Source organism: Thermocatellispora tengchongensis, assembly GCF_014202315.1.
Lineage (GTDB): Bacteria > Actinomycetota > Actinomycetes > Streptosporangiales > Streptosporangiaceae > Thermocatellispora > Thermocatellispora tengchongensis.
In genome coordinates this window covers 298,091-412,031 of sequence record NZ_JACHGN010000007.1, presented here as the reverse complement: position 1 = coordinate 412,031, position 113,941 = coordinate 298,091, and the positions used below count along the sequence as shown (strand labels likewise).

At 72.4% G+C, this 113,941-nt stretch carries 102 protein-coding genes, 3 tRNA genes and 1 pseudogene (2 of these 106 cut by a window edge); 66 read left to right on the top strand and 40 right to left on the bottom strand.

What is annotated here, in order from left to right:
- The 8 genes from galU to HNP84_RS19045 form a co-directional block, all read left to right on the top strand.
- Positions 1-902, top strand: partial view of a UTP--glucose-1-phosphate uridylyltransferase GalU gene (gene galU, locus HNP84_RS19080; protein ID WP_185051068.1) — the 3' portion only. The gene continues 1 nt to the left of window position 1, outside the view; 902 of the gene's 903 nt are visible here — the last part of the coding sequence; only part of the start codon is in view: it crosses the left edge, with 2 bases visible at positions 1-2; its stop codon occupies positions 900-902.
- A 23-nt stretch (positions 903-925) separates the two neighbouring features.
- Positions 926-2,137, top strand: coding sequence for a molybdotransferase-like divisome protein Glp (gene glp, locus HNP84_RS19075; RefSeq protein WP_185051067.1), 1,212 nt, complete (start codon positions 926-928; stop codon positions 2,135-2,137).
- Positions 2,134-2,610 (top strand): cyclic pyranopterin monophosphate synthase MoaC, encoded by a 477-nt coding sequence (gene moaC, locus HNP84_RS19070; protein ID WP_185051066.1) that lies wholly within the window; start codon positions 2,134-2,136, stop codon positions 2,608-2,610. The genes glp and moaC overlap by 4 nt, the downstream gene beginning before the upstream one ends.
- Positions 2,603-3,100, top strand: coding sequence for a MogA/MoaB family molybdenum cofactor biosynthesis protein (locus HNP84_RS19065; protein WP_185051065.1), 498 nt, complete (start codon positions 2,603-2,605; stop codon positions 3,098-3,100). The genes moaC and HNP84_RS19065 overlap by 8 nt, the downstream gene beginning before the upstream one ends.
- A gap of 65 nt (positions 3,101-3,165) precedes the next feature.
- Positions 3,166-3,810, top strand: a complete 645-nt coding sequence (locus HNP84_RS19060) for a GNAT family N-acetyltransferase (RefSeq protein ID WP_185051064.1) — start codon at positions 3,166-3,168, stop codon at positions 3,808-3,810.
- A 124-nt stretch (positions 3,811-3,934) separates the two neighbouring features.
- Complete coding sequence (sepX, locus tag HNP84_RS19055; protein ID WP_185051063.1) at positions 3,935-4,594, top strand: divisome protein SepX/GlpR; 660 nt, start codon at positions 3,935-3,937, stop codon at positions 4,592-4,594.
- Positions 4,595-4,661: 67 nt separating this feature from the next.
- A tRNA-Ala gene (locus tag HNP84_RS19050) sits at positions 4,662-4,735 on the top strand.
- A gap of 125 nt (positions 4,736-4,860) precedes the next feature.
- Positions 4,861-5,040: a hypothetical protein gene (locus HNP84_RS19045; protein ID WP_185051062.1), complete on the top strand. Its 180-nt coding sequence runs from the start codon at positions 4,861-4,863 to the stop codon at positions 5,038-5,040.
- 4 nt (positions 5,041-5,044) lie between these two features.
- On the opposite strand, the gene HNP84_RS19040 is transcribed toward HNP84_RS19045, so the two are convergent.
- Together HNP84_RS19040 and HNP84_RS19035 are read right to left on the bottom strand one after the other, a co-directional pair.
- Positions 5,045-5,791, bottom strand: a complete 747-nt coding sequence (locus HNP84_RS19040) for a class I SAM-dependent methyltransferase (protein ID WP_185051061.1) — start codon at positions 5,789-5,791, stop codon at positions 5,045-5,047.
- Positions 5,792-5,957: 166 nt separating this feature from the next.
- Entirely contained in the window at positions 5,958-6,101 is a 144-nt protein-coding gene (locus tag HNP84_RS19035; protein ID WP_185051060.1) for a hypothetical protein, read from the bottom strand.
- Between the two features lie 204 nt (positions 6,102-6,305).
- On the opposite strand from HNP84_RS19035, the gene HNP84_RS19030 reads away from it, so the two are divergent.
- The 3 genes from HNP84_RS19030 to HNP84_RS19020 all read left to right on the top strand — a co-directional run bounded on the left by HNP84_RS19030 (position 6,306) and on the right by HNP84_RS19020 (position 8,095).
- Complete coding sequence (locus HNP84_RS19030) at positions 6,306-6,827, top strand: hypothetical protein (RefSeq protein ID WP_221336408.1); 522 nt, start codon at positions 6,306-6,308, stop codon at positions 6,825-6,827.
- Positions 6,824-7,009, top strand: a complete 186-nt coding sequence (locus HNP84_RS19025; protein ID WP_185051058.1) for a hypothetical protein — start codon at positions 6,824-6,826, stop codon at positions 7,007-7,009. The genes HNP84_RS19030 and HNP84_RS19025 overlap by 4 nt, the downstream gene beginning before the upstream one ends.
- A 210-nt stretch (positions 7,010-7,219) precedes the next feature.
- On the top strand, positions 7,220-8,095 hold the full coding sequence (locus HNP84_RS19020) for an SGNH/GDSL hydrolase family protein (RefSeq protein ID WP_185051057.1): 876 nt from the start codon (positions 7,220-7,222) through the stop codon (positions 8,093-8,095).
- A 37-nt stretch (positions 8,096-8,132) separates the two neighbouring features.
- On the opposite strand, the gene HNP84_RS19015 is transcribed toward HNP84_RS19020, so the two are convergent.
- On the bottom strand, positions 8,133-8,891 hold the full coding sequence (locus tag HNP84_RS19015) for an ABC transporter permease (RefSeq protein WP_312925196.1): 759 nt from the start codon (positions 8,889-8,891) through the stop codon (positions 8,133-8,135).
- Positions 8,807-9,103: an ATP-binding cassette domain-containing protein gene (locus HNP84_RS53145; protein WP_246518321.1), complete on the bottom strand. Its 297-nt coding sequence runs from the start codon at positions 9,101-9,103 to the stop codon at positions 8,807-8,809. Before HNP84_RS53145 ends, HNP84_RS19015 begins: the two co-directional genes overlap by 85 nt.
- A 298-nt stretch (positions 9,104-9,401) precedes the next feature.
- On the opposite strand from HNP84_RS53145, the gene HNP84_RS19005 reads away from it, so the two are divergent.
- The 3 genes from HNP84_RS19005 to HNP84_RS18995 all read left to right on the top strand — a co-directional run bounded on the left by HNP84_RS19005 (position 9,402) and on the right by HNP84_RS18995 (position 11,166).
- A complete protein-coding gene (locus HNP84_RS19005; RefSeq protein WP_185051056.1) occupies positions 9,402-9,647 on the top strand; it encodes an HGxxPAAW family protein in 246 nt (81 codons plus the stop codon).
- Between the two features lie 103 nt (positions 9,648-9,750).
- On the top strand, positions 9,751-10,482 hold the full coding sequence (locus HNP84_RS19000; RefSeq protein WP_185051055.1) for a hypothetical protein: 732 nt from the start codon (positions 9,751-9,753) through the stop codon (positions 10,480-10,482).
- Between the two features lie 15 nt (positions 10,483-10,497).
- A complete protein-coding gene (locus HNP84_RS18995; RefSeq protein WP_185051054.1) occupies positions 10,498-11,166 on the top strand; it encodes a class F sortase in 669 nt (222 codons plus the stop codon).
- A gap of 212 nt (positions 11,167-11,378) precedes the next feature.
- Here HNP84_RS18995 and HNP84_RS18990 read toward each other — a convergent pair whose 3' ends face one another.
- Both HNP84_RS18990 and HNP84_RS18985 read right to left on the bottom strand, forming a co-directional pair.
- Complete coding sequence (locus HNP84_RS18990; protein WP_185051053.1) at positions 11,379-12,836, bottom strand: hypothetical protein; 1,458 nt, start codon at positions 12,834-12,836, stop codon at positions 11,379-11,381.
- A gap of 114 nt (positions 12,837-12,950) precedes the next feature.
- A complete protein-coding gene (locus tag HNP84_RS18985; protein WP_376771919.1) occupies positions 12,951-14,561 on the bottom strand; it encodes a dolichyl-phosphate-mannose--protein mannosyltransferase in 1,611 nt (536 codons plus the stop codon).
- A 114-nt stretch (positions 14,562-14,675) separates the two neighbouring features.
- Here HNP84_RS18985 and rsmI point away from each other — a divergent pair, with 114 nt between their 5' ends.
- A complete protein-coding gene (rsmI, locus tag HNP84_RS18980; protein ID WP_312925192.1) occupies positions 14,676-15,512 on the top strand; it encodes a 16S rRNA (cytidine(1402)-2'-O)-methyltransferase in 837 nt (278 codons plus the stop codon).
- A 27-nt stretch (positions 15,513-15,539) separates the two neighbouring features.
- On the opposite strand, the gene HNP84_RS18975 is transcribed toward rsmI, so the two are convergent.
- Entirely contained in the window at positions 15,540-17,162 is a 1,623-nt protein-coding gene (locus HNP84_RS18975; protein ID WP_246518320.1) for a hypothetical protein, read from the bottom strand.
- 100 nt (positions 17,163-17,262) lie between these two features.
- On the opposite strand from HNP84_RS18975, the gene HNP84_RS18970 reads away from it, so the two are divergent.
- The 4 genes from HNP84_RS18970 (at position 17,263) to HNP84_RS18955 (ending at position 22,087) form a co-directional block, all read left to right on the top strand.
- A complete protein-coding gene (locus tag HNP84_RS18970) occupies positions 17,263-18,603 on the top strand; it encodes a glycosyltransferase (protein WP_312925190.1) in 1,341 nt (446 codons plus the stop codon).
- A gap of 55 nt (positions 18,604-18,658) precedes the next feature.
- Positions 18,659-20,440 (top strand): methionine--tRNA ligase, encoded by a 1,782-nt coding sequence (gene metG / locus HNP84_RS18965; RefSeq protein WP_185051052.1) that lies wholly within the window; start codon positions 18,659-18,661, stop codon positions 20,438-20,440.
- Between the two features lie 7 nt (positions 20,441-20,447).
- Positions 20,448-21,305 carry a TatD family hydrolase gene (locus HNP84_RS18960; protein ID WP_185051051.1) on the top strand — a complete coding sequence of 286 codons (858 nt, stop codon included), beginning with the start codon at positions 20,448-20,450 and terminating at the stop codon, positions 21,303-21,305.
- 92 nt (positions 21,306-21,397) lie between these two features.
- The gene (locus tag HNP84_RS18955) at positions 21,398-22,087 is read left to right on the top strand and encodes a ubiquitin-like domain-containing protein (RefSeq protein WP_185051050.1); all 690 of its coding nucleotides are present in this window, start codon (positions 21,398-21,400) and stop codon (positions 22,085-22,087) included.
- A gap of 13 nt (positions 22,088-22,100) precedes the next feature.
- On the opposite strand, the gene HNP84_RS18950 is transcribed toward HNP84_RS18955, so the two are convergent.
- A complete protein-coding gene (locus HNP84_RS18950; RefSeq protein WP_185051049.1) occupies positions 22,101-22,943 on the bottom strand; it encodes a class I SAM-dependent methyltransferase in 843 nt (280 codons plus the stop codon).
- Positions 22,944-23,013: 70 nt separating this feature from the next.
- Here HNP84_RS18950 and HNP84_RS18945 point away from each other — a divergent pair, with 70 nt between their 5' ends.
- On the top strand, positions 23,014-23,601 hold the full coding sequence (locus tag HNP84_RS18945) for a TetR/AcrR family transcriptional regulator (protein ID WP_185051048.1): 588 nt from the start codon (positions 23,014-23,016) through the stop codon (positions 23,599-23,601).
- Here HNP84_RS18945 and HNP84_RS18940 read toward each other — a convergent pair.
- Both HNP84_RS18940 and HNP84_RS18935 read right to left on the bottom strand, forming a co-directional pair.
- A complete protein-coding gene (locus tag HNP84_RS18940; protein WP_185051047.1) occupies positions 23,591-25,039 on the bottom strand; it encodes an FG-GAP repeat protein in 1,449 nt (482 codons plus the stop codon). The genes HNP84_RS18945 and HNP84_RS18940 overlap by 11 nt on opposite strands.
- Positions 25,036-26,958: a serine/threonine-protein kinase gene (locus HNP84_RS18935; RefSeq protein WP_185051046.1), complete on the bottom strand. Its 1,923-nt coding sequence runs from the start codon at positions 26,956-26,958 to the stop codon at positions 25,036-25,038. The genes HNP84_RS18940 and HNP84_RS18935 overlap by 4 nt, the downstream gene beginning before the upstream one ends.
- A gap of 216 nt (positions 26,959-27,174) precedes the next feature.
- Here HNP84_RS18935 and rsmA point away from each other — a divergent pair, with 216 nt between their 5' ends.
- The 4 genes from rsmA (at position 27,175) to HNP84_RS18915 (ending at position 31,781) form a co-directional block, all read left to right on the top strand.
- Positions 27,175-27,984, top strand: a complete 810-nt coding sequence (gene rsmA, locus HNP84_RS18930) for a 16S rRNA (adenine(1518)-N(6)/adenine(1519)-N(6))-dimethyltransferase RsmA (RefSeq protein ID WP_376771918.1) — start codon at positions 27,175-27,177, stop codon at positions 27,982-27,984.
- Positions 27,985-28,147: 163 nt separating this feature from the next.
- Complete coding sequence (locus HNP84_RS18925; RefSeq protein ID WP_185051044.1) at positions 28,148-28,984, top strand: NlpC/P60 family protein; 837 nt, start codon at positions 28,148-28,150, stop codon at positions 28,982-28,984.
- A gap of 12 nt (positions 28,985-28,996) precedes the next feature.
- Positions 28,997-29,944, top strand: coding sequence for a 4-(cytidine 5'-diphospho)-2-C-methyl-D-erythritol kinase (locus HNP84_RS18920; RefSeq protein WP_376771924.1), 948 nt, complete (start codon positions 28,997-28,999; stop codon positions 29,942-29,944).
- A 31-nt stretch (positions 29,945-29,975) separates the two neighbouring features.
- Complete coding sequence (locus HNP84_RS18915; protein ID WP_185051043.1) at positions 29,976-31,781, top strand: ABC-F family ATP-binding cassette domain-containing protein; 1,806 nt, start codon at positions 29,976-29,978, stop codon at positions 31,779-31,781.
- An 8-nt stretch (positions 31,782-31,789) separates the two neighbouring features.
- Here the strand turns inward: HNP84_RS18915 and HNP84_RS18910 are convergent, their stop codons facing one another.
- Positions 31,790-32,329 carry a MarR family winged helix-turn-helix transcriptional regulator gene (locus tag HNP84_RS18910; RefSeq protein WP_185051042.1) on the bottom strand — a complete coding sequence of 180 codons (540 nt, stop codon included), beginning with the start codon at positions 32,327-32,329 and terminating at the stop codon, positions 31,790-31,792.
- Positions 32,330-32,385: 56 nt separating this feature from the next.
- Between HNP84_RS18910 and HNP84_RS18905 the strand changes: the two genes are divergently transcribed.
- Together HNP84_RS18905 and HNP84_RS18900 are read left to right on the top strand one after the other, a co-directional pair.
- Positions 32,386-33,174: a trans-aconitate 2-methyltransferase gene (locus HNP84_RS18905; RefSeq protein WP_185051041.1), complete on the top strand. Its 789-nt coding sequence runs from the start codon at positions 32,386-32,388 to the stop codon at positions 33,172-33,174.
- Positions 33,175-33,265: 91 nt separating this feature from the next.
- The gene (locus HNP84_RS18900) at positions 33,266-34,798 is read left to right on the top strand and encodes a CYTH and CHAD domain-containing protein (protein ID WP_185051040.1); all 1,533 of its coding nucleotides are present in this window, start codon (positions 33,266-33,268) and stop codon (positions 34,796-34,798) included.
- Positions 34,799-34,818: 20 nt separating this feature from the next.
- Here the strand turns inward: HNP84_RS18900 and HNP84_RS18895 are convergent, their stop codons facing one another.
- The 4 genes from HNP84_RS18895 to HNP84_RS18880 form a co-directional block, all read right to left on the bottom strand.
- Positions 34,819-35,724 carry an NUDIX hydrolase gene (locus HNP84_RS18895; RefSeq protein WP_185051039.1) on the bottom strand — a complete coding sequence of 302 codons (906 nt, stop codon included), beginning with the start codon at positions 35,722-35,724 and terminating at the stop codon, positions 34,819-34,821.
- Positions 35,717-37,813, bottom strand: a complete 2,097-nt coding sequence (locus HNP84_RS18890; RefSeq protein ID WP_185051038.1) for an RNA degradosome polyphosphate kinase — start codon at positions 37,811-37,813, stop codon at positions 35,717-35,719. Before HNP84_RS18890 ends, HNP84_RS18895 begins: the two co-directional genes overlap by 8 nt.
- A 198-nt stretch (positions 37,814-38,011) precedes the next feature.
- Positions 38,012-39,016: a TetR/AcrR family transcriptional regulator gene (locus HNP84_RS18885; protein ID WP_221336406.1), complete on the bottom strand. Its 1,005-nt coding sequence runs from the start codon at positions 39,014-39,016 to the stop codon at positions 38,012-38,014.
- 85 nt (positions 39,017-39,101) lie between these two features.
- Positions 39,102-40,070, bottom strand: a complete 969-nt coding sequence (locus HNP84_RS18880) for an acyl-CoA desaturase (protein WP_185051037.1) — start codon at positions 40,068-40,070, stop codon at positions 39,102-39,104.
- Between the two features lie 1,967 nt (positions 40,071-42,037).
- On the opposite strand from HNP84_RS18880, the gene HNP84_RS18875 reads away from it, so the two are divergent.
- The 5 genes from HNP84_RS18875 (at position 42,038) to pth (ending at position 46,293) form a co-directional block, all read left to right on the top strand.
- Positions 42,038-42,108 (top strand) — tRNA-Gln (locus HNP84_RS18875).
- Positions 42,109-42,377: 269 nt separating this feature from the next.
- Entirely contained in the window at positions 42,378-43,844 is a 1,467-nt protein-coding gene (glmU, locus tag HNP84_RS18870; protein WP_185051036.1) for a bifunctional UDP-N-acetylglucosamine diphosphorylase/glucosamine-1-phosphate N-acetyltransferase GlmU, read from the top strand.
- A 43-nt stretch (positions 43,845-43,887) separates the two neighbouring features.
- The gene (locus HNP84_RS18865) at positions 43,888-44,865 is read left to right on the top strand and encodes a ribose-phosphate diphosphokinase (protein ID WP_185051035.1); all 978 of its coding nucleotides are present in this window, start codon (positions 43,888-43,890) and stop codon (positions 44,863-44,865) included.
- Between the two features lie 111 nt (positions 44,866-44,976).
- Positions 44,977-45,603 carry a 50S ribosomal protein L25/general stress protein Ctc gene (locus HNP84_RS18860; RefSeq protein WP_185051034.1) on the top strand — a complete coding sequence of 209 codons (627 nt, stop codon included), beginning with the start codon at positions 44,977-44,979 and terminating at the stop codon, positions 45,601-45,603.
- 93 nt (positions 45,604-45,696) lie between these two features.
- Positions 45,697-46,293, top strand: a complete 597-nt coding sequence (pth, locus tag HNP84_RS18855) for an aminoacyl-tRNA hydrolase (protein ID WP_185051033.1) — start codon at positions 45,697-45,699, stop codon at positions 46,291-46,293.
- An 89-nt stretch (positions 46,294-46,382) separates the two neighbouring features.
- Here the strand turns inward: pth and HNP84_RS18850 are convergent, their stop codons facing one another.
- Positions 46,383-46,964 (bottom strand): 3'-5' exonuclease, encoded by a 582-nt coding sequence (locus tag HNP84_RS18850; RefSeq protein WP_246518319.1) that lies wholly within the window; start codon positions 46,962-46,964, stop codon positions 46,383-46,385.
- Positions 46,965-47,158: 194 nt separating this feature from the next.
- Here HNP84_RS18850 and HNP84_RS18845 point away from each other — a divergent pair, with 194 nt between their 5' ends.
- The 4 genes from HNP84_RS18845 to cysN all read left to right on the top strand — a co-directional run bounded on the left by HNP84_RS18845 (position 47,159) and on the right by cysN (position 51,677).
- Positions 47,159-48,559, top strand: coding sequence for a sugar transferase (locus tag HNP84_RS18845; RefSeq protein WP_185051165.1), 1,401 nt, complete (start codon positions 47,159-47,161; stop codon positions 48,557-48,559).
- Positions 48,559-49,353, top strand: a complete 795-nt coding sequence (locus HNP84_RS18840; protein WP_185051031.1) for a 3'(2'),5'-bisphosphate nucleotidase CysQ — start codon at positions 48,559-48,561, stop codon at positions 49,351-49,353. Before HNP84_RS18845 ends, HNP84_RS18840 begins: the two co-directional genes overlap by 1 nt.
- Before the next feature lie 17 nt (positions 49,354-49,370).
- Positions 49,371-50,291: a sulfate adenylyltransferase subunit CysD gene (gene cysD / locus HNP84_RS18835; protein ID WP_185051030.1), complete on the top strand. Its 921-nt coding sequence runs from the start codon at positions 49,371-49,373 to the stop codon at positions 50,289-50,291.
- Between the two features lie 117 nt (positions 50,292-50,408).
- On the top strand, positions 50,409-51,677 hold the full coding sequence (gene cysN / locus HNP84_RS18830) for a sulfate adenylyltransferase subunit CysN (RefSeq protein ID WP_185051029.1): 1,269 nt from the start codon (positions 50,409-50,411) through the stop codon (positions 51,675-51,677).
- A 146-nt stretch (positions 51,678-51,823) separates the two neighbouring features.
- Here cysN and HNP84_RS18825 read toward each other — a convergent pair whose 3' ends face one another.
- The gene (locus HNP84_RS18825; RefSeq protein ID WP_221336405.1) at positions 51,824-52,672 is read right to left on the bottom strand and encodes an alpha/beta fold hydrolase; all 849 of its coding nucleotides are present in this window, start codon (positions 52,670-52,672) and stop codon (positions 51,824-51,826) included.
- A 431-nt stretch (positions 52,673-53,103) separates the two neighbouring features.
- Between HNP84_RS18825 and HNP84_RS18820 the strand changes: the two genes are divergently transcribed.
- From HNP84_RS18820 to HNP84_RS18810, 3 genes are all read left to right on the top strand, one after another.
- Complete coding sequence (locus HNP84_RS18820) at positions 53,104-53,916, top strand: sulfotransferase (protein ID WP_345599628.1); 813 nt, start codon at positions 53,104-53,106, stop codon at positions 53,914-53,916.
- A complete protein-coding gene (locus HNP84_RS53140; RefSeq protein ID WP_246518317.1) occupies positions 53,913-55,034 on the top strand; it encodes a glycosyltransferase family 2 protein in 1,122 nt (373 codons plus the stop codon). Before HNP84_RS18820 ends, HNP84_RS53140 begins: the two co-directional genes overlap by 4 nt.
- A 65-nt stretch (positions 55,035-55,099) precedes the next feature.
- Positions 55,100-55,891 carry a WecB/TagA/CpsF family glycosyltransferase gene (locus HNP84_RS18810; protein ID WP_246518316.1) on the top strand — a complete coding sequence of 264 codons (792 nt, stop codon included), beginning with the start codon at positions 55,100-55,102 and terminating at the stop codon, positions 55,889-55,891.
- Here the strand turns inward: HNP84_RS18810 and HNP84_RS18805 are convergent.
- From HNP84_RS18805 to HNP84_RS18775, 7 genes are all read right to left on the bottom strand, one after another.
- Positions 55,860-56,783, bottom strand: coding sequence for a sulfotransferase (locus tag HNP84_RS18805; protein ID WP_185051027.1), 924 nt, complete (start codon positions 56,781-56,783; stop codon positions 55,860-55,862). The genes HNP84_RS18810 and HNP84_RS18805 overlap by 32 nt on opposite strands.
- Positions 56,780-56,932: a hypothetical protein gene (locus HNP84_RS18800; RefSeq protein ID WP_185051026.1), complete on the bottom strand. Its 153-nt coding sequence runs from the start codon at positions 56,930-56,932 to the stop codon at positions 56,780-56,782. Before HNP84_RS18800 ends, HNP84_RS18805 begins: the two co-directional genes overlap by 4 nt.
- 47 nt (positions 56,933-56,979) lie before the next feature.
- The gene (locus tag HNP84_RS18795) at positions 56,980-58,272 is read right to left on the bottom strand and encodes a lipopolysaccharide biosynthesis protein (protein WP_312925175.1); all 1,293 of its coding nucleotides are present in this window, start codon (positions 58,270-58,272) and stop codon (positions 56,980-56,982) included.
- Positions 58,273-59,342: 1,070 nt separating this feature from the next.
- On the bottom strand, positions 59,343-60,227 hold the full coding sequence (locus HNP84_RS18790) for a sulfotransferase family protein (protein ID WP_376771923.1): 885 nt from the start codon (positions 60,225-60,227) through the stop codon (positions 59,343-59,345).
- A 32-nt stretch (positions 60,228-60,259) separates the two neighbouring features.
- Positions 60,260-61,192, bottom strand: a complete 933-nt coding sequence (locus HNP84_RS18785; protein ID WP_185051025.1) for a hypothetical protein — start codon at positions 61,190-61,192, stop codon at positions 60,260-60,262.
- Complete coding sequence (locus HNP84_RS18780) at positions 61,189-62,481, bottom strand: hypothetical protein (RefSeq protein WP_185051024.1); 1,293 nt, start codon at positions 62,479-62,481, stop codon at positions 61,189-61,191. Before HNP84_RS18780 ends, HNP84_RS18785 begins: the two co-directional genes overlap by 4 nt.
- Positions 62,478-64,541, bottom strand: a complete 2,064-nt coding sequence (locus tag HNP84_RS18775; protein WP_185051023.1) for a Wzz/FepE/Etk N-terminal domain-containing protein — start codon at positions 64,539-64,541, stop codon at positions 62,478-62,480. Before HNP84_RS18775 ends, HNP84_RS18780 begins: the two co-directional genes overlap by 4 nt.
- A 425-nt stretch (positions 64,542-64,966) precedes the next feature.
- Between HNP84_RS18775 and HNP84_RS18770 the strand changes: the two genes are divergently transcribed.
- Positions 64,967-66,160, top strand: a complete 1,194-nt coding sequence (locus tag HNP84_RS18770; RefSeq protein ID WP_246518315.1) for a glycoside hydrolase family 26 protein — start codon at positions 64,967-64,969, stop codon at positions 66,158-66,160.
- Between the two features lie 169 nt (positions 66,161-66,329).
- On the opposite strand, the gene HNP84_RS18765 is transcribed toward HNP84_RS18770, so the two are convergent.
- From HNP84_RS18765 to HNP84_RS18755, 3 genes are all read right to left on the bottom strand, one after another.
- A complete protein-coding gene (locus HNP84_RS18765) occupies positions 66,330-67,253 on the bottom strand; it encodes a sulfite exporter TauE/SafE family protein (RefSeq protein WP_185051022.1) in 924 nt (307 codons plus the stop codon).
- The gene (gene cysC, locus HNP84_RS18760; protein WP_185051021.1) at positions 67,253-68,497 is read right to left on the bottom strand and encodes an adenylyl-sulfate kinase; all 1,245 of its coding nucleotides are present in this window, start codon (positions 68,495-68,497) and stop codon (positions 67,253-67,255) included. The genes HNP84_RS18765 and cysC overlap by 1 nt, the downstream gene beginning before the upstream one ends.
- A gap of 105 nt (positions 68,498-68,602) precedes the next feature.
- The gene (locus HNP84_RS18755) at positions 68,603-69,331 is read right to left on the bottom strand and encodes a methyltransferase domain-containing protein (RefSeq protein ID WP_185051020.1); all 729 of its coding nucleotides are present in this window, start codon (positions 69,329-69,331) and stop codon (positions 68,603-68,605) included.
- Between the two features lie 180 nt (positions 69,332-69,511).
- On the opposite strand from HNP84_RS18755, the gene mfd reads away from it, so the two are divergent.
- The 11 genes from mfd (at position 69,512) to HNP84_RS18700 (ending at position 83,351) form a co-directional block, all read left to right on the top strand.
- Positions 69,512-73,054, top strand: a complete 3,543-nt coding sequence (mfd, locus tag HNP84_RS18750) for a transcription-repair coupling factor (protein WP_185051019.1) — start codon at positions 69,512-69,514, stop codon at positions 73,052-73,054.
- Positions 73,055-73,124: 70 nt separating this feature from the next.
- Positions 73,125-73,742 (top strand): SurA N-terminal domain-containing protein, encoded by a 618-nt coding sequence (locus HNP84_RS18745; protein ID WP_185051018.1) that lies wholly within the window; start codon positions 73,125-73,127, stop codon positions 73,740-73,742.
- 96 nt (positions 73,743-73,838) lie between these two features.
- Complete coding sequence (locus HNP84_RS18740) at positions 73,839-74,798, top strand: nucleoside triphosphate pyrophosphohydrolase (protein WP_185051017.1); 960 nt, start codon at positions 73,839-73,841, stop codon at positions 74,796-74,798.
- Positions 74,799-74,892: 94 nt separating this feature from the next.
- On the top strand, positions 74,893-76,170 hold the full coding sequence (gene eno, locus HNP84_RS18735) for a phosphopyruvate hydratase (protein WP_185051016.1): 1,278 nt from the start codon (positions 74,893-74,895) through the stop codon (positions 76,168-76,170).
- A 108-nt stretch (positions 76,171-76,278) separates the two neighbouring features.
- On the top strand, positions 76,279-76,722 hold the full coding sequence (locus HNP84_RS18730; RefSeq protein ID WP_185051015.1) for a septum formation initiator family protein: 444 nt from the start codon (positions 76,279-76,281) through the stop codon (positions 76,720-76,722).
- Positions 76,723-77,142: 420 nt separating this feature from the next.
- Positions 77,143-77,748 carry a DUF501 domain-containing protein gene (locus tag HNP84_RS18725; protein WP_185051160.1) on the top strand — a complete coding sequence of 202 codons (606 nt, stop codon included), beginning with the start codon at positions 77,143-77,145 and terminating at the stop codon, positions 77,746-77,748.
- Positions 77,745-78,686 (top strand): Ppx/GppA phosphatase family protein, encoded by a 942-nt coding sequence (locus HNP84_RS18720; RefSeq protein ID WP_185051014.1) that lies wholly within the window; start codon positions 77,745-77,747, stop codon positions 78,684-78,686. Before HNP84_RS18725 ends, HNP84_RS18720 begins: the two co-directional genes overlap by 4 nt.
- A gap of 164 nt (positions 78,687-78,850) precedes the next feature.
- Positions 78,851-80,227 (top strand): hypothetical protein, encoded by a 1,377-nt coding sequence (locus HNP84_RS18715; RefSeq protein ID WP_221336404.1) that lies wholly within the window; start codon positions 78,851-78,853, stop codon positions 80,225-80,227.
- Between the two features lie 121 nt (positions 80,228-80,348).
- Positions 80,349-81,143: a uracil-DNA glycosylase gene (locus tag HNP84_RS18710; RefSeq protein ID WP_185051012.1), complete on the top strand. Its 795-nt coding sequence runs from the start codon at positions 80,349-80,351 to the stop codon at positions 81,141-81,143.
- Positions 81,144-81,228: 85 nt separating this feature from the next.
- Positions 81,229-82,572, top strand: a complete 1,344-nt coding sequence (locus HNP84_RS18705; RefSeq protein ID WP_185051011.1) for an NAD(P)/FAD-dependent oxidoreductase — start codon at positions 81,229-81,231, stop codon at positions 82,570-82,572.
- 706 nt (positions 82,573-83,278) lie between these two features.
- A tRNA-Leu gene (locus tag HNP84_RS18700) sits at positions 83,279-83,351 on the top strand.
- A gap of 56 nt (positions 83,352-83,407) precedes the next feature.
- On the opposite strand, the gene HNP84_RS18695 is transcribed toward HNP84_RS18700, so the two are convergent.
- Positions 83,408-84,145 carry an SDR family oxidoreductase gene (locus HNP84_RS18695; protein WP_185051010.1) on the bottom strand — a complete coding sequence of 246 codons (738 nt, stop codon included), beginning with the start codon at positions 84,143-84,145 and terminating at the stop codon, positions 83,408-83,410.
- Positions 84,146-84,237: 92 nt separating this feature from the next.
- Here HNP84_RS18695 and HNP84_RS18690 point away from each other — a divergent pair, with 92 nt between their 5' ends.
- From HNP84_RS18690 to HNP84_RS18670, 5 genes are all read left to right on the top strand, one after another.
- Positions 84,238-84,942: a TetR/AcrR family transcriptional regulator gene (locus HNP84_RS18690; RefSeq protein ID WP_185051009.1), complete on the top strand. Its 705-nt coding sequence runs from the start codon at positions 84,238-84,240 to the stop codon at positions 84,940-84,942.
- A gap of 408 nt (positions 84,943-85,350) precedes the next feature.
- Positions 85,351-86,022 carry a DUF3592 domain-containing protein gene (locus tag HNP84_RS18685; protein WP_185051008.1) on the top strand — a complete coding sequence of 224 codons (672 nt, stop codon included), beginning with the start codon at positions 85,351-85,353 and terminating at the stop codon, positions 86,020-86,022.
- Between the two features lie 141 nt (positions 86,023-86,163).
- Positions 86,164-86,943 carry a Bax inhibitor-1/YccA family protein gene (locus tag HNP84_RS18680; protein WP_185051007.1) on the top strand — a complete coding sequence of 260 codons (780 nt, stop codon included), beginning with the start codon at positions 86,164-86,166 and terminating at the stop codon, positions 86,941-86,943.
- Between the two features lie 175 nt (positions 86,944-87,118).
- On the top strand, positions 87,119-87,343 hold the full coding sequence (locus tag HNP84_RS18675) for a DUF4287 domain-containing protein (RefSeq protein ID WP_185051159.1): 225 nt from the start codon (positions 87,119-87,121) through the stop codon (positions 87,341-87,343).
- A gap of 92 nt (positions 87,344-87,435) precedes the next feature.
- Positions 87,436-87,846 carry a PPOX class F420-dependent oxidoreductase gene (locus tag HNP84_RS18670; RefSeq protein ID WP_185051006.1) on the top strand — a complete coding sequence of 137 codons (411 nt, stop codon included), beginning with the start codon at positions 87,436-87,438 and terminating at the stop codon, positions 87,844-87,846.
- Between the two features lie 33 nt (positions 87,847-87,879).
- Here HNP84_RS18670 and HNP84_RS18665 read toward each other — a convergent pair whose 3' ends face one another.
- Both HNP84_RS18665 and HNP84_RS18660 read right to left on the bottom strand, forming a co-directional pair.
- Positions 87,880-89,100: an acetyl-CoA C-acetyltransferase gene (locus HNP84_RS18665; protein ID WP_185051005.1), complete on the bottom strand. Its 1,221-nt coding sequence runs from the start codon at positions 89,098-89,100 to the stop codon at positions 87,880-87,882.
- 188 nt (positions 89,101-89,288) lie between these two features.
- Entirely contained in the window at positions 89,289-90,659 is a 1,371-nt protein-coding gene (locus HNP84_RS18660; RefSeq protein ID WP_185051004.1) for an outer membrane protein assembly factor BamB family protein, read from the bottom strand.
- A gap of 543 nt (positions 90,660-91,202) precedes the next feature.
- Between HNP84_RS18660 and HNP84_RS18655 the strand changes: the two genes are divergently transcribed.
- Positions 91,203-92,573 (top strand): cystathionine beta-synthase, encoded by a 1,371-nt coding sequence (locus tag HNP84_RS18655; RefSeq protein ID WP_185051003.1) that lies wholly within the window; start codon positions 91,203-91,205, stop codon positions 92,571-92,573.
- A gap of 54 nt (positions 92,574-92,627) precedes the next feature.
- On the opposite strand, the gene HNP84_RS18650 is transcribed toward HNP84_RS18655, so the two are convergent.
- Complete coding sequence (locus HNP84_RS18650; RefSeq protein WP_185051002.1) at positions 92,628-93,773, bottom strand: sensor histidine kinase; 1,146 nt, start codon at positions 93,771-93,773, stop codon at positions 92,628-92,630.
- Positions 93,774-93,923: 150 nt separating this feature from the next.
- On the opposite strand from HNP84_RS18650, the gene HNP84_RS51145 reads away from it, so the two are divergent.
- Together HNP84_RS51145 and HNP84_RS56710 are read left to right on the top strand one after the other, a co-directional pair.
- A complete protein-coding gene (locus HNP84_RS51145) occupies positions 93,924-94,043 on the top strand; it encodes a Gti1/Pac2 family protein (RefSeq protein WP_221336402.1) in 120 nt (39 codons plus the stop codon).
- Between the two features lie 149 nt (positions 94,044-94,192).
- Positions 94,193-94,654: pseudogene (locus HNP84_RS56710) on the top strand (NYN domain-containing protein); the annotation flags it as partial.
- Here the strand turns inward: HNP84_RS56710 and HNP84_RS18645 are convergent.
- Complete coding sequence (locus HNP84_RS18645; protein ID WP_376771922.1) at positions 94,601-95,761, bottom strand: MMPL family transporter; 1,161 nt, start codon at positions 95,759-95,761, stop codon at positions 94,601-94,603. The pseudogene HNP84_RS56710 and the gene HNP84_RS18645 sit on opposite strands and share 54 nt — an antisense overlap.
- A 450-nt stretch (positions 95,762-96,211) precedes the next feature.
- On the opposite strand from HNP84_RS18645, the gene HNP84_RS18640 reads away from it, so the two are divergent.
- Positions 96,212-97,351 (top strand): cystathionine gamma-synthase, encoded by a 1,140-nt coding sequence (locus HNP84_RS18640; RefSeq protein ID WP_185051000.1) that lies wholly within the window; start codon positions 96,212-96,214, stop codon positions 97,349-97,351.
- 18 nt (positions 97,352-97,369) lie between these two features.
- On the opposite strand, the gene HNP84_RS18635 is transcribed toward HNP84_RS18640, so the two are convergent.
- Positions 97,370-97,798, bottom strand: a complete 429-nt coding sequence (locus HNP84_RS18635) for a DUF2269 family protein (RefSeq protein ID WP_185050999.1) — start codon at positions 97,796-97,798, stop codon at positions 97,370-97,372.
- Between the two features lie 48 nt (positions 97,799-97,846).
- Positions 97,847-98,008 (bottom strand): hypothetical protein, encoded by a 162-nt coding sequence (locus HNP84_RS18630; RefSeq protein WP_185050998.1) that lies wholly within the window; start codon positions 98,006-98,008, stop codon positions 97,847-97,849.
- 224 nt (positions 98,009-98,232) lie between these two features.
- Between HNP84_RS18630 and HNP84_RS18625 the strand changes: the two genes are divergently transcribed.
- Positions 98,233-98,658 carry a DUF6292 family protein gene (locus tag HNP84_RS18625; RefSeq protein ID WP_185050997.1) on the top strand — a complete coding sequence of 142 codons (426 nt, stop codon included), beginning with the start codon at positions 98,233-98,235 and terminating at the stop codon, positions 98,656-98,658.
- On the opposite strand, the gene HNP84_RS18620 is transcribed toward HNP84_RS18625, so the two are convergent.
- The gene (locus HNP84_RS18620) at positions 98,624-100,576 is read right to left on the bottom strand and encodes a vWA domain-containing protein (protein WP_185050996.1); all 1,953 of its coding nucleotides are present in this window, start codon (positions 100,574-100,576) and stop codon (positions 98,624-98,626) included. The genes HNP84_RS18625 and HNP84_RS18620 overlap by 35 nt on opposite strands.
- Before the next feature lie 13 nt (positions 100,577-100,589).
- On the bottom strand, positions 100,590-101,999 hold the full coding sequence (locus HNP84_RS18615) for a sigma 54-interacting transcriptional regulator (RefSeq protein ID WP_312925168.1): 1,410 nt from the start codon (positions 101,997-101,999) through the stop codon (positions 100,590-100,592).
- Positions 102,000-102,214: 215 nt separating this feature from the next.
- Here HNP84_RS18615 and HNP84_RS18610 point away from each other — a divergent pair, with 215 nt between their 5' ends.
- The 3 genes from HNP84_RS18610 (at position 102,215) to HNP84_RS18600 (ending at position 106,211) form a co-directional block, all read left to right on the top strand.
- Positions 102,215-103,384 carry an FIST signal transduction protein gene (locus tag HNP84_RS18610; protein ID WP_185051158.1) on the top strand — a complete coding sequence of 390 codons (1,170 nt, stop codon included), beginning with the start codon at positions 102,215-102,217 and terminating at the stop codon, positions 103,382-103,384.
- Positions 103,385-103,439: 55 nt separating this feature from the next.
- The gene (gene ilvA, locus HNP84_RS18605; protein WP_185050994.1) at positions 103,440-104,660 is read left to right on the top strand and encodes a threonine ammonia-lyase; all 1,221 of its coding nucleotides are present in this window, start codon (positions 103,440-103,442) and stop codon (positions 104,658-104,660) included.
- Between the two features lie 147 nt (positions 104,661-104,807).
- Complete coding sequence (locus tag HNP84_RS18600; RefSeq protein WP_185050993.1) at positions 104,808-106,211, top strand: M1 family metallopeptidase; 1,404 nt, start codon at positions 104,808-104,810, stop codon at positions 106,209-106,211.
- An 18-nt stretch (positions 106,212-106,229) separates the two neighbouring features.
- On the opposite strand, the gene HNP84_RS18595 is transcribed toward HNP84_RS18600, so the two are convergent.
- Positions 106,230-107,747 carry a M1 family metallopeptidase gene (locus tag HNP84_RS18595; RefSeq protein WP_185050992.1) on the bottom strand — a complete coding sequence of 506 codons (1,518 nt, stop codon included), beginning with the start codon at positions 107,745-107,747 and terminating at the stop codon, positions 106,230-106,232.
- 148 nt (positions 107,748-107,895) lie between these two features.
- The gene (gene hppD / locus HNP84_RS18590) at positions 107,896-108,996 is read right to left on the bottom strand and encodes a 4-hydroxyphenylpyruvate dioxygenase (RefSeq protein WP_185050991.1); all 1,101 of its coding nucleotides are present in this window, start codon (positions 108,994-108,996) and stop codon (positions 107,896-107,898) included.
- A gap of 104 nt (positions 108,997-109,100) precedes the next feature.
- On the opposite strand from hppD, the gene HNP84_RS18585 reads away from it, so the two are divergent.
- Both HNP84_RS18585 and HNP84_RS18580 read left to right on the top strand, forming a co-directional pair.
- Positions 109,101-109,580 (top strand): Lrp/AsnC family transcriptional regulator, encoded by a 480-nt coding sequence (locus tag HNP84_RS18585; RefSeq protein WP_185050990.1) that lies wholly within the window; start codon positions 109,101-109,103, stop codon positions 109,578-109,580.
- Between the two features lie 128 nt (positions 109,581-109,708).
- Positions 109,709-111,964 carry a transglycosylase domain-containing protein gene (locus HNP84_RS18580; protein ID WP_185050989.1) on the top strand — a complete coding sequence of 752 codons (2,256 nt, stop codon included), beginning with the start codon at positions 109,709-109,711 and terminating at the stop codon, positions 111,962-111,964.
- A gap of 31 nt (positions 111,965-111,995) precedes the next feature.
- On the opposite strand, the gene HNP84_RS18575 is transcribed toward HNP84_RS18580, so the two are convergent.
- Both HNP84_RS18575 and HNP84_RS18570 read right to left on the bottom strand, forming a co-directional pair.
- On the bottom strand, positions 111,996-113,153 hold the full coding sequence (locus tag HNP84_RS18575; protein WP_185050988.1) for an MFS transporter: 1,158 nt from the start codon (positions 113,151-113,153) through the stop codon (positions 111,996-111,998).
- Entirely contained in the window at positions 113,150-113,674 is a 525-nt protein-coding gene (locus HNP84_RS18570) for a GNAT family N-acetyltransferase (protein WP_185050987.1), read from the bottom strand. Before HNP84_RS18570 ends, HNP84_RS18575 begins: the two co-directional genes overlap by 4 nt.
- A gap of 49 nt (positions 113,675-113,723) precedes the next feature.
- Here HNP84_RS18570 and HNP84_RS18565 point away from each other — a divergent pair, with 49 nt between their 5' ends.
- On the top strand, positions 113,724-113,941 hold the 5' portion of the coding sequence (locus tag HNP84_RS18565) for a helix-turn-helix domain-containing protein (protein ID WP_185050986.1). Its footprint extends 355 nt past the window's final position; the window shows 218 of its 573 coding nt (coding positions 1-218); it begins with the start codon at positions 113,724-113,726; its stop codon lies beyond the right edge, outside the window.

Genomic DNA, 113,941 nt, shown 5'->3' with positions numbered 1-113,941 from the left:
TGGCTGACTTCGACCCCGTCACGAAAGCCGTCGTCCCAGCAGCGGGCCTTGGCACGCGGTTCCTGCCGGCGACAAAGGCCACTCCCAAGGAGATGCTGCCCATCGTCGACAAGCCCGCGATCCAGTATGTCGTCGAGGAGGCGGTGTCCGCCGGTCTGCTCGACGTTCTCATGGTGACCGGGAAGACCAAGCGCTCGATCGAGGACCACTTCGACCGGGCCCCGGAACTGGAGGACGCCCTTCAGGCCAAGGGCGACGACGAGCGGTTGTCGCAGGTGCGCGAGCCGGCCGACCTCGCCACCCTGCACTACGTGCGCCAGGGCGAGCCGCGCGGCCTCGGCCACGCGGTGCTGTGCGCCAAGCAGCACGTCGGCGGCCACCCGTTCGCCTGCCTGCTCGGTGACGACCTGATCGACGCGCGCGACGAGCTGCTCAAGCGCATGATCGAGGTCCGCGGGATGTACGGCGGCAGCGTCATCGCGCTGATGGAGGTCCCCGAGGAGCAGGTCTCGCTGTACGGCGTGGCCACCATCGAGCCCACCAGCGAGGCCGACGTCGTACGGGTCAGGGACCTGGTCGAGAAGCCGGCCAAGGAGGACGCGCCGTCCAACTGGGCGGTCATCGGCCGGTACGTCATCGACCCGGCGGTGTTCGAGGTGCTGGAGAACACCCCGCCCGGCCGCGGCGGCGAGATCCAGCTCACCGACGCCCTGCGCGAGCTGGCGGGGCGCGACTCCGAGCACGGCGGTCCGGTGCACGGCGTGCTGTTCCGGGGCAGGAGGTACGACACGGGCAACAAGCTCGACTATCTTCGCACCGTGGTGCAGTTCGCTGCCGACCGGCCCGACCTGGCGCCGGACTTCGTGCCGTGGCTGCGCGAGTTCCTCGACGAACGACGATGATGGCAGGGGGCGTGGGGGGAGCGATGCGGTCGGTCGATGAGCATCTCGCGCGGATTCTGAACACCGTGCGGACGCTGGCCCCGCTGGAGGTGGAGCTGGAGCAGGCGCTCGGCACCACCCTGGCCGAGGACGTGTCCTCGCCGGTGCCGCTGCCGCCGTTCGACAACTCGGCCATGGACGGCTACGCCGTGCGGGCCGCGGACGTGGCGGAGGCGGGTCCCGACTCTCCGGTGGTGCTCCCGGTCGTCGAGGACGTCGCGGCGGGCGACGGCACCTTGTACGCCGTGGGGCCGGGGCTGGCGACGCGGATCATGACGGGGGCGCCGCTGCCGGCGGGCGCCGACACGGTGGTGCCGGTCGAGTGGACCGACGGCGGCACCGCCTCGGTCACGATCAGCCGTGCCGCGCCCCGCGGGAACGCGATCCGCAGCGCGGGCGAGGACGTACGGTCGGGCGAGGTGGTGCTGACGGCCGGCACGCCGATCGGCTCGGCCCAGCTCGGCATCCTCGCCGGCGCCGGCCGCAAGCGCGTCCTGGTACGCCCGCGCCCCCGGGTTGTCGTGCTCTCCACGGGCGCCGAGCTGGTCGAGCCGGGCTCGCAGCTCGGCGCCGGCCAGATCTGGGACTCCAACAGTTTCATGCTCACGGCGGCGGTGCGGGAGGCGGGCGCCGACGGTTACCGCGCGGGGTCGGTGACCGACGACGCCGCCCACTTCCTCGACCAGCTCGACGCCCAGCTCGTACGCGCCGACGCCGTCATCACCAGCGGCGGCGTGTCGATGGGGGCGTACGAGCCGGTCAAGGAGGCCCTGTCGCCGCTCGGCACCGTGATCTTCGAGAAGGTCGCGATGCAGCCCGGCATGCCGCAGGGGTTCGGCGTGGTCGGCGAGGACCAGGTGCCGATCTTCACGCTGCCGGGCAACCCGGTGTCGTCGTTCGTGTCGTTCGTGCTGTTCGTACGTCCGGCGCTGCGCAAGATGGCCGGCCTGCCGGTCGAGCCGCCGGCCACGGTGCAGGCCGTGGCGGCCAAGCCGCTGCGCTCGCCCAAGGGCCGCCGCTCCTTCCTGCGCGCGAGGCTCGTCCGCGACGCCGACGGCCGCGCCACCGCCGTGCCCGTACACGGCCAGGGCTCCCACCAGCTCGCCGCCCTGGCCACCGCCAACGCCCTCGTGATCGTGCCCGAGGACGTCACCGACGTGCCCGAAGGGGCGACCGTGGAGGTGATGCCGCTGTGAGCGGCCTGACACATGTGGACGAGTCGGGCGCCGCGCGCATGGTGGACGTCTCGGCCAAGGACGTCGGCGCGCGTACGGCGCGGGCGTCGGGGCGGGTGCTGCTCTCGCCCGAGGCCGTGGCGATCCTGCGCGCGGGCGACGTGCCCAAGGGCGACGCGCTCGGCGTTGCCAGGATCGCCGGGATCATGGGCGCGAAGCGCACGCCCGACCTGATCCCGCTGTGCCACCCGATCGCGCTGCACGGCGTGAAGGTGGATCTGACCGTGGTGGACGAAGGGGTCGAGATCGCCGCCACGGTGAAGACCGCCGACCGTACGGGCGTGGAGATGGAGGCCCTGACCGCGGTCTCGGTCGCGGCGCTCGCGCTGATCGACATGGTCAAGGCCGTCGATCCGGCGGCCGTGATCACCGGCGTGCGCGTCGAGGAGAAGGTAGGCGGCAAGACCGGCCACTGGACCCGGCCCCATGAGTGACCGCAAGCCCGTCAGCGCCCTCGTCGTCACCGTGTCCAACCGGGCGGCGGCCGGCGTGTACGCCGACACCTCCGGGCCGCTCCTGGCCGAACTGCTCGCCGCGGCCGGCTGCGACCCCGTCGCGGGCCCGCGCGTCGTACCCGACGGCGACCCGGTCGAGGCGGCGCTGCGCGAGGGCCTGGCCGAGGGGTACGACGTGATCGTCACCACCGGCGGCACCGGGCTCACCCCCGCCGACCTCACCCCCGAGATGACCCGCAGGGTGCTGGACCGCGAGATCCCCGGCATCGCCGAGGCGATCCGCCAGTCGAACCGCGACAAGGTGCCCACGGCGGTGCTCTCGCGCGGCCTGGCGGGCCAGGCGGGCACCACCCTGATCGTGAACCTGCCCGGCTCCAAGGGCGGCGTACGCGACGGCATGGCGGTCCTGGGGCCCATCCTCGCCCACGTCGTGGACCAGATGAAGGGCGGCGACCACCCCCGCGCGTAGTGCGGCTTCGCGTGCGCCTAGGGGCAGGGATGCGGCGGACGCGCGCTTGGGGGGATGATAGGAATGTGGATCGACTTCGTGGGTGGCCGGCGACCCTGACCGAGGGACCGGTTGAACTTCGGCCGCTGCGCCTGCGCGACGTGCGGGCCTGGCGCGAGACCCGCCTGCGAAACGCCGACTGGCTGCGTCCGTGGGAGCCGAGCAACCCCGAGACGCCGCTGTTCCGCACCGGGCTCGGCCCGTACATCTCCATGGCCGGCACCCTGCGCCGCGAGGCCAGGCAGGGGCTCGCCCTGCCCTGGGTGGTCACCTACGAGGGACGTTTCGCCGGCCAGCTCACGGTCGGCGCCATCGTGTGGGGCTCGGCCCGCTCCGCCCAGGTCGGCTACTGGATCGACGGCGCGCTCGCCGGGCGCGGCATCATCCCCACCGCCCTGGCCATGGCCGTGGACCACTGCTTCTTCACCACCGGCCTGCACCGCCTGGAGGCCAACATCCGCCCCGAGAACCACGCCAGCCGCAGAGTGGTTGAGAAGCTCGGGTTCAGGGAAGAAGGAATTCGACGCCGTCAACTGCACATCGACGGGGCCTGGCGCGACCACATCTGCTACGCGATCACAGTGGAGGACGCGCCGCGGGGCCTGCTGGTGCAGTGGCGGCGCGCACGGGAGGCCGCCGCCCACGGTGGATCTCCCCATGAAGAGGTTTGACGATCTCGCGACACACCGCACCGAATGCTCGTCAATTAGTGACACGCGGTCTTACGGTGCGTGACGTGAGCACATCGAAGACGCCGGGAGCACATGGGCGTCTTCGTGCTGCCCGGAGGTGGTCGTGAACAGCGCCTTCCTCTATCTTGCCATCATCGTCATGTGGCTCGGCGTCCTCGTGCCCATGTGGCTGCGCCGCGACAAGCACGACCTGATGGACCTCCAGGAGCCCGAGCCGGGCACCGACTCGGTCTACCCGCCCTACCCCGTCACCGGCACCGACGAGACCACCGGCCCCATCACCATCCCCCCGATCCCGGCGTCCGACACCCCCGATTCCGAGGCCGCCGAGACCACCGAGGAGCACTCGGTCGTCCCGCAGCCCATCGACCACGCCGCCCTCCGCCGCCGCGCCGAGGCCCGCCGCCGCTCCATCATCATCGCCCGCCGCCGTCGCCGCCTGTTCTGGTGCGTGCTGCTGGTCATGGCCTCCGTCGTCACCGCCGCCGTCGAGGTCATCCCCTGGTGGGGCGTCGCCCCCTCCGGCCTGCTCATGGTCGGCTACCTGGCCGTGCTCCGCGTCGCCGTCAAGATGGACCGCGAACGCAAGCGCCTGGCCGCCGAGGCCCGGGCCGAACGCGCCAGACGCCGCCGCGAGCGCCGACGGGCCCTGGAACTCGCCGCCCGCCAGCAGGAGGCCGAGGTCATCGAGTTCTCCACCCACCAGACCGAAGAGATCTTCGACCAGTACGCCGAACCCGAACGCCGAGCCGTCGGCGACTGACCCACCCTCCCCGGCGCACCGCATGGCGCGAGACCCCCGAATAGTTTGCTAATGTAGACCCGTCCTCGGGGCTGTAGCGCAGTCCGGTAGCGCACCTCGTTCGCATCGAGGGGGTCAGGGGTTCAAATCCCCTCAGCTCCACCCAGGTCAAAGGCCACCTCCCGTGATCGGAAGTGGCCTTTTCCGTTCCGTACAGCGGAGTACGGTGGCGCGGCTCGAAGAGGACGTGAGTGGAGTGAGGTACTTCCGGCGGGAGTGCCGGCACGGTGATCGCCTACGACACCGAGTACGACGATCTCGACGAGTTCGCGCCGTACGAGATCGGTGAACAGGAGTTCCACGAGGAACTAAGCCGTCTGCGACCGATGAACCTGCGGGCAGGCCAGAGGTGGCCGCCCAGCCATGGGTTTCGGGCCTTCGCCGGCCGGGTGCGGGGTCTTGGTTGAGACGTCAGCCGTTTCTGCGTGCGGCGGTGATGATTTCTGGGCTGGAGGCGGTCAGTGGGCTGCGATCCCAGTCCCCGAACTGCTCGCAGACCATCAGGCCCGCCTCGGACAGGAAGGCTGACAGGGCCTCCGGGCCGAGGAATCGGAGCGTGCTCGAACTTTGCCGGGGTCCATTCCAGCTCGGACTCGTGTAGGTGTTCGTGAAGGAAACGACATCGCCGTGGACCGGCCTCTTTACCCGGCACGTGCACTCCACCACCGCGCCGGTGGCGTCCACCACCTTCCTGGAGTACCGCACATCCCAGTTCTCCCACTCTCGGGCCGACGGGTTACGGGTCTCGAACACGAAGCGACCCTCATCGGTCAACGCCGTGGCGATCGTCCGCAGCGCTACCCGTAACTCCTCATCGCGGACTAGGGCCTGGAAGGCGTGGCCCGTCATCACCACCAGGTCGAACTCCTGATCCCAGCCCGCCACGGTGTCCAGATCGCCGAGCACCCACTCGATGTCGCGGTGAGCCTGGGCCACCTCCAGCATTCCGGCCGCCGGGTCCAGCCCGAGCAGGCGTCCGGTGTGACCGTCCTGGCGTGCTCTGCGAAGTAGAGCGCCTGTCCCGCAGCCCACGTCCAGCACCGACCGAGCGGACATGACCAGCGGCAGGTAGAACGCGAAGTCCTCGCGTTCGTCCCAGGGGCAGAACAGGTCATACAGGGCGGCGAGCCGGGGATCGGAGAACTGCTCATCGACCATGGTTCCCACCATGCCAAAGCCTCCCGGCCGACGGCGATCGCATTTCCGGCCGGTCGGGCGCGGCGGCTGCTTCGGCTCGATCCGGACGCTCTTCGTGCGGGAGGTGGCGCGGCGGTCGGCCGGCTTGTGGATCTCGTGGGTGTCAATTGACGGCGCCCACGGTCAGTCAGACGCCGCCGGGCTCGGCGCTGGTGTGCCACCTGTCGTTCTTCATGGCCTCGCGGGTGTTTCGCCTGCGTACGCTCCTGCCCGCCACGGCCTCGCGCCGATCCGCGAACTCGCGGGCACCCTGGCGGTCATGCCGCGCCACATGCGCGAGGTCGCCGACGCCTTCGGCGGGCGCACTCTGCCACCCGTTCCCATCCGGGTGGTCGCCGCGGGCAGACGGCCCCGGATGCCGAGCGGTGCTTTTGGGGGGGGCGCGCTAGTCTGCCGGGTTGTGACTGAACCTGTGCCGTTATCGCCGCTCACCCGGGTGTTGATCGGGCCTCCCGGGTGGGTGTTGCTTCCGGTCGTGGGGGTCGCGGCCGTGGCCTTGTTGCACGCCGTGAGCGTGCCCGGCGGCGATCTCATCTGGGGGTTCTTCGGGTCGGTTGTGGCGTTCTGCGCCGTCGTCGTGTGGGCGCCCCGGTTCGTGGTCGCGCTGCTGCGTTCGGACGGACGGCCGGGGCTGCGGCGGCATTGGGTGCGCTGGGCGGCGGCGCCGGTGATGGGGGTGGCCGTGGTGGCGTCGGCGTACTCGGGGCTGGCGGGCGACGTGCGGTTCGCGCTGTCGGAGTCGGGCCTGGAGGCGTACGCGCGGGAGGTCGCGGCCGGGGGTGAGACCGGGTGGGACGAGAGGTCCTGGGTCGGGCTCTACCCGCTGGAGCGGGCCGAGCCGCTGGAGAACGGCGGCGCGCGGTTCGTGGTGAGCGATACGGGCTTCCTGAACCGCTACGGGTTCGCCTGGAGCCCCAAGGGGCCGCCCGAGGAGGGCACGGGCGGCGGGTACGAGCACATCCGCGGTCCCTGGTACGTGTGGGAGGAAGAGTGGTGACGGTTCGGGGCAAGCCTGAGTTCTGGCTGGGGATCGTGGGGGCGTCGCTGCCGGTGGGGGTGCTGCTGGGGATATTCGGCGCCGGCGTGTTCTGGCCGGTCGCCGTACTCGTCGCCGTGGTGGCCATGACTCTCGCCGTGGTCCGGGCCTATCAGGACGCCGCCCGGTCGCGGCCCGACTGAGGTCGCTGGCGCGCGCCGCCGGTCGCCCGTCGCTTCTCGGCGTTTGCGACCATGCTGTCGTTTGATTTACCGGTTTCGTGCATTTCCCGCCCAAGCGGTCGCAATGTGGTGGACTCTGGGTCATCGGGATGTCGAGGCGGCGTCAACGCGAGGTATCGGGATTCGGGGCGGTCGCCTTCGGCTATGCGACTACCCCCGCTTGGAGATCTCGTGTTCCGTGACACCCTCGTGAAGGCGGCGGCGGCCGGAGTGTGCGGGCTGCTGGCCACCGGAGCGGCGTCCCCGGCCGTGGCGCGGACGCAGGCCGGTCCCTCGGCGCCGTCGGTGCTGCGCGACTACGTCGCACTCGGCGACTCCTACGCCGCGGGGCCCGGCATCGCCCCCGTCGAGGACGAGGCGTGCGGGCGGTCGGGGGCGAACTACGCGTCCCTGCTCGGCGAGCGCGCCCGCCGGTTCACGGACGTGAGCTGCGCCGGCGCCACCACCCGCGACCTGTACCGGCGCCAGAACGGCGACCGCCCGCAGATCGCGGCGCTGCGGTCGCGGGCGAGCCTGGTCACCCTGTCCATCGGCGGCAACGACCTCGGCTTCACCGAGATCATCCAGACCTGCGCCCAGGCCGCGCAGACCGCGCCCACCGGCAGCCCGTGCAAGGACTACTACGCCAAGGACGGCTCCGACGCGCTGGCGAAGCGGATGCGGGGCGTGGCGGCGTCGGTCGGGAAGGTGCTGCGGGACGTCAAGCGGCGCAGCCCCCGGGCGCAGGTGCTGCTCGTCGGGTACCCGTCGCTGCTGCCGGACGACGGCTCGGCCTGCCGGCGGGCGGTGCCGTTCGCCGTGGGCGACTTCCCCTACCTCCGCGACACGATCAAGAGGCTGAACGCGGCGCTGGCCAGGGAGGCCGCGCGCAGCCGCGTCAGGTACGTCGACATGTACCGCGAGACGGTCGGCCGCGACATGTGCCAGGCCGAGGGCACCCGGCTGATCGAGCCGATCGTGAACCCGGTCGGCGCGTCGGCCGCGCACCCGAACGGGAAGTACATGGCCGTGGCCGCGAAGGCGATCGGCAGGGCGCTCGCCCGATGACGGCGGGGGCGCCGGGCGGCTGCGGATACGGGGCGCTTCAGGCGCGGCGGACCAGGGCGCGGACGCTGATCGCGAGCCCGAGCGCGCACCAGGCCAGCAGCACGGCGAGATCCCGCCAGCTCACGGTGTAGCCGCTCGACAGCAGCCTCACGCGGAGCAGGTCGGCGGCGGGCCGGAACGGGAGCACGTCGTGGACCGCCTGGAACCACTCGGGTAGCCGGCTCGCCGGGAAGGTGATCGGGGAGAACAGCATCACGAAGAACACCAGCACCTGGGTGGTGGGCTGGGCCGGCAGCGGGGGCAGGAGCACGGCGATCGCATAGCCGACCGCGGTGGCCATCACCGCCGTCAGGACGGATGCGGCCACCAGCAGGGGCCAGTCGATGGTGTAGCCGAACCTGTATCGGAGCTGCGCCACCACCGCCGCGACGGGGATGCCCAGCAGGGCGATGACCAGCCACACCGTCAGGTCGGACAGCAGCAGCGGGCGCGGCACCGGCAGCGCTCGCATGTACGTGAACGTGCCGCTGGTGCGCGCTTGCGCCACGCCCTGGGGGACCATGACGAGGCCGATGACCATCAGCAGCACGGTGGGCGCGCCCGTGGACAGGAACCGGGCGGAGGGGGTGTCGAGGCCGGGGACGAGGAGTCCGAACCCGACGATGATGCCGGCGGCGAGCAGCGTCTGGACGACGATGAACAGCGGCAGCATCACGCCGATCTGGGCCGTCGTCCAGCGCAGCAGGCTCGCGTAGGTCGTCCAGAGGCCGGTGCGCGGCGGTATGCCGGTGGGCACGCGCGCCGGCGGGGCGGAGGTGCGTCGTTGGTCGGTTCGTCGAGGATGATCAGCGGCACCGGCGCGACCGCGGCCATGGCGAACGCGGTCAGGCGCCGAACGCCGCCGGACAGTCCGCCGCCGTCCGGCGTGGCCCGCCGGTCGAACCACTCGCGGATGTCCAGTTCGTCGGCCAAAGCGCGCGCGGCGGCCTTCGCGTCCGTACGGGACATGCCGCGCAGCCGGCCGGCGATAGCCGTCCCCGGCGCGAGACGGCCATGCCGCGCCGCTGCCGGACGTCGAGCGGGTGCGGCGGATGATCCGAGGCACGCTCGGCTTCTGATTCCCCGCGCCGGCCCCTCGGCGCCGGCACGGGCCCCGGAACACCGCCCCTCTCGGCCTCGTCTGTGGATATGTGGATAAAGTGCTCGCGGCCGGCGGTTGCGCGTGTGACCGGAGGCCCCGAGTTCGCGACGTCCGCCCTGACGCGAGACAATCGCCTGCGTACGAGAGAAGGGACAACAACCGATCATGACCGCACCCGCGCACCAGGGCAGCCACGGTGGGAGCCCCAAGTCTTGGCTGGCCGTGGCCATAATCCTCATCGGGTTCACCGTCGGCGGCGTCGGGCTGACCATGGGCCCCGACTGGCTCATCTTCTGGGTGGGCGCGGGCATCGTGGCGGTGGGCGGCGTCGTCGCGCTGGCCGTGGACATCTTCTCCGACGTCATCCTGGACGCCCCGCGCCAGATGACCCCGGTCGAACGCCAGCACTGACCACATCCGTCCCATACGTAACACTCGTTGATCGTTGGCGATGCCGTGAACGTCCCCGGGGAACAGTGCAGAACAGTGATCGCGAATCTCGGGGACGGTAATCGTGCGTCTGCTTTCTTCGGCGCTGTGCGCCGCCATGGCGTGCGGCGCGTTCCTCGGCCTGGCGCGGACGGCTCCGGCCGCCGCGGCCGGCGAGGACGGCATCGACATCAGCCCGCGCCGGGTCGGCCCCGGCGACGTGGTGACGGTCAGGCTCGACTGCGAGAACCTCGACGGCGCGTACGTCACCTCGACCGCCTTCGGCACCGTCGAGCTGGGCGGTGAGCGCCGCGTCAAGGTCACGGTGAACGACGAGCCCGGACGCTACCGCGTGCGTGGCATGTGCGAGCGCGGCGGCGAGTGGGTTCCGGGCGAGGAGTGGCTGACCGTCGAGGACGACCGGGGCGGCCATCACCGCGATCATGCCCACGATCGCGGGCATGATCATGGGGACGGTGGCTGGGGCGACCACTGGCGCGATCACGACGATGACGACCGCGGGTTGCTGGAGACCCTGATCAGGCCGGTCAGCGAGGAATGCCGCCGCTTCAACCGCTGCGAGGAGGACTTCTCCTACAGCCACTACGACGAATACGGCGACGACCGCGAATACGGCGAATACAAGGACTACGAGGACTACGACGACGACTGGCCCGAAGGCGGCATCGCCACCGGCGACGGGGTGACCGCGATGCGCGCCGTGGGCCCGATGACCAGTGCCGCGGTCGGGATCGGCGTGGTCGGCGCGGTGGCGGGCGGGGTCGCCCTGGTACGCCGCCGCCGGCGCGGGCGCTAGCCGCGGGCCGGGCCCGTGCCGCGCTGGGGAGCGGCCGAGGCGCTGTTGAAGCTGGCCGGCTGCGCGCTGATGGCGGCGGGGGTGGGCCTGGGCTTCGACGCGGTGGTCAACCGCGACTACGCGCCGCCTCCCGCGCCCGAGGGCGACGTCGCGGAGGCCAGGGGCAGGGCCGCGCGTACGGCCCCGCTGCGCCGCTCACCGCCCGTCTCGGTGGAGATCCCGGCCATCGGCGTGCGCGCGCCCGTCGAGCCCGTGGGCGTGGGCCTGGACGGCACGCTGGCGGTGCCGTCCACCTCCCGGCCGCACGTCACAGGCTGGTACGAGCGCGGCCCCTCGCCCGGGGAGCGCGGCCCGGCCGTCCTGGTGGGCCACGTGGACGCCGTCGGCAGCGGCCCGGCCGTCTTCTACCGCCTGGGCGAGCTGCGGCGGGGCGACCGGGTGCGGATCAGGCGGGAGGACGGCAGCGTGGCCCGCTTCACCGTGCGCGGCGTGCGGGCCTTCGCCAAGGCCGACTTCCCGGCCGGACGGGTGTACGGTCCGACCGCCGCGCCGGAGCTGCGCCTGATCACCTGCGGCGGCCGGTACGACGCCGGCAAGGGGGAGTACCTCGACAACATCATCGCCTTCGCCGACTACGTGCCCCCCGGCAAGGCGGGGAGGCGAGCCGGCGGCAGCCGGGGCTGACCCCGTATGGGGACCCGTATGGGTATGGCCGCGGCTCATGGCCATACGTGCGGGCTGGAGGGGCCCGCCGGGGCCGACCCGGCCCGCATGGGCTCATGCCCGTACATGCGGGCCGAGGGGCCGCCAGGGCTGGCCGCCCTACGGGTCGGCCGGGCTGACCGCCGTGCGGGGGCACGGGGTCAGCCGGGGCCTTCGTGCGTGGAGGGCCGGGGTCAGCCGAGGCTGACGTACTTGCGGGGGCGTAGCGCGTGCCAGCGCAGCGCCGCGAGTGCCGCCGCGCGGCCCGCCGGGTTCAGCCGCACCGTCTGTACGCCCGCCGCCGCCCCCTCCTGCCGTGCCTCGCGGGGCGCGGGGGCCAGCCCGAAGGCGGCCAGGCGGCGGAACAGGGCCGTCAGCGGCGGGTCGAGGTCGTCGCCCGCCGAGGACCGCCAGCCCTCGCCGCTGACCACCTCGCCGATCCGCTGCCGCAGCTCGGCGGGGGTGAAGGCGGCGCCGTCGGCGAGCAGCATCAGCGCCGCCTCGCGTACCGAGATGCCGAAGTCGTGCTCGCCGCGCACCGGCGCGAGCAGGGCCGCGGTGGCGGAGTCCCACATCTTGGCCGGGTCGTCGAGCAGTTCGCGGCCCGCCGGGGTCAGCACCAGCCGCCTGCCGGTGCGCCGCAGCGCCCCCAGCTCGCCCTGGGCGACCTCGCGTAACGTGGTCAGCACCGGGACGTCGGCCTCGCCGCGCGGGGTGCCCACGGCGCTGCGCACGCCCGCCGCGCGCCTCGCCGCCGCCTTGGCGCCGGCCACGACCCGGGCGGGGCCGGTGGCATCGACGGCGGTCGCGACCATGCCGGGGGAGGCCGGGGGCGCGGGCGTCCAGTCGAAGCGGGTGGCGGCCTCGACGGCCAGCGCCCGGGACAGGTAGTGCCGCTGGGTCAGGGCCAGCCCGCCGGGCTCGCCGGCGCGGCCGAGCAGCCACCGCAGCGGGGCCATGCGCACGCCCTCGGGCGCGGGCACCGGCGCGTGCAGGCGCACCTCGAACGGCTGGGCCAGCTCCCGGCGGGCGGCGCCGCGCCCGAGCACCCAGCGGTTGAGTCGCTCGCCGTGGACCCGGTGCAGCCAGTTGTCGCCGCCCAGCTCGGGGCGGGGCTCGGTGAGCCAGCGCCGGGTCAGGGCCTCGCGGCGCGGCTTCCAGGAGGACGAGCCGGGGTCGAGCGCGCCGGACACGATGGCCAGCTCCAGCGCCGCCGAGCAGGCCACGTGGGCGCCCAGCTCCTCGGGGCCCATGATCGAACTCCACCGCAGCTCGGGCACATCGGGCGGGAGCACCCCGGTCGCGTCGAGCGCGGCCTGGTAGGCGGCCCGGCCCGCCTCGTCGCCGGAGCGGGCGTACACGTGCAGGATCTTGGCCGTGGTGGGGGAGCGGCAGATCGCGGCGTAGCGGTCGAGGCCGCCCAGCGCGAGCAGCCGGCCCAGCGCCCTGGCGATGGCCACGTGAGCCCGCTCGTCGCCGCTGACCTTGATCGGCAAGGTGTACCAGAGGAACTCGCACACGTCGAGCTGGGTGATGCTCTCCAGCGGCTCGCCGCCGGTCAGCCATTCGACCGCGGTGCGGGCGTCCTCGACGGCACCGGGTTCGGAACGCTCCAGCTCGCTCAGGAGTGCGGCAACGTCGGGTGCGGGCATGCCTCGAAGTCTGCCGTATGGACCCCAGCCGTGACGATGACCGAAACCGCTGCGTATTGGATCTTGCACGCCGCCCAGCCTAGGAAGTGAGGGATAAAAAGGAGGTATTGCGCACTAGATCCATTTCTTCAACAGCATCCTGCTATACCACTCCTGGTAGGGGATGGTCTCGGCGGTCAGCACCGGATAGAGGTACCAGAAATTCGCCAGCGCGGCTATCGCGAGGACGCCGGTCGCCACCGCACCGATGATACGCCGCTGCTGCGGCGCCCCCTGGGGCCCGATGACCAGTCCCGCGGCCAGCACGATCGCCAGCACCATGAACGGCAGCAGGGGCGCGGTGTAGAACAGGAACATGGTGCGGTTGTCGGCGATGGCGAAGTAGAACCAGGGCAGCCAGCCCGCCGCGTACGCCAGCAGCACGGCCCCGGCCCGCCAGTCGCGGGTGGCGACGTACCAGGCGATCATGGCGATCAGCGCCACGACGGCGGTGAACCAGATCACCGGCGTGCCCACGCCCAGCACGGCCTGCGAGCAGGTCTCGGCGCCGCAGACGTTCTTCGGGCTCTCGTACCAGAACGCCACCGGCCGCAGCAGCAGCGGCCACTGCCACGGCTCCGACTGGTAGTTGTGCGTGGACTCCAGCCCGGTGTGGAAGCTCAGCGCCTGCAACTGGTAGTCGATCCAGGAGCGCGCGGAGTCGAAGACGAAGTAGAACGGGCCGTTGGAGGTCGCGCGCTCCCAGTTGCGGCCGTAGCCCTCGGCGGAGACGAACCAGCCGGTCCAGGCCAGCGTGTAGGCCACGGCCGGGGCGAGCGCCATGGCGCCGAGCGCCTTGGGCAGGTCGCGCTGGAACATCCCCACGTACGGCGTGCGCAGCCCCACCGCGCGGCGGGCCCCGGCGTCCCACAGCAGCGACATGACCGCGAAGGCGATCAGGAAGTAGATGCCCGACCACTTCACCGCGCAGGCGGCGCCCAGGCACACCCCCGCGGCCAGGCGCCAGGGCCGCCAGCCGAGGTCGGGCCCGATGTCGGACAGCGGCGAGGACTCGTACCACGCCACCAGCCGCTCGCGGGCCCGGTCGCGGTCCACCACCAGGCAGGCGAACCCGGCCAGCACCCAGAACATCAGGAAGATGTCCAGCAGCGCCGTGCGCGAGAGCACGAAGTGCAGCCCGTCCAGGGCCAGCAGCAGCCCGGCCAGGCAGCCCAGCAGGGTGGAGCGGGTCATCCGGCGCGCCACCCGGGCCAGGATCAGGATCGAGATCGCCCCGACCAGCGCCGGGACGAAGCGCCATCCCCACGGAGTGGCGCCGAACAGCCACTCCCCGGCCCCGATCATCCACTTGCCCAGCGGCGGATGCACGACGTAGGACGCGCACTTGTCGATCTCGGCGGGCGCGCACTGCTGCCAGATGTTGGTGTTGCCGGAGATGAGCAGCTTGTCGGCGTCCTTGACCGCGACCTTCTCGACGCCGAAGTTGATCAGCGACAGGCCCTCTTTGGCGTAGTAGGTCTCGTCGAAGACGATCGCCTTGGGCCGGTCGAGCCGGTCGAAGCGCAGGAAGGCGCCGATCGCGGCGACCAGCAGCGGGCCGAGCCAGCCCCACAGGACGCTGCCGCCCATGGGCGGCACCAGCCGCTCGCGCGCGGACGGCACCCGGACGTTCTGCTCGGACGCCGGCTGACCATGGGCCTGGTATGAGAAGTCGGTCACCGCCACCCGGCCATCGTACGGGGCTGCCCATCCGGTGAAGTTAAGAAACGCGACACACAACTCAATTGGGGTGCACGGCCGGGCGCGTGATCGGCGTCCCGGTGCGCGAGACTGGGGAGCGTGAACGGTTTCGGGAGGTTGGTGCTGGCCGGAGTGCCCATCGGGCGCGTGGGGGACGCCTCGCCGCGGTTGCGGCAGGCGCTGGAGAGCGCGGACGTGATCGCGGCCGAGGACACCCGCAAGCTGCGCAGGCTGGCCACCGACCTGGAGGTCGAGATCCGCGCCAAGCTGGTCTCCTACTACGACGCCAACGAGGCCGAGCGGGCCGCCGAGCTGCTGGTGGCCCTGAAGGAGGGGGCGACTGTACTGGTCGTGACCGACGCGGGGATGCCGGGCGTGTCCGACCCCGGCTACCGGCTCACCCGCCTCGCCGTGGAGGCCGGGGTGCACGTCACCGCCCTGCCCGGCCCGTCGGCGGTCACGACCGCGCTGGCCGTGTCGGGGCTGCCCAGCGACCGGTTCTGCTTCGAGGGGTTCCCGCCGCGCAGGCCGGGCGACCGGGCGCGCCGGCTGGAGGGGCTGGCCGCCGAGGAGCGCACCATGGTCTTCTTCGAGGCCCCGCACCGCCTCGCGGCCACCCTGGAGGCCATGGCCGAGGCGTTCGGCGCCGAGCGGCAGGCGGCGGTGTGCCGCGAGCTGACCAAGACCTACGAGGAGGTCCGCCGGGGGAGCCTCGCCGAGCTGGCCGACTGGGCGGCCGGCGGGGTCAAGGGCGAGATCACCGTGGTGGTGGCCGGGCACGTGCCGGCCACGCCCGGCGAGGCCGACCTGGACGAGCTGGCCGCCGAGGTCGCCCGCCTGGCCGAGGCGGGCACCCCGCGCAAGGAGGCCGTCGCCGAGGTCGCCAGGGCCGCCGGAGTCTCGCGCCGCGCGCTCTACAACGCCGTCCACCGCTAGCCGCACGGCGGGGCGCGTGACCGGCGCTCAGCGGCCGGCCGCCTCCGGGCCGGGGGTCGCGGGCCCAGTGGCGGGCCCAGTGACAGGCTCGGCGGGCTCGATGGCGGGCGCGTCGCCGGCCCCGGGCCCGGCCTCGATCCCAGCCCCGGCCCCAGCCCCAGCCCCAGCCCCGGCCCCGGCCTTGGCCGCCGCGCGCCGCCACGGGCGTACGCCGTGGCGCAGCGCGATCCCGGCGGCCAGGCAGGCCAGCGGCACCGCGGGCAGCAGGTAGCGGTAGTCGAACTCGGCGGTCGCGGCCGGGGCCAGGATCAGGCCCAGGGCGGCCAGCCACGGCAGCAGCACCGGGCCGCCCAGCCGCCGCCAGCGCACCGCCACGCCGTACAGGCCGATGAGCAGCAGCACGCCCAGGGCCGTGCCCGGCAGGTGCACCATGCGCTGGTAGCCCTGCATGAACCCGGCCCAGGGCTGGGTGATCTGCGGCGCGGCCCGGCCCTGCTCGTACAGCTCGGCGTCGGTGTCGGCCCGGCCGTGGTAGAGCGACCAGGTGGGCAGCGGTTTCTCCACGCTGGGGAACTCGTACTGCAGGTAGGTGCTCGCGTCGGGGTAGACCGGGCGGTCCCAGCGGAAGGCGCGGAAGAAGTCGCGGGCCACGAACGACAGGTAGTCGCCCGGCTGCGACAGGATCGCGCGCTGGGCGAACGCGCCCGCGTTGGCGTTCATCTCCACGCCGAACTTGGTGCCGGGCGCGAACCGGTGGAAGGTCTGGGTGTCGGTGTTCCACCACAGGAACCCCTGGCCCGACACGCCGCGCATCTCGACCGGCACGCTGATGCACAGCAGCGCGAGGTCCAGCTCCCTGCGCGCGTCGATGCCCATCTTGTTGCAGTCGGCGAACAGGGACGTGCGCATGTACAGGATCGGGCCGTCGCTGCTGGTCATCGCGAAGCTGCCGTACGCGCTGGAGAACCAGGCCATGTAGGCCACGACCGGCGCCGCGCAGGCGGCGACCAGGGCGGCGATCGGCCGCCAGCCGACCCGCTTGATCAGCAGGTAGACCACGACCAGGGCCAGGATCGGCAGGCCGATGCTGCGCGTCAGCGCGGTGAGCGCGAGCAGCAGGCCCACCACCGCGCCCACGCGCGGGCTCATCTTCCGGTGCCAGAGCACCATGGTGATCGCCGCTACCACGAGCAGCGTGAACATGGTGTCGGACATGATCAGGTGTTCGAGCTGGATCTGGTAGCCGTCGAACAGCACCGGCACCGCCGCCAGGGTCGCCCCCCAGCCGGGCAGGCCGAACCGCTTGCGCAGCAGCGCGTAGATCAGCACGCCGGTGGCCAGGCCCATGAGGTGCTGGACGAAGACGACGAACGCGAAGCTGTGGAAGGGCTCCAGCAGCATCAGGAACCAGCCGTAGCCGTTGGGCCGGATCGGGTGGGGACGGGTGGGGTGCAGCGCGACCGAGACGTACTCGTAGGAGTCGTTGAACCACAGGGCCGGCGAGTATGCCAGCATGGTGATCAGCCGCAGTACGGCTGCCAGCGCGAACGCCGCGGAGAACCAGCGGTGCCCGCGCAGGAACGCGATCAGGCGTGTTCTCGTCTCCGCGGCGGGCAGTCTCAATCGCGGCCGCTCCGCAACGCTCACCATGGATTACAGGATGCCAGCCGTTTGGGCGTCTTGACCCTGGCACGACGAGTCGGAGGGCATGATGGTGAAATTGCACGTGCCGTGAGCGAGAGGTTGTGTCGTGGAACTGACCGTGGTCATGCCCTGCCTCAATGAGGCGGAGACCGTGGAGACCTGTGTGCGCAAGGCCCTTTCCTGCATGCGGGAGCACGGTATCGAGGGTGAAGTCGTGATCGCCGACAACGGCAGCACCGACGGTTCCCAGCAGCTCGCCCGCGACGCCGGCGCGCGTGTCGTGCACGTGGAGGAGAAGGGCTACGGCAACGCGCTGATGGGCGGCATCCGCGCCGCCCGCGGCCGTTACGTCATCATGGGCGACGCCGACGACTCCTACGACTTCACCGCGCTGAAGCCGTTCGTGGACGAGCTGCGCGACGGCGCCGAGCTGGTCATGGGCAACCGGTTCCGGGGCGGCATCGCCCCCGGCGCCATGCCCCCGCTGCACCGCTACCTCGGCAACCCGGTGCTGTCGTTCATCGGCCGGCTGTTCTTCCCCTCCAAGATCGGCGACTTCCACTGCGGGCTGCGCGGCTTCCGCCGCGACTCGATCCTGCGGCTGGGCCTGCAGACCGGCGGCATGGAGTTCGCCAGCGAGATGGTCGTCAAGGCCACCCTGCAGGGCCTCGACGTCCGCGAGGTGCCCACCACGCTCTCCCCCGACGGCCGCTCCCGCCCGCCCCACCTGCGCTCCTGGCGCGACGGCTGGCGCCACCTGCGCTTCCTGCTGCTCTACAGCCCGCGCTGGCTGTTCTTCATCCCCGGCCTGGTCATGATGGTGCTCGGCGTGGCCGCGGGCACCGCGCTCACCTTCGGCCCGGTCGAGATCGGCGAGCTGGCCTTCGACGTCGACACCCTGGTCGGCGCGTCGGCGATGGTGGTCATCGGCTTCCAGGCGGTGCTGTTCGCGCTGTTCACCAAGGTCTACGCGGCCGAGGAGGGCTTCCTGCCCGAGGACCGGCGGGTCAAGCGCCTGGTCGATGTGATCACCCTGGAGCGCGGGCTGATCGTCGGCGGCCTGCTGGCCCTGGCCGGCCTCGCCGGTCTGGTGGCCTCGCTGGTGCACTGGCAGGTGCGCAGCTTCGGCGAGCTCAACCCGCGCGAGTCGCTGCGTCTGGTGGTGCCCTCGGCCACGGCTCTGATCATGAGCTTCCAGACCATCTTCGCGGCGCTGTTCATCAGCATCCTGGGCATCCGGCGCACCAAGGAGACCCCGACCGACGTCGCCGCCTCCGCCGCCGAGGAGGCCGCCGAGGCCGTCAGCAAGGAGGCCGCCGAGGCGGTCAGCAAGGAGGCCGCCGAGGCGGTCAGCAAGGAGGCCGCCGAGGCGGTGAGTAAGGAGGCCGCCGAGGACGCGACCGCCGCCGAGACGGCCGGAGAGGGCCGCGTCGCGGCGCGCGACTGACGACGGCGGGCATATTCGGTTCGGGAAGGGGCGCGCGGCCCTCTAGGCTGGAGTCATGTCCCAGCACATCTTGACCGCCGTCGCGTGGCCCTACGCAAACGGTCCCCGCCACATCGGGCACGTGTCCGGATTCGGGGTGCCCTCCGACATCTTCAGCCGTTACCAGCGGATGGCGGGCAACAAGGTGCTGATGGTCAGCGGCACCGACGAGCACGGCACGCCGATCCAGGTGCAGGCCGACAAGGAGGGCGTGACCGCCCGCGAACTCGCCGACCGCTACAACCGGGTCATCGCCGAGGACCTCACCGCGCTCGGGCTCTCGTACGACCTGTTCACCCGTACCACCACGCGCAACCACTACGCCGTGGTGCAGGAGATCTTCAAGGGCCTGTACGACAACGGCTACATCTTCCCCAGGACCACGATGGGCGCGATCTCGCCGTCCACCGGCCGCACCCTGCCCGACCGCTACATCGAGGGCACCTGTCCCATCTGCGGCTACGACGGCGCGCGCGGCGACCAGTGCGACAACTGCGGCAACCAGCTCGACCCGGTCGATCTGATCAACCCCAAGTCGCGGATCAACGGCGAGACCCCGGTCTTCGTGGAGACCGAGCACTTCATGCTCGACCTGCCCGCCTTCGCCGGCGCGCTGGGCTCCTACCTGCAGAGCAAGCAGGGCGAGTGGCGGCCCAACGTGCTGAAGTTCGCGCTGAACCTGCTCGACGACCTCCAGCCGCGCGCGATCAGCCGCGACCTCGACTGGGGCGTGCCGATCCCGCTCGACGGCTGGCGCGACCGCCCCGACAAGAAGCTGTACGTGTGGTTCGACGCGGTGGTGGGCTACCTGTCGGCGTCGGTCGAGTGGGCCAAGCGCTCCGGCGACCCCGACGCGTGGCGGCAGTGGTGGCAGAACCCCGACGCCCGCGGCTACTACTTCATGGGCAAGGACAACATCGTCTTCCACGCCGAGATCTGGCCGGCCATGCTGCTCGGCTACAACGGCCAGGGCTCGCGCGACGGCTCCCCGGGCTCCCTCGGCGCGCTCGACCTGCCCTCCGAGGTCGTCTCCAGCGAGTTCCTGACCATGGAGGGGCGCAAGTTCTCCTCCTCCCGCCAGGTCGTCATCTACGTGCGCGACTTCCTGTCCCGCTACGACGCCGACGCGCTGCGCTACTACATCGCGGTGGCCGGGCCCGAGACCCAGGACACCGACTTCACCTGGTCGGAGTTCGTCAACCGCAACAACGGCGAGCTGGTCGCCGCCTGGGGCAACCTGGTCAACCGGTCGATCTCGATGGCGGCCAAGAACTTCGGCGAGATCCCCGAGCCGGGCGAGCTGACCGACGCCGACCGGGCGCTGCTGGAGCGCTCGCGGGCGGCCTTCGGCCCGGTGGGGGCCGAGCTGGGCCGCTCCCGGTTCAAGAACGCGATCACCGAGGCGTTCGACGTCGTGCGCGAGGCGAACAAGTACCTCGCCGAGCAGGAGCCGTGGAAGCTCAAGGGCGACCCGGAGCGGCAGAAGTCGATCCTGCACGTCGCGCTCCAGGTCGTCGATGACGCCAAGACCCTGCTCACGCCGTTCCTGCCGACCTCCTCCAACAAGATCTACGCGATGCTGGGCGGCGAGGGCGTCTGGTCCGGCATGCCGGAGATCCGCGAGGTGGACGAGGAGGGCGGCGCGCGCTATCCGGTGATCACCGGTGACTACACGGGTGCGGCCACGTGGGAGCACCGCCCGATCCGGCCCGGCACCCCGCTGGCGCCGCCGACCCCGCTGTTCCCCAAGCTCGACCCGAAGGTCGTCGACGACGAGCTCGCCCGCCTGGGCGGTTGATAGGCATATGAGTAAAGTCCCGCCGGCGCCCCCCGAGCCGCTGGGCGCCGAAGTGTTCGACAGCCACTGCCACCTCGACATCATGGTGGGCAGCCGCCCCGCCGCCCCCGAAGATCCGGTCGCCACCGCGGCGCAGGCCGCGGCGGCGTCGGTCGAGGGCATCGTGGCGGCGGCCCGGTCGGTCGGGGTGACGCGCCTGGTCACGGTCGGCTATGACCTGGCGTCCTCGCGCTGGGGCGCCGATGTCGCGGCCCGGCACCCCGACGTGTACGCCGCGGTGGCCATCCACCCCAACGACGCCCACGCGGCCACGCCGGAGGTCCTGGCCGAGATCGAGGAGCTGGCCCGCGAGCCGCGGGTGCGCGCGGTGGGCGAGACCGGGCTCGACTACTACCGCGACTGGGCGGCCAAGGACGACCAGCACGCCAGCTTCCGCGCGCACATCGAGATCGCCAAGCGCACCGGGCGGGCGCTGGTCATCCACGACCGCGAGGCCCACGACGACGTGCTGCGGGTGCTGGCGGAGGAGGGCGCGCCGGATGTGGTGATCTTCCACAGCTACTCCGGCGACGCCGAGATGGCCAAGCGGTGCGTCGATGCCGGCTATTTCATGTCGTTCTCCGGCCCGGTGACGTACAAGAACGCCGGCTACCTGCGCGAGGCCGCGCGGGTGGCGCCGCCCGAGCTGATGCTGGTCGAGACCGACGCGCCGTACCTGCCGCCCACGCCCCACCGCGGCAAGCCCAACGCGCCGTACCTCATCCCGCTCACGCTGCGGTGCCTGGCCGAGGTCAAGTCGATGCAACCCGAGGCCCTGGCCGCGGCCATCGGCGCCAACGGCGAGAAGATCTTCGGCCCCTGGTAAGGAAGTGTAACGCCACGGAACCGTCCAGTCACTTGTAGTGGTCGAGCGCGCCGCGTTACGTTCGGCACCGGTCGAGTCACCGGAGGACGTACGTGTCGCAGACGCTACGCAGGCGGCGGCGCGGAAGGCGCCGCAGGCCCCCGGCGGCCGGTGCGATCCGCGACCGCCTGGGCTGGGTCGCCGGGGGTGTGATCGCGGTCGTCGCGGTCATCGCGGTCACCGTGGTCAGCGCCGCCGCCGAGGTCGAGCTCATCGTCGATGGCGAGCTGAGGCGCATGCGCGGCTTCGCCACCACCGTGGACGAAGCCCTCACCTCCGCCGGGGTCAAGGTCGGCGCGGGCGACTACCTCCACCCGGCCGCCGAGACCCGGATCGGCGACGGCTCCAGGATCGTGGTCCGCCACGCCCGGCCGATCCGGCTGACGCTGGACGGCGAGCGCAGCACCCAGTGGGTGACCGCCAACAACGTGGGCGAGGCCCTGGACGAGCTGGGCCTGCGGGACCGGGCCGGAGCCCTGTCCGCGCCCACCACCCAGATGCTGCCCCTGGCCGGCATGGACCTCACCGTCCGCACCCGGCGCAGCGTGGTCGTCATGCGTGACAAGGTGCGCATGCGGGCCACCACCACCGGCGCCACCGTACGCGATGTGCTCAGCGAGCAGGAGATCACCCTCCGCGACGGCGAGCGCGTCAGGCCGGGCCTGAACCGCTTCCCCGAGGAGGGGGAGGTCATCAAGATCCTCCCGCCCCCTTCCGGGGTGACCGCCCTCAGTTGGCAGTGATCGCCGTCACGGGTCAGGGGCCGGGCCGGGCCGCGGTGACCACCATGGTCGCGTACTCCACCGTGATGTCGCCCCCGAGCGCGTCGATGGCCGCGCCCACGCCGCTCAGCACCTCCTCCAGCTTGTCCTGCGGGAGCCGGGTGAGCGCGCCGGTGGTGGGCAACTGGTCCAGCCACTCGTCACGGGTGTAGGACCGCTGCCAGTCGAACCGCCACTGCTCCGGCTCGCCGAAGCCGCCCGCCTCCCGGATTCCGTCGACGGCCTTGGTGAGCAGCGGCTGGTACAGGTCCGCGGCAGGCGTGCGGTCATCGCCCACCGCCTGGACGGCGAACGTGAACGGCGAGTCGGGCATCACCCGCCGGAAGGCCGTGGCGAGGGCGTCGGACACGGCGTACGGGGGCTCGGGCACGTGCCAGAACGCCGCCAGCCGGCCACCCGGGCGCAGCACCCGCGCCGCCTTGGCCGCGCCGGCGACCGGATCGACCCAGTGCCAGGCCGTGCCCGCGATGACCGCGTCGAACACCCGGCCCGCGGGCTCCCAGGACTCGAACGTCGCCACCTCGACCTCGACCCCGGTGCGCCGCGCGAAGTCGGCCATCCGGGCGTCGGGCTCGACGCCGAGCACCGTGCACCCGGCCGCCTGGAACTGCCGGGCCTCGATGCCGGTGCCGCAGCCGACGTCGAGGACGTCGGGGCCGGGGCTGGCGGCGATGATCCGCGCCACCATGGCGTCGGGGTAGGGGGGCCGGGCCCGGTCGTAGCGTTCGGCGTCCACACCGAAGGACTCGGCGATCTGCCTGGCCTTGTGCGGCTCGCTCGGAGGAGGAACTGATCGATCCGACGGTATAGTGGGCATGTGCCCACTTTAGTGGGCAAGCGCCCACTGGTAACCCGGTTTCGCCGAGCGAGGAATGGAGGGACGCACGGTGCCCACAGGCGTACACCTGCGCGACCCGCGCGAGCACCTGTTCCAGGCCGCCGAACGTGTCCTGCTCCGTGACGGGCCCGACGCGCTGACCAGCCGGGCGGTCACCACCGAGGCGGGCGTCGCCAAGGGCGTCCTGCACCGGTACTTCGACGACTTCGACGCCTTCCTCGCCGAACTGGTGCTCGACGGCATCGCCCGGATGGAGGCCCAGGCCACCGCGCTGCGCGAGTCGGCCGGAACGGGCACCGTCGCCGGCAACCTCACCCAGGCGCTGACGGAGGTGTTCGGGTCGGTCGCCCTGGCGATCGTCAGCCTCATCACCTTCCGCGACGGCCTGCGCGCGCGGCTGCGTCAGACCAGGCCGGTCGGCGTCCCGGTCCTGGCGGAGGCCACCGACATGATCGCCGGCTACCTCGCCGCCGAACGGGATCTCGGCCGCGTCGCGGCCGACGCCGACGTCGAGACCCTGGCGCTCATGCTGGTCGGGTCCGGGCACCTGCTGTTCGCCGGCCGGGAAAGCACCCAGCCGGACGACGCGGCCGTGCGCAGGGTGGTGGCGTCGGTGATCGGCCCGGTCACCCGCTGAGGCTGACGCCCGTGTCGGTCGTGGTGCCGCCCGCGCCGGCCGGCGTCGGGGTCAGCAGGGTGAAGGCGCCCTCCACCCGCCCCAGGACCCCCACGGCGCCGCCCTTGGGGGCGTCGGGGATGCCGGCCAGCAGGCGGTTGCCGCTGAAGGCCACCGACCAGCCGAAGTGCTCGTTCGGGGTGGCGGAGGCGGAGGTCAGCAGCCGGTCCTCGCCGGGGTTCGCCAGGGGGATCAACTGGACGGCGCCCTTCTGCTCGGGGGCGTCGAACGGGATGCCCACCGCCAGGCGCACGTCGTCCGGCGTCTCGCCGGCGCCCATGGCCAGGGAGAAGCCGAAGGCGTCGGTCGCGGCGGCGTCGCCCTCCACACCCTCGGCGTCCTGGTAGAGGGTGGTGCCCTTGGCGAGGGCGCGGAAGCCGTCGCTGCGCAGCACGTGGACCAGCCCGGCGTCCTTGACGCCGCGTACGTCGGCCAGCGGGGCGCTCACGGCCAGGCTGCCGGCCGCGTACGCCAGGGCGTAGCCGAAGCGGTCGCCGGGGGCCTCGCCCGCGACCGACGTGTCCACCAGGTCCTTCAGCTCCCACTTGCCGCCGGTGTACCTGCCGCCCTCGGCCCGCGTCGGGTCGTGGACGACGTTCAGGCCGCCGGTGTCGAGCATGCCCTCGACGTTCTGGCGGCCGGTGCCGTCGTTGTTCTCGTACGGGCTGCCGACCGCGAGGTCCACGCCGTCGGCGGCGCCCGCCAGCCTGCCCAGGGCCAGGGACCAGCCGAACATGTCGCCGGTCTCGCTGTTGCCAGTGACGCCCTCGCTCTCCTGGCTGATGCGGGTCAGCGTGCTGGTGTCGTTCCCGCGGAACAGGTAGACCGCGCCGGCGTCCCTGACCTGGTCGTCCTCCTCGTACGGGGCGCCGATCGCCACCACGCCGCCGTCGTCGGGGCTCGCCGCCAGGGACCAGCCGAAGTGGGCGTCCTGCTGCGGCTCAGGGGCGACGATGCGGACGTTGCGCTCCGCGCCGCCGTACAGGACGTAGACCGCGCCCGCGTCGGTACGGCCGTCCACGTCCGCGTACGGCGCGCCCACCAGCAGGTCGGCGCAGCCGTCGCCGTCGAGCTGGGCCAGCGCGACCGACCAGCCGAACGCGTCGCCCGCGGCCGGGTCGGGGGCGCCGACGGGGGTCAGGGCGCGTCCGCTGACCAGGTGCACCGCGCCCGCGCCCGGCAGGCCGTCCACGTCGGCGAAGGGGTCGCCGGTGACGAAGTCGTCCGCCCCGTCGCCGTCGAAGTCGGTGCGGAGGGGGGTCGCGGCACAGGCCGCGGCCGCCTCCGCCCGGCCCGCGTGGTCCGCCCGATACACCTGGTACGCCTGGTACGCGGCCGTCGGCAGGAGCAGGAGGGCGGCGGCCAGGACCGCCCGCATCGGGGTCATGCGCACGATCATGACAGCCGCACCTCGATGTCCGGGCCGCCCTCGATCACCTTGCCCACCAGCCGGGCCGGTTTGCGGCCCGGCGGCAGGTCGAACACCAGCACGCCGTCCACCTTGGCGCCGGGCGCGAGCGCGGCCGGCAGCGGCGTGGAGGAGGTGTGCGCGGCCTGCCGCGCGCCGCGGTCGTCCACGGCGGACAGCGGCGTGCGCGACAGGGCCACCAGCTCGCCGCCCGGGTTCAGCATGGTCCACCTGACCGTGCAGAACTGCCCCCGGGACGGCGTGGCGCCCTGGTACTCGCCCAGGCCGCACGCGGGCGCGGCGGAGACGATCAGTTGCGGGTCCTCGATGTAGGAGCCGGTGGGAATCCGGCGGCCGATGTCGGTGACCGCGTCGCCGTCGCCCTGTCCGCCCGAGGTGGGCGTCACCCTGCCGCCGGTGCCGGAGTTGATGCTGACCAGGACCACGGCCGTGACCACCAGGGCCGCGACGACCGCGAGCGCCGCGATGAGCCAGCGGCGGCCGGCGCCGCCCTTCCCGGGGGGCGGGGCGGGCGCCGCCACCGGCGTCACGGGAGCCTGCGGCGTGGACGGGGGCACGGTGGATGGCGGCACTGTGGACGGGGGCACGGTGGACGGGGGCACTGTGGATGGCGGCACCGTTGACGGGGGCGCCGGCTGCCGTCCGTCCGTTGTGCCGGGGGCGGGGGTGGTCTCCGCGGGCCGGGCGCTCGCCGCCAGGGCCTGCTCCACCAGGCGGCCCTGGACGTCCTCCTGCGTGCTGGGCGGGGCCGTCCCGTTGCCGGGGCCGGTGTCGTCGGGCCGCGGGGGGAGGACGGAGGGGCCGGTGGGGGCGCGCAGGCCGGGCTGGGTGATCTCGCTCTCGTCGCGCTCGGAGACGGGTGCGGGAGCGGGCGTGGGGGCGGGCGTGGCGGTCTCGGGGGGCGCCGCGGTGGTCTCGGGGACGCCGAGGGCGCTCAGGGTCTGGGTGGCGTCGGGGGCCACGTTGGCGGGCGGCTGCCAGGACTCGGCCAGCAGGTCGGTGGCGATGAGGGTCGGCGGGTTCTCCGGAGCCGGATCGGCCGGGCGGGTGGGGGTGGGGATGCCGCCGCCCACGAGGGCCAGCAGCAGGTCCTGGGCGGTCGGGCGCTGGTAGGGGTCCATCGCGGTCGCCGCGCGGGCCAGCTCGTTCAGCGGGGCGGGCAGGGCGCCCAGGTCGGGGGCGCTGTGGAGGACCCGGGAGGCCATGGTGATCGCGTCGCCGCGGCCGAAGGGGTGGCGGCCGTTGCCCGCGTAGGCGACCAGGCAGCCCCAGGCGAACACGTCGGCCGCGGGGGTGATCTCCAGGCCGCGGACCTGCTCCGGGGCCCACCAGCCGGGGCTGCCGATCAGCTCGCCGGACATGGTGAAGCCCTGGGTGCGGTCCAGGGCCCGGGAGATGCCGAAGTCGATCACGCGCGGGCCGGACATGGACAGGATCACGTTGGCCGGCTTCAGGTCGCGGTGGACCAGCCCGGCGACGTGGATCGCGGCCAGCGCCGCGGCGACGCCGAGGGCCACGCCGTGCAGCGGGCCCGGCTCCAGGGCGCCGTACTGGCTGATCTGCCGCGACAGCGGCGTGCCCGCGATGTACTCCGTCACCATGTACGGCAGGCCGGAATCGTCGTTGCCGTTGTCGAGCACCTGGGCCGTGCAGAAGGAGGCGACCCGGCGGGCGTTGTCCACCTCGGCGTGGAAGCGCGCGGTGAAGCCGTCCACGACGGCGAACTCGGGCTTGACCACCTTGACCGCCACGGCCCGCCCGGTCGGGGCGAGCGCCAGGTACACCGTGCCCATGCCGCCCTCGCCGAGCCGCCCCAGCAGCCGGTACGGCCCGATCGTGTCGGGGTCGGTGGGCCGCAGGCGCTCCGCACCAGGGTGTTCCGTGCTCATGATCGCGCTCGCTCCAGGTGGGGAGTTCCCATCGATGCCGCCGCTCCCCCGTATGGCAACGTTATCCACACTGGATCCTCTCGTGCAGGTCCCGGTGCCCGTCGAGACCTGGGCTCCATCACATGGTGTTCGGTGCGAGACACTCGGTTGGATGACTTAGGGGGAACTATTGTGAGCCTGCTGGGGCCCGCGGAAATACGTATTTTGGCCCACAAGTTGGATCTTCGACCGACGAAGCGGCTGGGCCAGAACTTCGTGATCGACGGTGGCACCGTGCGCCGCATCGTCCGGGCGGCCTCGCTCGCGCCCGACGACGTCGTGATCGAGGTGGGGCCCGGTCTCGGCTCGCTCACGCTGGCGCTGCTGCCCGAGGCGGCGCACGTGATCGCGGTGGAGATCGACCCGGTGCTGGCCGGGCAGCTCCCGCTGACGGTGGCCGAGCACGCGCCGGAGCTGGCCGGGCGGCTGACCGTGGTGGCCGCCGACGCGCTGCGGGTGCCGCCCGAGGAGCTGCGCGCGGCGGGGCGGGCACCGACGGCGCTGGTGGCGAACCTGCCGTACAACGTTGCGGTGCCGGTGGTGCTGCGGCTGCTGGAGGTGCTGCCCTCGCTGCGCACCGGGCTGGTCATGGTGCAGGCCGAGGTCGCCGACCGGCTGGCGGCCACGCCGGGCTCCAAGGTGTACGGCGTGCCGTCGGTGAAGGCCGCCTGGTACGCCGAGGTCCGCCGGGCCGGTCCCGTCGGCCGTACGGTGTTCTGGCCCGCGCCCAACGTCGATTCCGGACTGGTGTCGCTGACCCGGCGCGAGCCGCCCGCCACCTCGGCCTCCCGCGAGGAGGTCTTCGCCGTGATCGACGCGGCGTTCGCCCAGCGCAGAAAGACGCTGCGGGCGGCGCTGGCGGGCTGGGCCGGGAGCGCCGCGCTCGCGGAGGAGGCGCTGCGCGGGGCGGGGGTTTCGCCCGCCGCCCGGGGCGAACAGTTGACGATCGAGGAGTTCGCTCGGATCGCGGAAAACCGAAAGGCTTAATGCTGTTTGCGGTGGTTTTCGGGCTGTTCTAACGAATGTCGCTTTACTCATGATCAGCGGGATCATGGGGTATCACCCGCCGCATGATGATCTCTCCGGATATTCGGTGGCCGGTTCGTAGGCGTCCCCCCTCCCCCCGCGTGGTGGAGGGAGGAGGTGGGCGATGCCTCCGGGTCTCGCGGCGGGACTGATCGCGCTGCTCGCATCGCTCCTGCCTCCGCCCGGCGACGGGCCCTGGCCGGGCCCGTGGCCCGAGACGACCGGCCCGTACGACGTGACGGCGCCGCCCGACCCGCCGCCGTTCGGCACGCCGCCGTTCGGTCCGCCGCCGTTCGAGACGGGGCCTGACGCGGTGCCGTTCGACCCGCCGCTGCTCGATCCGCAGCCGTACGGCACGTCGCCGCTCGACGACGACGTCGAGTCCTTCCTGCCGGGCGTCCCCGGCTGGGAGGGCGAGGCCGCGCGCCCCGACGCCGGCGTGCGGTCGCAGCGGAAGGCGGAGCAGCGCAGGCGGGGGCAGCTCGCGCTGTCGGCCGCGACCGCCATGATCGGCACGCCGTTCTCCTGGGGCGGCGGCGACGCCGAGGGGCCCACGCGCGGCATCGGGCGGGGCCGGAATACCGTCGGGTTCGACTGCTCCGGGCTCACCCTGTACGCCTGGGCGCAGGCGGGCGTGAAGCTCGGGCACTACACCGGCACCCAGTTCAAGCAGGGCCGCAGGATTCCCAAGGCCAAGCTGCGCCCCGGCGACCTGGTCTTCTTCGGCAAGCCCACCGGCGATCCCGACCACGTGGGCGTGAACGTCGGCGACGGCGTCATGATCCACGCGCCGCAGACCGGCGACGTGGTCAAGAGGACCGATTTCGAGGCGTCGCAGCACTACTCCTCGCGCTACCGAGGCGCCGTACGGCCCGGCCTGGAGCCCAGACGTCCCGCCGTGGAGGACGTGGTGGACGCCGAGAGCGGGCAACAGCTTGTCAGGGGTTCGTTACGATCGTGACCCGTGATTGATGTGACCGGTCTTCCGGTCGCCGCCGGCGGTGCGGTGACCGTGCGGGTGCCCGCGAAGGTGAACGTGCGGCTGGCCGTGGGGCCGCCGCGGGCCGACGGGTTCCACGACCTGGTCAACGTCTTCCACGCGGTCTCGCTCTACGACGACGTGACCGCGGCCGAGCCGGTGGAGCCCGGGGCCTACTCCGTGCGGGTCACCGGGCTGTCCGCCGACCAGGTGCCGCTCGACGGCGGCAACCTGGCGGTGCGGGCGGCGCGGGCGCTCGCGGCGCACGCCGGGCGGGCGTACGGCGCCGATCTGCAGATCCGCAAGGCCATCCCGGTCGCGGGGGGCATGGCCGGGGGCAGCGCCGACGCGGCCGGCGCGCTGGTGGCGTGCAACGAGCTGTGGGGGCTCGGGCTCACCCGCGAGGAGCTGATGGAGATCGGCGGCGACATCGGCAGCGACGTGCCGTTCGCCCTGCTCGGCGGCACCGCCGTGGGCACCGGGCGGGGCGAGCGGCTGGCGCCCGCCGAGGTCGGCGGGCGCTTCCACTGGGTGTTCGCACTGGCCGAGGGCGGGCTGTCCACCGCCGAGGTGTACGCCACGTGCGACCGGCTGCGCGCCGAGGCCGGGGTCACGGCCGGGCCGCCCCGGGCCAACGCGGCGCTGATGGAGGCGCTGCGCGCCGGCGACGCCGCCGCCCTGGGGCGGGAGCTGGCCAACGACCTGCAGCCCGCCGCGCTCGCGCTGATGCCCGGCCTGGCCGGGGTGCTCGCCGCCGGCCGCGAGCGCGGCGCGCTCGGCGCGATCGTCTCCGGCTCCGGGCCCACCTGCGCGTTCCTGACCGGCTCCGCGGCCGAGGCGGCGGCCCTGGCGGCCGGACTGGAGGCCGCGGGGGTGTGCCGCGCGGCCCTGACCGCGTACGGCGACGTGCCCGGGGCCGCGGTCGTCGCGGCCGCACCGTAGGGGTGCGCGCGGCGGATACCCTTGGAACACGATGAACCTGGTCAATCTGGAGTCGGTGTCGCACGCCTACGGGCCCAAGCCGTTGCTGAGCGAGGTCTCGCTCGGGATCGCCGCGGGTGACCGGATCGGCGTCGTCGGGCGCAACGGCGGCGGCAAGACGACGCTCATCTCGGTGATCGCCGGCACTCTCAAGCCCGACGCCGGGCGGGTGACGCACAACCGCGGGCTGCGGGTCGGCGTGCTGGCGCAGGCCGACGACCTCGACCCCCGGGCCACGGTCGAAGAGGCCGTGCTCGGCGGCATGGCCGCGCACGAGTGGGCCGGCGACCAGGCCATTCGCGAGATCATTTCCAGCCTGCTCGGCGGCATCGACCTGTCGGCCCAGGCCGGGGCGCTGTCGGGCGGCGAGCGCAGGCGCACCGCGCTGGCCCGCCTGCTCATCGGCGAGCACGACCTGATCATCCTGGACGAGCCGACCAACCACCTCGACATCGAGGCCATCGACTGGCTGGCCCGGCACCTCGCGGGGCGCAAGTCGGCGCTGCTGGTGGTGACGCACGACCGGTGGTTCCTGGACGCGGTGTCCACCCGCACCTGGGAGGTCGTGGACGGCCGGGTGGAGCGCTACGAGGGCGGCTACGCGGCGTACGTGCTGGCCAAGGCCGAGCGGGCGCGCATCGCGGCGGCGGCCGAGGAGCGCAGGCAGAACCTGATGCGCAAGGAGATCGCCTGGCTGCGGCGCGGGCCGCCGGCGCGTACCAGCAAGCCCAAGTTCCGCATCGAGGCCGCGCAGGCGCTGATCGCCGACGAGCCGCCGCCGCGCGATGAGGTGGAGCTGGTGAAGTTCGCCTCGGCGCGGCTCGGCAAGACCGTCTACGACCTGGAGGACGTCACCCTGCACGCCGGCGGTCCCGGGGCGGGGCCGCTGGTGCTCGACCGGTGCACCTGGCAGTTCGGGCCGGGCGACCGGATCGGGCTGATCGGGGTGAACGGCTCGGGCAAGTCCACGGTGCTGCGGCTGCTGGCCGGCACGGTCGAGCCCGACTCGGGCCGGGTCGTGCGCGGGCGTACCGTCCGCCTGGCGCACCTGTCGCAGGAGCTGGCCGAGCTCGACCCCACGCGCCGGGTGCTGGAGGTGGTCGAGGAGGTCCGGAAGTTCGTCAAGGTCGGCAAGCGCGAGTGGACGGCCGGGCAGCTTCTGGAGCGCCTCGGCTTCCGCGGCGAGGCGCAGTGGAAGGTCGTCGGCGACCTGTCCGGCGGCGAGAGGCGGCGGCTGCAACTGCTGCGCCTGCTCATGGACGACCCGAACGTGCTGCTGCTCGACGAGCCGACCAACGACCTGGACATCGAGACGCTCAACGAGCTGGAGGACCTGCTCGACGGCTGGCCGGGCACGCTGATCGTGGTCAGCCACGACCGCTACTTCCTGGAGCGGGTGGCCGATCGCTCGGTCGCGCTGCTCGGCGACGGCAGGCTGTCGCTGCTGCCCGGCGGGGTGGACGAGTACCTGGAGCGGCGCGCGGCCGGCACCGCGGTGACCGCGCGGGCCGCATCCGCCGCCGCGTCTCCGTCTCCCGCAGCTCCGGCCCCGGCCGCCGCCCCGGCCGCGGGGTTGTCGGCGCGCGAGGAGCGCGAGCTGCGCAAGGAGCTGGCCAGGTACGAGCGGCGCCTGGACCGCCTCGGCGAGCGCGAGGCCGAGCTGCACACCGCCATGGCCGGCGCGGCGAGCGACTACGAGCGGCTGGCCGCGCTCGACGCCGAGCTGAAGGAGGTCCTGGCCGAGAAGGAGACGGTCGAGGCCGCCTGGCTGGACCTCGCCGAGCGCCTGGGCGACTGAGGCCGGGTTCAGGACGGGCTGTCGAAGGGGGTCAGCAGGGTCCGCAGCAGCGAGGCGAGGGTCTGCCGCGACTCCGGCGGCAGGCCCGCGAGCAGGTCGTGCTCGCGGCGCAGCAGGTCGGCGAAGGCGGCGTCCACGCGGGTGCGTCCGGCGTCGGTGAGCGAGACCAGCACGCCGCGGCGGTCTTCGGGGTCGGGGCGGCGGCGCACCAGCCCGGCGGCGGCCAGGCGGTCGATCCGGTTGGTCATGGTGCCCGAGGTGACCAGGGTGGCGCGCAGCAGCGCGCCGGGGCTCAGCTCGTACGGCTCGCCGGCGCGGCGCAGCGTGGTGAGCACGTCGAACTCCCACGGCTCCAGGTCGTGTTCGGCGAAGGCGGCCCGCCTGGCCCGCTCAAGGTGGCGCGAGAGCCGCGAGACCCGGCTGAGCACCTGGAGCGGCTCGACGTCCAGGTCGGGACGCTCCTGCCGCCACGCGGCCACCAGCCGGTCGACCTCGTCGACTTCCTTCTCGTCGGGGTCCTTCTCATCGGGCTCGTCGTGCTGCCTCATGCGCCGAGTGTATCTGTCTTGACATCAAGATACTTGGCTCGGTATCAGTTGTCTTGATGTCAAGAGATATCTGGGACCCAGAGGTCTACGGCCGGTACGCGGACGAGCGGTCGCGGCCGTTCTTCGAGCTGGTCGCCCGCGTGCCCGCGCGCGACCCCCATTATGTCGTGGACGCGGGCTGCGGCAGCGGCGAACTGACCGCCGAGCTGGCCCGGCGCTGGCCCCAGGCGCTCGTGCGCGGCTTCGACTCCTCCCCGGCCATGATCGCCAAGGCACGGCCGGGCGAGCGACTGGCCTTCGAGGTGCGCGACGCGCGCGACGAGCTGCCCGCCCCCGAGGGCCTGCCCATCGACGTGCTGGTGTCCAACGCGGTGCTGCAGTGGGTGCCCGAGCACCGCGAGCTGCTGCCGCGCTGGCTCGACGCGCTCGCCCCGGGCGGCGTGCTGGCCTTCCAGGTGCCGGGCAACTTCGGCGCGCCCAGCCACACCCTGGTGCGCGAGCTGTGCCGCACCACCTGGCGCGACCGCCTCGGCGACCTGGCCCGCGACGAGCACCCCGTGGACGACGCCGCCGGCTACCTGGATCTGCTCGCCGGCCCCGGCGTCCGGGTGGACGCCTGGGAGACGACCTACGTCCACGTGCTGCCCGGTGAGAACGCCGTGCTTGGATGGGTCCAGGGCACCGCGTTGCGGCCGATGCTGGACCGGCTCGGCGGCGACGACGACGCCCGTGACGCGTTTCTGGCCGACTGTGCGGCGGCGCTGGAGAAGGCGTATCCGCGACGGGCGTACGGGACGGCGTTTCCGTTCCGGCGGATCTTCGTCGTGGCGGTGAAGACCGCCTAGAAAAGCGGACAGAAGCACCAGAGGGTGTTTGTTAACCTTCCGATGGCATGATGGCCACAAAACCGCTACCGGGCGATAAGTGTGGGGTGTTATGGCCATCGAGATCGAGGACAAGTTCGACGTGCCGGTCGAGTACGAGATTCCCGAACTGACCGGCATACGAGGTTGCGCGCAAGTAGTAGGGCCGAAGACCCACCAGCTCGTCGCCATCTACTTCGACACCCCCGACCTGCGCCTGGCCGCGCGGGGCATCACCCTGCGCCGTCGCAGGGGCGGCGCCGACCCCGGCTGGCACCTGAAGCTGCCCAAGGCCAAGGGCGTGCGCCAGGAGATCACCCACCCCCTCACCCGGAGCATCAAGGTGGTGCCGCCGGAGCTGGCCGAGCTGGTGCGCGCCTACACCCGCGGCGCCGACCTGGAGCCGGTGGCCGAGCTCGACACCAAGCGCAGCGTGACCCTCCTGCTCGGGCCCGGCGGCGAGACCCTGGTCGAGGTGGCCGACGACCGGGTCAAGGGCACCGTGTACGGCGAGCAGCCCCACGTCGAGCGCTGGCGCGAGATCGAGGCCGAGCTGGTCGGCGGCGACGAGGACGACGAGAGCGCCCGCGAGCTGCTGCGCCGCGTCGGCAAGCGGCTGCGCAAGGCCGGGGCCACGCCGGCGGGCTCGGCGAACAAGCTGGCCCGGCTGCTCGCCGCGGCCGAGGCCGACACCGAGGGCGCCGCCCGCCCCGCGCGGGCGCCGGTCCCCGAGGTCGCCTCCACACGGCCCGGCTCGGCCGGCGAGGTCGTGCTGAAGTACCTGTCCGCCCAGGTCACGGCGCTGCTCGCACAGGACCCGCGCGTACGCCGCGCCGGCGACGACGCCGTGCACCAGATGCGGGTCGCCTGCCGCAGGATGCGCAGCGCGCTGAAGGCGTTCAAGACGATCATCTCCGGCACCGAGGAGCTCCAGGCCGAGCTGCAGTGGCTCGGCAACGACCTGGGCGAGGCCCGCGACCTGGAGGTCATCCGGGCCAGGTACGACCGGCAGCTCGGCTCCCTTAGCCCCGAGCTGATCTCGGGCCCGGTGCGGCAGCGGCTCGGGGCCGACCTGGAGGCCCGCGAGCGGCAGGCGTACGTCATGATCGGCGAGACGCTCGGCTCCGAGCGCTACTTCGCGCTGCTGGACGCCCTGGACGCGCTGCTCGCCGCGCCCCCGCTGACCAAGCTGGCCCGCAAGCCGGCCGAGGAGGTGCTTGGCGCGGTCGCGGCGCGCGAGTGGGCCCGGGTGACCACGGCCTACGACCGGGCCCAGGCCAAGGAGACCGAGGAGGAGCGCGAGCTGGCCATGCACGACGTGCGCAAGGCCGCCAAGCGGGCGCGCTACACCGCCGAGGCCCTGGGCATGGGCGAGCTGGCCGCGCTGGCCGAGTCGGTGCAGGAGACCCTGGGCCTGTACCAGGACGGCGTGGTGGCGCAGGAGCTGCTGAAGAAGGAGGCGCAGGCGGCCAGGACCGCCGGTGAGGACACCTTCACCTACGGCGTGCTGCTCGGCATGGAGCGGGCGACGGCCGAGCGCGCCCACGAGAAGTTCCCCCGGGTGTGGGAGCGCACGACGGCCGCCGCCGCCAAGCTGCTGGGGTAGCGGGCCGCTGGAGTGAGAGATCAGACGATGTAGCGTTCGGCGGTGATCACGCGGCCTCCCGCGTGGTGCAGCACCGCGAAGGCGCCCTTGCGGAGGTGGGCGTCCATGGTGCGGCTCAGGGAGGGCGAGTGGTACCGCCGCTCGCAGACCGCGGCGATGAGGTCGTCCAGGACCTTGCCGTGGCTGCAGATCACCGCCGGCCTGCCCTCGTCGAGCACGCTCAGCGCCAGCTCCAGGGCGCGGGCGTGGTCGTAGCCGGTCTCGGTGAGCAGCCGGTCCTTGGCGATGGGCAGCCCCGACCGCAGCGCGTACGGCTTGAGGGTCTGCATGCAGCGCTTGCTCGGCGAGCTGATCAGCCGGGCCGGCCGGTACGCGGCCAGGGTGACCGCCAGTGCGGCGGCCTGGACGTATCCGGCGTCCTCCAGAGGGCGTTCGTCGTCGTCGCCCTTCCAGTCCTGCCGGGAGCCCGCCAGCGCGTGTCGTACGAAGATCAGGGGGGTGGTGTCGAGCGGGACTTCGCGCAGGCCGCGTAACAGCCCCGCGTCCCACTCGTACGTCAGGCGCCGCCGCGCCTCGTCCACCGGCAGCCAGACGACCTCGTCCACCTCGTCGGAGACCTCGAAGCCGGGGCCCGGCACCGCGCGGGCGGCCCAGTAGTCCACCCGCTTGAGCCGCCCGTTCTTCAGGTAGTGGATCGGGGGCAGCGCGCGGCCGAGCAGCGGCGTGATGCCGGTCTCCTCGCACACCTCGCGGATCGCCCCCGCGATCACGTGCTCCCCCGCCTTGAGCTTGCCCTTGGGGAAGCTCCAGTCGTCGTAGCGGGGGCGATGCACCAGCGCGACCTCGGGGTTGCTCTCGTCGCCCCGCCACACGACCGCGCCGGCCGCGCGGATCATGTCGGTCGGCTGTACCTCCAGCTCAGTCATCAACCGTCCTCCACCGGCGCGTACCGATGAGATGGGTCTGCAGGTCGAGCAGGCCCTCCCCGCCCTCCGTACGGTGGTGGCGGGTCCAGGTGCCGTCGGAGCCCAGCCACCACGTGCTGGTGGTCTCGGCCATGCACAGGTCGAGCAGCTCCGACAGGTACGCCTTGTGCTGCGGGCTGGTGACCCTCACCAGGGCCTCGACCCGCCGGTCCAGGTTGCGGCGCATGAGGTCGGCGCTGCCGATCCACACCTCGGGACGCCGGCCGCCGCCGAACTCGTAGATGCGCGAGTGCTCAAGGAACCTCCCGAGCACGCTTCTGACCCTAATCGTCTCCGACAAACCCGGAATGCCCGGACGGAGGGTGCAGACGCCGCGTACCCACAGGTCGATCGGCACGCCGGCGCGCGAGGCCCGGTAGAGCGCGTCGATGATCGGCTCGTCCACCAGGGAGTTGGTCTTGATCCGGATGCGGGCCGGGCGTCCGGCCTCCTGGTGCGCGATCTCGCGCTCGATCCTGGCCACCAGGCCGCCGCGCATCGAGTGCGGCGCGACCAGCAGCCGCCGGTACGCCGAGTGGTTGCTGTAGCCGGTCAGGTGGATGAACAGGTCGGTGACGTCCTCGCCCACCAGCGGGTCGGAGGTGAGCAGGCCGACGTCCTCGTACAGGCGGGCGGTCTTGGGGTTGTAGTTGCCGGTGCCGATGTGGCAGTAGCGGCGCAGCTCGCCCGAGGGCTCCTGGCGTACGACCAGGGCCAGCTTGCAGTGCGTCTTCAGGCCCACCACGCCGTACACGACGTGGCAGCCCGCCCGCTCCAGCTTGCGCGCCCAGGAGATGTTGGCGTGCTCGTCGAAGCGCGCCTTGATCTCCACCACGACCACGACCTGCTTGCCCGCCTCGGCCGCGTCGATCAGCGCGTCCACGATGGGGGAGTCGCCGCTGGTCCGGTAGAGGGTCTGCTTGATCGCCAGCACGTTCGGGTCGGCGGCGGCGTCCTCGATGAAGCGCTGCACGCTGGTGGCGAAGGAGTCGTAGGGGTGGTGCAGCAGCACATCGCGCTCGCGCAGCACCGTGAACAGGTCGTCCTCGGCGTGCACGGCCTCGGCCGGCACGAACGGGCGGTAGCTCAGCTCGCCGCGGTCCAGGTCGGCGATGGCGTGCAGCCCGGTCAGGTCGAGCGGGCCGGGCAGGCGGTAGATCTCGTGCTCGGCCACGCCCAGCTCGTCCACCAGGAGCTCCAGCACCTCGGGGGTGATGGTCTCCTCGACCTCCAGCCGCACCGGCGGGCCGAAGCGCCGCTTGAGCAGCTCGCGCTCCAGCGCCTGCATCAGGTTCTCGGTGACGTCCTCGTCCACCTCCAGGTCCTCGTTCCGGGTGACCCGGAAGACGTGGTGCTGAACGATCTCCATGCCCTTGAAGAGCTGGCCGAGGTGGGCCGCGATCACGTCCTCCATGGGCACGAAACGGTCCTTGGAGGCCGCCACGAACCGGGGGAGCTGACTGGGCACCTTCACCCGGGCGAAGACGGTCTGGCCGGTGGCCGGGTTGCGCACGATCACGGCCAGGTTCAGCGACAGGCCGGAGATGTAGGGGAACGGGTGCGCGGGGTCCACCGCCAGCGGGGTCAGCACCGGCCGGATGCGCTCGCGGAACAGCTTGCGCATCTCGGTGCGCTCGTCACGGCCGAGATCCTCCCAGCGCACGATCTCGATGCCCTCGGCCGCGAGCTGCGGGCACACCTGGTCGTGGAAGCAGGCCGAGTGCCGCCGCGCCAGCGCGTCGGCGATCGAGGCGATCCTGGCCAGCTCCTCGCGCGGCTTGAGCCCGCTCTTGGTCCGCAGCAGCAAACCCGTCGCCATCCGCCGCTTCAGCCCCGCGACCCGGACCCGGAAGAACTCGTCCAGGTTGCTGGCGAAGATCGCGAGAAACCGCACCCGTTCCAGAAGCGGGATGGCCGGATCTTCGGCCATCTCCAGCACGCGCTGGTTGAAATGGAGCCAGCTCTCCTCGCGGTTTAGGAACCGCTCTTGCGGCAGTGGTAGCTCGTCCTGGCGTACTTCGGGGGCGGAATTCGCGATCTCGGCGGACATATGCCCTAATGTAGGTGAGTAGGTACCCGACTCGTCCAGTCTGGTCGGCTTCCATGGCTGACCTGGTTAAATACAGTGTACGAAAGATGACTGGACGGTGAACGATTGGCGTCTGATCGGGTTATCCGGCTCGTGATCCGCTGGTGAGCGCGCCGATAAAGGGATGCCCGCGTGCCCGGGTTTCGGTCGCCGCGCCCGTCACTCCCGGGCGTCCAGAATGCCGCGCTCGGCCAGGCGCGCCTGGATCGCGGCGGCCCGCTCGGCCAGGCGCTCCTCGCGGGCGCGCAGCTTCTCCTGCTCCTTCAGCTCGCGCTCGCGCTGCTTCTCCTGCTCGCGGCGCAGCTTCTCCTGCTCGCGCAGCTCCCGCTCGCGCAGCTTCTCCTGCTCCTTCAGCTCGCGTTCACGCTGCTTCTCCTGCTCGCGGCGCAGCTTCTCCTGCTCGCGCAGCTCCCGCTCGCGCTGCTTCTCGGCCTCGCGCAGCTCCTTCTCCTGCTCCTTGAGCTCCTTCTCCTGCTCGCGCAGGCGCCGCTCGGTGGGGACGGGACGCGGGGCCGTACGCGGGGCGAGGCCGCGCGAGGCGGCCGTCAGCGACGGATAGGGGTCGAGCCCGGTCAGGCCGTTCCAGGCGAGGTTCACCACGTGCGCGGCGACCTCCTCGCGCTTGGGCCGGCGCACGTCCAGCCACCACTGGCCGGTCAGGGCGACCATGCCGACGAGCATCTGGGCGTACATGGGGGCCAGCTTGGGGTCATAGCCGCGGTCGCTGAACTCGTCGGCGAGCACGTCCTCCACCTGGCTGGCGATCTCGCTGATCAGGCTGGCGAAGGTGCCGGTGCCGGACGCGGCGTGCGAGTCGCGTACGAGGATGCGGAAGCCCTCGCTGCTCTCCTCGATGTACTGGAGCAGGGCGAGCGCCGCGCGCTCCAGCTTGACCAGCGCGTGAGAGGCCGACAGCGCCTCGGTGACCATGCCGAGCAGCTTTTGCATCTCGCGGTCCACGACCACCGCGTAGATGCCCTCCTTGCCGCCGAAGTGCTCGTAGACCACCGGCTTGGAGACCAGGGCGCTGGCCGCGATCTCCTCGATCGAAGTGCCGTCGAACCCCTTCTCGGCGAACAGGGCCCGGCTGATCTCGATCAGTTGCTCCCTGCGCTCCTTGCCGGTCATGCGTTTACGGGGTCGGGGTTCGCTCACAGAATTCATAATGCCCGCATACGTAGGAGTGGCGGGCATCCGGTCCGTCTGGCCATCGCGCGACGGACCGGGGCGCGCCGGATCGGCTCCGCCTTCAGACAGCGGTGGGACGCTCGACGCGCCTGGCGGCCAGACGCTCGGGGTTCGGCCAGCGTACGTCGCTCGCCCAGCCGGCCTTCTCGAACCAGCGGATCAGCCCCGCGCTCAGGTCGATCTGGCCCTTGAGCACCCCGTGCCGGGCGCACGTCGGATCGGAGTGGTGCAGATTGTGCCAGGACTCCCCGAAGGACGGGATCGCCAGCCACCACACGTTGCGCGACTTGTCGCGCACCTCGAAGTCCTCCTCGCCGAACACGTGGCAGATGGAGTTGATCGACCAGGTCACGTGGTGCAGCAGCCCGATGCGGACCAGCGACCCCCAGAAGAACCCGGTCACCGCGCCCCACAGCGACCAGGTCAGCAACCCCCCGAGCACCGCGGGCAGCGCCACCGAGGTGATCGCCAGCACCGGGAACCAGGCGTGCAGCTTCTGCACGTCGGGGTCCTTGACCAGGTCGGGCGCGTACTTCTCGCGGTTGGTGCGCTCGGCCTCGAACAGCCAGCCCATGTGCGCGTACAGCAGCCCCTTGGACAGCGCCCGGAACCCCGAGCCGAACCGCCACGGCGAGTGCGGGTCGCCCTCCTTGTCGGAGAACTTGTGGTGCTTGCGGTGGGTGGCCACCCAGTCGAGCACCGACATCTCCAGCGACAGGCTCCCGGCGATGCCCAGCGCGATCCGCAGCGGCCGCTTGGCCTTGAACGAGCCGTGCGTGAAGTGACGGTGCAGCCCCACCGTCACCCCCAGACCCGACACCACGTAGAAGACCACGGCGATGAGAACGTCGGACCACCCGAGCCCCCACCCCCACGCGAACGGAACCGCCGCGGCAATGGCGATCAACGGCGCCGCGACCACGACCCCGAAGGTGACGAGCTCGCCCCGCGTCTTACGCTCCGGGTCGATATCGGGCTTCGGCTGTGGATTGGGGCCCGCACTGGGCGAGCGCTCGGCGACAACGGTCATGGGCTACCTCTCGCGCACGGATGGACGAAGATGTCCTGGCTACGCCACCGTAACCTACGGAACCGTAAGTAAGGAACCCCTAAGGCAGCCACGGACGGCAAACTGCTGGTAGATGAGGAGAAACTGGCCAAAGGCCCCGACATCAAAGCTCCACCTCCTCCAACGAACCACCACCCACCCCAGTTCCTGCCCATGGCCCGCGCTCCGCACGGGCGGGGCGTGCTCATGGCCCACGCTCCGCGCGGGCGGGGCGTGCTCATGGCCCGCGCTCCGCGCGGGCGGGCTTGGGCGCTTTGCAGGGTCGTGTCTTCCCTCGTCGCTCTGGTCGCTTCGCTCCCGCCGCTCCTCAGTCCAGACACGACCCGCGCCCAAGCCCCCACTACCCACTCGCTGAAGCAGCAAAGAAGACAGCCCGCCGCGCGGAGTCACCACCTACCCGCTTTGCCCAAGCCCTCACCACCCACTGGCCGCCGCGTGCCGAGGGTGGCGCGATGACCGGCCGCTTTCGGTGCGGGGTCGCCCGGTGCATGGGCACCGCCCATCGCGCAGCGGTAGCATGCCGCCCGCCGTGCGGGGCCTGCCGCTGCCCGCTTTGCCCAAGCCCTCACCGCCCAGCGCCGCTGCGCCCGCCACATGCCGAGGGCGGCACGTGATCGGCCGTCCCTCGGTGCGGGGTCCCCGGCGCATGCACACCGCCCGTCGCCCAGCGGCACAGCACACCGCCCGTCGTCGGCGACCCTCCGAGCGCGGCTCGGGGTTCTCGTGCTTGTTCGCTCCGGAGCCCCCGGCTCACCACTCCCTCGCCCCGATCCGCCTGTGCGCGGTCCTCGGCCCGCTGAGGTGGGCGGCCGATTCGAGCCACTGCAGGGGCCGGTACGGCAGGTCGGCCCGCCCGCGCGCAGCCCGCGCGCGAGCCGGGCCGCGCCGATCAGGAGCAGCGACAGCGGCATGGCGATCCTGGTGTGCCGGGTCACCGTGCCGGCCTGGTGTGCCGGGTCACCGTGCCGGGCGCCATGTGCCGGGCGCCTGTGCCGCGCCGGACGCCACGAGTCGCGCCGAGCGTGCGCGGAGCACCGCGGCGAGCGTGCGTCGAGCCCCGCGGCGAGCGTGCGTCGAGCCCCGCGCCGGGCGTGCGTCGAGCCCCGCGCCGGGCGTGCGTCGAGCACCGCGCCGGGCGCGCGTCGAGCACCGCGCCGGGCGCACGCCGAGCACCGCGCCGGGCGCACGCCGAGCACCGCGCCGAGCGTGAGAGCGAAGAGCACCCGCGCGAGCCACGACCCCGTGGCTCTCGGCGCCCCAGCCCCAGGGTTGCGCGTTCCTCCAGGGTTGCGCGTTCCTCCACTGATGCCGCCGCCCGTTACCCCGTCTCACTGGTCCCGGCCCAACCCTCTGCCCTCTCTGGCGTTCCCCTTTCCGCGGGCCGACCCCGACTTCGGGGGCCGCCTGACCTTCGCCCCAGCACCGGTGTGTGCGTGGCCCCAGCGCCGTCTGCACGTTCCGGGCCCTGGCCCGCCGCATCTGCGGACTCCCGGCCGTGTTCGCCGGAGCCCCGGCTGCATGTTTCCCTGGCCTGTCGGCGCCGGCCCGGTTCTGCCTCACCTGTTCCGTGCGCTCAGCACTCGCGGCCGGTGGTGTCCTTCCCGCCTTTGCGGCCGTCGCCCGCTGTGGTGGATGCCCTGGCTCCGCCTGTGAACCGGCGTCGTGGCCCGTGTGCGGGGGCTGCCCGGGGCTGTGAGGGCCGGTGTGGGCTGCGTGGGGCTGCGGCGGCGTGGCGGGCCTTCTGCCGTTCTCCTGCGGCCCTGCTGCCTGTCCTGGCCCTGCCCTTGGCCTGGAGCAGGGGCGTTCTGTGCCGTACTCGTCGAGTGTGAGGTCGTGTATCGGCGCGCGGGGAAGGGGCTGGGTCGGTATCCTGGAGATCGGACTGGCGGGACCCGGAAAAACCGGATAATGCTCGGAAAGTCCGTCTATCCCGGGTCGTCTAGGGGCAAGACTACAGATTTTGGTTCTGTCAACGGAGGTTCGAATCCTCCCCCGGGAGCCCTTTCCCTGGTGACGTGGGCCCTTCTAGGGGGGCCGTCGCCTGTTGTTCGTGTGCCTTGCCGGGGAGGCGGGTGGGGCTGGATCGGTCCCGGGGGTGGGCGGGTAAGCTCACGGTGTCGGGTGGGTTGCCGTGCGGGGCCCACGGGGTAGCCGTATGCCATCCGCGCTTGTCACAGCTTCCCGAGCAGCCATGTCAGCCAACACGATCAAGCCTCTGTCACAGCAAGCCTCTGTCACAGCCGCGACGCCGAGGGAGCCTGTAAGTCCGTGAGTGTGCCGCGCCCGGCCGCCGTCGTCGTCCTCGCCGCGGGCGAGGGCACGCGGATGAAGTCCAGAACGCCGAAGGTTCTCCACGAGCTGTGCGGACGCGCGCTCGTGGACCACATGCTCGCCGCCGCCCGCGGGCTCGACCCCGAGCGGCTGATCGTCGTGATCGGTCATGAGCGCGAGCGGGTGGGCGCCCATCTGGCCGCGACCAGCCCCGACGCGCTGACGGTCGTCCAGGCCGAGCAGCGGGGCACCGGCCACGCCGTGCGTACCGTGCTGGAGGAGACCGGCACGATCGCCGGCACCGTGCTGGTGACCTACGGCGACACGCCGCTGCTGCGTACCGAGACCCTGGCCGCGCTGCTCGCCGCGCACGAGCGCGACGGCAACGCCGTCACCGTGCTGACCGCCGAGGTGCCCGACCCGACCGGGTACGGCCGGATCGTGCGCGACGCCGACGGCGCCGTACTGGAGATCGTGGAGCACAAGGACGCCGACGAGGCGCAGCGCGCGATCAAGGAGATGAACTCCGGCGTGTACGCCTTCGACGGCGCGCTGCTCGCCGACGCCGTCAAGCGCGTCTCCACGGCCAACGCGCAGGGCGAGGAGTACCTCACCGACGTGCTGGCGATCCTGCGCGCCGACGGCCACCGGGTGGGCGCGTCCGTCGCCGCCGACCACGTCGAGGTCGAGGGCGTCAACGACCGGGTGCAGCTCGCCTTCGCCCGCCGCGTGCTCAACCGGCGCATCCTCGAACGCCACATGCGCGAGGGCGTGACCGTGATCGACCCCGAGACCACCTGGATCGACGTCGAGGTCATTCTGGAGCCCGACGTGGTGATCCACCCCTCCACCCAGCTCCACGGGCGTACGTCCGTGGCCACGGGCGCCGTGGTGGGGCCGGGCTCCACGCTCACCGACACCGAGGTCGGCGAGGGCGCGTCGGTCGTCAACACCGTCGCCGTCGGCGCGGTGATCGGGCCCGAGGCCGACGTCGGGCCGTACACCTACCTGCGCCCCGGCACGGTGCTCGGCCGCAAGGCCAAGGCCGGTGCGCACGTCGAGATGAAGAACGCCCAGGTCGGCGAGGGCGCCAAGGTCCCCCACCTCACCTACGTCGGCGACGCCACGATCGGCGCGGGCGCCAACATCGGCGCCTCGGCGATCTTCGTCAACTACGACGGGGTGAACAAGCACCACACCACGATCGGCGAGCACGCCTTCATCGGCTGCGACACCATGCTGGTCGCGCCGGTGACGGTCGGCGACGGCGCCTACACCGCCGCCGGCTCGACGATCACCAACGACGTGCCGCCCGGCGCCATCGCGGTGGCGCGGGAGCGGCAGCGCAACATCGATGGGTGGGTCGCCCGCAAGCGCGCGGGCACCAGGTCGGCGGAGGCGGCGCGGCGCGCGCTGGCCGCCGCTGAGGCGCCGGCCGAGGAACTACAGGAGAACGGCACGTGAGTAATTCAGCAATGGGCCGAGTATCCGCCGCAGGGGTGGGGACGTGAGTGGCATGAAGGCGACCGGCGAGAAGAACATGATGTTCTTCTCCGGCCGGGCCTATCCCGAGCTGGCCGAGGAGATCGCGGCCAACCTCGGCATCGAGATGACCCCGACCCGGCTGCACGACTTCGCCAACGGAGAGATCTACGCGCGCTACCTGGAGTCGGTGCGCGGGTGCGACGCGTTCGTGATCCAGAGTCACACCGCGCCGATCAACCAGTGGATCATGGAACAGTTGATCATGGTGGACGCGCTCAAGCGGGCCTCCGCCAAGCGGATCACCGTGATCATGCCGTTCTTCGGATACGCCAGGCAGGACAAGAAGGGCCGGGGGCGCGAGCCGATCACCGCCCGGCTGATGGCCGACCTGTTCAAGACCGCAGGCGCCGACCGGCTCATGTCGGTCGATCTGCACACCTCGCAGATCCAGGGCTTCTTCGACGGCCCGGTGGACCACCTGTTCGCGATGCCGGTGCTCGCGTCGTACCTGCGCGACAAGCTCGACCCGGAACAGACCACCGTCGTCTCGCCCGACACCGGCCGCGTCCGGCTGGCCGAGCGCTGGGCCGACACGCTGAACACGCCGGTCGCGTTCATCCACAAGCGGCGCGACCTCGACGTGGCCAACCAGGTCAAGGTGCACGAGGTCGTCGGCCGGGTGCGCGGGCGCACCTGCGTCCTGATCGACGACATGATCGACACCGCCGGGACCATCACCAAGGCCGCCGAGGCCCTGTACGAGCAGGGCGCGACGAACGTGCTCGTGGCCGCCACCCACGCGGTGTTCTCCAGCCCGGCCGTGGACCGGCTGAAGAACTCCCGCATCTCGGAGGTGGTCGTCACCAACTCGCTGCCGCTCACCGAGGACAAGCGGTTCGACAAGCTGACCGTGCTGTCGATCGCGCCGCTGATCGCCCGCGCGATCACCGAGGTGTTCAGCGACGGGTCGGTGACGAGCCTGTTCGAAGGCGATAGCTGACCCGGCGGTGCTTGTAGACTGACCAGGTTGCGTTCGTAACGCCTTCCGCTAGGGCGGGTGAGGGAGAACGCGGCATCCGAACCAACCGACATCATCCCTAGGAGATCCGTCGTGGCCGAAGTACTCATCGCCGCCGAATCGCGCACCCAGTTCGGCAAGGGCGCGGCTCGCAAGATCCGCCGCGCCGACAAGGTTCCCGCCGTGCTCTACGGCCACGGCACCGAGACCAAGCACCTCACCCTGCCCGGTCACGAGCTGATGATCGCGCTCCGCACGCCCAACGTGCTCATCCGCCTGCGGGGCGACGGCATCGACGAGCTCGCGCTGCCCAAGGGCGTGCAGCGCGACCCGCTCAAGGGCTTCCTGGAGCACGTCGACCTGCTGCTCGTCAAGCGGGGCGAGAAGGTCACGGTCGAGATCCCGGTCACGGTCGTCGGCGACGTCCACCCCGACGGCCTGCTGGACCAGCAGCTCGTCCAGATCGCCGTCGAGGCCGAGGCCACCCACATCCCCGAGGGCATCGAGGTGAACGTCGAGGGCCTGGAGGTCGGCACCCAGATCACCGCCGCCGACCTCACCCTGCCGCGCGGCACCACGCTGGCCGCCGAGCCCGAGACCCTGGTCCTGCACGTCACGGCCAAGCCGACCACCGTCGAGGGTGAGGCCGCCGAGGGTGAGGCCGCCGAGGGCGCCGAGGGCGCGGCCGAGGCCGCCCCCGCCGGCGAGGCCGCAGAGTAACACGCGTCCACAGGGCGGCCGGCGCGCGGCGCGCCGGCCGCCCTGGCATGCTGGACATCGTTCCCACCGTTCACGGCACGGCAGGAGGAGCCCGTGGAGCGCTGGCTCATCGCCGGGCTGGGCAATCCCGGCCCCGAATACTCCGGCAACCGGCACAACGCGGGCTTCATGGTGCTCGACGAGCTCGCCGCGCGGGCCGGGGGCAGGTTCAAGGCGCACCGGTCGCGGGCCGAGGTGGTCGAGGGCCGCGTCGCGGGCGCCCCGGCGGTCCTGGCCAAGCCGCTGACGTACATGAACCTCAGCGGGGGAGCGGTCAAGGCCCTGGCCGACTTCTACAAGGTGGAGGTCGCGCGGGTCATCGTCGTGCACGACGAGCTGGACATCCCGTACGGCGCGCTGCGCGCCAAGCTGGGCGGCGGCGACAACGGTCACAACGGGCTGAAGTCCATCACCAAGTCGCTGGGCACCCGCGACTACCTGCGGATCAGGTTCGGCATCGGGCGCCCGCCGGGGCGCATGGACCCTGCGGCGTACGTGCTGCGCGACTTCGCCACCGCCGAGCGCAAGGACCTGCCCTTCCTGGTCGATCGGGCCGCCGACATGGTCGAGTCGCTGATCACCCGGGGCCTGGAGCCCACCCAGAACGCCTTCCACGCCGGCGACCTCAACCCGGCGGGCCCGCCCCGCTGAGGCCGGTCAGGGCGGCTCCGGGCGGCTCCAGGCCGCTGTGAAGGGCCGCTCAAGGGCGTCTGAGGGGCCGCTCAGCCCTCTGGGGGGTCTTAGGACTGTTCGGGCCGCCAGGACATCAGGTTCTGCAACAGCTCGGCCTGTTCGATCGCGTCGTCGAGCGCGTTGTGGGTGTGGGGGCGCTGCGAGACGAGGTGACGCGGCATCTGCCGTTTGGTGGCCCAGGCGATGGCCACTCCGGCTTTTGCGGCATAAAGCGTCTTTATATCGATGCACCGCGAATGTCCGAATGGTGAGGCGTCGGTGAATCTCAGGAAATACCAGTAAATCCACATCCAGTCGAAGGAAAGTGGATATGCCGCGAGCACCGGAGTGGTGTTCCGGCACACCTTTTTGATCCACGAGGCCGCCGCCTTCATCGTCTCGGCCGGATCGCCGCCGTCGCGGATCAGCGCCTCGCGGTCCAGGCCGCTCACGGCCAGCGCGGCCGGCACGAAGTCGTCGCTGATCGGGCGGAGTTCGGCGTAGAAGGTCTCGGTGTCCGGGCTGATCGGCGTGAACTCGCGCCCCCGCATCGTCCCCGCTACGGTCATTCCCAGGCTGATCATGGAATAAGGGCCTGGAATCGGGCCATCAGCCTCAATGTCCACGGAGATGTACGTTTCAGCCTTCAAATCATCGGCCTCCGTTCTCCTCGTTATCATTCCATGACTGCCCGTTTGTGTGCGGTCACTGGGAGGGGCATTTGTCCGGCGCTGAGACTTCGACGGCCACGACCGGAGCGGCATACGCCGGCACCGGCCGGGGCGTCCGGCGTGCCGTGGGCGCGCCGGTCACCCCGGCGCGTCCGGCCGGCGAGCGTCCGGGCATGCCGGTGTGGCTGCGACAGTATCGCGGCCACGCCGTGCTCGCCGACGCCGCCTGCGGCCTGGTGGCCGGGGTGGTCGCGGTCGGGGTCAGGTTCGGCGAGGTCACCCCGTACGTCGCGCCGTACGCGGTCGCGAGCGCACTGCTGCCGCTCGCCTGGGTGTGCGCGGTGGCGCTGAACCGGGCCTACGAGCCGCGCCTGCTCGGGCTCGGCTCGGAGGAGTTCCGCCGCATCGTGCAGTGCGGCCTGGCGCTGACCGCAGGGCTGGCGGTCGCGGCGTACTCGACCAAGACCGAGATCGCCCGCGGCTACGTCGTGCTGGCGCTGCCGCTGGCCACCGCGCTCACCCTGCTGGCCCGCCACGGCCTGCGCCGCGCGGTGCACCGGCGGCGGCTGCGCGGCGAGTGCATGCACCGCGTGGTGGCGGTCGGCCACCCCGAGGGCGTGGCCGGGCTGGTGCGCATGCTGCGCCGCGAGCCCCGCCACGGCATGCAGATCGTCGCCGCCTGCCTGCCCGCCGACGACTGCTGCGACCTGCCGTCCTGCGACGTGGCGGGGGTCCCGGTGCTCGGCGGCCTGTCCGACGTGCCGCTCGCCGTGCGCCACGCCGGCGCCGACACCGTGGCCGTGCTGGCCTGCCGCGAGATGGACGGCGACGCGCTGGGCCGGCTGGCCTGGCGGCTGGAGAAGTCGCACACCCAGCTCATCGTGGCCCCCGCGCTCATGGACGTCGCCGGCCCGCGCACCACGATCCGGCCCGCCGCCGGGCTGCCGCTGCTCCACGTCGAGCACCCCCAGCTCGTCGGCGTGCGCCGGCTGGTCAAGGACCTCTTCGACCGCCTGGTCGCCGCCGCCCTGCTGGTCGCGCTCGCCCCGCTGCTGCTGGGCCTGGCGGTCGCGGTGCGCGCCGGCGATCCCGGCCCGGCGCTGTTCCGGCAGACCCGCGTGGGCCGCGACGGCCGCGAGTTCACCATCCTCAAGTTCCGCACCATGGTGACCGACGCGGAGAAACGCAAGATCGAGCTGGTCAGCGACGCCAACGGGCTGCTGTTCAAGGTGCGCCGCGACCCCCGGGTCACGCCGCTCGGCGCGTGGCTGCGCCGCCACTCGCTGGACGAGCTGCCCCAGCTCATCAACGTGCTGCGGGGTGACATGTCGCTGGTGGGCCCGCGCCCGCCGCTGCCGGAGGAGGTGGCATGCTACGGCGACGACGTACGCCGCCGCCTGCTGGTGCGGCCCGGCATGACCGGTCTGTGGCAGGTGAGCGGCCGGTCGGATCTCTCGTGGGAGGAATCGGTACGGTTGGACCTGCGTTACGTTGAGCACTGGTCCCTCATGCTGGACCTGCAGATCCTGTGGAAGACCTGGTCGGCTGTCGCCCGGGGAGCTGGAGCGTATTGATGACGATTAGGGACGACCATGCCCTGGCCGCCGATCTGGCGACGGAGGCGGGTGAGCGGCTGCTGCGGGTCCGGGAGCGTACGGGCTTCGCCGACTCGCGGGCGCTGCGCGACGCGGGCGACCAGAGCGCCCACCGCTATCTGATGGAGGCGCTGGCCCGGCTGCGGCCCTCCGACAGCGTGCTGTCGGAGGAGGCGACCCGCGAGGAGCGGCTCGATCCGCGCCGGCTGACCGCTGATCGGGTGTGGATCGTCGATCCGCTCGACGGCACCCGCGAGTTCTCCGAGGAGGGCCGCGCCGACTGGGCCGTGCACGTGGCCCTGTGGGAGCGCCGCGACGGCCGGGGCGTGCTGACCGCGGGCGCGGTCGCGCTCCCCGCGCAGGGGCGCACCCTGTCCACGGCCCAGCCGCCCAAGCTGCCCGGCCTCCCGGCCGGGGCCGTCGGCCGCGAGAGCCGCGTCCGCATCGCCGTGAGCCGCACCCGCCCGCCCGAGTTCGTGCAGAAGCTCGCCTACCTCGTCGGCGCCGAGCTGGTCCCGATCGGCTCGGCCGGTGCCAAGATCAGCGCCGTGCTGACCGGCGAGGTCGAGGCGTACGTGCACGCCGGCGGCCAGTACGAGTGGGACTCCGCCGCCCCCGTGGCCGTCGCCCTGGCCGCCGGGGCCCACACGAGCAGGATCGACGGCTCGCCGTTGACCTACAACCAGGCGGACCCGTCGCTGCCGGATATCCTGGTATCCCTACCGGAGCTGGCGCCGACGTTGCTCGCCGGGATCCGCGACCTGCATCGATAAGCCCCAACCCGGAGGAAGTGTTGACACTCCAGGCCGACTACACCACTTCGCAGCTCGACGTGCTCGAAGCCGAGGCCATCCACATCATGCGTGAGGTCGCGGCGGAGTTCGAGCGTCCCTGTCTGCTGTTCTCCGGCGGCAAGGACTCGATCGTGATGCTCCGCATCGCGGAGAAGGCGTTCTGGCCGGCGCCGATCCCGTTCCCGCTGATGCACGTGGACACCGGGCACAACTTCGACGAGGTCATCGAGTTCCGCGACCGCAGGGCGGCCGAGCTGGGCGCCCGGCTGGTGGTGGCGAGCGTCCAGGCGTCCATCGACGCCGGCCGGGTGGTGGAGGAGACCGGGCGGCGGGCCTCGCGCAACCGGCTGCAGACCACGACGCTGCTCGACGCGATCGAGGAGCACGGCTTCGACGCGGTCTTCGGCGGCGCGCGCCGCGATGAGGAGAAGGCGCGGGCCAAGGAGCGCGTGTTCTCCTTCCGCGACGACTTCGGCCAGTGGGACCCGAAGAACCAGCGCCCCGAGCTGTGGAACCTCTACAACGCCAAGATCCGCAAGGGCGAGCACATCCGGGTGTTCCCGCTGTCCAACTGGACCGAGCTGGACATCTGGGACTACATCCGGCGCGAGGGCATCGAGATCCCGTCCATCTACTACGCCCACAAGCGGCGCGTCTTCGAGCGCGACGGCATGCTGCTGGCCGACTCCCCCGTGGTGCAGCGCGGTGAGGACGAGCCGGTGTTCGAGGCGGTGGTGCGCTATCGCACGGTCGGCGACATGACCTGCACGGGCGCGGTGCAGTCCACGGCGGCGACGGTCGAGGAGATCATCGCCGAGATCGCGGCCACCCGGATCACCGAACGCGGCGCCACCAGGGCCGACGACCGCGCCTCCGAGGCCGCGATGGAGGACCGCAAGCGCGAGGGCTACTTCTAGGCCCGCCGCACGCACGCGGGCGGGGTCCGGCCCCGCCCGCGTCCATGCCCGCCACGCCGTCCGCTGACAACGATCAACCGTGCAGGACTTGCAGGACCGAGGGACACATCAAGCATCATGGACATTTTGCGTTTCGCCACCGCGGGCTCGGTTGACGACGGCAAGTCGACCCTGATCGGCCGGCTGCTGTTCGACTCCAAGGCCATCTTCGAAGACCAGCTCGAAGCAGTCGAACGCACCAGCCGCGACCGGGGCACCGAATACACCGACCTGTCCCTGCTCACCGACGGCCTGCGCGCCGAGCGCGAACAGGGCATCACCATCGACGTCGCCTACCGCTACTTCGCCACGCCCAAGCGCAAGTTCATCATCGCCGACACCCCCGGCCACATCCAGTACACCCGCAACATGGTCACCGGCGCGTCCACCGCCGACCTGGCCATCATCCTCATCGACGCCCGCAAGGGCGTGCTTGAGCAGTCGCGCCGCCACGCCTTCCTCACCACCCTGCTGCGCGTGCCCCACCTGGTCCTGGCGGTCAACAAGATGGACCTCGTCGACTACTCCGAGGAGCGGTTCAACGAGATCCACGAGGAGTTCACCGCCTTCGCCTCCAAGCTGAACGCGCCCGACCTGACCTTCATCCCCATCTCGGCCCTGCACGGCGACAACGTCGTCTCCCGCAGCGAGAACATGCCCTGGTACCAGGGCTCCTCCCTGCTGCACCATCTGGAGAACGTGCACATCGCCTCCGACCGCAACCTGGTCGACGTGCGCTTCCCGGTCCAGTACGTCATCCGCCCGCAGAAGGCCACCGACCCGGCCTTCCACGACTACCGCGGCTACGCCGGCCAGGTGGCCGGCGGCGTGCTCAAGCCGGGCGACGAGGTGGTCCACCTGCCCAGCGGCCTGACCACCCGCATCTCCTCCATCGACACCTACGACGGCCCGGTCGCCGAGGCGTTCCCGCCGATGTCGGTCACGCTGCGGCTGGAGGACGACATCGACATCTCCCGCGGCGACATGATCTGCCGGCCCAACAACCAGCCGGCGGTGGCGCAGGAGCTTGAGGCGATGGTCTGCTGGATGGCCGACGGCGTGAAGCTCGCCCCGCGCTCGAAGTTCATCATCAAGCACACCACCCGCACCGCCCGCGCCCTGGTCCGCGACCTGCACTACCGCCTGGACGTCAACACCCTGCACCGCGACGAGACCGCCCAGAACCTCGGCCTGAACGAGATCGGCCGCGTCTCCCTGCGCGTCACCCAGCCCCTGTTCGTGGACGACTACGCCCGCAACCGGCTCACCGGCGGCTTCATCCTGGTCGACGAGGCCACCAACGGCACCGTCGGCGCCGGCATGATCGTCGAGGCTCGGGGCCGATAGCCGCGCTGTTTCGCAAGGGGCGCTGTTCCGCAAGCGGCGCTGTCCCGCGTGGGTGCGCCGTCCGTCCGGGTGCGCTGTCCCGTCCGGGCGCGCAGTGCCGGTGGTGGCGGCCCGGTGGGTGGGCCGCCGCACCCCGGCATGCCGCGTCAGTCCGCCCGCGTACGGACGGACTCGGTGAAGGCCAGGAGGAGCGTGGCGGTCCGCGACGGGTCCTCAAGCATGGGCGAGTGTCCGACGCCGGGCAGCAGCTCGACCCTCGCGCCGGGAACCCGCCGGTATTCGGCGGCGGAGGAGGATCGCCATCTCCGGTCGTCCTGACCGAAGATCACCAGCAGCGGCTTGCCGAGGGCCGTCAGCCGATCGGGGAGCGCGCGCCGGTCGAGGTAGTCGTCGGCCGCCCGCGATGTCGCGGTGACGGCGTGGTACGTCATGCCGCGCACGTCATCGACGAGCTGTTGCGGGGCCTGGTAGCCGGGGCGGCTGAACGCGGTGGCCAGACCCTGGCGAACGATCGTGCCGGTCCGAAGCCGCCACAGCAGTTGCCCGACGCCGGGGACGAACAGGAGTTGACCGACGGGCCCCTCTGAGATGAAGGCGTCCACCCGGGGCCCGGAGTCGATGAGCGCGAGCGCGGTCACCAGGTCGCGTCGTTGCTCGGCCAGCGCGGTGGCGACCGAGCCGCCGGTGGAATGGCCGACCACCGTGGCCTGCTTGATGCCGAGCCGGTCGAGCGCCTCGCCGACCCGGCGTCCCTGCTCGGGGATCGTATAGCCCGCGCCGGTCGGTTTGGCTGACCCTGGATGCCGCGAGGAGTCCTGGCCGCCATGGGCGCAGGCGGATGCTGTGTGCGCGTGCCCGGATGCTGTGGGCGTGCCCGGATGCTGTGCGCGAGCCGCGCTGTGCGCGAGCCGCGCTGTGCGCGAGCCGCGCTGTGCGCGAGCCGCGCTGTGCGCGAGCCGCGCTGTGCGCGAGCCGCGCCGTGCGCGTGTCCGCATGCTGTGCGCGAGCCGGCCACGCCGTCGCAAGAGCTGCCAGGGATGCTCACCACTGGCCTGTACAAGACGATCCCTGACGACGGCTACAAGGACTCGCGCGGCCCACCATGCACTGCTGCGGCGTGCCCAGCCCTCCCCCGAACAGGACGGACCACCACCGGTAGGCGTGCTGTCCGGGTGGCTCCGGGCCCGGTGCGCGCCTTACCCGGGGGAGGGGAAGGGGGAACCTGGGGTGGGGGATCGTTAGGTAGATCTTTTGCGTTGCGTGACCGTGTGATTACTCTGCGGAATAGGGTGGGGGCGTCCTGTATCCGTGGGGGAGGGGCGTCCTTGTGTGGCAATGCCCGCCTGTCCAGGTCGTGTACCTGGGCGGGATCGGTCGCAGTGGCACCACGTTGCTCGAACGGTTGCTCGGTGAGGTGCCGGGGGTCGTGCCGCTCGGGGAAGTGGTGCATCTCTGGGAGCGTGGCGTGATCGGCGCGGAGTCGTGCGGGTGCGGTGTGGCCTTTCCGGAGTGTCCGTTCTGGGCGAAGGTGGGCGAGCAGGCGTTCGGGCAGTGGTCCGAGGCGCTGGCGTACCGGATGCTTCTGTTGCGCCGGCGGGTGGACCGCACCCGGCACATACCGCCGCGCCGCTCGGTGGACCTCATGGAGTACGTCGAGCGCTACCGGCGTATCTACCAGGCGGCGGCCGAGGTGGCCGACTGCGCGGTCGTGATCGACTCCAGCAAGCACGCCTCGCTCGCCTTCTGCCTGGTCGCGGCCGGGGTTGACGTGCATGTCGTGCATGTGGTGCGCGATCCGCGCGGGGTCGCGTACTCCTGGCTGCGGCGGGTCGAGCGGCCCGAGGACGGCGCCCCGATGACCCGCTGGGGTCCGGTGCGCACCTCGCTGCACTGGATGGCGCAGAACCTGGCGCTGGAGCTTCTCGCCGCGCGCGGGGCCCGGGTCACCCGGGTCCGTTACGAAGACCTGCTCGACGCGCCCCGGCGCACCCTCGCCCGCCTCCTGCTCCGGCTGGGGCTCGCGTCTCCGCTGCGGTTTCTCGGCAACCGGCGGGCGATGCTCGGCGTCGGGCACACGGTGTCGGGCAACCCGATGCGGTTCACCGCCGGCGCGGTCGAGCTGGTGCGCGACGACACCTGGCGCAGCGGCCTGTCCCGCTCCCGGCGCTGGCTGGTGCTCGCCCTGACCTGGCCCCTCATGATCCGCTACGGCTACTGTCCCCGGGGAGCCGCCCCATGATCCATGACCAGAAGGCGCCCTCGGTCGGAGTGGTGATCCCCACCGGCGGGCGCCGTCCGGCCCTGCTTCGCGCCGCGACGGCCGCCGTGCTGGCACAGGCGTATCCCGGGCCGATCGACGTCGTGATCGTGACGGACGGCGCCGCCCCCGAGGCCGCCCCCGAGGTCGTCGCCGAGCAGGTGGCCGACGTGGTTGCCGCGGCTACTGCCGCCCGGCTCCTCGACGGCGCCGGCGGGTGGCTCGACGCCGCACGGTCGAGTCCTGGTGCTGGAGGGCCGCGGCCTTGGGGCGTGGCGCCGCAGGAGTTCGGTGGCTCCGGGAGGTGGTTCGGCGTCGCCGGGGCGGGGCCTGATGCGGCTCGTGGGCCGGGGCACGGCCCGGGCGGTCCTCGGGTGGTGCGGGTGCTGGGCAACCGGCTGAGTCCGGGGCTGCCCGGGGCGCGTAACACCGGGATCGCGGCGCTGGACACCGAGCTGGTGGCGTTCTGCGACGACGACGACGAGTGGCTGCCCGGCAAACTGGCCGCTCAGGTGGCCGCGCTCGGCGACCGGCCCGGGGCCGAGTTCGCGAGCTGCGGCATCGAGGTCGAGTACCTGGGCCGGCGTACGGCCCGGGTGGCGGGCCGCGACACGGTGACCGCCCGCGACCTCGCCCGGTCGCGGATGGTCATGGTGCACTCCTCCACCTTCCTGTTCCGCAGGGGCGGGCTGTGGGCCGACGAGAGCGCCCCCAACGGCCAGAACGAGGACTGGGACCTCGCGCTGCGTGCCGCCAAGCGGCAACCGATCGTCAACGTCGATCGGCCGCTGGTGCGGGTGCGCTGGGGTGGCTCCGAGTACGCCACCCGGTGGGGCGACCGGATAGCCGGGCTGGAATGGATGCTCGCCCGGCACGCCGACCTGGCCGTAGATCCCCGCGGCGCGGCGAGGATCTACGGCCAGCTCGCGTTCCTGCACGCGGCGACAGGCCGCCGCCGTGAGGCGGTGCGCTGGGCCGGCCGCGCCTTCGCGTCCTGGGCGGGCGAACCTCGCGCGCCCATCGCGCTGGCCGTGGCGGCCGGCCTCGTCCCGGCCTCTGCCGTCCTCGGCCTGCTGCACACGTGGGGGCACGGAATCTGATGCGACCGGGGGGAGCACGTGATGCGGGGCGCCTGGCGACGACGACGGCGCCCCGGGCGCGGGTGATGGTGGGCGGGGTCGGGGTGGACGCGGTCACCCAGGACGAGGTGGTCGAGCGGGTCGTCGCGGCGCTGTCCGACGGGCGGGGCGGGCAGATCGTCACCCCGAACGTGGACATCTGCCGGGCGATACGGCGCGACCCGGACCTGCTCGCACTCGTACGCGACGCGGAGATCGTGGTCGCCGACGGCATGCCGCTGGTGTGGGCCTCGCGGCTGCTCGGCACCCCGCTGCCCGAACGGGTGACCGGAGCCGATCTCATCTGGACGCTGTGCGCCGCCGCCGCCCGGCACGGGTTCCCGGTCTACCTGCTCGGCGGCGGGCCTCCCGGTGTGCCCGAGCGGGCCGCGGCGGCGCTGCGGGCCGCCTGCCCGGGGTTGCGGGTCGCCGGCGCCACCGCGCCGCCGTACGGGTTCGAGCGCTCGGCCACGGAGGTGCGGCGGATCAGAGAATCCCTGGTCGCCGCCGCGCCTCGGCTGGTGTTCGTGGGGCTCGGGTTCCCCAAGCAGGAGCGGCTGATCGCCGCGCTTCGGGAGGACCTGCCCGGCACCTGGTTCGCCGGGTGCGGGTCGGCCATCGCGTTCGCCGCCGGTGCCGTACGCCGTGCGCCCCCGTGGCTGGGTCGCGCCGGCCTGGAGTGGCTGTTCCGGCTGCTGTGCGAACCGGGCCGGCTGGCCCGCCGCTACCTGATCGACGACCTGCCGTTCGCGGGCGCGCTGCTGCTGCGCTGCCTGGCCGTACGCGTGGCCGCTCGCGCCCCGAAGCTCAGGTGGCGGTCAGGCGCCGGATGCGGGTGACCTCTTCCGGGGTGAGGTCACCCGCACCGGTACGTGCCGCCGCCAGCCGCGAGTCCATCCGGCGGAACGCCGTGCGCGACAGCGACCCCAGATCCCAGGCGAAGCCGCCCCACCCTCGGGATGGGGCCGTGCACGCCCGGGTGATGCGGCGCTCCGCGCGGGGCGACCAGGCCAGCCCGGCGTGGTCGTACAGGCGGCGGAATCCGGTCAGCGGGTCGGCGGCCAGCTCCTCGTAGCGTACGAGGGTGATGCCGGGGTGGCGCAGCGCGAGCCGCCCGGTCACCGTGGCCGCGATCCGCCACAGCGCGGCGAGCTTGGCCGTGCGGTCCTGCGAGCCGACCAGGGCGCGGGTCTGCTCCACCTCCGGGTGGTCGCGGACGAGCAGCGGCTGTTCCAGGAGCTCATGGAAGTACACCGTCCAGCCCAGCCGCCGCCAGCTCGCCGCGAGCGCCACCGGGTCGCGGACCAGCACGATCACCCGGCAGCCCAGCCGCTCGGCGAACCAGCCCGCCGACAGCACCGCGAACGGGTCGTCGAGCAGCGCGCGCCTGCCGAGCACGCGCCCGACGGTGAACGCCGCACCATAGCGCACCATCCGCGCCAGGTCGTACGCCGACCGGTTGCGGCGCAGCTCGGCCCCGAAGCGGTAGCGCAGCGCCACGGTGTCGGCGAACGCCCGCGACCAGGCGTCCTCGTTGGCGCGGCAGATGTACTGGAAGCGGTGCGTGACGGTCGCGTTCAGCACCCCGGGGCAGCGTCCGGGCGGGTGCTGCGGGTTGAGCGGCTCGTTGACGTAGACCAGCTCGCCGCCCGCGGCCAGCATCCGACCCGCCCAGCTCGTGCCGCTGCGCGGCAGCCCGGTCACCAGCACGGGGGGAGCGTGCCGGGTCATGCCGTACGCCCCATATGCGCGGGGAGCGCGGTGACCGTGCGCCGGACGCGCGGGCGGCCCGCGGTGAGCGTACGCCGGATGCGCGGGCGGAGCGTGGTGAGCGTGCGCCGGGTGCGGGGGCGGCCCGCGGTGAAGCTGCGCCCGGTCATGCGGTACGCCCCATGCATGGGGCGAGCACGGTGAAGGTTGCGCCGGGTCATGCGGTACGCCACATGCGTGGGTGGAGTGCGGTGAGGGTGTGCCGGCCGAAGGGCCGCAGCCCGTACGTCCGGTGCAGCCGTACCAGCGGCAGCACGTTCTTCACCAGCACGCCCGCCGACCATCCGGCGGCCGCCCCCAGCGCCCCGTACTCGGGGATCAGGGCCACGTCCACCGTGACGGCGACCACGACCGCGGCGGCGATGTTGCGCAGGCTCGTGGTGGTGTGCCCGGCGGCGGTCAGCACGACATCGGCCATCCCGCACGCGGACGCCGCCATCATCGTGGCCGCCAGCACGACCGCGACCCCGGCGCCCGCGTCGTACCCCGGGCCGAAGATCCGCAGCAGCCACGGTGCCAGTGCCGCGTACGCCACCCACACCGGCCATGTCGCCGCCACGAGCCACAGCGTGGTGCTCTGGTACAGCTCGCGCGCCCGTTCCAACTCGCCGGCGGCGAGCGCGCGTACCAGCCGCGGCTGCGCGGCCTGCGCGAGGCCCTGCCCGGCGAGCTGGCCAACCGCCTTGAACCGGGTCGCGACCGTGTAGCAGGCGGCCTCGACCGGCCCCGCGAGCGCCGCGACCAGCACGATGTCGAGGCGCTGGAAGGCCGCCTGGATCGCCGCGCCGGCCGAGCGGGGGGCCGTGTGCCGCCACAGGTCGCGGAACGTCCCCGGCATGTACCCCGGCCGGTACGCCGACTCCGGCAGCCGCCGCTTCAGGCACACCCAGGCGAGCGCGAGCACCGGCAGGTACGGCAGCGCCCACGCGGCCGTCAGCCCGGCCTCGGCGCCTGCCACGGCCATGGCGCAGATCCCGGCAAGCTGGGCGGCGGGGAGGAACAGCCCGGACACGTACACGGTGGGGCGCATATCGCCGAACCCCCGCGTGGCCGACAGCAGCACGTCGGAGCAGGCGATGAGCGGGAGGACGAGCGCGAGCGGCCCGATCCAGGCGGGCGGCACGCCGGTCGCGGCCCCGATGGGTTCGGCGAACAGGCAGGCGGACACGGCGGCGGCGAGGGAGAGCACCAGGACGGGCACCACTCCCGCACGGATATATCCGGACATGCCGTGGTGGTCGTACGCACGTGAGCGCGCGATGAAGTACACCAGCCCGTTGCCCGCGTCCAGCCGCAGCACCCCGGCCGCGATCTGGCACAGCGCGATGGCGGCGAAGAAGGCCCCGGCGACCTGCGCCGTGAAGCCCCTGGTGACCACCAGGGCCACCAGCACCTGCCCCACCGCCACCATCCCCCCGCCGACCACCCCGGCCACCCCGCCCCGCGCCACCGCCGCCAACCCCGACCGCGCCCCCCGCCCCCGGCCCCGGCCCTGGCTACGACCCCGCCCTCGGCTCTGGCCCTGGCCCTGGCCGTGGCTCTGGCTATGACCCCGGCCCCGGCCCCGGTCCCGGCCTCGGTCCCGGTCCTGGCCCTGGCTACGACCCCGGTCTCGGCTCTGGCCCTGGCCCTGGCCCTGGCCCTGGCTATGACCCCGGTCCCGGTCCCGGTCCTGGCTACGACCCCGGTCTCGGCCTCGGTCCTGGCCCTGGGCCCGCTCGGGGGTGGTGGTGTCGCTCGTACACACTTGGCCTCGCGGGTTGCGCAGGTCCCCGTCCGGTTGCGCCGTCAGGCCGCCGTGGATGAGGTCCTCAGGTCCTGTGGCCGGGTGGTGAGGGGTGGGGGAGGGCGGCGTGGTGCCGGCCAGGCGGTGACCGCCGCCGTCGCCGGCCGTCGGCGCGGTTTCGGGCGAGCGGTCGCCGGTGGCGGTGGGCCGCCGTGCGGTCTCCACTGTCTCCACTTGGTCGCCCTGAACCGGCCCGGAGCATGGTGTGCGGCGGCCCTGCCCGTCCTGAAGGGCCAGCCGGGATTGCGGCGTGTGAGCGTGCCCGCCCTCGGCGGTCGGTCGGGATTGTGGTGTGCGGGCGTGCCCGTCTTGGGCGACTGACCCGGCTTGTGGGGTAGGGGCCGGTTCGCCCAGGACGGTTGGTCTGGGGTGTGGTGTGTGGGCCTGTCTGTCCTGGCCTGTTGGTCGGGTTTGTGGTGCGGCTGGCTGCGCGCCCTGGCCGACTGGCCCGGCTTGTGGCGTGGATGCCTGCCCGTCCTGGCCGACTGGTCCGGATCGTGATGTGTGGGCCGGTTCGCCCAGGGCGACCGGCCCGGATTGTGGTGTGTAGGCCGGCTTGCCGCCGCCGGCCGACGTGGAGCGGGTTGCCGGTGCGGCCGGTTCGTCGGCCGCTCCGGTTGCGCCGTCGGTGATGTCTGTCCCGCTCTCAGCTCCGTTTGTCATCTCGGCCCCGATCCCCGTTCACGTGCACATCCCGGCCTTTCCCCTCGACTCGGCAGGCGGGGGGAAGGTGGTCAGCGGCGCCATGACGGGACCTCGCCGAGGTAGGGGATGAGCAGTTCGTCCCATGGCTCGAAGTGCTCGGAGAGGCATCGGCGCAAACCCGGGCGCATGGGGTACGGCCGGGGGCGGGCGTTGTGCCGGTCGAAGACGGGGGGCGGGCCGAGGTGGGGCAGGCCCAGGAAGGCGAGGACCCGGTCGAAGGTCGCCTCGGGGTCGGCGAAGAAGCGGTGGCTGTCCAGTACGAGCACGCGGTCGCGGCCGACCAGGAGCTCCAGGCGGGAGAGCTGCTCGGCGTAGCGGCCGCGGGCGAGGTAGGCGTGGTGCCGGTGGGCGTGGCTGATGGAGTGGGGGGCCGCGCACAGGCGCTCGGCCTCGCCCGCCAGGCGTTCCTCCTCCATCTGCACCGCGCGCTCGAAGCTCGGCTCGCGTTCGAACCCCCGGGCCAGTTCGTGGGCGTGCGCGGAGTACGCCCGCTCGACCGGGTCGCGTACCAGCACGATCAGCTTCACGCCGGGGAGGTCCCAGGCGATCCGGGGCGTGGCGAGCGGGTGGAACAGGTAGTAGGGCGAGGACTCGAACGCCAGCGGCCGGTGCCCGTAGCGCCTGCGCAACCGGGCCGCGGTCGTGCGCAGCGGGAAGTGCGCCTGGTACCACGCGGGGCCCCGGTGGTAGGCCACGTCGAAGTAGTGGACGCCCTTGCGCAGCACCGGCTTGAGCACCAGCGGGTGCTGCGCCAGCGCCCGGTACAGCGAGGTGGTGCCGCACCGCTGCGCGCCCACGATCAGGAAGCCGGGCAGCATGCGTCCGGCGGCGGTGAGCCGCCCGGTGGTCAGCGAGACCGCGTGCGCGGAGCGCTTGAGGGCGTAGTTGGCGGGCAGCCGTCTGCGTTTGCGCAGGTCGGCCGGGGTCGGGGTGCGTGTGGGGGAGGTCACAGCACCGCCTCCTGTTCATCGATCAGCGGGGTGAGCCAGCGTGCGGGCGGGCCCAGCGGCTGGTGGCCGTCGGCGGCGTGCCGGTCGGCGAGCGTGATCAGGTAGTGGCACGCCGTCCGCCGCGCCCGCGCCGCCGACAGCCCGTACGGCGCGAGCGTCGGCAGCGCCTGCGCCACGCAGGCCCGCGCCGCGTCCTCGGGCCGCATCCGGCGCAGCGCCCGGTGGAAGAACAGGTGGACGGCGTCGAACCCGAGCGGCACCCCCGATCCGAACCGCTCCCAGTCCCACACCAGCAGCCGCCCGTCGGCGCCCCGGGCCAGGTTCCAGGGGGCGAAGTCGCCGTGCCAGGAGTGCGGCTCGCCCGGACGGAGCGCGGCGATCTCGCGTACGGCCGCGTGCACGAGCGGCGCGGGCACCCGCCGGCACACACGGGCGGCGCGGGACGGCACCGGGAGCGGGGCGAGCGCCAGCACCTCCAGGCCCCGCCACTCGCCGTGGTGCAGCACGGCGGGCGGGCACACCGTCTTCAGCGGCTCGTCGGCGAGCGCGCGCAGCGTCGCCGCCTCGTTGCGGACCAGCGCCCGCGCCCGATCCGAGTCGCCGATCTTCACGTACGCGAGCAGCCCCTCCGGCCCGTACGCCTCCAGCAGCGGCTTGCGGTTCGCCCGCCGCGCCGGGCGTACCCGCAGGGTCACCCGGATCGGCAGGCCGAACACCTCGGCCAGATGATCCGCGATCGTCTCGCCCCCGGACGGCACCGGGACCGCACGCCCCAGCGCCCGGTGCCACCACACGCGCGGCGCGAGCCGCCGGGGCACCGCCGCGTGCGGCAGCAGCGAGTACGCCCGCGCGGCGCCCCCCTCGGCGGCGGGGAACAGCAGGGCGATGGTGTCGCTCAGGTAGCGCAGCCGCGCCGCCGCGTCGTTCATGTGGACCCCCGGGACAGGGACGCCCGCCACAGCAGGGCGAAGGAGATCAGATAGAGGCTGAGGGGGGTGACCAGCGCGTCGTAGACGAACATGTACAGCAGGACCAGGATCATGACGAGCACGCCCGCCATGCCGACCGGGGTGCGGTCGCGCCAGTAGCGGCGGATCGCCCCGGCGAAGAACGCGACGTACAGGACGGCCCCGGCCACTCCCTGCGTGATCAGCAGGTGCCACAGGTGGCCGTCGCTGCCGAGCGGCGGGTGTCCGCACTCGCGGCACCAGTCGGTCTTGCCGGTGGTGATCGAGTTGTGGTTGCCGGTGGCGTTGCGGGTGTTGCCGTAGCCGATGACCGGCGAGTGACCGGCCGCCGCCACGGTCGCGGCGACCGTGAACGCCCGGATGTCGTTGCTGTGCGGTTTGTCCAGCCGCTGCGTGACGATCGAGTGCAGGGGAGTGGCGGCGAAGACCAGCGCCCCCGCCGCCGCGGCGGCGCAGACCGTCAGCCGGGCGCGGGCGCCCAGCCGGAGCACCAGGTACGCCACCGCCACCGCGAGCCCGATCCACAGGCCGCGGTTGAGCGAGTAGACGACCGGGACCGCGGCCAGCGCCAGCAGCACCACGGCGGCGACCCGGCGCCCCGTGCTGCCGTACGTCCACCAGCCGACCACGAACCAGACCAGCAGCACCGACAGGTTGCTGCCCCAGGCGTTGGCCCACTCGTACGGCGCCTCGGGACGAGGCATGGCGTAGCCCAGCACCTTCTGCGTCTGCGCCGCGGTGGGGTGGATCAGGTTCTGCACGAACGCGTTGCCGCTCACCCAGTCGGGCAGCACCAGCTCCATCGGCGAGGTGAACTCCAGCCCCGGCGCGAGCAGTCCGAGGAACCCGCCCGCCACCGTGGTGAGGAACAGCACCCCGAGCATGCGCACCAGCGTGAGCTGCGGCAGCTCGCGCTCGTCGAGGTTGCCCAGGTAGAGCACGAGGACCAGCATCGAGACGTACAGCGCGAGCCGCATCGCGTAGCCCGCGATCCGGCCCTCGCTGATCTCGCCGTACGTGCCCGGCGGCATCTCGCCGAGCATGAGCCCGCTCAGCAGGTAGCCCGCGAGCAGCAGCAGCCACAGCCCGAACCCGGGCGGGGTGCGCACCGGACGCCGCCGCCACAGGATCGCGGCCATGGGCACGGCCAGCACGATCACCGCGAGCCCGCCCAGGCCGAGCGCCCACCACACCGGATAGCCGACCAGCAGCGCGCCGATCGGCCAGGCCGTGGGATGGACCCGTCTCACGCGTCACGCGCCGTCCGGTCGGCCGGCCGCAGCGCCTGCAGCGGCGTGGTCTCGGGCACGGTGCCCCCGAACCCCGGGCCGGGCGCGGCGGCGCGGGTGCGCCGCACCGCGATCTCCCGGATGCCGTCGATCCCCGGCTTCGGCTCCCGCTCCGGCGCGAACGGCCCGACACCGTACGGCCCCGCACTGTATGGCGCCTGGTCGTACGAGGCATGGTCGTACGCGGCGTCACCCTGCTGTCCGCCGTTGTCCCGGTCGTCACCGTGCGGCCCGCCGTCGTGCGAGGTGTCTTCGTGCGGCCTGTGACCGTGGGGCCTGCCGTTCTGCGATACGCCGTCGTACGGCCCGATGTCGTGAAGGCCGCTGTCGCGCGGCATGCCGCCGTCGTCGTACGGCGTGCGGGGCCGGGGGGTGGGCGCGGGGGCGCGGCGGCAGGGGCGGATCAGCACCGCGCCGATCACCCGGATGCCGTGCCTGGTCAGGTCGCGGAGCGCGGCCCGCACGTCGCCCGAGCCGAGCGGGGTGCCCAGCACGAGCAGGGCGCTGTCGGCGCGGGCGAGGTCGTGCAGGTCGTCGCCGCGCAGCAGGGTGATCGGCATGACGGCCGGGCGGAGCACGGTGAACAGCGCCCGCAGCTCGCAGGGCGCGCCCACCGGGCGTACCAGGAGGTGGCCGCCGGGCCGCGCCGCCAGGATGGCCGCGGCCAGCTCGTGCAGCGGGCCCGGCGAGGCCGACGCCCGGCGCCGCCGCGCGGGCCGGGGATCGGCCAGCGCCCCGTTGCGGTCAACGGCCAGCTCGGCCAGCACGGCGACACGGGTCAGCCGCTCGACGTCGCGCGGCGAGCGCAGCCGGGTGTCGAGCCGGTCGCGGGCGACTGCGGCCCCGGCGCCGGCGAGCAGGCCGAGCATCACGCCGCTGCCGAGATAGAGCGGCGGGCTCGGCGCGCTCGGCGCCGCGGGCGGCTCGGGCTCGCTGATGATCGACCCCGGTGTCACCGCCACCGTGCGCAGCGCGTCGTAGCGGCCGGTCAGGGTGTAGATCTGCCGGCTCAGCACGTTGTGGCGCTGCATGGCGATGGCCCGCTCGGGGCTCCCCTTGGGCAACGTGGGCAGCGTCTTGACGATCCGCTCGTGCGCGGCGTCCACCTGCCGCAGCTTGGCCGCGAGCGCCCGCACCTGCGCGGCCAGCGCCTGCTGTGCGGTCTCGGCCCGGTGCTCCAGGTAGGCCCGCGCGTACGCCCGCGCGTACGCCGCCGCGACCTGCGCGGAGCCGGCCGTCGCCGAGATCGACAGCACCGCCGAGTTGGGCGGCACGCTCACCTCGACCATTGCCTGCTCCTCCCCGGGGACGGAGGCGAGCGCCCCGGCCCCCGTGGCGGCGGCTCCGGTGGTGGCCCCGCTGGTCGTCCCGGCTCTGGGAGCCCCGGTGGTGGCGGTGGCCGGGCTGCCTCGGTCGGCTGGTGCGGTGTCGCGGCCGGTGACCTTGGCGTCGCGATCGGACGCCGCGGCGGCCTGGCCGGTGGTCCCGGTGTCGCGGCCGGTGGCCGAGGCGGCGCCGTCGCGGGTCGTGGTGCCGGGGTGGCGGGCTGCGGCGTCGCCGGTCGTGGTGCCGGGGTCGCGCTCGGAGGGTGCGGGGGTGCGGTTCGGGGGTGCCGGGCGGGGGGTGGTGGCGGGCTCGCCGTCGCGGGGGGCGGGGGTGGCCGGTGCCGGGGCGGGGGTGGGGGCGCCGGCGGCGGGAGGGGTGGCGCGGAGGATGGCGGCGGCGCGGGAGGCCACCACGGCGGACTTGGCGATCTGGGCCTCGGTGTCGAGGTTGAGGGGTTCGCGCTGGCGGGGGGTGACCTGGTTGACCTGGTCCTGGACGCCGGTGGGCGAGACGAGGACCTGGGCGGTCGCGGTGTAGGACGGCGGGGTGAGGTGCAGCAGGGCGGCGCCGCCCGCGCATCCGGTGGCCAGGCAGAACAGGAAGACCAGGCAGCGGCGGCGGAGCAGCGCGGCGTACGCGCCCAGGTCGCCCGGCGGCGCGGGCGCGGGGAACTCCGGCGACGGTGACAGGCTCATCGACCCGGCTCCTCCCGATCGGGGCGCGGCGCCGGGACGCCCCCCGGCCCAGGGAGCTCTGCCGGCTGCGCGGTGTGTGAACGGCCCGTTCACTATAGGCACTTCGGGTTATTCTCCCGGCCGAATATGGAAGATTTTCCCGCCGACGTCAAGCTGATCACGCCACGATAACGGCCATTAGTCCGAAATCTCCGACTAATTCGTCGGTCTGAAGTCGCGAGCGCTGTCACATGTTGCGGCAAAGTAGGCCACGCGGCTGCCCCTGCCAGTGGGAAGGTGGTAAGAGGGGGCGTCAAGAAAAGCGTAAGAGATCGCATTCAGGGGGAGCTGGGACGGCATTGGCTCATCGAACCGATAAGTACGAAATTTCGGGCCCAGCCGCACAAAAGCGGCACCTGTCGCTGCGGTGCCGGCAGTGGGTCGTCATGACGCTGCCGGTCATTCTCGCGCTCAGCGCGTGCGCGGAGATGGCGAGCGCGCCCGCCCCGGGCGTGGCGGTCTCCGATGGGGCGGCCGGCATGCCCTCCGACGGCACCTACGGGCCGGCCTACGGGGACGGCGCGCGCCCCGGCGGGTCGTACGGAAGCGGCCCGCCCTACGGCGGGGCCGGCGGCTTCGACCGGTTCAGCGGGCTCAGGGGGTCCGCCCCGGCCCCCGCCCCGCCGCCGCCTCCGCGCCGGTGTGAGGTCAGCGCCAAGCTGATCCCGTCCTGCGGGGCGTGGTGGGGGATCGCGCCGGAGGTCTTCACCGGCCGCCCGCCGGCGCGGGCGCTGCGCGGGGCCGAGCGCAGGATGGGGCGTACGGCCGACATCCTGCACGTCTACCACCGGGCCGGGGAGCTGTTCCCGACCCCGGAGGAGCGCGCGCTCGTCCGCGACCCGCGGCGTCCCCGGATGCTGCTGGTCAACTGGAAGCCGTCGCTGGAGCACACCTGGGCCGAGATCGCCGACGGGGCGATCGACCGGCGCATCGACAAGCTGGCGCGCCACCTCACCGCGACGTTCCCGGATCGGTTCTTCCTGACCGTGCACCACGAGCCGGAGAACGACGTGCGGGCGGGCCGGGGCTCGGGCATGACGGCGGCCGACTACGTGGCGATGTACCGCAGGGTCGCGTTCCGGCTGCGCGAGCGGGGCGTGAAGAACGCCGTCATGGTCATGACCTACATGGGCGCGCCCAACTGGGCGGCCAAGCCGTGGTTCGAGTCGCTCTACCCGGGCGACGACATCGTGGACTGGGTGGCGCTCGACCCGTACGCCGACGCGCGGGTGCGCGACTTCGACGGGCTGATCAACAAGACCCGGCCCGACTTCCCGAACTGGCCGGGCTTCTACCGGTGGATGCAGCGCCGCTTCCCCGGCAAGCCGATCATGGTGGCCGAGTGGGGCGTGTTCGAGCGCAAGCGCGACCCGCGGCGCAAGGAGCGGTTCTACGAGTCCGTCCGGCGCAGGATCCAGCACTATCCGCAGGTCAAGGCGCTGGTCTACTTCGACTCGCCCAAGGCGCCGCGCGGCGACACCCGCTTCGACACCACGCCCGGCGCCCGGCGGGCCTTCGCCGAGCTGGCCGCCGACCCGTACTTCCGCGCCACGAAGGTGGAAACCGGGACCGGCCGGTGAGACCGGGAAGGGCTGTGGGGCCTGGTGGGGCGCCCCGCCGATGGCGCCTGCTCGGCCGCGCCAGGCGGAGGTGGGCTTCCGGTGGCCGGGCCCGCCCGGTGGTGCCGGGAAGTGGGTGTCGGCCGGTGGCGGGCGGCCCTCGGTCCCGGTGTGGTCGGTGCGTGAGGGGTCAGCGGGCTTGTTCGGCCGGGGCGGGCTCGGGGGTGACGGTGGGGTGCTGCTCGCGGGTGCGGCCCCAGTGGCGCAGCGCCCGCCACCCCAGCAGGCCCGCCACGACGGCGCCGCACAGGATCAGGGCGGTGGCGGTGTTGCTCACCTCCAGGAGCTTCAGCGCCGAGGCGAGCAGGACCACCGCGAGCAGCGCCCGGATCACGCCTCCCGGCGCGCGGGAGGAGATCCGGGCGCCGATGTAGACGCCGGGGATCGAGCCCAGGATGAGCGAGGCGGTCAGGTCGAGCTGGAAGTCGCCGTACAGGACGTGGCCGAGGGCGGCGGCGGCGACCAGGGGGACCGCCTGGACCAGGTCGGTGCCCACGAGCTGGTTGGCCTTGAGCGCGGGGTAGAGCGCGAGCAGGGCCACGATGATCAGCGAGCCGGAGCCGACCGAGGAGATCCCCACGATCAGCCCTCCGACCATACCGACCAGTAGGGTCGGAATTGGGCGTACGGAAACGTCCGTCACGTCCATGCCGGTCAACCGGGAGCGGTCGCGCTCGGCGAGGTACGCCTTGGCGACCAGGCCCGCCACCGCCAGCAGCAGCGCCACCCCCAGGGCGTACTTCACCGCCTGCTGCACGGCCGCGCCCTCGCCCAGGACGCGTGCCACGAACACGCCGCTGAACGCGGCCGGCACCGAGCCGGCGCACAGCCAGGCCACCAGGCGCATGTTGACCGTGCCCCGGCGCATGTGCACGTAGCCGCCGACCGGCTTCATCACCGCCGAGGCCACCAGGTCGCTGGAGACCGCGGCCAGCGGCGGCACGTTGAAGAACAGCAGCATCATCGGCGTCATGAGCGCGCCGCCGCCCATGCCGGTCAGCCCCACGATCACCGCGACGAAGAAGGAGCCGACGAGGAGCGGGATGTCCACCATTATCTGACGTACCCTCCGTGGATCAGGGTGTCGAGCACCATGGTCACCGCCCGGTCGATCGCCATGCCGGTGGTGTCGATCACCAGGTCGGCGTCGTCGGGCTCCTCGTAGGGGTCGGAGATGCCGGTGAACTCCGGGATCAGGCCGGCGCGGGCCTTGGCGTACAGGCCCTTGCGGTCGCGCCGCTCGCACTCCTCAAGCGGGGTCGCGACGTGGACGAGCAGGAAGTCGCCGCCGACCGACTCGACCATCTCGCGCACCTCGGCGCGGGTCGCGGCGTACGGGGCGATCGGCGCGCAGATGGCCAGCCCGCCGTGCCGCGCGACCTCGGCGGCCACGAAGCCGATGCGGCGGATGTTCAGGTCGCGGTCGGCCTTGGAGAACGTCAGCCCGGCCGACAGCAGCTTGCGCACGACGTCGCCGTCGAGGTACGTCACCGCGCGCCCGCCGCGTTCGAGCAGGGCGTCGTGCAGCCCGCGCGCGATCGTGGACTTGCCCGAGCCCGACAGGCCGGTGAAGAACACCACCACGCCGCGCCGGTGGGGAGGCCCGGGGATGGCGACCGGCTCGGGGCCCGCGATGTGCTCGTCGGCGCCGTAAGCGGTCGCGACGTGCTCGCGCAGCTCAAGGTCGATGGCGGGCTCGCGGGGCGCGAGCGGCACGGCGACGACCAGGCTGCCCCCGGGGCCGCCCGGCAGCTTGTCGCGGGCGGCGAGGGCCGCGCGGACGACGGCGGGGCCGCCCTCGCCGTACGCGAGCGGCAGCAGCAGGACCGCGGCCCCGCCCAGCTCGGCGGCGGTCGCGGTGATCTCGTCGAGGGTCTTGTCGTCCAGCGGGCCGCGCATGGTGACCGCGAGCACCGGGCGCCCGGCCAGCTCCTTGGCCACCTCGGCGGGCGGGCGGCGCAGCCGGGCGAACGGCCCGTGCTCGGGGACGCCGAGCCCTTCGACGGGGCCCGCGGCGTTGCCGTGGGCGCGCTCGGTGACGGTCAGCACCGCGAGGGCGGCGCCCTCGGGGTCGAGCAGCGTCACGCGGTCGCCGGGCGCGGCGGGGTGGTCGCCGGGCAGCGCGAGCGTGACCGGGGCGGGCCACGGCGTGCCGTCGGCGAGCCGGCCGCTCTCGGCGACGGCGTGCTCGTCGGCGGCCGTCATGAAGCCGTTCAGCGGGTGGAATGCGCCGGAGAGCAGCAGCTCCAGATCGGCGAGCTCACGGGCGTCGGGGGTCCACTCGTAGGTCGCCGTCATCTGCTCCGCATTCCGCTCGAATTCACCACCCAGACTAATCCGACCGACTTAGTCGGATATAGCCACCTTAGCCGTACCATGATGGCCCGGACAACCACGAACCGGTCAGATGAGCCGGGCGAAATGGTTCTGCGGTTTGCGGATCACCAGCGTCAGCTCGTCGTGCGTGGCCGGGAGCCGCCCCGCCGACAGCCGCTCGACCAGCGCGCACACCGACTCGGCCAGCCGCCCCAGCGGGCCGTACAGGGCCGGGCCGCTGGTGTCCTTGGCCTCGTCGGTGATCTGCAGGCCCCGGATCAGGCAGAAGGTCTGCATGCCCTCGCGCGAGGTGACCGGCTCGTACACCGCGGGGAGCGGCCCCTCGGGCACGTCGGCGACGAACCTGCGCCACAGCGCGCGGCGCAGCCAGCTTGGCAGCGCGCGGGTGCAGAAGCCGTAGGCCGAGTCGCGGTCGCGCATGCGCACCAGCAGCAGCCCGCCGGGGCGCAGCCCGCCGAGGATGCGGTCGAGCACCAGCTCGGCGTGCTTGATCCGTTCGAGCAGGAACTCGATGTAGACCACGTCGAACGAGCGCGGCGGGATCGGCACCGAGCGCATGTCGTCCAGCGCCCACGCGTCGAGGTCGGCCCGGGAGGCCACCACGTCGCGCAGTTCGGGGCGGTCCTCGTCCACGCCGGTGACCCGGGTGTCCATGCGGTCCAGGCGCAGCTCGCCGCTGCGCCCGCACCCGGCGATCAGGATGTCGAGTCGCCTGCCGAGCTGGTCGGTCCACTGCTCGCGGATCCGGCGGTCGAAGAGGTCGCCGCGCGCGGCGACCGGTCTAACCACAGACATGTGACTCACAGTAGTCAATCGGCCACGCCTTGCCAGGTATTTCGCCCGACTCGGTGAACGCGGCCGTCCGGCCGGTGCTCCGCCGCCCGCCGCCGCCAAGTAACCTTGGGGGCAGTGACCCCCGCGACCTGCCCGGCCGGGGGTAGTCGTGTTGCCATCGTGGGGCTGTGGGGCAATCTGATGACCCTTTCCGCACTTCTCGCTCTCATCCTGCGCGACCAGCGGCTCGCGGGCGCGCTCGCGGACCTGCGCGCGGGCGACACCTCCGACGTGTCGCTCATCGCGCCGCCCGCGCTGCGCCCGTTCGCCGTGGCCGCGCTCGCCGCCCAGGGTGCGCAGGACGGTGGGCGTACGGTGCTCGCGGTGACCGCGACCGGCCGCGAGGCCGAAGACCTCGCCGCCGCGCTGACCAGCCTGCTCGACGAGCACTCCGTCGCGGTCTTCCCCGCCTGGGAGACCCTGCCGCACGAGCGCCTGTCGCCGCGCAGCGACACCGTGGGCCAGCGCCTGGCCGTGCTGCGCCGCCTCGCCCACCCGGTGGCCGGCGACGTGGCCGCCGGGCCGCTGAAGGTGATCGTGGCGCCGATCCGCGCCGTGCTCCAGCCGATCGTGCGCGGCCTGGGCGACCTCGAACCCGTACGCCTGCGGGCCGGCGACGAGGCCGAGCTGGACGACGTGGTGGTCCGGCTGGTCGAGAACGGCTACCACCGGGTGGACATGGTGGAGAAGCGCGGCGAGGTCGCCGTGCGCGGCGGCCTGCTGGACGTGTTCCCGCCCACCGAGGAGCACCCGCTGCGGCTGGAGTTCTGGGGCGACACCGTGGAGGAGATCCGCTGGTTCAAGGTCGCCGACCAGCGCTCCCTGGAGGTCGCCCAGGACGGCCTGTTCGCCGCGCCGTGCCGCGAGCTGCTGCTGACCGCCGAGGTGCGCGAGCGGGCGCGCGAGCTGGCCGAGGCGCACCCGCCGCTGGCCGAGATCCTGGACCAGCTCGCCGACGGCACCCCGGTCGAGGGCATGGAGGCGTTCGCGCCGGTGCTCGCGGGCGAGATGGACCTGCTGGTGGACCACCTGCCGCTGCGCTCGGCGGTGTTCGTGTGCGACCCGGAGCGGATCAGGGGCCGCGCCGACGAGCTGGTGCGCACCAGCCAGGAGTTCCTGGAGGCGTCCTGGATCAACGCCGCCTCCGGCGGGCAGGCCCCGATCGACCTCGGCGCCGCCGCGTTCCGCACGCTGGAGGACGTCCGCGACCACGCCCGCGAGCTGGGCCGTCCGTGGTGGTCGCTCTCGCCCTTCGAGGAGAGCGGCGAGCGCGAGGGGCTGCGGCTCGACGCCCGCGAGGCCGAGTCGTACCGGGGCGACACCCAGCGTGCCCTCGGCGACATCAAGGGCTGGCTGGGCGAGGGCAAGACGGTGGTGCTGCTCAGCGAGGGCCACGGCCCGGCCGAGCGCATGGTCGAGCTGCTGCGCGGCGTGGACGTGCCCGCAAGGCTCGAACCCGGGCTCACCGGCGAGCTCGACCCCGCCGTGGTGCACGTGACCACGGGCCGGGTCGAGCACGGCTTCGTCAGCCCGGCGCTGGCCGTGCTGACCCACCTCGACCTGGTGGGGCAGAAGGCGTCCACCAAGGACATGCGCCGCCTGCCCTCGCGCCGGCGCAACATGGTCGATCCGCTCCAGCTCAAGGTGGGCGACCACGTGGTGCACGAGCAGCACGGCGTGGGCCGGTACGTCGAGATGGTGCAGCGCACCGTCCAGGGCGCCACCCGCGAGTACCTCGTGATCGAGTACGCCAAGGGCGACCGCCTGTACGTCCCCACCGACCAGCTCGACGAGGTCACCCGGTACGTCGGCGGCGAGGCGCCCACGCTGAACCGCATGGGCGGCGCCGACTGGGCCAAGGCCAAGTCGCGGGCCAGGAAGGCCGTCAAGGAGATCGCGGGCGAGCTGATCCGGCTCTACAGCGCCCGCATGGCCTCCCCGGGCCACGCCTTCGCGCCCGACACGCCCTGGCAGCGCGAGATGGAGGACGCCTTCCCCTACGCCGAGACCAACGACCAGCTCGAAGCCATCGACGAGGTCAAGCGCGACATGGAGCGCCCGCTGCCGATGGACCGGCTGATCTGCGGCGACGTCGGCTACGGCAAGACCGAGATCGCCGTGCGCGCGGCCTTCAAGGCGGTGCAGGACGGCAAGCAGGTCGCGGTGCTGGTGCCGACCACGCTGCTGGTCCAGCAGCACCTGTCCACCTTCACCGAGCGCTTCTCCAGCTTCCCGGTCGTCGTCAAGCCGCTGTCGCGCTTCCAGAGCGACGCCGAGGTGAAGGAGACCCTGCGCGGGCTGTCCGAGGGCGCGGTGGACGTCGTCATCGGCACCCACCGGCTGCTCAGCCCCGAGGTCAGGTTCAAGCAGCTCGGCCTGATCATCGTGGACGAGGAGCAGCGCTTCGGCGTGGAGCACAAGGAGGCCATGAAGCACCTGCGCACCCAGGTGGACGTCCTGGCCATGTCGGCCACGCCGATCCCGCGCACCCTGGAGATGGGCCTGACCGGCATCCGCGAGATGTCCACCATCCTCACCCCGCCGGAGGAGCGGCACCCGATCCTCACCTTCGTCGGCCCGTACGACGAGAAGCAGATCGCCGCCGCCATCCGGCGCGAGCTGATGCGCGACGGCCAGGTGTTCTTCGTGCACAACCGGGTGGCCAGCATCAACAAGACCGCCCTGCGGCTGCGCGAGCTGGTCCCCGAGGCCAACATCGCGGTCGCCCACGGCCAGATGAACGAGCACCAGCTAGAGAAGATCATGGTGGACTTCTGGGAGCGCAACTTCGACGTGCTCGTGTGCACCACGATCGTGGAGTCGGGACTCGACGTGCCCAACGCCAACACCCTGATCGTCGATCGGGCCGACAACTACGGCCTGTCGCAGCTCCACCAGCTCCGGGGTCGCGTCGGGCGAGGCCGCGAGCGCGGCTACGCCTACTTCCTGTACCCGCCGGAGAAGCCGCTCACCGAGACCGCGCACGAACGGCTGGCCACCATCGCCCAGCACACCGAGATGGGCGCGGGCATGTACGTCGCGATGAAGGACCTGGAGATCCGCGGCGCGGGCAACATTTTGGGCGCCGAGCAGTCGGGTCACATCGCGGGCGTCGGCTTCGACCTGTACGTCCGGATGATGGCCGAGGCGGTGCAGGAGCAGAAGGCCAAGCTCGACGGCGTCTCCCCGGCGGAGGCCGAGCGGCCGGAGGTCCGGGTCGAACTGCCCATCAACGCGCACATCCCGCACGACTACGTCACCTCCGAGCGGCTGCGGCTGGAGGCGTACAAGCGGATCGCGGCCGTGACCAACGACGACGACATCACGGCCGTGCGCGAGGAGCTGACCGACCGCTACGGGCGCCCGCCGCAGGAGGTGGAGAACCTGCTGGAGGTCGCCAGGTTCCGGGTGCGGGCCCGCCAGGCCGGCCTGACCGACGTGACCCTGCAGGGCCAGCACGTCAAGTTCGCGCCGGTGGTGCTGAAGGACTCCCAGCAGGTGCGCCTGCAGCGCCTCTACCCCAAGGCGCTGCACAAGCAGGCCGTCGAGACGCTGCTGGTGCCCATGCCCAAGACCAAGCCGCTGGGCGGGCGGCCGCTGCGCGACCTCGAACTGCTCAAGTGGGCCGGCGACCTGGTCCAGGCCATGTTCCTGGAGCCCGCGGCGGCCTCGGCCTCCCGCTGACCCCGGCCGCGCCCGGGGCGTCACCGGGTCACGGTAGAGTAAGCGCGGTTTGTCGGAAGGGAATCCCACGTTGAAGACTCCAAAGCGCCTTTTCGCCCTGGCCGTGCTGGCCGCCGGGGTCGTGCTGACGGCGTGCTCCCCCCTCCAGGCGGGCGCGGCGGCCATCGTCGGCGACGAGCGGATCACCGCCAGCCAGGTGGAGGCCGACGTCCGTGAGACGCAGGCGGCCCTGAAGCGGAACCCCGACGTCCAGCAGCAGCTCCAGTTCTCCCTTCCGCAGACCGTGCTGCTGCAGCGCGTGGTGACGCTGCAGTACCTCGAACTGGGCAACCGCAACGGCGTGTCGGTCAGCGACGGCGAGCTCGACGCGTTCGTCGCCCAGCAGGGCGGCGAGCAGCAGGTCGAGCTGCGCCTGCTGGGCAGCGGCGTGCCGCCGTCCCAGGCGCGCGGCTACATCCGGGCCTACCTCACCGAGCAGAAGCTGCTGGCCAAGTTCGGCGGCGGCACCGACGAGGCGGCGCTGCAGCGCGGCCAGCAGGCCATGAGCCAGGAGCTGGACAAGGTCAAGGTCACCTACAGCCCTCGCTACGGCGCCTTCGACCCCCAGCAGGGCTTCGTCGCCGGCGACCGCTTCGGCAAGGTGCCCCAGCAGGCCCCGGCCGCCGACGCGGGCCAGGCGGGCCAGTAGCCGGTCCAGGCGGCTCAGGCGAGGCAGTGGAAGGCCCGTAGGAGCGCAGGGCACGCCGGTGCGCGGGCGCTCGGGCGTGCCCGTAGCCTGGCAGACATGTCGCTGATCGTCGTCACCACCTCGCCGCGGGTCGCGCCGGGGTTGCTGACCCATCGTGCCTGGCAGGCGCTGTCGTCGGGCGCCGCCGTGCTCACCCGGTCCGCCGACCACCCGCACCTGCCCTACCTCGCCGAGGCGGGGATCGGGGTGGAGGTCATGACGCCCGACCCGGCGGGTCTGGTGCGCGCGGCGGTGGGCGGCGACGTGGTGTGGCTCGCCGCCCAGGACGGCGACGAGGACCTCATGCGCGCCGTGGGCCGGGCCGCGCTCGCGGTGGACGAGCCGCCGCTGATCGAGATGATCCCCGGCTCCTACGACCTGCCGGGCGCGCGGGTGCTCGACCTCGTCTCCGTGATGGACCGGCTGCGTACCGAGTGCCCGTGGGACCGCGGCCAGACGCACGAGTCGCTGGTCCACTACCTGCTCGAAGAGGCGTACGAGGTGCAGGAGACCGTCGAGGAGGGCGACTACGCGGCGCTGCGCGAGGAGCTGGGCGACGTGCTGCTCCAGGTCGCCTTCCACAGCCGGGTGGCCAAGGAGCGCCCGCCGGAGGAGGGCGGCTTCGACATCGACGACGTGGCCGAGGGCATCGTGGCCAAGCTCGTCCGCCGCCACCCGCACGTCTTCGGCTCGGTGACCGTCGAGAGCGCCGACGAGGTCAACGCCAACTGGGAGCAGATCAAGGCCGCCGAGCGCGCCGAGAAGGGCCAGGAGTCGATCCTGGAGGGCGTGCCCATGGGCCAGCCCTCGCTCAGCCTGGCCGCCCAGCTCCAGCGCCGCGCCGAGCGCGCCGGAGCCCCCGCCGACCTGCCGGCCGCCGCCGAGGGCGTCTCGGAGATCGGGGTCAGGCTGTTCGACCTGGTACGCGAGGCGCGCGCGCAGGGCCTCGACCCGGAGGCCGAGCTGCGCGCGGCGGCGCGGGCGTACCGCGACCGGGTGCGCGAGTGGGAGGGCTGAGATCACCGCTCGATCACGTGGCGGTAACCCTCCCGAGGGGCAGATCTCGATAGGCTTCTACGACAAACCATCCCATTGACTTTAGGAGCGCTCCGTGGCTTCCATCGAGGCCGTTACCGCCCGCGAGATCCTCGACTCCCGGGGCAACCCCACGGTCGAGGTCGAGGTGCTGCTCGACGACTACAGCACCGGCCGCGCCGCCGTGCCGAGCGGCGCGTCCACCGGCCAGTTCGAGGCCGTGGAGCTGCGCGACGGCGACGGGCGTTATGGCGGCAAGGGCGTGGAGAAGGCCGTGCTCGGCGTCACCGACGAGATCACCGACGCGATCCTCGGGCTGGACGCCGAGGAGCAGCGGCTCATCGACCAGACCATGATCGACCTGGACGGCACGCCCAACAAGGGCCGCCTGGGCGCCAACGCGATCCTGGGCGTGTCGCTGGCCGTGGCCAAGGCCGCGGCCGACAGCGCCGACCTGCCGCTGTTCCGCTACGTCGGCGGGCCCAACGCGCACATCCTGCCGGTGCCGATGATGAACATCCTCAACGGCGGGGCCCACGCCGACACCAACGTGGACATCCAGGAGTTCATGATCGCGCCGATCGGGGCCGAGACGTTCTCCGACGCGGTGCGCATGGGCGCCGAGACCTACCACGCGCTCAAGAGCGTGCTCAAGCAGAAGGGCTACGCCACCGGCCTGGGCGACGAGGGCGGCTTCGCGCCCAACCTGCCCTCCAACCGCGACGCGCTCGACCTGATCCTGGTCGCGATCGAGAAGGCCGGGTTCACCGCCGGCGAGGAGATCGCGCTCGCGCTCGACGTCGCCGCCACCGAGTTCCACAAGGACGGCGTCTACACCATCGACGGCAAGGGCCACAGCGCGAGCGAGCTGATCGGCTTCTACGAGGAGCTGGTCCGCTCCTACCCGCTGGTCTCCATCGAGGACCCGCTGGACGAGGAGGACTGGGAGGGCTGGAAGGCCATCACCGCCTCCCTCGGCTCGCGGGTGCAGCTCGTGGGCGACGACCTGTTCGTGACCAACCCCGAGCGCCTGGGCCGCGGCATCCGCGAGGGCGCGGCCAACGCGCTGCTGGTCAAGGTCAACCAGATCGGCACCCTGTCCGAGACCCTGGACGCCGTGGACCTCGCCCACCGCAGCGGCTACCGGTGCATGATGAGCCACCGTTCCGGCGAGACCGAGGACGTCACGATCGCCGACCTGGCGGTGGCCACCAACTGCGGCCAGATCAAGACCGGCGCCCCGGCCAGGTCCGACCGCGTGGCCAAGTACAACCAGCTCCTGCGCATCGAGGAGCTGCTCGACGACGCCGCCCGCTACGCCGGGCGCGCCGCCTTCCCCCGCTTCCAGCGCTGATCCGCCGCCCCGGCCCGCCCGCCACCGGTGCGGGCGGGCCGGGGGGCGAGCGGGGCGAGCGGGGGCGCGGGAAGGGACGTGGCGCACGCGGAGGGGGACTCGATCGAGATGGCTGGACGACGCCCGCAACTGACCGGCCGGGCCGCGGTGCTCGCGGTCGTGGTGTGCGCGATAGCGATGAGCCTGGCCTATCCCGTACGCGAGTACATCGCGCAGCGGCGTCAGATCGCCGAGCTGCTGGAGGAGCGCGAGCGCGAGCTGGCCGCGCTGAACGAGCTGGAGCGGCGCAACCGCCAGCTCAACGACCCGGGCTACAACAAGCAGATCGCGCGCGAGCGGCTGTTCTTCTGCGACCCGGGCGAGAAGTGCTTCACGGTGATGACCAAGAAGCCCACCCAGAAGCCCAAGCCGGGCACGACGGCCACCCCCACCACCACGGTCACGCCACCCTGGTACGAGACCCTGTGGGGCTCGGTGGAGGCCGCCGACAGGCGACCCACCCCCGTGTCGCCCACGCCCGCACCCACGCCGTCTCCGTCTCCGACGAGATAGGGACGCGGCGGCGGTGGCCTTGTCGCCCACGCCCACGCCCGCGCCGTCCCCGACGAGATAGGGACATGGCGGCAGTGGCCATGTCGCCCGCGCCCACTCCGTCTCCCCACGAGATGGGGGCGCGGCGGCGGTGGCCTTGTCGCCCCACGCCCGCCCCCACGTCCATTCCGTCCCGGACGAGATGGGGGCGCGGTGGCGGTGGCCTTCTCACCCACACCCGCCCCCACGCCGTCTCCGTCTCCGACGAGATAGGGGGCGGCGGCGGTGGCCTTCTCACTCACACCCACCTCCACGCCCGCTCCGTCTCCGACGAGATGGGGGGCGGCGGCGGTGGCCTTCTCACCCACACCCCACCTCCACGCCCGCTCCGTCCCCGACGAGATTGGGGCGCGGCGGCGGTAGCCTTGCGGGGTGAGCGGAATGGGGGCGGGGCGCGAGGACGCGGTCGCGGTCGAGCGGCAGCTCGGGCGGTTGCCGCGAGGGGCGTGGCGGGTGGCGCATCGGTGCCCGTGCGGGCTGCCCGATGTGGTGGAGACCGCGCCGCGGCTGCCCGACGGCGCGCCGTTCCCCACGTTGTACTACCTGACGTGCCCGAAGGCGGCCTCGGCGATCGGCACCCTGGAGTCCTCGGGCATGATGCGCGAGATGCAGGCGCGCCTCGCCGACGATCCCGAGCTGGCCGCGCGCTACCAGGCCGCGCATGACGACTACGTGGCCCGGCGCGACAAGCTGGCCGCGCAGGAGGGCATCGAGCCCCTGCCGCGCGGCATGCAGAGCGCGGGCGGCATGCCCACCCGGGTGAAGTGCCTGCACGCGCTGGTGGGGCACGAGCTGGCCGTGCCCGGGACGAACCCGTTCGGACGCGAGGCGCTGGACGCCCTGCCGCAGTGGTGGGCGGCCGGTCCGTGCGTGACGGTCGATGCCGGTGAAGACGGTGCCGGCGAAGACGATGCCGGCGAAGACGGTGCCAGGGAAGTCGATGTCAGGGAAGACGGCGAGGACGACGGCGAGGGGACGGCGGAATGACGCGTGTGGCGGCCATCGACTGCGGGACCAACTCGGTCCGACTGCTGATCGCCGACATCGGCCACACGGGGCTCGCGGACATCGAGCGGCGGATGGAGATCGTCCGCCTGGGCCAGGGCGTGGACCGTACCGGCAGGCTCGCCCCGGAGGCGCTGGAGCGCACCTTCACCGCGATGCGCGGCTACGCCAAGCTGATCGCGCAGCACGGCGCCGAGCGGGTCAGGGTGGTGGCCACCAGCGCCACCCGCGACGCCGCCAACCGTGACGAGTTCGTGGCGGGCGTGCGCGGCATCTTCGGGGTGGAGCCCGAGGTGATCACGGGCGCCGAGGAGGCGGAGCTGTCGTTCACCGGGGCGACGCGCGGCCTGGCCGGCCGGGCGGCCGAGCCGTTCCTCGTGGTGGACATCGGGGGCGGGTCCACCGAGTTCGTGGTCGGCACCACCGACGGCGCGCGGCCGGCGCTGCGCGGGGCGCTGTCGGTGGACATCGGCTGCGTACGGCTGACCGAGCGGCACCTGAAGGAGGCCGGCGACCCGCCGTCGGGGCGGGCCGTGGACGCGGTGACCGCCGACGTCGAGGCGGCGCTCGACCGGGTGGCGGCGGCGGTCCCGGTGACCGAGGCGCGCACCCTCGTCGGCCTGGCCGGGTCGGTGACCACGGTCGCGGGGATCGCGCTGGGCCTGCCCTATTACGACCCCGACCGCATCCACCACTCGCGCATCCCCGCCGACGACGTGCGCGACGTGACGCTGCGGCTGCTGTCGATGACCCACGACGAGCGGGCGGCGCTGCCGGTGATGCACCCGGGCCGGGTGGACGTGATCGGGGCGGGCGCGCTGATCCTGGAGCGGCTGATGACGCGGTGGGGGTTCGCCGAGGTCGTGGTGAGCGAGCACGACATTCTGGATGGGATCGCGTGGTCGCTCTGGGTAAATTAGCGAATTTGTGACATTGTTGTGGTTTCGCATGTGTTGAGGGATCTGTCGGTTCGTGGTTAAGTAAAGAGGCTTTACCGAGACTTTGCCGTGGGGCCCGGCACAGCTCGCGTCGGGGCGGCAACCGTCTCTGGGCAGCTTTCTCCAACTGAACGGAGCAACCCCTCATGATGTCCGCAGGTTTAGCCCGCAGACTGGCCGCGCTCGGCGTGGGCGTGGCCATGGCCGCGGCGGCGACCGGACTGATCGCGTCCCCCGCAGCGGCCGCGACCGCCGGCACGGCCGCCGCGCCCAAGCCCAAGGTCACGGCCAGTACGCCGTCGGCCTCCCCCAAGAACCACGAGGGCGAGTGCCCGGTCACGGTCACTTTCTCCTCGAAGATCGCGGTCACCCTCAAGGGCGGCAAGACCCAGGTCGCCTACCGCTGGCTGCACGGTGACGGCTCCAAGAGCAAGGTGAAGTCCTTCACGCTCAAGGGCAAGGGCACGAAGGTCGTCACGGTCAAGGAGCGCAGCACGTTCAAGAGCGACGTGAAGGGCTGGCAGGCCCTCCAGGTCCTCGCGCCGTACAAGAAGACCACCAAGAAGGGCTACTTCTCGGTTTCCTGCAAGGACACCGAGATCAAGGTGCCCAAGTACGCCCACGCCCGCGTGGACGTAGACCCCTCGCACTACAGCGGCGCCTGCACCCCGTGGACCAAGATCACCGCGGTCGGCACCATCCGCGTGAGCGGCCCGACCTGGGTGAAGTACCGCTGGGTGCACAACGGCCGGGTCGTCGACTACGGCAAGGCCAAGGTGTACGACGGCAAGCGCGTCTACTACACCTTCAAGCCGCGCGAGAGCCACCGCGGCTGGGTGGCGCTGGACATCGTCAGCCCCTCGTACGGCGACGGCGACCGCGCCGGCTACAAGGTCTACTGCAAGGACGACGCCAAGGCCTCGGCCTCGGTGAACGCGCCGTCCGACTACGAGGGCGCCTGCCCCGTGGCCCGCACCTTCGGCGGCACGATCAGCGCCTCCGGCCGTACCGAGGTGAAGTACCGCTGGGCGGGTCCGGGCTACACCGGCCCGGTCGAGAGCCTGTACTTCCGCCACGGCGGCAGCAAGGGCGTCAGCCACACGGTCAACGCCTCCGACAGCGGTGAGATCAAGCGGTGGATCGAGATCCTCGGCCCGAACCGCGCCACGTCCAACACCGGCGTGACCAAGGTCACCTGCAAGGCGCCGGTCACCGCGACGGTCGAGAGCCTGCTGGCCGTGGGTGACAACTCCACCTGCGCCGAGGGCAAGGGCCCGTCGGTGAAGTACCAGGCGACCGTGAAGGTCACCGGCCCGACCACCCTGGTCTACCACTGGGAGGTCAACGGCAAGGCGTTCAACGACATCGAGAAGAAGGTCGACGCGGCGGGCACGGTGAGCCTGGCCTTCGGCAGCGGTCCCTCCGACAAGTCGCCCACGACGGGCACGGCCAAGCTCGTGGTGACCTCGCCGAACAGCTCCTCCGCCTCCACCTCCTTCTCCCTCCCCTGCCCGACGGCCTGATCCGGCCACGGCTCGGGAACGCGGACCCGATCCGCACCTGAGCCCGACACCCGCGAAGGCGCGGCGTCCCACACCGGACGCCGCGCCTTTGCCGTGTCCGGGGATGCGGCACGATCGGGTCATGGACTACGTACCTCCCGGAACGGGCTGGCCGGACGACCCGGCCACCCCCGACACCCCGGTCGCGCACGATCCCGCCGAGGTCGCGGCCCTCGCCGCGGGCAGCGCCACCGTCGCCGAACTGGCCGCCCGCGAGTCGGTCTGCCGGGCCTGCCCCAGGCTGGTGGCCTGGCGCGAGGAGGTGGCGCGGGTCAAGCGGCGCGCGTTCGCGCAGGAGACGTACTGGGGGCGGCCGGTGGCCGGGTGGGGGGACGACAAGCCGCGCCTGCTGCTGCTCGGGCTGGCCCCGGCCGCCCACGGCGGCAACCGCACCGGCCGGATCTTCACCGGCGACCGCAGCGGCGACTGGCTGTTCGCCTCGCTGTACCGCACCGGCTGGGCGGCCCAGCCGACCAGCGTCCGCGCGGGCGACGGGCAGCGGCTGCTGGGCGCCCGGGTGGCCGCCGCCGTACGTTGCGCGCCGCCGGCCAACAAGCCGACCCCCGAGGAGCGCGCGACCTGCTCCCCGTGGCTGGCCCGCGAGATCGCCCTGTGCGCGGGCAGCGTACGGGTGCTGGTGGCGCTCGGCGGGTACGCGTGGCAGGCGTGCTGGCCCGCGCTGCGCGAGGCCGGGTACGAGCTGCCGCGCAGCCGCCCGCCGTTCGGGCACGGGGCCGAGGTGGCGCTGGCGTACGAGGGGGAGACCGTGCACCTGCTGGGCTGCTACCACCCCAGCCAGCAGAACACCTTCACCGGCCGCGTGACCGAGGACATGCTCGACACGATCTTCCGGAGAGCGATCGAATTGTCGGCATGATGTGACCTAAGACTCATGCCCTCGATTGGCTTTTGTGCTAGGCCGTGCCGTAACCTTGTGAACGGTTTCACAAGCACCGCTAGAGATGGGCACCGATGTGAACCAGCAGTCGAAGCACATCCTGATCGTCGGCGGCGGCTACGTCGGCATGTACACCGCGCTGCGGTTGCAGCGCAGGCTGGCCCGGCAGCTCCGCGACGGGAGCGTGCGGATCACCATCATCGATCCACAGTCCTACATGACCTACCAGCCGTTCCTCCCCGAGGCCGCGGCGGGCAACCTCTCGCCCCGCCACGTGGTGGCCCCGCTGCGGCGGGTGCTGCCCAAGGTGCGGATCCTCAACGGCAAGGTCACCAAGGTCAACCACGGCGCCAAGAGCGTCACCTTCGAGCCCAACGAGGGCTCCGCCCGCGAGATCGGCTACGACATCATCGTGATGGCCGCGGGTTCCGTCTCCCGTACCCTGCCCATCCCCGGCCTCACCGACATCGGCATCGGCTTCAAGTCGGTCGGCGAGGCGATCGGCCTGCGCAACAGGGTGCTGCACCAGCTCGACGTCGCCGAGTCGACCGACGACGAGGAGGTACGCCGCAAGGCGCTGACCTTCGTCGTGGTCGGCGCGGGCTTCGCCGGGGTGGAGGCCCTGGCCGAGCTGGAGGACATGGCCAAGGACTCCACCCGCTACTACCGCAACATCACCCCGGCCGACCTGCGCTGGGTGCTCGTCGAGGCGACCGACCGGGTGCTGCCCGAGGTCGGCCCCGAGATGGGCAAGTGGACCCTGGAGCAGCTCCGCGAGCGCGGCATCGACGTGCGGCTGAACACCCGCCTCGAATCCTGCGTCGGCGGCCACGTCAAGCTCTCCGACGGCGAGGAGTTCGAGGCCGAGACGCTGGTGTGGACCGCCGGGGTCAAGGCCAGCCCGGTCGTCTCGGCCACCGACCTGCCGGTTGACGAGCGCGGCAAGCTCAAGACCACGACCAGGCTGACGATCGCCGGGGTCGAGGACGCCTTCGCCGCCGGCGACATCGCGGGCGTGCCCGACGTCACCAACCCCGGGCAGTACTGCGCCCCCAACGCCCAGCACGCCGTGCGCCAGGCCAAGGTGCTGGCCGACAACATCGTGCGCAAGCTGAACGGGCAGGAGCTCGCGGTCTACCGGCACAAGTACGCCGGCTCGGTGGCGGGCCTCGGCCTGCACGAGGGCGTGGCGAACGTCTACGGCATCAAGCTGCGCGGCTTCCCGGCCTGGTTCATGCACCGCACCTACCACCTGTCGCGGGTGCCCACCTTCAACCGCAAGGTCCGCGTGGTGGTCGACTGGACCCTGGCGCTGTTCTTCAAGCGCGAGACCATCTCGCTCGGTGAGATCCACCGACCGCGCGAGTCGTTCCGCGCCGCGTACGCCGCCACCCAGAAGCGCGGCTAAGGCCACAGCGGACCACCCGACCCCGCACCGCCGACCGACAAACAGCCGCCCGATCCGGGCGGCTGTTTGTGCTACCGACCCGGTGAGGAGTGTCCAGGCAACAGGGGCTTCCACCAGGCGGCACGGGCCGGATGCTTGGCACGTGCACAAACGCGCCGTCCTCCCCGCCGCCTCCACGAAACGTGGACACCCCCGGTGACGCCCAGCCCGCCCCGGATCGGACCCGTTCCGGTGCTAGACCCGCCCCACTGCAGGGCCCGCCCCATCCCATTACCCGGGGCCGAAGGATCACGGGCCGGGCCGAGGAGCACGGGCCGGGGCGAGGATCGCGGGCCGGGGCGAGGATCGCGGGCCGAGGCCGGGGCCGATGTGGACCATGCCCAGGTCCCGTCCTCTCCCTCCGCCGCCGTTACGCACCGGGCGCGGGACCGGAGCAGGGCGTGCCAGGCGTCGTGGCCCTCCCGCATAATCTTGTACGGGCAACAGCCCGGCCGGAACCCGGCCCCGTCGCGTCCGGCGGGCTTGGGCGCTGGCATACGTGCAGTTCAACCCGACCAGGTGGCCCGTGTCCTATTCCTTCGCCGAAGCCCGTTTCCGGCGCCGTAATCTGCCCGCGACATCCGGAATCACCGGTTCGTTATGAAACGAGACGCCTGATGCGAACTTGTGCTCCTCTTAAGAGTGGTCCATTACGTATGATTGCGGCGCCCCCGTAGCCCAATGGCAGAGGCAAACCCCTTAAAAGGGTTGGAGTGCGGGTTCGAGTCCCGCCGGGGGCACCTCTGTCAGCTCGGGAAATACCATTTCGTTCCTTTTCCCGCACCCTGGAAAGCGTTCAGATCGCCCCGCCGTTGGCGTAGACGACCTGGCCGTTGACCCACCGGCCGGGCCCGGCGAGGAACGCCACCAGGTCGGCGATGTCATTCGGCCTGCCCAGCCGCTCCATCGGGCTGGCCTTGGCCAGCCGCTCGACGGTGGCCTCGTCCTTGCCGTCCAGGAACAGATCCGTGGCCGTGGGGCCAGGCGCCACCGCGTTCACGGTGACATCCCGCCCGCGCAGTTCCCGCGCCAGGATCAGGGTCATCGCGTCCACCGCGCCCTTGGAGGCCGCGTACGCCGTGTAGCCCGGCGTGGCGAGTTTGGTGACCGACGTCGAGAAGTTGATGATCGCGCCGCCCGGCCGCACCCGGCGCACCGCCTCGCGGTCCACCACGAAGGTGCCCCGGATGTTGGTCCGGTGCATGCGGTCCAGGTCCTCCAGGCCGAAGTCGGCCAGCGGGCCGACCAGCATGATGCCCGCGGCGTGCACCACCACGTCCACCCCGCCGAACTCCCGCTCGGCCACCTCGAACAGCGCCTCCACCGCCTTCTCGTCGGCCACGTCGGCCTTCACCGCGACCGCGGCCCCGCCGTTGGCGAGGATGCCCTTGACCGCCGCGTCGGCCTCGGCGTCGTTGCGTGCGTAGGCGATCACGACGGCCTGCCCCTCGGCGGCCAGCCGCTCGGCCACGGCCCGCCCGATCCCGCGCGACCCGCCGGTGACGATCGCGACCCGCCGGGTAGCTGTGCTCATGGGAATGATCCTCCCGCTCTGTTGCCGTCGCTAACACCTACATGATAGCGGCTATTCGCTATCGTCGCTAATAGCGTTGTTAACATGAGGGTATGGAGACGGAGACGATCACAACCAGGGAGCGGATCGTCCGGGCGGCGGCCGACCTCCTGACCCGGGGCGGGCGCGAGGCGGTGTCCACCCGTGCGGTGAGCGCGGCGGCCGGAGTGCAGGCCCCCACTCTCTACCGCCTCTTCGGCGACATGAGCGGCCTGCTGGACGCGGTGGCCGCCCACGGCTTCGCGACCTATCTCCACGACAAGCACGCCCTGGCGGCCACCGACGACCCCGTGGCCGACCTCCGCCGCGGCTGGGACCTCCACGTGTCCTTCGGCCTGACCCGCCCGGCGTTCTACATCCTGATGTACGGCGAACCCCGCCCCGGCGCCACCTCACACGCGGCGGCCGAGGCCATGGCCATCCTGCGCCGCACGATCACCCGGATCGCCGAGTCCGGCCTCCTCCGCGTCCCCGTGGACCGCGCCGCCACCATGCTCCACTCGGCCTGCATGGGCGTCACCTTCACCCTGATCGGCACCGAGCCCCGATCCCGCGACCCCCACCTGTCCGAGCAGACCCGCGAAGCGGTCATCGCCGCCGTCACCACCACCCCCCAACCCTCCACCCCCCAGCCCTTGCGCGCCTCCGTCCTCACCCTCCGCGCCGCCCTCACCACCGACCAGGCCCCCGAACTCTCCTCCCTCACCCCCGCCGAACGCACCCTCCTGGCCGAATGGCTCGACCGCCTCGTCCACTGACTTCCGCCGCGGGCCCACGCCCGCATCCGGGGTGTCGCCTTCGCGCAGCCCCCTGGCACCGGTCCGCCATCCGTGGGCGTCGCCTCTCGGCGAGAAGGTCTCGGGCGGGAGTATCCGGGCAACGGTGGATCGTGCGCCCGACGGGATGGAGTGGATGCCGGAACTTGCGGAAACGCGACGCCCTCCGGCCGCCTCCTCCCGAACGGTGACACACCCTCTCGGGCAGCCCTGGGCACCGCGAGCGCGGGGTGCCCGCGGCCGGGGCCGGGGCCCGGAGCGGGAGGGATGGCACTTCTTCACGTGGAGGCGGGTGAGCGGCGCCCTGCTGCGTATGCCCAGCGCTTCCTGGTGGGGCCTTCGTGGTGGGGATCTGGTAGGGGAGGGGGTGTGGCCTTTACTGTGTGAGCCGTGTCGCAATCCGCCAAAAAGGTGCTGTGGATCGTCTTCGGGGCGCAGGTGTTGTGGAGCCTGCCCATCGGGCTGTTCTTCGTGTGGCGGTGGCTGGCGTTCGATGATCCGGAGCGGTCCTACATCTGCTCCGGGTCGCGGTCCTCGGGGAAGGTGTGCACCGACGGCGAGACCACGAACATGGCGCTGGGGATCGTGTTCAGCGTCATCGGGGTGATCTTCCTGGTGGTCACCCTGCTGTTCCTGACGTCGTGGTTGCGGCGCCGGGCGCGGGAGAGTTTCCTGCGGACGCACGGGGCCCGGGGGGTCGGGGTCGTGACCGAGGTGGCGCCCACGAGCACGCGGGTCAACGGGCGGACCGTGATGAAGGTCGAGGGGGAGATCCTGGACGTGCCGGGCGGGCGGTTCGTCTGGCACGGGTTCGCGGTGGTGCCGCCGGGGACTCAGGTGAACGTCGCCTACGATCCGGGTGAACCGGATGACGCGGTCGTGCTGGACGACCTGAAGAAGGTGGCCAGTAGCGCGATCGTGCGGGAGGCGGCGGCGCAGCGGGACCGGGCGGACGTGATGCTCGACCGGCTGGCGCAGTTGGAGCGGCTTCGTGGTTCGGGGTCGCTCACCGAGGCGGAGTTCGACCGGCTCAAGGCGGAGATCATCGGCGATGCGCGGTAGTGCGGGAGGGTCGGGAACTGCGGAGGGCGATGGCGCGTTGATAGGGGCGGTCAGCAAAACACACTTGGATATCGGCACGATACGGCCCCGTGATGGGGAATCTACTACCCTGATCGCCAGGGCCGCAGCGTGGAGGCAGTGATGGAGAGCAAGAACCCCGTATTCAGCCGGCAGTCCAGCCGGCAGCAGGCTTGGGGGCAGCCGGCGCCCAGCGCCGATCAGCTACAGAGCATGTACGACGCGCCGGCGTACGCGCCCCCCGCGTACCGGCCGATGACCATCGACGACGTCGTCGTCCGCGGGTTCATGACGCTGGGCACGCTGGTCGTCGCCGGCGCCGCGGCGTGGGTGCTCAACGTGCCCTACACGGTCGCCGTCGTCAGTGCGCTGATCGGTCTGGTGCTGGGGCTCATCGCCGCGTTCCGGCAGAGCACCAACCCGTTGCTGATCCTCGGCTACGCCGTGTTCTACGGCGTCTTCGTCGGGTCCTTCAGCCACCTGATGGAGGGCTTCTTCAACGGCATCGTCCTTCAGGCGGTGCTCGGCACGGCGCTCGCGTTCGGCGGCGTCCTGGCCGTGCACTCGCTCAAGGTCATCCGGGTGACGCCGAAGCTCTACCGGTACGTCGGCGCCGCGGCCATCGCCGCGCTCGGCCTGATGCTGGTCAACATCATCGCGAGCATCTTCGTCGATGGCGGCATCGGCATCCGCGCCGACAACCCCCTCGGCTGGATCTTCAGCATCGCGATGATCCTGCTCGGCTGCTTCTTCCTGCTCCTCGACTTCGACTCGATCGAGCAGGCCGTCCGGGCGGGCGCGCCCGAGAAGCTCGCCTGGCAGATGGCCTTCGGGCTCACCCTCAGCCTGGTGTGGATCTACCTGGAGGTGCTCCGCTTCCTCAGCTACTTCTCCGATAACTGACCAGCCGCGCTGCGAAGGCCCCGCCGGCTCACGGCGGGGCCTTCGGCATGTGCGGAGCACAACGTATCGCGACTAATGATCTACGTGACGTAACAGATTACTGCCCGGTGAACTCTTGCCAATCGACGCGTCATGTTGCAGTGTCGAGCAAAGGAGCTCATCCGTGGAGGTGCCCATGTCGTTGAACCACTCACCGGAGACGCAGAACAAGCTCATTGCTCGGGTCCCAACCGTCACCGGGCGCGAACTCCCAGAGTGGTTCCAAGCAATCGACAACGGCCCGGCTTTCCTGCGCTGCGAGGAGCGCGCCAACTGGCTCGCCGACGAGCACGGGCTGACTCACGGCTACGCCGCCGCCATCGTACTGGAGCACGAGCGGCACCGCCGTCACCGTCTGTAAGTGGCCTAACCAGCGAGAACGCCCGTATCAACTCTTCGTAGTGGTGCGGGCGCTCGCGTGCGTGGGGGCGGTCACCGCGCCATGATGGACGCATGGATCTCGATCAAGCGCGGGCGTTCGTCCGCGAGCACCACCGCGCGGTGTTGCTGACCACCCATCCCGACGGGCGTCCCCAGCTCACGCCGATCCTGGCCGGCGTGGACGACGACGGCGACATCATCGTCAGCACCCGCGAGACCGCCGCCAAGACCCGCAACGCGCGCCGCGACCCCAAGGTCGCGGTCTGCGTGTTCACCGACGGTTTCTTCGGCGAGTGGGTGCAGATCGACGGCGAGGCGCGGGTGATCTCGCTGCCGGAGGCCATGGAGCCCCTGGTGGACTACTACCGGCGCGTCGCGGGCGAGCACTCCGACTGGGACGACTACCGGGCCGCGATGGAACGCGAGCGCCGGGTCCTGCTGAAGATCACCCCGACCAGGGCCGGGCCGGACGTCAAGGGCTGACCCGGCCCGCGGGCGCGGGCCGGGCGCACCGGATCAGCTCAGGCGCTCCAGGATCATGGCCATGCCCTGGCCGCCGCCCACGCACATGGTCTCCAGGCCGATGGTCTTGTCGTGGAACCGGAGGCTGTTGATCAGCGTGGAGGTGATGCGCGCGCCGGTCATGCCGAACGGGTGGCCGACGGCGATGGCGCCGCCGTTGACGTTCAGCTTGTCCAGGTCGATGCCCAGCTCCCGGTACGACGGGATCACCTGGGCGGCGAACGCCTCGTTGATCTCCACCAGGTCGATGTCGTCGATCGACATGCCCGCGTTGGCCAGGGCCTTGCGGGTCGCGCCGATCGGGCCCAGGCCCATGATCTCCGGCGACAGGCCGGTGACGCCGGTGGACACGATCCGGGCCAGCGGGGTGATGCCCAGTTCGGCGGCCTTGGTGTCGCTCATGATGACCACGGCCGCGGCGCCGTCGTTGAGCGGGCAGCAGTTGCCGGCGGTGACGGTGCCGTCGGGGCGGAAGGACGGCTTGAGCGCGGCCACCTTCTCGTACGTCGTGCCGGGCCGCGGCCCGTCGTCCTTGGCGACCACGGTGCCGTCGGGCAGCGTGACGGGGGTGATGTCGCTCTCCCAGAACCCGTTGGCCAGCGCCTTCTCGGCCAGATTCTGCGAGCGGACGCCGAACTCGTCCTGCTCCTTGCGCGAGATGCCCTTCAGCGCGGCGACGTTCTCGGCCGTCTGACCCATCGCGATGTAGATGTCGGGCAGTTCGCCGTCCTCGCGCGGGTCGTGCCAGACCGGCCCGCCGCCCTCGGCGGCCTTCTGGCCGCGCTCGCGGGCCGCGAGGAACTGCGGGTTGTGCGTGTCGGGCAGCGAGTCGGAGTTGCCCTTGACGAACCGCGAGACGGTCTCCACGCCGGCGGAGACGAACACGTCGCCCTCGCCCGCCTTGATCGCGTGGAACGCCATGCGGGTGGTCTGCAGCGAGGACGAGCAGTAGCGGGTGACGGTGGTGCCGGGCACGCCGTCCAGGCCGAGCAGCACGCTCACGACGCGGGCCATGTTGAAGCCCTGCTCGCCGCCGGGCAGGCCGCAGCCGAGCATCAGGTCGTCGATCTGGGCCGGGTCGAGCTGGGGGACCTTGTCGAGTGCGGCCCGGACCATCTGTACGGTCAGGTCGTCGGGACGGATGTCCTTGAGCGACCCCTTGAAGGCGCGGCCGATCGGCGAGCGTGCGGTTGCGACGATTACAGCCTCGGGCATTGTGGCTCTCCTGGGTTCAGTTCAAGCGCTCCTGATGCGGAGGCTACAACGCAGGGGTGTGACCGCCAGGACCCGGGGTGGCAAAAAACAGAACTTTGTACTGTAATCGGTACGTCGCCGGTAATCCCCGATTCGGCCGACCGGCTGGGGCGGCCACTCGCTCCGCCCCAGGTCGCGCCGGGCGGCGGTCAGCCGTACATGCCGGGGGCGTTGGCGGTGGCGTCCTTGATCGCGTGCAGGCCGCCCTTCTCGTCGCGCCACAGCCGCCAGCCGTCCTGGCTGCCGGTGAACCAGGTGGGCGGCGCCGCGGCACCGGTCTCGGTGCGCTTTCCGGTCGCCAGGTCGAACTCGCACACCGCGGCCACCGAGTAGAAGCCCTTGGGCTGGCCCTTCAACTCCAGCGGCTTGGGGTCGGTCACGCAGAAGGACCAGCCCCGCTGCTCCTTGACCGGGGCGGCGTTGCCGGTGGCGAGGTCGTACGCGCTGCCGGGCTTGCCGTGCAGCAGGAACCCGATCCGGTCCATGCGCGCCGGGAACGCCAGCCACCAGCCCGCGCCGGGCACATCGCCGGCGCCGATCTGGCCGAGCACCCGGCCGTTCTGCGGGTCGAGCCGGGCGAACCCGCCGTACTGGCCCTGCTGGTCCACCGGGCGCACCACCGGCGCGTACCCGGGGCTGCCGCTGGGGTAGACCCGCACCACCGACGGGCGCATCCAGTTGATCGCGCCGTCGGCGAGGCGCACCGAGAACAGGCCGAACGCGGAGGTCTTCTTCGTACGCGGGCTGGTGTAGGGCGCGACGTACCCGATCAGGTCCTCGCCCGCCGCCCCGAACGACCACCCGCCCGACATGTCCACGCCCTCGCCGAGCGCCTGGGAGATCGGCTGCTGCCAGGCCATCTCGCCCGAGCGCAGCTCGTACGCCTCCAGCACCGGCTTGGCCGCCAGCCGGAGCAGCACCACCCGCGCCTGGTCGGACCACTCGACCTCGGAGATGCCCGGCAGCTTCCACAGCGTCTTGCCGGTCTCGGGGTCGAGCACCACCATGCGGGCGCTCGCCAGCGCGGTGTGCTCGGACAGGCACACGTACGCGCCGCAGCGCTGCGGGCCGAACGTCGAGTGCACCGGCCGGCTCCACTTGGGGGCGCCGGTACGGGCGTCGCGCACGACCAGCGAGGCGTTCCACTTGCCCTTGGCGCCCCGCTCGGGCGGATCGACGCTGGCCACGACGGTGCGGCCCGCCGCCGTGCGCAGGACGGCGGGCGCGGAGACGCCCATGCCGGGCAGCCGGCCCGCCATCGTGGCGGGCGCGGCCCACAGCCGCCGCCCCGTGGCGAGGTCGAGGGCGGCGGTCTCCAGGGTGCCGTCGGGCCGCAGCGAGGTCGTGGCGACGACGCCGCCCGCGGTAGAGGTGCGGCTGACGACGTTGACCTGGGCGTTGTGCCAGGTGGGCAGCCGCTCCGTGGCGGCGTCGCTGCCGGAGCACCCGGCGAGGGCCAGGGCCGACAGCGCGCCGAGCATCGCCACCGCCGTTGTCGGTTGAAGCCGGATCACGGACATTCCACTCCAATGGGGGCGAAGAGTGGCGGCCGTGAAGCGGAGGGTGACCGACGTCAGGCGTCGTGAGGCGGCGACCCCTGACGCCGCCGGAGCGGAGTGACCCACCGCCCTCGGGGGCCGCCCGCCCGGCCGGCGACGCGGGTCTGGGTGACCTCGGTCGCGGGTCCCTCCGCGGCAAGTGCCGCCGCGAGGTATATCGTTTGCGATCCTTCGCCGCGCTCGGGCTGGGGCCGCGGCCACAGCCCGAGCGCGGCGCATACAGACGGTAGCACCGTGTACGCGCCCTGTTGGCGACCTCGGGCAGATGGGGGGAAACGAGGTGGTCCGCGCATTTCACCGGGGTTTGTGGGGATTCCGGGGGCGGGCGCGGCCAACGCCATGGACCGCCCGCAGCCCGGTGCGTCCACCGAGTGGCGTCGCGACGGTAGCGTTTGACGTGAACACTCGCCGGGCTCCCACCACCCCCAGGGGAGCGCGGGGCAGGACAGGCTGACAAAGCCTCGGCACAAAAGGGCTTACGCGACAAAGCCGGGAAGGTTCGCCGTGCGGATACACGACTCGCTGATCGAGCTGATGGGCAACACCCCGCTCGTCCGGCTGCGCAAGGTCACGGCCGGGGTGCCCGCCCAGGTGGTGGCCAAGGTCGAGTACTTCAACCCGGGCGGCTCGGTCAAGGACCGCATCGCGCTGCGAATGATCGAGGAGGCCGAGCGGTCCGGCGCGCTCAAACCGGGCGGCACGATCGTGGAGCCGACGTCGGGCAACACCGGCGTGGGGCTGGCCATCGTGGCGCAGGAGAAGGGCTACCGCTGCATGTTCGTGGTGCCCGACAAGGTGGCGCAGGACAAAATCTCGGTGCTGCGCGCCTACGGGGCCGAGGTCGTGGTCTGCCCGACCGCCGTCTCGCCCGACCACCCCGACTCCTACTACTCCGTCTCCGACCGGCTGGCCCGCGAGGTGCCCAACGCCTGGAAGCCCGACCAGTACTCCAACCCCGAGAACCCCAACAGCCACTACCTGTCCACCGGCCCGGAGATCTGGGAGCAGACCGACGGCCGCGTCACCCACTTCGTGGCCGGCATCGGCACCGGCGGCACGATCAGCGGCGCCGGACGCTACCTGAAGGAGGTCTCCGGCGGCCGGGTGAAGGTCATCGGCGCCGACCCCGAGGGCTCGGTCTACTCCGGCGGCACCGGCCGGCCGTACCTGGTGGAGGGCGTGGGCGAGGACATCTGGCCCGCGACGTACGACACCTCGATCTGCGACGAGATCATCGCGGTCTCCGACAAGGACTCCTTCGGCATGACCCGGCGCCTCGCGAGGGAGGAGGCGCTGCTGGTGGGCGGCTCCTGCGGCATGGCGGTCGTGGCGGCGCTGCGCGTGGCCGCCACCGCCGAGCCCGACGACCTGGTCGTGGTGCTGCTGCCCGACGGCGGGCGCGGCTACCTGTCGAAGATCTTCAACGACGAGTGGATGGCCGACTACGGCTTCCTGACCACCAGCAGCGAGGAGGGCCTGGTCCGCGACGTGCTGCTGCGCAAGGCGAGCGGCATGCCGCAGTTCGTGCACACCCACCCGCACGAGTCCGTGGCCACGGCCATCTCGATCATGCGCGAGTTCGGCGTGTCGCAGCTCCCGGTGATGAAGGAGGAGCCGCCGGTCATGGCCGCCGAGGTGGTCGGCTCGATCGTGGAGCGCGACCTGCTCGACGCGCTCTACCGCGGGCGCGTACGCGCCGAGGACCCGCTGTCGGAGCACATGTCGCAGCCGCTGCCCATGATCGGCGCCGGCGAGCCCGTCTCGGGCGCGGTCGAGGCCCTGGAGAAGGCCGACGCCGCCGTGGTGCTCGACGACGGCAAGCCCGTCGGCCTGCTCACCCGCCAGGACCTCCTGGCGTTCCTGGCCAACCACTAGGGACGCCAACCACTAGGGACGCCAACCACTAGGGACAAGGCCGCGAGAAGGCCGCTAGAACTCCGCCAGCACCTCCCAGGCGCCGTCGGCGGTGCGGCCCGCCCACAGCCGCCCGCCCAGCGCCTCCACCCGCTCGGCCATGCCCACCAGGCCGAACCCGCCGCCGAGCCGCGACAGGCGCGCGTCGGAGCCCGAGCCGTAGTTGCGCACGCGCAGCCGCACCTTGCCCTCGGCCAGGCGCAGGTCGATCTCGACCCAGCCGGTGCCGGGCGCGTGCCTGCGGATGTTGGTCAGCGACTCCTGCAAGATGCGGTGCAGGGTCGTCATCACCTCGGGGGCCAGGGTGTCGTCGGCGATGCCCTGGCCGATCTCGAACGTCACCGTGGGGCCGCCGGCGGAGAAGCGCTCGACCAGCGTACGCAGGTCGGCCAGGGTCGTGCCGGACGTGCGGCTCGCCTCGTCCTGCGCCCGCAGCACGCTCACCAGGCGGCGCATCGAGGCCAGCGCGTCGGCCCCGGCCCCCGCGATGGCGTCCAGCGCGGGCAGCACGGCCTCGGGCTTCTGCTCGGCCACCGTGCGCGCCGCCTGCGCCTGCACCACGATGCCGGTGATGTGGTGGGCCACCAGGTCGTGCAGCTCCCGGGCCAGCTCCAGCCGCTCCGCCCGCCGCACGGCCTGGGTGGCGGCGCGGCGGCGCTCGTACTGGTAGCGCAGGTACGCCCCGACGCTCGCCGCCGTCGCCCACAGCATCAGCAGCATGAACCCGATGGCCAGCCCGGCGTCGTCGCTCTGCCGCGCACCCGCCATCGTCAGCAGCGCGACCATCGACCCGCCCGCGAGCAGGGCCGCCCGCCCGATCGGCTCCACCCACCGCAGCACCCCGATGGTCAGCACCAGCATGGCCGCCGTCTCGGCCGTCCCCGGCAGCAGCGGCGCCTCCAGGCTCCCGACGACGATCGACACCAGCATCGACAGCCCGAGCAGCAGCGCGAACCCGTGCGCCCGCCACCGCCTCCGCACCACGAACGCGATCACGCCCACGGCCCCGAGCAGCGGCACCACCGGCACGAACCCGGTACGGCCCCCGTTGTAGGACGCGGTCACGACGACGTCGATGAGCAGGAGCATGACCAACCAGCACACCATGGCGATCTCGCTGAGCCGTCTGATCACCCGGATGATGCGATGAGTCTCTCCCACGCTAACCGAGACTAGGCCGCAGGTAGCAGTCGCGGGATCGGCCGTTCGGCCGACCGCGCCCGCCAAGGACCGGCTCTTCAGGCGAAGCCCCGGCCCTCCGCCCGCCCGCATGCTGAACGGGACACGAAGCGAACCGATTGGAGAGCCGACATGACCGTCCTCGGCGCCGTCATCCTCACCGCCGGCATGCTCGTCGCCCTGCTGTGCGCCATCGCCGACCAGGCCCTGCTCAGCCACATCACCCGCCGCCCGACCTCCAGGGAGCGGTAAGCGGGTAGTAATCGTGTGGTCACGGATCGTGAGCTATCATCAAGGTCCTCGAACATCAGGCCCAAAAAGAGACGGCCCTCGCGAGAGGGCCGTCGGGCCAGGGCCGTCAATCCCTGACCGGGTTGACTCAAGGATAGGCCAGGATCCGCATGGCACACAACACGAATGCAAATCCGGAGCGCGTCGGTGCATATATCGACGGATTTAACCTTTATCACGGGATACGGCGATATGGCCGCCGATACCTGTGGCTGGATCTGGAGGCGATGATCCTCAGGATCCTGAAACCCGGACAGCGCCTCGACGCGGTCCGCTATTTCACCGCACCGATCCGCGCCCAGCCCGACAAGCAGGCCCGGCAGAACGCCTACCTGGGCGCACTGGCCGCGCACACCTCAGTCGAGATCGTTATGGGGCGGTTCCAGGAGCGGCATTGTCTGTGCCGTGCCTGTGGGGCCACCTGGCGGACATATGAGGAAAAAGAGACCGACGTTTCGCTTTCTGTGGCGATGATGAGGGATGCGGCGGCACGGCGCTTCGACCGAATGCTGCTGGTCTCAGGCGACAGTGACTTCTGTGCCGCTATCCGTGGGGTCCGGGAGGTCAACCCTCAGGTCGGGGTGGTCGTGGTGTTCCCTCCTGGGCGGCGGTCCGATGTGCTGGGGCGGGCCGGGCACGCGCGATATTTTCTCGGGCTCGATGCCGTGCGGCGGGCGCAGTTGCCCGATGAGGTGGCCGGGGTGGGTGGGCTGGTCTACACGCGGCCGAAACGGTGGAGTTGACTCGGGCCACCAGGCGTGGCGGCCGAGCAGCGTGGTGACGGCGGGGACGAGTACGAGGGCCACGAGGCAGCCTCCCGCGGCGGTCACCGCGCCGGTCAGCACGCCGTGGCCCGCGGCGGTGAGCGTGCCGGCGAGGAGTGACAGGGCGAGGGCGGCGGGGCCCGCGTAGCGGACGCCCAGGGCGGTGGCGCGGCGGGGGTCGCGGCCGGTACGGGCGGTCTGCCTGATGCGGGCGAGGACGAGCATGCCGGCGGTCAGGGTGGTGGCCAGGGCGAACACGGCCACGGTGAGGTCCGCGCCGGTTCCCGGGGGGCGCCCGCCCGGTGGGGTCCACAGGGCGCCTGCGGGGTCGGTGGCGGCGGCCGCGGTGGTCGCCACGGCGAGGGCGGCGGCCGTGAGCAGGGCGGGGGCGAGCAGCGTACGGGTGGCGAGGGCGAGCACGAGAGTGGCGCACACGCCCGCGATCGGGGCGACGATGCCGGGCACCGGCTCCGGCCCCAGGGCCATCCCACCGGCGACCAGGGCGCCCAGCGCGGTCAGGGCGAGCACTGCGGCCGGTCCCGGGCGCCGGCCGAGCAGGCGCCCGTACGCGGTCCAGCGTGGCGCGGGGGTCCGCGTACTGCGCCGCCGCACCCCTGAGGGGCGCACGCGGCCGAGGGTGAGCACGAGAAGGGGCGGGACCAGGCCCAGCACGGTCAGCGCCTGGACCGCGAGCGCCCCGGCGAGACCCGCGGCCAGGGCAGTGGCCGATGCCGCGGGCGGGATGAGGAGGAGGGCGGTGCAGGCGGCGGCGGACGCGGCGGCGGTGGCGGCCATGACGTGGCCGGTCTGCTCCACCGCCGCGCGTACGGCGGTGGCGGGGGAGTCGCCCAGGCGGAGGCGTTCGGCGGCGCGGTGGGTGAGCAGGGCCGCCGAGCCGGCCGTGACGGCGTACACCGGCAGCGGGGGCGGCGGCTCCAGGCCGAGCGGGGGGAACGCCGCGCGGATGAGCAGGTCGGCGGCTGAGGCCGCGACGACGGGGACGAGCCGGGCGAGCGGGACGGCGAGCGGCAGGGAGGCACGCCGGGCGAGGGGGAGGGCGGTGAGTCCGGGCAGCGGTGGGACGGCCGCGGCCAGGGCGGTGGTGAGCAGTGCCGGGACCGCTATGGCCGAGGGCGGCGGGGCGGCGCCGGAGAGGAACAGGCACAGGGCGGCCGTGGCGATCAGTACGGGCCAGGGCAGCAGGAAGGCGCGGGGATGGCGGGTGGCCAGCCGGCCCAGCGACTCCAGCACATCACCGACGCTAGGCCGCCGGGCCCGCCCGGCACATCGGACGTCCGGCCGATCCGCGCGTGCGACCTGAGGCGTACCCGCCTCGTCCCCGGGGAGGGGCGGTACGGTGGCGGGATGAGCAATGGATTCGAGACTCTCGCCATTCACGCAGGTCAGGAGCCTGACCCGGTGACGGGCGCCGTCGTGCCGCCGATCTACGCGACCTCCACCTACAAGCAGGACGGCGTGGGCGGGCTGCGGTCCGGATACGAGTACAGCCGGTCGGCCAACCCGACGCGTACCGCGCTGGAGGAGTGCGTGGCCGCGATCGAGGGCGGGGTGCGCGGGCTGGCCTTCGCCTCCGGGCTGGCCGCCGAGGACGCGCTGCTGCGGGCGCTGTGCGCGCCGGGCGACCACGTGCTGATCCCCGGCGACGCGTACGGCGGCACCTACCGGCTGTTCGCCAAGGTGCTCTCGCGCTGGGGCCTGGAGTACGACCCGGTGCCGCTGGGCGACCCCGACGCCGTGCGCGCGGCCGTCCGGCCCAGCACGAAGATCATCTGGGTGGAGACGCCCACCAATCCGCTGCTCGGCATCGCCGACATCGCCGCGCTGGCCGGGATCGCGCACGACGCCGGGGCGCTGCTCGTGGTGGACAACACCTTCGCCTCGCCGTACCTCCAGCAGCCGCTCGCGCTCGGCGCCGACATCGTGGTGCACTCCACCACCAAGTACCTCGGCGGCCACTCCGACGTGGTCGGCGGCGCGCTGATCGTGCGCGACCGCGGGCTCGGCGAGGAGCTGGCCTACCACCAGAACGCGATGGGCGCGGTGGCCGGGCCGTTCGACGCCTGGCTGACCCTGCGCGGGATCAAGACGCTGGGCGTGCGCATGGACCGCCACTGCGACAACGCCGAGCGCGTGGCCGAGCTGCTGCTCGCCCACCCCAAGGTGACCCAGGTGCTCTACCCGGGGCTCGACGGGCACCCGGGGCACGAGGTGGCCGCCAAGCAGATGCGCAGGTTCGGCGGCATGATCTCGTTCCGGGTGGCCGGCGGCGAGGAGGAGGCGGTGGCGCTGTGCGGGCGCACCCGCCTGTTCACGCTGGGCGAGTCGCTGGGCGGCGTGGAGTCGCTGATCGAGCATCCGGGCCGGATGACCCACGCCTCGGCCGCGGGCTCACCGCTGGAGGTCCCGGCCGACCTGGTACGCCTGTCGGTCGGCATCGAGACCGTGGACGACCTGCTCGCCGACCTGACCGAGGCGCTGGGCTGAACCCCGCCGAACCTACGCTCACGGGCCGGGGTTGAAGGCGAACATCAGGAACAGGATCACCAGCCAGATGAGCGCGACCACCCCCGAGAGCGCGGCGATGCGGCCGTTCTGCACCTTCGCGTCGTCCTCCGTGCCCTCGGAGGACAGCGCGCGCACGGCCGAGCGCAGGTCGCGCTCGACGATGAACAGCAGCACCAGCGCCACCACGAACAGCGTCATCGAGATCGTGAGGTAGGGGGCGCCCAGCTTCGGCCCGCCCAGCCACAGGCCGAACACCAGCACGCCCAGGGCCCCCAGGCCGTAGATCCTGGTGGAGCGCTGCAGGAAGCGCAGGACCGCGACGTCCTTGTTGCGGATGGCCCGTGGCGCGGCCATGGTGACCGCGGTGAGCGGCCCGAGCGCGAATATCGCGAAACCGACGTGCAGCCAGAGCAGCAGATTCGTCATGCGGGAGAGATTATCCCCCCGGGGTCACGCCCCCGGGGGGATGACGTGTCATGGCTGCCTGATCACGGTGACGTCTTCGCCGGCGGCGGCCTGTGGTTCGTCCGCCGCGGGTTTGCGTGGCCGCGAGAGCGAGCCCAGGCACAGCTCGTACGAGGCGCACGCGAGCACGCCCATCAGCACGATGAAGATCGCTGCGAACAACTGGCTCACCCCCTTTCTCCCCGTTCGGAGCGTCGTCGACGCCGATGTCGTCCATCGTCCGCCTGGTGCGACTGCCCGGCAACGCGATAAGTTCGCGCGGCCGGCGGAAAGAGACGTAACCACTACCTGCGGGTTAGTAGGATCACAGGCGAGTTCGCTCCCAGTGATGGGCGGCTGTGGAACATATCCCGGGCGGGGGGTCACCCGCCGTGGCACTAGGGGGTGCCGAATCCGTGTCGGTCAAGCATGTCGAGCCGTTCACCGACGAGTGGCGGCGCCAGCCCGGTTTCTACATCCGTCAGGTGGTCGAGGCGCTGGGCGCCGAGGCCGAAGGCTGGTCGGAGGGGCCGTGCGACCCGCGCCAGGCCACGGTGCGGCTGTCCTGCGGCGGCACGCTGATCTGGGACGAGGAGAGCGGCTGGCGTTACTGCGCCCCCGAACCGGGCGCCCCGGTGCGCTACCTGGGCGGCGGCGTGCTGCCGCGCCCGGAGCGGGTGCCCGCCGCGCTGGCCGACGCCCGCGCCGGGGTCGGCAACAGCACGGCGTGGCGGCCCTGCTACCGGTCCCGCCGCTACCAGCGCGACGGGTTCGATCTGGCGCTGAGCGCCTACGCCGAGCGCTCGCTCAGCGGGAGCGGCGCGCCCGCAGGAAGTCGCTGACGACGTACTCGCCGAGCCGGTCGGCGCTGGGTGAGAACACCCGCCCGCCGTTGCGCCGCGCGACCTCGTCCACGAACTCCTTCAGCCGCTCGTCGGCCGCCAGCATGAAGATGTTCAGCGTGGCCCGCCGCCGGGTCATCTTGTCCACCTCGGCCAGCGTGAGCTCCAGCGTCTCCTGCGACGGCGGCCACTCGAACGCCGAGCGCCCGCTGCGCAGCAGATGCGCGGTGGGCTCGCCGTCGGTGACCACCAGCACCACCGGCTCGAAGTCGGGGTGCCGGTCGAGGTGCCGGCCGGCGATCAGCAGCGCGTGGTGCAGGTTGGTGCCCTGCACCATGTCCCAGTCGAGCCCGGCCAGCTCGTCGGGCTGCAGCACCCGGGCGTAGTTGGAGAACCCGATGATCTGCACCGCGTCCTGCGGGAACTTGGAGGCGACCAGCGCCTGAAGGGCCAGCGCGGTCTGCTTGGCCGCCGCCCAGGTGCCGCGCAGCGCCATCGAGTACGACAGGTCCACCAGCAGGCAGACCGCGGCGGCCGTACGCCGTTCGGTCTCGGCCACCTCGAAGTCGTCCACCGAGAGCGTGACCCTGCCGCCGCCTCCGCTGCGGCGCACCCCGTTGACCACCGTGCGTACGACGTCGATGGGCTGCTCGTCGCCGAACCGCCACGGCCGCGAGGAGCCGGTCAGCTCGCCCGCCGCGCCCGCGTCGCGCTGGTCGTGGTCGCCCCGGCGGCCGGCGTCGAGCGAGGAGAACACCCGGCGCAGCGCGGTCTCGCCGAGCCGCCGCACCGCCTTGGGGGTGAGCTCCAGCTTGCCGCGCTGCCGGCGCAGGTAGCCCTGCTCCTCCAGCTCGCGCTCGATCCGCTTGAGCGCCTCCAGGTCGTCCACGGCCGAACGGCCGAGGGCACGCCGGATGGCGGCCTCGTCGATGTCGTCCAGGCGGGCGCCGGGGTAGTCCTGGCGCAGCGCGGCCTCAAGCCGGCTGAGGTCGGACAGCTCCTCCAGCGCGGTGACCGCGTCGCCCATGCCCATCGGGTTCTCGCCGCTCATCCGCTCGGGCGTGTTCCAAGCCAGGTCGGGACGGCGGGAGTGCAGCGCCTCGCCGAGGCGGCGCATCTGCTCGGCCAGCCCGGCCTGCTCCAGGGTCTGGGCGATCAGCCCGGCCAGCTCCTCGCGCTGCTGCGGCGTGAGGGAGGCCAGCATCCGCTGGGCGGCGGCGGCGCGCCGGGCGAGGATGTCCACCAGCTCCTCCAGGTTGCGGGGGCGCTCGGGGAACATGTCCCCGTACTCCTCCATGAACCTGTCGAAGTCGGCCTGGGTGTGCTCGCCGCGCGCGTCGCGGTCGAGCATGTCGTTCAGCGCCGACATCATCTCCCGCACCCGCTCCATCGCCTGCGGGTCGGGGTTGGCCAGCGCGTCGCGCATGCCGCGGAACTGGGTGTCGAGCACCTCGCGGCGCAGCAGGTCACGCAGTTCCTCATACGTCTGCCGGGCCGCCGCCGAGCGCCACTGGTACTCGCTCAGCTCCCTGATCGCGCTGGCGGTGTCGGACGGCAGCGCGTCCAGCTCCGCCTCGCGCATGCGGGCGTCGTCGGAGGGGTCGGGGAACAGCTCGGCGCGCTCCTGCCCGATGGCCTTGTCCAGCAGCGCGCGGGCGCGCTCCAGGGTGCCGTCGAGCCGGCCGCGCTCGCGCAGCTCGCGGCGGCGCCTGCGCACCTCCCGCAGCAGGTCGTCCAGGCCGCGCCGGTCGGGCGCCCCGGGCAGGCCCCGCTTGAGCAGGTCGCGCAGCGCGTGGAGGGGGGTGGAGCCGGACAGGATGGCGTCGCCCATCTCGTCCAGCGCGGCACGCACGTCGTACGGCGGCGCCAGCGGATCGGGGCCGTCGTGGTATTCGCCGTAGCGGTAGCCGCTGCTCATGTGCGGTCGCCCCTCACGTCCGGTAAACCGAGGTTCCCTCGACGTCGTCCTTGGACAGGCGGCGCATGAGGTAGAGCCCTTCGAGCGCGAACTCCAGCGCGGCGGCGGCATGGCCGGGGGACTCGTCGCCCGCGCCCATGCCGAGCCGTGCCATGATCTTCGCCAGGCCGGTCACCGGGCCGATGCGGCGCAGCAGCTCGGCCGCCGGCACCAGCTCGCCCGACTCGACCTGCACGCCCTCGTCGAACTTGTCCAGGATCGCGGACAGGTCCATGCCGCCGAGGGTGCTGCGGAAGGTCTCGGCGATGGCCCGGCGCAGCAGGTGGGCCAGCACCTCGACCTCGCGGCCCTCCTCGCTGACCTCGAACTCCACCTTGCCGCGCAGGGTGTGCACGGCGGCGGGCAGGTCGCACACGCGGGTGACGGGGTGGTCCTCGCCGGTCAGGGCCGCACGGCGTACGGCGGAGGCGGCGGCGGTCTCGGCGGCGGCGATGGAGAAGCGGGCCGAGACGCCGGAGCGGGAATCGACGGCGGTGGACTCGCGGACCAGGCGGGTGAACCTGGCGATCACCTCGATGAGGTGATCGGGCAGGTCGGCGCCCAGCTCGGTCCAGTCGAGCCTGGCCTCCTGCTTGATCAGGTTCAGCTCGGCGGCGAGGTCGAGCGGGTAGTGGGTGCGCACCTCGGCGCCGAAGCGGTCCTTCAGCGGGGTGATGATGCGCCCGCGGTTGGTGTAGTCCTCGGGGTTGGCGCTGGCGATGAGCAGGATGTCCAGCGGCAGGCGCAGGTTGTAGCCGCGGACCTGGATGTCGCGCTCCTCCAGCACGTTGAGCAGCGCGACCTGGATCCGCTCGGCCAGGTCGGGCAGCTCGTTGACGGAGAAGACGCCCCGGTTGGTGCGCGGGACCAGGCCGTAGTGGACGGTCTCGGGGTCGCCGAGGGTGCGGCCCTCGGCGATCTTGATCGGGTCGACGTCGCCGATCAGGTCGCCGACGGAGGTGTCGGGCGTGGCCAGCTTCTCGCCGTAGCGCTCGCTGCGGTGCTTCCACGCGATGGGCAGGTCGTCGCCCATGCTCTCGGCGAGGCGGCGGCAGCGTACGCACGCGGGGGCGTAGGGGTGGTCGTTGATCTCGCAGCCGGCGACGATCGGGGTCCACTCGTCGAGCAGTCCGGTGACGGTCCGGATCAGCCGGGTCTTGCCCTGGCCGCGCTCGCCGAGCAGGACCAGGTCATGCCCGGCCAGCAGGGCGCGCTCCAGATGCGGCAGCACGGTGTCGTCGAAGCCGACGATGCCCGGGAACCTGGGCTCCCCGGAGCGCAGCCGGGCCAGGAGGTTCTCCCGGATTTCGGCTTTCACCGTGCGGTGGATATGGCCGCTCTGGCGCAACTCACGCAGAGTATGGAGCTCTGGGATTTGATGCACGGGTTCGAGCCTACGTCGCCGATCGGGCTCACGGCAGTCCGATTGTGGCAGAGCCGTCCCCGTGGCGCGCCCGGAATCCGTGCCGGACACGCTTCGGATCTTGACCATTGCGTGACAGACTCCGCGCGTGCACGTCCCTACAGTGGGGAGAATCGGGCCAAGGGGACAGCTCGGAGAAAAGCCTGTGACAAGGGGAGGCGAGAAGCGTGGCACTGATGACGACCCGCTTCGCCGATGGCCTCGCCGTTGGGACCGACCTGGTGGCGGCGGTTGAGTCGGCGGTCGGGCAGGCGCTGGCGGGACTGAGCGGCAGCCCCGACCTCGTCTGCTTCTTCATCTGCGGCGAGGACCCCGACGACGTGACCAGGGCCGGCCAGCGGGCCATGAGCATGGTCCCGGGCGCGCACGTGATCGGATGCAGCGCGACCGGGGTGATCGGCGACACGCGCGGCGTGGAGTTGGCCCCGGCGGCCAGCGCCTGGGCGGCGACCCTGGACGGGGCGCGCATCACGCCGTTCGCACTGGAGACGCTGCGCGCCGAGGACCGGTTCGTGGTGGTCGGACTGCCGGAGCGCAGCCCCGACGACAAGGTGGCCGTGCTGCTCGCCGACCCCTACAGCTTCCCCACCGACGCCTTCGTGGAGCGCTCGGGCGAGGTGCTGGGCGACCTGCCGCTGATCGGCGGGCTCGCCAACGGGCTGCAGGGACGCGGCTCGGTACGCCTGTTCGCCGACGGCGAGGTCTACGCCGAGGGCGCGATCGGGGTGATGCTCAGCGGCCGGATCTCGGTCAGCACCGTGGTCAGCCAGGGCTGCCGCCCCATCGGCCCCACCATGGTGGTCACCCGCGCCGAGGACAACCTGCTGCTCGAACTCGCCGGCCAGCCCGCCCTGGCCCGGCTGGAGGACATCGTCAGCGACCTGGAGGAGGACGATCGCGAGCTGGTCGCCTCCGGCCTGCAGATCGGCCTGGCCATGAACGAGTACGCCGAGCGGCACGAGCGCGGCGACTTCCTCATCCGCGGCGTGCTCGGCATCGATCCCGAGCGCGAGGCCGTGGCGATCGGCGACGTGGTGGACATCGGGCGTACGGTCAGGTTCCAGGTGCGCGACGCCGAGACCGCCGCGGAGGACCTGTACGAGCTGCTCGACGCCCACCGCGAGGAGTTCGGCCGGGTGGACGGCGCGCTGCTGTTCGCCTGCAACGGCCGGGGCTCGGCCATGTTCGGCACCTCCGACCACGACGCGCAGGCCGTGCGCGACACGCTGGGCCCCGTCGGCGTGGCCGGCTTCTTCGCCGCCGGCGAGGTGGGCCCGGTCGGAGGGCACAACCACGTGCACGGCTTCACCGCCTCCATCCTGGTGTTCTCCTCGGCTTCCGCGTAGCCGCTTGGTGGGAGGTTGCGGCCGTCTGGGGCTGGGCGGGTGGGAGACTGGTCCCATGGCCTCGCCCACGCCCACCGTGACCTACGACGACGTCGCCGCCGCCCGGGAGCTACTGTCCGACGTGATCGTGCACACGCCGGTCCTGCACTCGCGCGTGCTGTCCGACGCCGTCGGCGGCCCGGTGTACCTCAAGTGCGAGAACCTGCAGCGCGCGGGCTCGTTCAAGGTGCGCGGCGCGTACGTGCGGATCGCCGGCCTCGGTGAGGAGGAGCGGGCCAGGGGAGTGGTGGCCGCGAGCGCCGGCAACCACGCCCAGGGGGTCGCGCTGGCCGCCGGGCTGGTGGGTGCCAAGGCCACGGTCTACATGCCCGAGGGCGCGCCGCTGCCCAAGGTCGCCGCCACCCGCTCGTACGGCGCCGACGTGATCTTCGCCGGGCACACCGTGGACGCCGCGCTCGCCGCGGCCGTGGAGCACGCCGAGCAGACCGGGGCGATCTTCATCCACCCGTTCGATCACCCCCATGTGATCGCCGGGCAGGGCACGGTCGGGCTGGAGATCCTGGACCAGCTCCCCGACGTCGGCACGATCGTGCTGTCCATCGGCGGCGGCGGGCTGGCCGCGGGGGTGGCGCTGGCGGTGAAGTCGATGCGGCCGGGCGTGCGCGTGGTGGGCGTGCAGGCCGAGCGTGCGGCGGCCTACCCGGCGTCGCTCGCCGCCGGGCACCCGGTCATGATGGAGCCGCAGCCCACGATGGCCGACGGCATCGCGGTCGGCAAGCCGGGCGAGCTGCCGTTCGAGCTGATCCACTACCTGGTGGACAACGTGGTGACGGTGAGCGAGGAGGAGATCTCCCGGGCCCTGGTGCTGACGCTCGAACGCTCCAAGCTGGTCGTCGAGCCCGCCGGAGTGGCCGGGGTCGCCGCGCTGCTGGCTCACCCGCACGCCTTCGAGCCGCCCGTGGTGGCGGTGCTGTCGGGCGGCAACATCGACCCGCTGCTGCTGGCCAAGGTGCTGCGCCACGGCCTGGCCGCCGCCGGGCGCTACCTCGCCTTCCGCATCCGGCTCACCGACCGGCCGGGCGCGCTGGCCGCGCTGCTGGGACGCCTGGCCGAGCTGGGCGCGAACGTCCTGGAGATCGTGCACGAGCGGGTGGGCGTGCGGCTGCACCTGGACGAGGTCGAGGTGCTGTTGCAGCTTGAGACCAAGGGGCCCGCCCACTGCGAGGAAGTGCTCGGCGCGCTCCGCCGCGACGGCTACAAGCTGTTCTTCGGCTGATCCCGGGTTCTTCGGCTGGTCCCGGGTTCTTCGGCCGATCCCGCGTTACACGGGCCGTCCGGTTGATCGCGGCCACTTCCGGCGACGCCCTTTCCGAGCGGGGCTCACACTGCTACCTTCCGTGCAGATCCGATCTCGGGAGTCAGCATGCGGTCTCGCCTACCCTCGGTGATCGCGGCGGTCACGGCCGCCGCGGCGCTCATCGCTCCCACCGCCGCCACGCCCGCCTCCGCGAGCGCGGCGGCCTTCGCGCCGGGGGCGAGCGGCCTGGGCGACCCGTACTTCCCGCTGGCGGGCAACGGCGGCTACGACGCGCGCCACTACGACCTCAGCCTCGACTACACCCCCGCCTCGCGGACGGTGGCCGCGACCTCGGTGATGCGGGCGCGGGCCACGCAGGGCCTGTCCCGGTTCAACCTGGACTACTCCGGGCCCGAGATCACCTCGGTGACCGTGGACGGCCGCGGGGCCCGCTTCGCCCGCGACGGGCAGGAACTGGTCATCACCCCCGCCCGGCCGATCCGGCGCGGCGCCGAGTTCACCGTCAAGGTCGCCTACGCCGGCGAGCTGGGCGCGATCGAGGACGGGGCGCTGGGCAGGTACGGCTGGATTCCGACGGGTGACGGCGCGGTGGTGATGTCCCAGCCCGACGGCGCCCGCTCGTTCTACCCGGTCAACGACCACCCGCGCGACAAGGCCGCCTACCGGGTCACGATCACCGTGCCCGCGGGCCTGACCGCGCTGGCCAGCGGCGAGCCGGTCGGCAAGGTGCGCACCGCCAAGGGCCGGAGCACGGCCGTGTGGGCGTCCCGGGAGCCCATGGCGAGCTACCTGCTCACCGTCGCGATCGGGAAGTTCGCGGTCAAGGAGAGCTGGCGCGACGGCCTGCTCAACATCAGCGCCGTCGATCCCGCGCTGCACTCCGGCGACGGCGGGCTGCACGACACCACCGCCGAGGTCACCGCCTGGGCCGCCGACCGGTTCGGCATGTACCCGTTCTCCTCCATCGGCGGCATCGTGGACGACGCCAAGGTCGAGTACGCGCTGGAGACCCAGAACCGCCCCGTGTACGACACCGGGCTGCCCTCCACCGGCCTGATCGTGCACGAGATGGCGCACCAGTGGTTCGGCAACAGCGTCTCCCCGGCGAGCTGGAAGGAGATCTGGCTCAACGAGGGCTTCGCCACGTACGCCGAGTGGCTGTGGGAGGAGACCCACGGCGGCGACACCGCCCAGGAGACCTTCGACCGCTACTACGCCCGGCCCGAGAGCCACGCGATGTGGCACGCGCCGCTGCCCGGCGACCCCGGCCGCGACGACATGTTCGCCGGATCGGTCTACACCCGCGGCGCGATGACCGTGCACGCGCTGCGCCTCACGCTGGGCGATGAGGCGTTCGGCGAGCTGCTGCACGAGTGGGCCACCCGCCACCGCCACCGCACCGCGGCCACCGGCGACCTGATCGCGCTGGCGAGCAAGCGGGCCGGGCGGGACCTGACCCCGCTGTTCACCGCCTGGCTCCACACCGACGGCAAGCCCGCGAGTCCCTGATCGCGCACCAGGGCCCGGTCACCAGGAGGTCGGGCGCTCCGGGGTGAACAGCCACGCCTGGAACAGCTTGTCCAGGTCCTTGCCGCTGACCTTCTCGGCCATCGCGATGAACTGGTCGGTGGTCGCGTTGCCGTACTTGTTCTCCTGGGCCCAGTCGCGCAGCAGCTTGAAGAACGCCGGGTCGCCGATGCGCTGGCGCAGCGCGTGCAGGGTGAGCCCGCCCCGGGTGTAGACGGAGTTGTTGAACAGGTCGTCGGGGCGGGCCTTGCCCGGCGGGTAGGCCCACATCGGGTCGTCCTTGGAGTTGTAGTAGGTCTTGAACATCGCCTCGGCGGTGCCCTTGCCCTTGTGCTCGCTCCACAGCCACTCGGCGTACGTCGCGAAGCCCTCGTTCAGCCACAGGTCCTGCCAGCGCCTGATGCTGACGCTGTTGCCGAACCACTGGTGGGCCAGCTCGTGGGCGATGATGGTCTCGTCGGGGTCGAACCCGCCGTAGATCGGCTTGGTCTGGTTCTCCAGGGCGTAGCCGGCGTTGAAGTCGTCGACCACCCCGCCGGTGGAGGAGAACGGGTAGGGCCCGAAGACCGTGCTCCAGTAGTCGGTGATCTCGCCCGAGGTGGTGTAGAGCCGCTGCAGCGAGTCGGCGTACTGCGGATCGACGGCGGCGAGGTTGGGGATGCCGTCCTCGGTCTTGCCCTGCTTGAGCTGGAACTTGCCCAGCGTCATCGTGGCGAGGTAGGTGACCATGGGATGGCGCTCGCGCCAGGTGTAGGTGGTCTTGCCGCCGCTGGTGGCCGGCTGCGCGGTCATCTCGCCGTTGGCCAGCGCGGTCACGCCCTGCGGCACCGTGATCGAGAAGTCGAAGGTGGCCTTGTCGGCGGGGTGGTCGTTGCCGGGGAACCACGTCTTGGCGCCGTTGGGCTCGCAGGTGACGAACGCGCCGTCGGGGGTGGCGACGAAGCCGTACACGCCGAGGTTGTTGGCGTCGCGGATGGGCCCGGGCCGGCCGCCGTAGCGCACCTCGACCGTGAAGTCCTGGTCGTCCTTCAGCGCGGCCGGGGGCGAGACGCTCAGCTCGGTGCCCTGGCGGGAGAACTGCGCGGGGGTGCCGCCGACGCGCACGGACTGGACGGTCAGGCCGGACAGGTCGAGGTTGAACCGGGCCAGCTCCTGCGTGGCGCGGGCCTGGATGGTGGCGGTGCCGTCGAGGTGCTTGGTGGCCGGGTCGTAGGCGAGCACCAGGTTGTAGTGGCGGACGTCGTAGCCGCCGTTGCCGTCGGTGGGGAAGTCGGGGTCGCCGATGCCGGGCGCGCCCACCGCTCCCCCAGCCGCCGGGGTGGCCTGCGAGGTGGCCGGGGCCGTGGCCGTTCCGGTCGCCTTCGGCAGGCCGGGCGGCTCGTCGGTCGCGCCGGACGGGGCGCAGCCGGTGAGCACCGCGAGCGCCAGCGCTCCGGCGAGCGTGGCGCGCAGCGCGGGCCGTGGCCGTGGTGGGGCAGCCGGTGTGATGAGCGCGTGTGCGAGCCGGCCGGACGCCATATGCCGCAGGTCCCCTCTCCGTTCGGGCTGGAACGGCCCGGGACCCGCCGAGCCGTCATCCCGCAGACTACGCGCTGCGTGGCCGGGCGGGCCGGGCATCCGGATTCAGGCGAGACCGTGTCGCACCGTTATGGGAGGCTCGCGACGGTCAGAGATTGCCGCGCGCCTCCTGTTCGCGCTCGATGGCCTCGAACAGCGCCTTGAAGTTGCCCTTGCCGAAGCCGAGCGACCCGTGGCGCTCGATCAGCTCGAAGAACACCGTCGGCCGGTCCTGCACCGGCTTGGTGAAGATCTGCAGCAGGTAGCCGTCCTCGTCGCGGTCCACGAGGATGCGCCGCTTCTTCAGCTCCTCGATCGGCGCGCGCACCTTGCCGATCCTGGCACGCAGCTCGGGGTCGTCGTAGTAGGAGTCGGGCGTGTCCAGGAACTGGACCCCGGCGGCCCGCATGGCGTCCACGGTGGCCAGGATGTCGCTGGTGGCCAGCGCGATGTGCTGTACGCCCGGCCCGCCGTAGTACTCCAGGTACTCGTCGATCTGCGACTTCTTCCGCGACACGGCCGGCTCGTTCAGCGGGAACTTGATCTTGCGGCTGCCGTCGGCGACCACCTTGGACATCAGCGCGGAGTACTCGGTGGCGATGTCGTCGCCGATGAACTCGGCCATGTTGGTGAAGCCCATGACCCGGTGGTAGAACTCCACCCACTCGTCCATCTTGCCCAGCTCGACGTTGCCGACGCAGTGGTCGATCGCCTGGAACAGCCGCCGGTCCGGCGGCGCGACGAGCGGCTCGGCGGCGACGTACCCGGGCAGGTAGGGGCCGCTGTAGTTGGCCCGGTCCACCAGCGTGTGCCGGGTCTCGCCGTACGTCGCGATGGCCGCGAGGACGACCTTGCCGTGCTCGTCCTCGGCCACGTGCGGCTCGACGAGCCCGCGCGCGCCCCGCTCCACGGCGTGCCGGTAGGCGGCCTCCACGTCGGGCACGTCGATGGCCAGGTCGATCACGCCGTCGCCGTGCTCGGCGACGTGCCTGGCCAGGTCGGTCCCCGCCCGCACCGGGCCGCGCAGCTCGAAGCGCGCGCCGCCCGAGACGAGCACGTACGCCGCCTCGTCCCGGCTGCCGGTCTCGGGGCCCCGGTAGGCCACCAGGCGCATGCCGAAGGCGGTCGAGTAGTAGTGCGCGGCCTGCTTGGCGTTGCCGACCGCGAACACCACGGCGTCCATTCCACGTACCGGAAACTCATCACCCATACCCCCTACTGTCGATTTCGCTGGATTAGTTGTGCAAGAGTTACCTGAATCAGTGCACAATCTGCTCAGTCAGCCATGCCGCCGCCCGGGAGGTCCTGTACACGATGACGATCGACGCGCTCGACGCCAAGCTGATCGAGACCTTCGCCCGCGAGCCCCGCCTGGGGGTGCTGGAGTGCTCGCGCCGGCTCGGGGTGGCGCGCGGCACCGTCCAGGCGCGCCTGGACCGGCTCGCCGCCCGCGGCGTGATCACCGGGTACGGCCCCGACGTGAGCCCCAGCGCGCTCGGCTACGACGTGACCGCGTTCGTCACGCTGGAGATCCGGCAGGTCAGCGGGCACGACCCGGTGGCCGACCGGCTCGCCGCGATCCCCGAGGTGCTGGAGGTGCACACGATCACCGGCAGCGGCGACATGCTGTGCCGGGTGGTCGCCCGCAGCAACGCCGACCTGCAGCGGGTGATCGACCGCATCGTGGACGTGCAGGGGGTGTTGCGCACGTCGTCGGTGATCGCGCTGGACACTCCCGTCCCATACCGAGTCCTGCCGTTGGTCGCGGAAGCCTCTCGGTTCGGTGCGCGCTAGCCGTACCATCCTGGTGGAGGACGCGAGCACCGTTATCGATCGTTTACCCTTAACGTCCGCCTGGCCTGGCCCAAAGGCCGCGGGAATGATCGGGGGGGTTGCGGGTGCGGAACGGCGAGGAGAACGAGATGCCCGGCAGGACTCTCCGGTCGGTCCTGCCCGACGCGGCACGGCTGAGGACCGCCCTTCCCGGCGGGGCGGCGGTCCGGCGCGCGCTTTCCCGCGCGCTTTCCCGGGCGGTGCCCCGGGACGGCGCCAAGCGGCAGGCCGGGCGGCGGCGCTGGACGCGCCACATCCTGCTCGGCGTGGCCGCGGTGTTCGCGCTCGGCGCGGTGCTGTTCGCGGTCGCCTGGGCGCTCACCCCGATCCCCGAGGGCGCCCAGAAGCAGGCGGTCGCGCAGGGCTCGGTGATCTACTACCGCGACGGCAAGACCGTGCTGGCCAAGCAGGGGGTCAACCGCAGCAACGTCGAGCTGGCCAAGGTCCCGGCGCACGTCCGCAACGCGGTCATCGCCGCCGAGAACCGCACCTTCTACGAGGACACCGGCGTCTCGCTGTCCGGCACGATGCGCGCCGTGTGGTCCACGGTCACCGGCAGGCAGCTCCAGGGCGGCTCGACCATCACCCAGCAGATGGTGCGCAACTACTACAGCGGCCTGAGCCAGGAGCGCTCGGTCGCGCGCAAGTTCAAAGAGATCATGGTCGCGCTGAAGGTGGACCAGTCCAAGTCCAAGGACTGGGTGCTGCAGCAGTACCTCAACACGATCTACTTCGGGCGCGGCGCCTGGGGGATCGAGGCGGCCTCGCAGGCGTACTTCGGTAAGAACGTGGGCGAACTCTCCGTCGCCGAGGGCGCCTACCTCGCGGCGGTGATCCAGCAGCCCTCGCGCTACGCCGACCCCAAGGGCGCCGACCTCGCCGCGGCCACCGAGCGCTGGCAGTGGGTGATCGACGCCATGGTGCAGACCGGCGCGCTCGGCGAGCAGCAGGCCGCGCGGCAGAAGTTCCCCGAGCTGGCCGAGGTCAAGAGCACGCTGGCCCCCAAGGGCCAGGTCAACTACATGCTCGACCAGGTCCGGGCCGAGCTGAACCGGCGCGGCTACACCGACGAGGACATCAACCAGGGCGGGCTGAAGGTCATCACGACCTTCGACAAGAAGCTGATGGCCGCGGCCGAGAAGGCCGTGACCTCGGTGCTGCCCGACGGCACCCCCAAGCAGGTGCGCACCGGCCTGGCCGCGGTCGATCCGGCGACCGGCGAGGTGGTCGCGTTCTACGGCGGGCGCTACAAGTCCTCCCAGTACGACAACGCGTTCTCGGCCAAGGTGCAGGCGGGCTCCACGTTCAAGCCGTACACGCTGGCGGCGGCGCTGGAGAGCGGGCTGCCGCTGTCCACCCGGGTCAACGGCAACTCGCCGATGCGGGTGGCCTCGACGCCGATCCCCAACTCCGGCGGCACCTCGTACGGGATGATCAACCTGGTCTCCGCCACGCAGCACTCGGTGAACACCGCGTTCGTGGACCTCGGGCAGCGGATCGGCCTGGACAAGGTGGCCGAGCTGGCCGAGAAGGTCGGCATCCCGGCCGAGCAGATCGACCCGCACAAGGACGCCGCCACCTTCCCGCTGGGCGTGGCGTCGGTGAGCGCGGTCCAGCAGGCGTCCGGGTTCTCCGCGTTCGCCAACAACGGCACCTACCACGCGGCCCACGTGATCCGCTCGGTCACCGACGCCTCGGGGCGCAAGGTGAAGATCAGCGAGCCCGGGGTGCGGGCGTTCGGCGAGCAGACCGCGGCCGACGCGACGTACGCGATGGAGCAGGTCGTACGCGCCGGCACCGGCACCGCCGCCCGCCTGTACGACCGCCCGGTGGCCGGCAAGACCGGCACCACCGACGACTCCGGCGCGGTCTGGTTCGCCGGCTACACCCCGCAGCTCTCCACCGCGGTGAACATGTTCCGCGACGACAACGAGACCGTCACGGTCCCCGGCTACGGCGCCCTGTACGGCGGCACGCTCCCGGCCAGGATCTGGCAGGCGTTCATGGCCGAGGCCATGCGCGACAAGCCGGTCAAGGAGTTCCCCGAGCCGTCCGAGTACGGCTGGGGCGGCTACTGGGACGACGGCGACGACGGCGGCTGGGACGGCGGCTACGACGACGACCGGCCGGTCGTCCCCGACCCCGAGCCCACCGACGAGGGCCCGGTGGACCCGGTGCCCACCCCGCCCGAGATCAGCCAGGGCCCCGGGCCTGGCGAGGGCGAGGACGAGGGCGAGGAGACCGTCCCCGACACGCCCGACGACGAGCCGGAGTCCCCGCCCGACTCGCCCGAGACCGTGCCGACCGAGCAGGGGCCCGACACCGACATCCGCCCGGCCGCGTAGCGGCCGTCAACGGCGGGCCGCGTAGCGGCCGTCAGCGGCGGGCGGCCAGGGCCGCGGCCAGCAGGCCGGTGACCGTCAGCGTGAGCAGGGCGGGGGTGTAGCCGCCCATGGCGTCGGCCAGCAGGGCTCCGGCGGCGGGCGCCACGGCGATGGCGGCCGACGCCGGGGCGGTGAAGACGCCGTTGAGGGTGCCGAAGTGGCGGGTGCCCCAGCGGTCGCTGACCGCGGTGGCCTGCACCAGCGTGAACGCGCCCCGGGCCGCGCCCGCGTACGCCGCCGCGGCCACCAGGGCGGCGGCCGGGCCGGTCAGCACGGCGAGCAGGGCCGTCGCGGTGGCGCCGCCGGCCAGGATGCCGACGGTTCTCGCCGTGGGCGTGGTACGGCGGCTCAGGCCCGCGTACCCGATGCGGCCGAGCACCTGGCCCACCCCGCACACCGCCAGCGCCGTCGCCGCCACGGCCTCGCCCGTGCCCCGGGCGATCAGCAGCGGCACCAGGTTGACCGTGGCCGCGTACAGGCCGAACCCGGCCAGGGCCAGCGCGGCCGACAGGGTGGCGAAGCCGGGGCTGCGGATCGTGTCGCGGATGTGGGCCCGCGGCCTGGCCGTGGCGGGCCCGCGGGGCCAGGGCTCGGTCAGGAAGATCGCGTGCAGCGGGATCGTGACCAGGGCGAGGATCGCGGCCAGGGCCAGGTAGGCGCCGCGCCAGCCCAGGTGGGCGGCCAGGACGGCGGTCAGGGGGGCGAAGACCGTGCTGGCCAGGCCGCCGGCCAGGGAGAGCACGGTCAGGGCGCGTACGCGGTCGGGGCCGTACCAGCGGGTGAGCGCGGCGAAGGCGGGCGGGTAGAGCGTGGCGGCCTGGGCCAGGCCGACCAGGGTCCACGCGGCGAAGAACGCGGGCAGGGTGCGCGCCTGCGACACCGCCACCAGGCCGCAGGCCGCCAGCACCGAACCGGTCGTCATCACCGCGCGCGGGCCGTAGCGGTCGAGCAGCCGCCCCACCGGGACGCCCGCCGCCGCCGAGACCACCAGGCCGGTGGAGAAGGCGGTCATCGCGGTCCCGGCCGGCCAGCCGGTCTCCGCCGTCACCCGGTGCAGCACCACGGGCAGGGCGTAGTTCAGCGCGCCCCAGCTCGTGATCTCGGTGGCGCACAGCGCCCACAGCGCGCGGCGCGGCCCCGCCCGGCTCACGGCCCGGAGGGTGCGGAGGGTGTGGCGGCGGTCAGGTCGAGCTGCATGAGGACGGTGTCGATCCAGCGGCCGTGCTTGTGGCCCACCGCCGTCAGCCGCCCGGCGTACTCGAAGCCGGCGCGGCGGTGCAGGGCCTCGGAGGCGGGGTCGCCGGTGTCGGCGATCACCGCGACCACCTGCCGCACCCCGGCGGCCGCGCAGCCCGCGATCAGCTCGCCGAGCAGCGCGCGGCCCAGACCGGCGCCGGTGCGGCCGGGGGCGAGGTAGATCGTGTCCTCGGCGGTGTGGCGGTAGGCGGGCTTGGGCCGCCACGGGCCCGCGTACGCGTAGCCGGCCACCTGCCCATCGGCCTCCGCCACCAGGAACGGCAGCCCGCGGGCGGCCAGGTCGGCGCGGCGGGCCCGCCACGCGGCGACGGACGGCGGCTCCTCCTCGAAGGTGGCCACGCTCTCGGCGACGTAGTGCGCGAAGATCCGTGCCACCGCGGGCAGGTCGCGTTCTTCCGCTTTCCGGATCACCATTCCCGATCACTTCCGCTATAGTGGAATTAGTATCTATTATAGAGGAATCATGGATCTGTCGGAACTGGGGAAACGGGTGCAGGGGCTGCGCGCCGAGCGCCGGCTCACCCTCCAGGCGCTGGCCGAGGCCGCCGGGGTGAGCGTCAGCATGCTCTCCTCGGTCGAGCGTGGCGAGAAGGCGCCCACCGTGGTCGTGCTGGCACGGATCGCCGACGGGCTCGGCGTGCCGCTCGCCGTGCTGGTGACCGCCCCCGACGAGGACCGGGT

Bases quoted from the DNA above. Each gene is read 5' to 3' on its own strand.
- glp (WP_185051067.1), top strand. From the start codon at position 926: ATGCGGTCGGTCGATGAGCATCTCGCGCGGATTCTGAACACCGTGCGG.
- HNP84_RS19065 (WP_185051065.1), top strand. From the start codon at position 2,603: ATGAGTGACCGCAAGCCCGTCAGCGCCCTCGTCGTCACCGTGTCCAAC.
- HNP84_RS19040 (WP_185051061.1), bottom strand. From the start codon at position 5,791: ATGGTCGATGAGCAGTTCTCCGATCCCCGGCTCGCCGCCCTGTATGAC.
- HNP84_RS53145 (WP_246518321.1), bottom strand. From the start codon at position 9,103: ATGTCCCGTACGGACGCGAAGGCCGCCGCGCGCGCTTTGGCCGACGAA.
- HNP84_RS19005 (WP_185051056.1), top strand. From the start codon at position 9,402: ATGACCGCACCCGCGCACCAGGGCAGCCACGGTGGGAGCCCCAAGTCT.
- HNP84_RS18990 (WP_185051053.1), bottom strand. From the start codon at position 12,836: ATGCCCGCACCCGACGTTGCCGCACTCCTGAGCGAGCTGGAGCGTTCC.
- HNP84_RS18975 (WP_246518320.1), bottom strand. From the start codon at position 17,162: ATGGTGAGCGTTGCGGAGCGGCCGCGATTGAGACTGCCCGCCGCGGAG.
- metG (WP_185051052.1), top strand. From the start codon at position 18,659: ATGTCCCAGCACATCTTGACCGCCGTCGCGTGGCCCTACGCAAACGGT.
- HNP84_RS18960 (WP_185051051.1), top strand. From the start codon at position 20,448: ATGAGTAAAGTCCCGCCGGCGCCCCCCGAGCCGCTGGGCGCCGAAGTG.
- HNP84_RS18950 (WP_185051049.1), bottom strand. From the start codon at position 22,943: ATGCCCACTATACCGTCGGATCGATCAGTTCCTCCTCCGAGCGAGCCG.
- HNP84_RS18940 (WP_185051047.1), bottom strand. From the start codon at position 25,039: ATGATCGTGCGCATGACCCCGATGCGGGCGGTCCTGGCCGCCGCCCTC.
- HNP84_RS18935 (WP_185051046.1), bottom strand. From the start codon at position 26,958: ATGAGCACGGAACACCCTGGTGCGGAGCGCCTGCGGCCCACCGACCCC.
- HNP84_RS18925 (WP_185051044.1), top strand. From the start codon at position 28,148: ATGCCTCCGGGTCTCGCGGCGGGACTGATCGCGCTGCTCGCATCGCTC.
- HNP84_RS18915 (WP_185051043.1), top strand. From the start codon at position 29,976: ATGAACCTGGTCAATCTGGAGTCGGTGTCGCACGCCTACGGGCCCAAG.
- HNP84_RS18910 (WP_185051042.1), bottom strand. From the start codon at position 32,329: ATGAGGCAGCACGACGAGCCCGATGAGAAGGACCCCGACGAGAAGGAA.
- HNP84_RS18905 (WP_185051041.1), top strand. From the start codon at position 32,386: ATGTCAAGAGATATCTGGGACCCAGAGGTCTACGGCCGGTACGCGGAC.
- HNP84_RS18900 (WP_185051040.1), top strand. From the start codon at position 33,266: ATGGCCATCGAGATCGAGGACAAGTTCGACGTGCCGGTCGAGTACGAG.
- HNP84_RS18895 (WP_185051039.1), bottom strand. From the start codon at position 35,724: ATGACTGAGCTGGAGGTACAGCCGACCGACATGATCCGCGCGGCCGGC.
- HNP84_RS18890 (WP_185051038.1), bottom strand. From the start codon at position 37,813: ATGTCCGCCGAGATCGCGAATTCCGCCCCCGAAGTACGCCAGGACGAG.
- HNP84_RS18885 (WP_221336406.1), bottom strand. From the start codon at position 39,016: ATGAATTCTGTGAGCGAACCCCGACCCCGTAAACGCATGACCGGCAAG.
- HNP84_RS18880 (WP_185051037.1), bottom strand. From the start codon at position 40,070: ATGACCGTTGTCGCCGAGCGCTCGCCCAGTGCGGGCCCCAATCCACAG.
- HNP84_RS18845 (WP_185051165.1), top strand. From the start codon at position 47,159: ATGCCGGTGTGGCTGCGACAGTATCGCGGCCACGCCGTGCTCGCCGAC.
- HNP84_RS18840 (WP_185051031.1), top strand. From the start codon at position 48,559: ATGACGATTAGGGACGACCATGCCCTGGCCGCCGATCTGGCGACGGAG.
- cysN (WP_185051029.1), top strand. From the start codon at position 50,409: ATGGACATTTTGCGTTTCGCCACCGCGGGCTCGGTTGACGACGGCAAG.
- HNP84_RS18825 (WP_221336405.1), bottom strand. From the start codon at position 52,672: ATGCGGACACGCGCACGGCGCGGCTCGCGCACAGCGCGGCTCGCGCAC.
- HNP84_RS53140 (WP_246518317.1), top strand. From the start codon at position 53,913: ATGATCCATGACCAGAAGGCGCCCTCGGTCGGAGTGGTGATCCCCACC.
- HNP84_RS18810 (WP_246518316.1), top strand. From the start codon at position 55,100: ATGGTGGGCGGGGTCGGGGTGGACGCGGTCACCCAGGACGAGGTGGTC.
- HNP84_RS18805 (WP_185051027.1), bottom strand. From the start codon at position 56,783: ATGACCCGGCACGCTCCCCCCGTGCTGGTGACCGGGCTGCCGCGCAGC.
- HNP84_RS18800 (WP_185051026.1), bottom strand. From the start codon at position 56,932: ATGACCGGGCGCAGCTTCACCGCGGGCCGCCCCCGCACCCGGCGCACG.
- HNP84_RS18785 (WP_185051025.1), bottom strand. From the start codon at position 61,192: ATGAACGACGCGGCGGCGCGGCTGCGCTACCTGAGCGACACCATCGCC.
- HNP84_RS18775 (WP_185051023.1), bottom strand. From the start codon at position 64,541: ATGAGCCTGTCACCGTCGCCGGAGTTCCCCGCGCCCGCGCCGCCGGGC.
- HNP84_RS18770 (WP_246518315.1), top strand. From the start codon at position 64,967: ATGACGCTGCCGGTCATTCTCGCGCTCAGCGCGTGCGCGGAGATGGCG.
- HNP84_RS18765 (WP_185051022.1), bottom strand. From the start codon at position 67,253: ATGGTGGACATCCCGCTCCTCGTCGGCTCCTTCTTCGTCGCGGTGATC.
- cysC (WP_185051021.1), bottom strand. From the start codon at position 68,497: ATGACGGCGACCTACGAGTGGACCCCCGACGCCCGTGAGCTCGCCGAT.
- HNP84_RS18755 (WP_185051020.1), bottom strand. From the start codon at position 69,331: ATGTCTGTGGTTAGACCGGTCGCCGCGCGCGGCGACCTCTTCGACCGC.
- mfd (WP_185051019.1), top strand. From the start codon at position 69,512: ATGACCCTTTCCGCACTTCTCGCTCTCATCCTGCGCGACCAGCGGCTC.
- HNP84_RS18740 (WP_185051017.1), top strand. From the start codon at position 73,839: ATGTCGCTGATCGTCGTCACCACCTCGCCGCGGGTCGCGCCGGGGTTG.
- HNP84_RS18730 (WP_185051015.1), top strand. From the start codon at position 76,279: ATGGCTGGACGACGCCCGCAACTGACCGGCCGGGCCGCGGTGCTCGCG.
- HNP84_RS18725 (WP_185051160.1), top strand. From the start codon at position 77,143: ATGGGGGCGGGGCGCGAGGACGCGGTCGCGGTCGAGCGGCAGCTCGGG.
- HNP84_RS18720 (WP_185051014.1), top strand. From the start codon at position 77,745: ATGACGCGTGTGGCGGCCATCGACTGCGGGACCAACTCGGTCCGACTG.
- HNP84_RS18715 (WP_221336404.1), top strand. From the start codon at position 78,851: ATGATGTCCGCAGGTTTAGCCCGCAGACTGGCCGCGCTCGGCGTGGGC.
- HNP84_RS18710 (WP_185051012.1), top strand. From the start codon at position 80,349: ATGGACTACGTACCTCCCGGAACGGGCTGGCCGGACGACCCGGCCACC.
- HNP84_RS18705 (WP_185051011.1), top strand. From the start codon at position 81,229: ATGGGCACCGATGTGAACCAGCAGTCGAAGCACATCCTGATCGTCGGC.
- HNP84_RS18695 (WP_185051010.1), bottom strand. From the start codon at position 84,145: ATGAGCACAGCTACCCGGCGGGTCGCGATCGTCACCGGCGGGTCGCGC.
- HNP84_RS18690 (WP_185051009.1), top strand. From the start codon at position 84,238: ATGGAGACGGAGACGATCACAACCAGGGAGCGGATCGTCCGGGCGGCG.
- HNP84_RS18680 (WP_185051007.1), top strand. From the start codon at position 86,164: ATGGAGAGCAAGAACCCCGTATTCAGCCGGCAGTCCAGCCGGCAGCAG.
- HNP84_RS18675 (WP_185051159.1), top strand. From the start codon at position 87,119: ATGTCGTTGAACCACTCACCGGAGACGCAGAACAAGCTCATTGCTCGG.
- HNP84_RS18670 (WP_185051006.1), top strand. From the start codon at position 87,436: ATGGATCTCGATCAAGCGCGGGCGTTCGTCCGCGAGCACCACCGCGCG.
- HNP84_RS18665 (WP_185051005.1), bottom strand. From the start codon at position 89,100: ATGCCCGAGGCTGTAATCGTCGCAACCGCACGCTCGCCGATCGGCCGC.
- HNP84_RS18660 (WP_185051004.1), bottom strand. From the start codon at position 90,659: ATGTCCGTGATCCGGCTTCAACCGACAACGGCGGTGGCGATGCTCGGC.
- HNP84_RS51145 (WP_221336402.1), top strand. From the start codon at position 93,924: ATGACCGTCCTCGGCGCCGTCATCCTCACCGCCGGCATGCTCGTCGCC.
- HNP84_RS18640 (WP_185051000.1), top strand. From the start codon at position 96,212: ATGAGCAATGGATTCGAGACTCTCGCCATTCACGCAGGTCAGGAGCCT.
- HNP84_RS18635 (WP_185050999.1), bottom strand. From the start codon at position 97,798: ATGACGAATCTGCTGCTCTGGCTGCACGTCGGTTTCGCGATATTCGCG.
- HNP84_RS18620 (WP_185050996.1), bottom strand. From the start codon at position 100,576: ATGAGCAGCGGCTACCGCTACGGCGAATACCACGACGGCCCCGATCCG.
- HNP84_RS18610 (WP_185051158.1), top strand. From the start codon at position 102,215: ATGACGACCCGCTTCGCCGATGGCCTCGCCGTTGGGACCGACCTGGTG.
- ilvA (WP_185050994.1), top strand. From the start codon at position 103,440: ATGGCCTCGCCCACGCCCACCGTGACCTACGACGACGTCGCCGCCGCC.
- HNP84_RS18600 (WP_185050993.1), top strand. From the start codon at position 104,808: ATGCGGTCTCGCCTACCCTCGGTGATCGCGGCGGTCACGGCCGCCGCG.
- HNP84_RS18595 (WP_185050992.1), bottom strand. From the start codon at position 107,747: ATGGCGTCCGGCCGGCTCGCACACGCGCTCATCACACCGGCTGCCCCA.
- hppD (WP_185050991.1), bottom strand. From the start codon at position 108,996: ATGGGTGATGAGTTTCCGGTACGTGGAATGGACGCCGTGGTGTTCGCG.
- HNP84_RS18585 (WP_185050990.1), top strand. From the start codon at position 109,101: ATGACGATCGACGCGCTCGACGCCAAGCTGATCGAGACCTTCGCCCGC.
- HNP84_RS18580 (WP_185050989.1), top strand. From the start codon at position 109,709: ATGCCCGGCAGGACTCTCCGGTCGGTCCTGCCCGACGCGGCACGGCTG.
- HNP84_RS18570 (WP_185050987.1), bottom strand. From the start codon at position 113,674: ATGGTGATCCGGAAAGCGGAAGAACGCGACCTGCCCGCGGTGGCACGG.